Source organism: Amycolatopsis sp. MEPSY49 (assembly GCF_051337345.1).
Lineage (GTDB): Bacteria > Actinomycetota > Actinomycetes > Mycobacteriales > Pseudonocardiaceae > Amycolatopsis.
Genome location: NZ_JBDLYJ010000018.1, coordinates 1 through 110,244, shown reverse-complemented (window position 1 = coordinate 110,244; position 110,244 = coordinate 1). Strand labels below are relative to the sequence as shown.

The 110,244-nt window shown below is 71.4% G+C and carries 114 protein-coding genes (1 of these 114 only partly in view); 52 read left to right on the top strand and 62 right to left on the bottom strand.

The window, feature by feature from the left end:
* From ABFJ78_RS45160 to ABFJ78_RS45150, 3 genes are all read left to right on the top strand, one after another.
* Positions 1-1,904 carry the 3' portion of a glycosyl hydrolase family 95 catalytic domain-containing protein gene (locus ABFJ78_RS45160; protein WP_436393604.1) on the top strand. It extends 394 nt beyond the left edge of the window, so the window shows 1,904 of its 2,298 coding nt (coding positions 395-2,298); the start codon falls outside the window, past its left edge; the stop codon is at positions 1,902-1,904.
* 26 nt (positions 1,905-1,930) lie between these two features.
* The gene (locus tag ABFJ78_RS45155) at positions 1,931-4,210 is read left to right on the top strand and encodes a glycosyl hydrolase family 95 catalytic domain-containing protein (RefSeq protein ID WP_436393603.1); all 2,280 of its coding nucleotides are present in this window, start codon (positions 1,931-1,933) and stop codon (positions 4,208-4,210) included.
* Positions 4,211-4,369: 159 nt separating this feature from the next.
* Positions 4,370-5,320 carry a peptidylprolyl isomerase gene (locus tag ABFJ78_RS45150; protein ID WP_436393602.1) on the top strand — a complete coding sequence of 317 codons (951 nt, stop codon included), beginning with the start codon at positions 4,370-4,372 and terminating at the stop codon, positions 5,318-5,320.
* On the opposite strand, the gene ABFJ78_RS45145 is transcribed toward ABFJ78_RS45150, so the two are convergent.
* The 6 genes from ABFJ78_RS45145 to ABFJ78_RS45120 form a co-directional block, all read right to left on the bottom strand.
* On the bottom strand, positions 5,321-7,063 hold the full coding sequence (locus tag ABFJ78_RS45145; RefSeq protein WP_436393601.1) for an FAD-dependent monooxygenase: 1,743 nt from the start codon (positions 7,061-7,063) through the stop codon (positions 5,321-5,323).
* Positions 7,060-8,835 (bottom strand): maleylacetate reductase and hydroxyquinol 1,2-dioxygenase domain-containing protein, encoded by a 1,776-nt coding sequence (locus tag ABFJ78_RS45140; protein WP_436393600.1) that lies wholly within the window; start codon positions 8,833-8,835, stop codon positions 7,060-7,062. The genes ABFJ78_RS45145 and ABFJ78_RS45140 overlap by 4 nt, the downstream gene beginning before the upstream one ends.
* 288 nt (positions 8,836-9,123) lie before the next feature.
* Positions 9,124-9,999, bottom strand: a complete 876-nt coding sequence (locus ABFJ78_RS45135) for a helix-turn-helix domain-containing protein (protein ID WP_436393599.1) — start codon at positions 9,997-9,999, stop codon at positions 9,124-9,126.
* 50 nt (positions 10,000-10,049) lie between these two features.
* Positions 10,050-10,847 (bottom strand): siderophore-interacting protein, encoded by a 798-nt coding sequence (locus tag ABFJ78_RS45130; RefSeq protein WP_436393598.1) that lies wholly within the window; start codon positions 10,845-10,847, stop codon positions 10,050-10,052.
* Positions 10,847-11,728: a PDR/VanB family oxidoreductase gene (locus ABFJ78_RS45125; RefSeq protein ID WP_436393597.1), complete on the bottom strand. Its 882-nt coding sequence runs from the start codon at positions 11,726-11,728 to the stop codon at positions 10,847-10,849. Before ABFJ78_RS45125 ends, ABFJ78_RS45130 begins: the two co-directional genes overlap by 1 nt.
* 1 nt (position 11,729) lies before the next feature.
* The gene (locus ABFJ78_RS45120) at positions 11,730-12,368 is read right to left on the bottom strand and encodes an MSMEG_1061 family FMN-dependent PPOX-type flavoprotein (RefSeq protein ID WP_436393596.1); all 639 of its coding nucleotides are present in this window, start codon (positions 12,366-12,368) and stop codon (positions 11,730-11,732) included.
* A 66-nt stretch (positions 12,369-12,434) separates the two neighbouring features.
* On the opposite strand from ABFJ78_RS45120, the gene ABFJ78_RS45115 reads away from it, so the two are divergent.
* On the top strand, positions 12,435-13,052 hold the full coding sequence (locus ABFJ78_RS45115; protein ID WP_436393595.1) for a TetR/AcrR family transcriptional regulator: 618 nt from the start codon (positions 12,435-12,437) through the stop codon (positions 13,050-13,052).
* Positions 13,053-13,065: 13 nt separating this feature from the next.
* On the opposite strand, the gene ABFJ78_RS45110 is transcribed toward ABFJ78_RS45115, so the two are convergent.
* Entirely contained in the window at positions 13,066-13,962 is an 897-nt protein-coding gene (locus ABFJ78_RS45110) for a phosphotransferase (protein ID WP_436393594.1), read from the bottom strand.
* Complete coding sequence (locus ABFJ78_RS45105) at positions 13,959-14,537, bottom strand: LuxR C-terminal-related transcriptional regulator (protein ID WP_436393593.1); 579 nt, start codon at positions 14,535-14,537, stop codon at positions 13,959-13,961. The genes ABFJ78_RS45110 and ABFJ78_RS45105 overlap by 4 nt, the downstream gene beginning before the upstream one ends.
* 24 nt (positions 14,538-14,561) lie before the next feature.
* Between ABFJ78_RS45105 and ABFJ78_RS45100 the strand changes: the two genes are divergently transcribed.
* Entirely contained in the window at positions 14,562-15,530 is a 969-nt protein-coding gene (locus ABFJ78_RS45100; RefSeq protein ID WP_436393592.1) for a histidine kinase, read from the top strand.
* Here ABFJ78_RS45100 and ABFJ78_RS45095 read toward each other — a convergent pair.
* The gene (locus ABFJ78_RS45095) at positions 15,493-16,176 is read right to left on the bottom strand and encodes a TetR/AcrR family transcriptional regulator (protein ID WP_436393591.1); all 684 of its coding nucleotides are present in this window, start codon (positions 16,174-16,176) and stop codon (positions 15,493-15,495) included. The genes ABFJ78_RS45100 and ABFJ78_RS45095 overlap by 38 nt on opposite strands.
* Positions 16,177-16,272: 96 nt before the next feature.
* Between ABFJ78_RS45095 and ABFJ78_RS45090 the strand changes: the two genes are divergently transcribed.
* A complete protein-coding gene (locus ABFJ78_RS45090) occupies positions 16,273-17,379 on the top strand; it encodes a serine hydrolase domain-containing protein (RefSeq protein WP_436393590.1) in 1,107 nt (368 codons plus the stop codon).
* Entirely contained in the window at positions 17,376-17,867 is a 492-nt protein-coding gene (locus ABFJ78_RS45085) for a hypothetical protein (RefSeq protein WP_436393589.1), read from the top strand. The genes ABFJ78_RS45090 and ABFJ78_RS45085 overlap by 4 nt, the downstream gene beginning before the upstream one ends.
* Here the strand turns inward: ABFJ78_RS45085 and ABFJ78_RS45080 are convergent.
* The 3 genes from ABFJ78_RS45080 to ABFJ78_RS45070 all read right to left on the bottom strand — a co-directional run bounded on the left by ABFJ78_RS45080 (position 17,818) and on the right by ABFJ78_RS45070 (position 20,267).
* Positions 17,818-18,540 (bottom strand): polysaccharide deacetylase family protein, encoded by a 723-nt coding sequence (locus ABFJ78_RS45080; RefSeq protein ID WP_436393588.1) that lies wholly within the window; start codon positions 18,538-18,540, stop codon positions 17,818-17,820. The genes ABFJ78_RS45085 and ABFJ78_RS45080 overlap by 50 nt on opposite strands.
* 75 nt (positions 18,541-18,615) lie before the next feature.
* Positions 18,616-19,422 carry an NAD-dependent epimerase/dehydratase family protein gene (locus ABFJ78_RS45075; protein WP_436393587.1) on the bottom strand — a complete coding sequence of 269 codons (807 nt, stop codon included), beginning with the start codon at positions 19,420-19,422 and terminating at the stop codon, positions 18,616-18,618.
* A 32-nt stretch (positions 19,423-19,454) separates the two neighbouring features.
* Positions 19,455-20,267, bottom strand: a complete 813-nt coding sequence (locus ABFJ78_RS45070) for an IclR family transcriptional regulator (protein WP_436393586.1) — start codon at positions 20,265-20,267, stop codon at positions 19,455-19,457.
* 159 nt (positions 20,268-20,426) lie between these two features.
* On the opposite strand from ABFJ78_RS45070, the gene ABFJ78_RS45065 reads away from it, so the two are divergent.
* From ABFJ78_RS45065 to ABFJ78_RS45035, 7 genes are all read left to right on the top strand, one after another.
* Positions 20,427-21,935: a sodium:solute symporter family protein gene (locus ABFJ78_RS45065; protein WP_436393585.1), complete on the top strand. Its 1,509-nt coding sequence runs from the start codon at positions 20,427-20,429 to the stop codon at positions 21,933-21,935.
* Between the two features lie 49 nt (positions 21,936-21,984).
* Positions 21,985-22,920, top strand: a complete 936-nt coding sequence (locus ABFJ78_RS45060) for a 5-dehydro-4-deoxyglucarate dehydratase (RefSeq protein WP_436393584.1) — start codon at positions 21,985-21,987, stop codon at positions 22,918-22,920.
* Complete coding sequence (locus ABFJ78_RS45055) at positions 22,920-24,176, top strand: glucarate dehydratase family protein (RefSeq protein ID WP_436393583.1); 1,257 nt, start codon at positions 22,920-22,922, stop codon at positions 24,174-24,176. The genes ABFJ78_RS45060 and ABFJ78_RS45055 overlap by 1 nt, the downstream gene beginning before the upstream one ends.
* Positions 24,177-24,180: 4 nt before the next feature.
* Positions 24,181-25,308, top strand: coding sequence for a hypothetical protein (locus tag ABFJ78_RS45050; RefSeq protein ID WP_436393582.1), 1,128 nt, complete (start codon positions 24,181-24,183; stop codon positions 25,306-25,308).
* Between the two features lie 15 nt (positions 25,309-25,323).
* Complete coding sequence (locus ABFJ78_RS45045) at positions 25,324-26,778, top strand: aldehyde dehydrogenase (NADP(+)) (protein ID WP_436393581.1); 1,455 nt, start codon at positions 25,324-25,326, stop codon at positions 26,776-26,778.
* A 340-nt stretch (positions 26,779-27,118) separates the two neighbouring features.
* Positions 27,119-29,479: a polysaccharide lyase 8 family protein gene (locus ABFJ78_RS45040; RefSeq protein ID WP_436393580.1), complete on the top strand. Its 2,361-nt coding sequence runs from the start codon at positions 27,119-27,121 to the stop codon at positions 29,477-29,479.
* Positions 29,480-29,546: 67 nt separating this feature from the next.
* Entirely contained in the window at positions 29,547-31,016 is a 1,470-nt protein-coding gene (locus tag ABFJ78_RS45035; protein ID WP_436393579.1) for a flavin-containing monooxygenase, read from the top strand.
* A gap of 371 nt (positions 31,017-31,387) precedes the next feature.
* Here the strand turns inward: ABFJ78_RS45035 and ABFJ78_RS45030 are convergent, their stop codons facing one another.
* The 6 genes from ABFJ78_RS45030 to ABFJ78_RS45005 all read right to left on the bottom strand — a co-directional run bounded on the left by ABFJ78_RS45030 (position 31,388) and on the right by ABFJ78_RS45005 (position 38,750).
* On the bottom strand, positions 31,388-31,510 hold the full coding sequence (locus ABFJ78_RS45030; protein WP_086684836.1) for a ribosomal protein bL36: 123 nt from the start codon (positions 31,508-31,510) through the stop codon (positions 31,388-31,390).
* A 75-nt stretch (positions 31,511-31,585) separates the two neighbouring features.
* On the bottom strand, positions 31,586-32,755 hold the full coding sequence (locus ABFJ78_RS45025; protein WP_436393578.1) for a VWA domain-containing protein: 1,170 nt from the start codon (positions 32,753-32,755) through the stop codon (positions 31,586-31,588).
* A complete protein-coding gene (locus ABFJ78_RS45020) occupies positions 32,752-34,932 on the bottom strand; it encodes a DUF5682 family protein (RefSeq protein WP_436393577.1) in 2,181 nt (726 codons plus the stop codon). Before ABFJ78_RS45020 ends, ABFJ78_RS45025 begins: the two co-directional genes overlap by 4 nt.
* On the bottom strand, positions 34,929-36,014 hold the full coding sequence (locus tag ABFJ78_RS45015) for an ATP-binding protein (protein WP_436393576.1): 1,086 nt from the start codon (positions 36,012-36,014) through the stop codon (positions 34,929-34,931). The genes ABFJ78_RS45020 and ABFJ78_RS45015 overlap by 4 nt, the downstream gene beginning before the upstream one ends.
* The gene (locus ABFJ78_RS45010; RefSeq protein WP_436393575.1) at positions 36,011-37,396 is read right to left on the bottom strand and encodes a DUF5691 domain-containing protein; all 1,386 of its coding nucleotides are present in this window, start codon (positions 37,394-37,396) and stop codon (positions 36,011-36,013) included. Before ABFJ78_RS45010 ends, ABFJ78_RS45015 begins: the two co-directional genes overlap by 4 nt.
* Positions 37,397-37,430: 34 nt before the next feature.
* Positions 37,431-38,750 (bottom strand): SWIM zinc finger family protein, encoded by a 1,320-nt coding sequence (locus ABFJ78_RS45005; RefSeq protein WP_436393574.1) that lies wholly within the window; start codon positions 38,748-38,750, stop codon positions 37,431-37,433.
* A gap of 103 nt (positions 38,751-38,853) precedes the next feature.
* On the opposite strand from ABFJ78_RS45005, the gene ABFJ78_RS45000 reads away from it, so the two are divergent.
* Together ABFJ78_RS45000 and ABFJ78_RS44995 are read left to right on the top strand one after the other, a co-directional pair.
* A complete protein-coding gene (locus ABFJ78_RS45000) occupies positions 38,854-39,357 on the top strand; it encodes a PadR family transcriptional regulator (RefSeq protein ID WP_436393573.1) in 504 nt (167 codons plus the stop codon).
* A complete protein-coding gene (locus ABFJ78_RS44995) occupies positions 39,357-39,956 on the top strand; it encodes a GyrI-like domain-containing protein (protein ID WP_436393572.1) in 600 nt (199 codons plus the stop codon). Before ABFJ78_RS45000 ends, ABFJ78_RS44995 begins: the two co-directional genes overlap by 1 nt.
* Before the next feature lie 6 nt (positions 39,957-39,962).
* Here the strand turns inward: ABFJ78_RS44995 and ABFJ78_RS44990 are convergent, their stop codons facing one another.
* Complete coding sequence (locus ABFJ78_RS44990) at positions 39,963-42,029, bottom strand: AMP-binding protein (RefSeq protein ID WP_436393571.1); 2,067 nt, start codon at positions 42,027-42,029, stop codon at positions 39,963-39,965.
* Positions 42,030-42,294: 265 nt separating this feature from the next.
* Positions 42,295-43,227 carry a helix-turn-helix transcriptional regulator gene (locus tag ABFJ78_RS44985; protein WP_436393570.1) on the bottom strand — a complete coding sequence of 311 codons (933 nt, stop codon included), beginning with the start codon at positions 43,225-43,227 and terminating at the stop codon, positions 42,295-42,297.
* Between the two features lie 85 nt (positions 43,228-43,312).
* Between ABFJ78_RS44985 and ABFJ78_RS44980 the strand changes: the two genes are divergently transcribed.
* Positions 43,313-43,705, top strand: a complete 393-nt coding sequence (locus ABFJ78_RS44980) for a VOC family protein (RefSeq protein WP_436393569.1) — start codon at positions 43,313-43,315, stop codon at positions 43,703-43,705.
* Here ABFJ78_RS44980 and ABFJ78_RS44975 read toward each other — a convergent pair.
* Positions 43,659-44,099 carry a hypothetical protein gene (locus tag ABFJ78_RS44975; RefSeq protein ID WP_436393568.1) on the bottom strand — a complete coding sequence of 147 codons (441 nt, stop codon included), beginning with the start codon at positions 44,097-44,099 and terminating at the stop codon, positions 43,659-43,661. The genes ABFJ78_RS44980 and ABFJ78_RS44975 overlap by 47 nt on opposite strands.
* 216 nt (positions 44,100-44,315) lie before the next feature.
* On the opposite strand from ABFJ78_RS44975, the gene ABFJ78_RS44970 reads away from it, so the two are divergent.
* The 6 genes from ABFJ78_RS44970 to ABFJ78_RS44945 are packed head-to-tail and all read left to right on the top strand — an operon-like array spanning position 44,316 to position 49,436.
* A complete protein-coding gene (locus ABFJ78_RS44970; RefSeq protein ID WP_436393646.1) occupies positions 44,316-44,444 on the top strand; it encodes a hypothetical protein in 129 nt (42 codons plus the stop codon).
* Entirely contained in the window at positions 44,422-44,607 is a 186-nt protein-coding gene (locus ABFJ78_RS44965) for a DUF397 domain-containing protein (RefSeq protein ID WP_436393567.1), read from the top strand. Before ABFJ78_RS44970 ends, ABFJ78_RS44965 begins: the two co-directional genes overlap by 23 nt.
* 49 nt (positions 44,608-44,656) lie before the next feature.
* Positions 44,657-45,406, top strand: coding sequence for a 3-hydroxybutyrate dehydrogenase (locus ABFJ78_RS44960; protein WP_436393566.1), 750 nt, complete (start codon positions 44,657-44,659; stop codon positions 45,404-45,406).
* Positions 45,407-45,460: 54 nt separating this feature from the next.
* A complete protein-coding gene (locus tag ABFJ78_RS44955; protein WP_436393565.1) occupies positions 45,461-46,789 on the top strand; it encodes an MFS transporter in 1,329 nt (442 codons plus the stop codon).
* A gap of 1 nt (position 46,790) precedes the next feature.
* Positions 46,791-48,659, top strand: coding sequence for a helix-turn-helix domain-containing protein (locus ABFJ78_RS44950; protein ID WP_436393564.1), 1,869 nt, complete (start codon positions 46,791-46,793; stop codon positions 48,657-48,659).
* A 42-nt stretch (positions 48,660-48,701) separates the two neighbouring features.
* A complete protein-coding gene (locus ABFJ78_RS44945; RefSeq protein WP_436393563.1) occupies positions 48,702-49,436 on the top strand; it encodes an SAVMC3_10250 family protein in 735 nt (244 codons plus the stop codon).
* Here the strand turns inward: ABFJ78_RS44945 and ABFJ78_RS44940 are convergent.
* Positions 49,425-50,573 carry an MFS transporter gene (locus ABFJ78_RS44940; protein ID WP_436393562.1) on the bottom strand — a complete coding sequence of 383 codons (1,149 nt, stop codon included), beginning with the start codon at positions 50,571-50,573 and terminating at the stop codon, positions 49,425-49,427. The two genes, ABFJ78_RS44945 and ABFJ78_RS44940, sit on opposite strands and share 12 nt — an antisense overlap.
* Before the next feature lie 30 nt (positions 50,574-50,603).
* On the opposite strand from ABFJ78_RS44940, the gene ABFJ78_RS44935 reads away from it, so the two are divergent.
* Entirely contained in the window at positions 50,604-51,614 is a 1,011-nt protein-coding gene (locus ABFJ78_RS44935; protein ID WP_436393561.1) for a LacI family DNA-binding transcriptional regulator, read from the top strand.
* On the opposite strand, the gene ABFJ78_RS44930 is transcribed toward ABFJ78_RS44935, so the two are convergent.
* Positions 51,604-52,497 (bottom strand): NADP-dependent oxidoreductase, encoded by an 894-nt coding sequence (locus ABFJ78_RS44930; RefSeq protein ID WP_436393560.1) that lies wholly within the window; start codon positions 52,495-52,497, stop codon positions 51,604-51,606. The genes ABFJ78_RS44935 and ABFJ78_RS44930 overlap by 11 nt on opposite strands.
* Before the next feature lie 78 nt (positions 52,498-52,575).
* Here ABFJ78_RS44930 and ABFJ78_RS44925 point away from each other — a divergent pair, with 78 nt between their 5' ends.
* The gene (locus ABFJ78_RS44925) at positions 52,576-53,112 is read left to right on the top strand and encodes a TetR/AcrR family transcriptional regulator (RefSeq protein WP_436393559.1); all 537 of its coding nucleotides are present in this window, start codon (positions 52,576-52,578) and stop codon (positions 53,110-53,112) included.
* 7 nt (positions 53,113-53,119) lie between these two features.
* On the opposite strand, the gene ABFJ78_RS44920 is transcribed toward ABFJ78_RS44925, so the two are convergent.
* Positions 53,120-54,325 (bottom strand): extracellular catalytic domain type 1 short-chain-length polyhydroxyalkanoate depolymerase, encoded by a 1,206-nt coding sequence (locus ABFJ78_RS44920; RefSeq protein WP_436393558.1) that lies wholly within the window; start codon positions 54,323-54,325, stop codon positions 53,120-53,122.
* Positions 54,326-54,513: 188 nt separating this feature from the next.
* Between ABFJ78_RS44920 and ABFJ78_RS44915 the strand changes: the two genes are divergently transcribed.
* Complete coding sequence (locus tag ABFJ78_RS44915) at positions 54,514-55,842, top strand: 3-hydroxybutyrate oligomer hydrolase family protein (protein WP_436393640.1); 1,329 nt, start codon at positions 54,514-54,516, stop codon at positions 55,840-55,842.
* A gap of 97 nt (positions 55,843-55,939) precedes the next feature.
* On the opposite strand, the gene ABFJ78_RS44910 is transcribed toward ABFJ78_RS44915, so the two are convergent.
* Positions 55,940-56,890 (bottom strand): glycoside hydrolase family 6 protein, encoded by a 951-nt coding sequence (locus ABFJ78_RS44910; RefSeq protein ID WP_436393557.1) that lies wholly within the window; start codon positions 56,888-56,890, stop codon positions 55,940-55,942.
* Positions 56,891-57,200: 310 nt separating this feature from the next.
* Here ABFJ78_RS44910 and ABFJ78_RS44905 point away from each other — a divergent pair, with 310 nt between their 5' ends.
* Positions 57,201-57,602 (top strand): hypothetical protein, encoded by a 402-nt coding sequence (locus ABFJ78_RS44905; RefSeq protein ID WP_436393556.1) that lies wholly within the window; start codon positions 57,201-57,203, stop codon positions 57,600-57,602.
* A 63-nt stretch (positions 57,603-57,665) separates the two neighbouring features.
* Positions 57,666-58,250 (top strand): dihydrofolate reductase family protein, encoded by a 585-nt coding sequence (locus ABFJ78_RS44900; protein WP_436393555.1) that lies wholly within the window; start codon positions 57,666-57,668, stop codon positions 58,248-58,250.
* Here ABFJ78_RS44900 and ABFJ78_RS44895 read toward each other — a convergent pair.
* The 3 genes from ABFJ78_RS44895 to ABFJ78_RS44885 are packed head-to-tail and all read right to left on the bottom strand — an operon-like array spanning position 58,225 to position 61,335.
* A complete protein-coding gene (locus ABFJ78_RS44895; protein WP_436393554.1) occupies positions 58,225-59,220 on the bottom strand; it encodes a TolB family protein in 996 nt (331 codons plus the stop codon). The genes ABFJ78_RS44900 and ABFJ78_RS44895 overlap by 26 nt on opposite strands.
* Positions 59,217-60,458 (bottom strand): MFS transporter, encoded by a 1,242-nt coding sequence (locus ABFJ78_RS44890; RefSeq protein WP_436393553.1) that lies wholly within the window; start codon positions 60,456-60,458, stop codon positions 59,217-59,219. The genes ABFJ78_RS44895 and ABFJ78_RS44890 overlap by 4 nt, the downstream gene beginning before the upstream one ends.
* A gap of 4 nt (positions 60,459-60,462) precedes the next feature.
* Entirely contained in the window at positions 60,463-61,335 is an 873-nt protein-coding gene (locus ABFJ78_RS44885; RefSeq protein ID WP_436393552.1) for an alkaline phosphatase family protein, read from the bottom strand.
* A gap of 235 nt (positions 61,336-61,570) precedes the next feature.
* Between ABFJ78_RS44885 and ABFJ78_RS44880 the strand changes: the two genes are divergently transcribed.
* From ABFJ78_RS44880 to ABFJ78_RS44860, 5 genes are read left to right on the top strand one after another with little or no spacing between them, the layout of a single operon-like run.
* A complete protein-coding gene (locus ABFJ78_RS44880) occupies positions 61,571-61,819 on the top strand; it encodes a hypothetical protein (RefSeq protein ID WP_436393551.1) in 249 nt (82 codons plus the stop codon).
* On the top strand, positions 61,816-62,775 hold the full coding sequence (locus ABFJ78_RS44875) for an FAD:protein FMN transferase (protein WP_436393550.1): 960 nt from the start codon (positions 61,816-61,818) through the stop codon (positions 62,773-62,775). Before ABFJ78_RS44880 ends, ABFJ78_RS44875 begins: the two co-directional genes overlap by 4 nt.
* Positions 62,775-63,332 (top strand): ferric reductase-like transmembrane domain-containing protein, encoded by a 558-nt coding sequence (locus ABFJ78_RS44870; RefSeq protein ID WP_436393549.1) that lies wholly within the window; start codon positions 62,775-62,777, stop codon positions 63,330-63,332. The genes ABFJ78_RS44875 and ABFJ78_RS44870 overlap by 1 nt, the downstream gene beginning before the upstream one ends.
* Positions 63,329-64,459, top strand: coding sequence for an NADH-ubiquinone oxidoreductase-F iron-sulfur binding region domain-containing protein (locus tag ABFJ78_RS44865; RefSeq protein ID WP_436393548.1), 1,131 nt, complete (start codon positions 63,329-63,331; stop codon positions 64,457-64,459). Before ABFJ78_RS44870 ends, ABFJ78_RS44865 begins: the two co-directional genes overlap by 4 nt.
* On the top strand, positions 64,456-64,650 hold the full coding sequence (locus ABFJ78_RS44860; RefSeq protein WP_436393547.1) for a ferredoxin: 195 nt from the start codon (positions 64,456-64,458) through the stop codon (positions 64,648-64,650). The genes ABFJ78_RS44865 and ABFJ78_RS44860 overlap by 4 nt, the downstream gene beginning before the upstream one ends.
* Before the next feature lie 3 nt (positions 64,651-64,653).
* Here ABFJ78_RS44860 and ABFJ78_RS44855 read toward each other — a convergent pair whose 3' ends face one another.
* Positions 64,654-65,493 carry a hypothetical protein gene (locus ABFJ78_RS44855; RefSeq protein WP_436393546.1) on the bottom strand — a complete coding sequence of 280 codons (840 nt, stop codon included), beginning with the start codon at positions 65,491-65,493 and terminating at the stop codon, positions 64,654-64,656.
* Positions 65,494-65,601: 108 nt separating this feature from the next.
* Between ABFJ78_RS44855 and ABFJ78_RS44850 the strand changes: the two genes are divergently transcribed.
* On the top strand, positions 65,602-66,339 hold the full coding sequence (locus ABFJ78_RS44850; RefSeq protein ID WP_436393545.1) for an SIR2 family NAD-dependent protein deacylase: 738 nt from the start codon (positions 65,602-65,604) through the stop codon (positions 66,337-66,339).
* Positions 66,336-66,821: an N-acetyltransferase family protein gene (locus tag ABFJ78_RS44845; protein WP_436393544.1), complete on the top strand. Its 486-nt coding sequence runs from the start codon at positions 66,336-66,338 to the stop codon at positions 66,819-66,821. Before ABFJ78_RS44850 ends, ABFJ78_RS44845 begins: the two co-directional genes overlap by 4 nt.
* A gap of 310 nt (positions 66,822-67,131) precedes the next feature.
* On the opposite strand, the gene ABFJ78_RS44840 is transcribed toward ABFJ78_RS44845, so the two are convergent.
* On the bottom strand, positions 67,132-67,425 hold the full coding sequence (locus tag ABFJ78_RS44840; protein WP_436393543.1) for a putative quinol monooxygenase: 294 nt from the start codon (positions 67,423-67,425) through the stop codon (positions 67,132-67,134).
* A gap of 65 nt (positions 67,426-67,490) precedes the next feature.
* Positions 67,491-68,696, bottom strand: a complete 1,206-nt coding sequence (locus tag ABFJ78_RS44835) for a glycosyltransferase (RefSeq protein WP_436393542.1) — start codon at positions 68,694-68,696, stop codon at positions 67,491-67,493.
* Positions 68,697-68,951: 255 nt separating this feature from the next.
* Here ABFJ78_RS44835 and ABFJ78_RS44830 point away from each other — a divergent pair, with 255 nt between their 5' ends.
* Positions 68,952-69,275, top strand: a complete 324-nt coding sequence (locus ABFJ78_RS44830) for an STAS domain-containing protein (RefSeq protein ID WP_436393541.1) — start codon at positions 68,952-68,954, stop codon at positions 69,273-69,275.
* Between the two features lie 51 nt (positions 69,276-69,326).
* On the opposite strand, the gene ABFJ78_RS44825 is transcribed toward ABFJ78_RS44830, so the two are convergent.
* The 6 genes from ABFJ78_RS44825 to ABFJ78_RS44800 form a co-directional block, all read right to left on the bottom strand.
* Positions 69,327-69,641, bottom strand: a complete 315-nt coding sequence (locus ABFJ78_RS44825; protein ID WP_436393540.1) for a protease inhibitor I42 family protein — start codon at positions 69,639-69,641, stop codon at positions 69,327-69,329.
* Entirely contained in the window at positions 69,638-70,051 is a 414-nt protein-coding gene (locus ABFJ78_RS44820) for a hypothetical protein (RefSeq protein WP_436393539.1), read from the bottom strand. The genes ABFJ78_RS44825 and ABFJ78_RS44820 overlap by 4 nt, the downstream gene beginning before the upstream one ends.
* Before the next feature lie 10 nt (positions 70,052-70,061).
* Entirely contained in the window at positions 70,062-71,192 is a 1,131-nt protein-coding gene (locus ABFJ78_RS44815) for a C1 family peptidase (protein WP_436393538.1), read from the bottom strand.
* Between the two features lie 113 nt (positions 71,193-71,305).
* Entirely contained in the window at positions 71,306-71,617 is a 312-nt protein-coding gene (locus ABFJ78_RS44810) for a hypothetical protein (protein ID WP_436393537.1), read from the bottom strand.
* Between the two features lie 205 nt (positions 71,618-71,822).
* On the bottom strand, positions 71,823-73,424 hold the full coding sequence (locus tag ABFJ78_RS44805; protein WP_436393536.1) for a serine/threonine-protein kinase: 1,602 nt from the start codon (positions 73,422-73,424) through the stop codon (positions 71,823-71,825).
* Between the two features lie 44 nt (positions 73,425-73,468).
* On the bottom strand, positions 73,469-74,428 hold the full coding sequence (locus tag ABFJ78_RS44800) for an SDR family NAD(P)-dependent oxidoreductase (protein ID WP_436393535.1): 960 nt from the start codon (positions 74,426-74,428) through the stop codon (positions 73,469-73,471).
* 102 nt (positions 74,429-74,530) lie between these two features.
* Here ABFJ78_RS44800 and ABFJ78_RS44795 point away from each other — a divergent pair, with 102 nt between their 5' ends.
* Positions 74,531-75,076: a DUF6069 family protein gene (locus ABFJ78_RS44795; protein WP_364464553.1), complete on the top strand. Its 546-nt coding sequence runs from the start codon at positions 74,531-74,533 to the stop codon at positions 75,074-75,076.
* Positions 75,073-75,498, top strand: a complete 426-nt coding sequence (locus tag ABFJ78_RS44790) for a nitroreductase/quinone reductase family protein (protein WP_436393534.1) — start codon at positions 75,073-75,075, stop codon at positions 75,496-75,498. The genes ABFJ78_RS44795 and ABFJ78_RS44790 overlap by 4 nt, the downstream gene beginning before the upstream one ends.
* Positions 75,499-75,524: 26 nt before the next feature.
* On the opposite strand, the gene ABFJ78_RS44785 is transcribed toward ABFJ78_RS44790, so the two are convergent.
* From ABFJ78_RS44785 to ABFJ78_RS44760, 6 genes are all read right to left on the bottom strand, one after another.
* Positions 75,525-76,328, bottom strand: a complete 804-nt coding sequence (locus tag ABFJ78_RS44785) for an ABC transporter permease (protein WP_436393533.1) — start codon at positions 76,326-76,328, stop codon at positions 75,525-75,527.
* The gene (locus ABFJ78_RS44780; protein WP_436393532.1) at positions 76,325-77,287 is read right to left on the bottom strand and encodes an ATP-binding cassette domain-containing protein; all 963 of its coding nucleotides are present in this window, start codon (positions 77,285-77,287) and stop codon (positions 76,325-76,327) included. The genes ABFJ78_RS44785 and ABFJ78_RS44780 overlap by 4 nt, the downstream gene beginning before the upstream one ends.
* A gap of 79 nt (positions 77,288-77,366) precedes the next feature.
* Positions 77,367-77,876, bottom strand: coding sequence for an OsmC family protein (locus tag ABFJ78_RS44775; protein WP_436393531.1), 510 nt, complete (start codon positions 77,874-77,876; stop codon positions 77,367-77,369).
* A 73-nt stretch (positions 77,877-77,949) separates the two neighbouring features.
* On the bottom strand, positions 77,950-80,235 hold the full coding sequence (locus ABFJ78_RS44770; protein ID WP_436393530.1) for a M4 family metallopeptidase: 2,286 nt from the start codon (positions 80,233-80,235) through the stop codon (positions 77,950-77,952).
* A gap of 317 nt (positions 80,236-80,552) precedes the next feature.
* On the bottom strand, positions 80,553-81,068 hold the full coding sequence (gene msrA / locus ABFJ78_RS44765) for a peptide-methionine (S)-S-oxide reductase MsrA (RefSeq protein ID WP_372665695.1): 516 nt from the start codon (positions 81,066-81,068) through the stop codon (positions 80,553-80,555).
* 91 nt (positions 81,069-81,159) lie between these two features.
* Positions 81,160-81,366, bottom strand: a complete 207-nt coding sequence (locus ABFJ78_RS44760) for a tautomerase family protein (RefSeq protein ID WP_436393529.1) — start codon at positions 81,364-81,366, stop codon at positions 81,160-81,162.
* A 116-nt stretch (positions 81,367-81,482) separates the two neighbouring features.
* Between ABFJ78_RS44760 and ABFJ78_RS44755 the strand changes: the two genes are divergently transcribed.
* Both ABFJ78_RS44755 and ABFJ78_RS44750 read left to right on the top strand, forming a co-directional pair.
* A complete protein-coding gene (locus ABFJ78_RS44755) occupies positions 81,483-82,154 on the top strand; it encodes a TetR/AcrR family transcriptional regulator (RefSeq protein WP_436393528.1) in 672 nt (223 codons plus the stop codon).
* Between the two features lie 135 nt (positions 82,155-82,289).
* A complete protein-coding gene (locus tag ABFJ78_RS44750; RefSeq protein WP_436393527.1) occupies positions 82,290-82,673 on the top strand; it encodes an STAS domain-containing protein in 384 nt (127 codons plus the stop codon).
* An 83-nt stretch (positions 82,674-82,756) separates the two neighbouring features.
* On the opposite strand, the gene ABFJ78_RS44745 is transcribed toward ABFJ78_RS44750, so the two are convergent.
* Complete coding sequence (locus tag ABFJ78_RS44745) at positions 82,757-83,623, bottom strand: LysR family transcriptional regulator (RefSeq protein ID WP_436393526.1); 867 nt, start codon at positions 83,621-83,623, stop codon at positions 82,757-82,759.
* Between the two features lie 87 nt (positions 83,624-83,710).
* Between ABFJ78_RS44745 and ABFJ78_RS44740 the strand changes: the two genes are divergently transcribed.
* Positions 83,711-84,157, top strand: coding sequence for a nuclear transport factor 2 family protein (locus tag ABFJ78_RS44740; protein ID WP_436393525.1), 447 nt, complete (start codon positions 83,711-83,713; stop codon positions 84,155-84,157).
* Here the strand turns inward: ABFJ78_RS44740 and ABFJ78_RS44735 are convergent, their stop codons facing one another.
* Positions 84,158-84,463 carry a hypothetical protein gene (locus tag ABFJ78_RS44735; RefSeq protein WP_436393524.1) on the bottom strand — a complete coding sequence of 102 codons (306 nt, stop codon included), beginning with the start codon at positions 84,461-84,463 and terminating at the stop codon, positions 84,158-84,160.
* A 125-nt stretch (positions 84,464-84,588) separates the two neighbouring features.
* Between ABFJ78_RS44735 and ABFJ78_RS44730 the strand changes: the two genes are divergently transcribed.
* Together ABFJ78_RS44730 and ABFJ78_RS44725 are read left to right on the top strand one after the other, a co-directional pair.
* Entirely contained in the window at positions 84,589-85,509 is a 921-nt protein-coding gene (locus ABFJ78_RS44730) for a hypothetical protein (protein WP_436393523.1), read from the top strand.
* A 69-nt stretch (positions 85,510-85,578) separates the two neighbouring features.
* Positions 85,579-86,016 (top strand): L,D-transpeptidase, encoded by a 438-nt coding sequence (locus tag ABFJ78_RS44725; RefSeq protein ID WP_436393522.1) that lies wholly within the window; start codon positions 85,579-85,581, stop codon positions 86,014-86,016.
* Here ABFJ78_RS44725 and ABFJ78_RS44720 read toward each other — a convergent pair.
* Together ABFJ78_RS44720 and ABFJ78_RS44715 are read right to left on the bottom strand one after the other, a co-directional pair.
* Entirely contained in the window at positions 85,971-86,411 is a 441-nt protein-coding gene (locus ABFJ78_RS44720) for a hypothetical protein (RefSeq protein ID WP_436393521.1), read from the bottom strand. The genes ABFJ78_RS44725 and ABFJ78_RS44720 overlap by 46 nt on opposite strands.
* Before the next feature lie 61 nt (positions 86,412-86,472).
* Positions 86,473-86,931 carry a hypothetical protein gene (locus ABFJ78_RS44715; RefSeq protein ID WP_436393520.1) on the bottom strand — a complete coding sequence of 153 codons (459 nt, stop codon included), beginning with the start codon at positions 86,929-86,931 and terminating at the stop codon, positions 86,473-86,475.
* A 111-nt stretch (positions 86,932-87,042) separates the two neighbouring features.
* Here ABFJ78_RS44715 and ABFJ78_RS44710 point away from each other — a divergent pair, with 111 nt between their 5' ends.
* Complete coding sequence (locus tag ABFJ78_RS44710; protein WP_436393519.1) at positions 87,043-88,404, top strand: NAD-dependent succinate-semialdehyde dehydrogenase; 1,362 nt, start codon at positions 87,043-87,045, stop codon at positions 88,402-88,404.
* 38 nt (positions 88,405-88,442) lie between these two features.
* On the opposite strand, the gene ABFJ78_RS44705 is transcribed toward ABFJ78_RS44710, so the two are convergent.
* The 13 genes from ABFJ78_RS44705 to ABFJ78_RS44645 form a co-directional block, all read right to left on the bottom strand.
* A complete protein-coding gene (locus ABFJ78_RS44705) occupies positions 88,443-89,753 on the bottom strand; it encodes a tyrosine-type recombinase/integrase (protein ID WP_436393518.1) in 1,311 nt (436 codons plus the stop codon).
* Positions 89,754-89,847: 94 nt separating this feature from the next.
* Positions 89,848-90,060, bottom strand: a complete 213-nt coding sequence (locus tag ABFJ78_RS44700) for a helix-turn-helix transcriptional regulator (RefSeq protein WP_436393517.1) — start codon at positions 90,058-90,060, stop codon at positions 89,848-89,850.
* 14 nt (positions 90,061-90,074) lie between these two features.
* Positions 90,075-91,670, bottom strand: a complete 1,596-nt coding sequence (locus tag ABFJ78_RS44695; protein ID WP_436393516.1) for a replication initiator — start codon at positions 91,668-91,670, stop codon at positions 90,075-90,077.
* Positions 91,670-92,056, bottom strand: coding sequence for a hypothetical protein (locus ABFJ78_RS44690; RefSeq protein ID WP_436393515.1), 387 nt, complete (start codon positions 92,054-92,056; stop codon positions 91,670-91,672). The genes ABFJ78_RS44695 and ABFJ78_RS44690 overlap by 1 nt, the downstream gene beginning before the upstream one ends.
* A complete protein-coding gene (locus tag ABFJ78_RS44685; RefSeq protein ID WP_436393514.1) occupies positions 92,053-93,606 on the bottom strand; it encodes an FtsK/SpoIIIE domain-containing protein in 1,554 nt (517 codons plus the stop codon). The genes ABFJ78_RS44690 and ABFJ78_RS44685 overlap by 4 nt, the downstream gene beginning before the upstream one ends.
* 335 nt (positions 93,607-93,941) lie before the next feature.
* Positions 93,942-94,193 carry an AMED_5909 family protein gene (locus ABFJ78_RS44680; protein ID WP_436393513.1) on the bottom strand — a complete coding sequence of 84 codons (252 nt, stop codon included), beginning with the start codon at positions 94,191-94,193 and terminating at the stop codon, positions 93,942-93,944.
* Entirely contained in the window at positions 94,174-94,428 is a 255-nt protein-coding gene (locus tag ABFJ78_RS44675) for a hypothetical protein (RefSeq protein ID WP_436393512.1), read from the bottom strand. Before ABFJ78_RS44675 ends, ABFJ78_RS44680 begins: the two co-directional genes overlap by 20 nt.
* 246 nt (positions 94,429-94,674) lie before the next feature.
* Positions 94,675-95,127 carry a hypothetical protein gene (locus ABFJ78_RS44670; RefSeq protein ID WP_436393511.1) on the bottom strand — a complete coding sequence of 151 codons (453 nt, stop codon included), beginning with the start codon at positions 95,125-95,127 and terminating at the stop codon, positions 94,675-94,677.
* 36 nt (positions 95,128-95,163) lie between these two features.
* Complete coding sequence (locus ABFJ78_RS44665; protein ID WP_034286343.1) at positions 95,164-95,436, bottom strand: hypothetical protein; 273 nt, start codon at positions 95,434-95,436, stop codon at positions 95,164-95,166.
* 103 nt (positions 95,437-95,539) lie between these two features.
* Positions 95,540-96,097: a flavoprotein gene (locus ABFJ78_RS44660; RefSeq protein ID WP_436393510.1), complete on the bottom strand. Its 558-nt coding sequence runs from the start codon at positions 96,095-96,097 to the stop codon at positions 95,540-95,542.
* A 4-nt stretch (positions 96,098-96,101) separates the two neighbouring features.
* Positions 96,102-97,337 (bottom strand): helix-turn-helix domain-containing protein, encoded by a 1,236-nt coding sequence (locus ABFJ78_RS44655; protein ID WP_436393509.1) that lies wholly within the window; start codon positions 97,335-97,337, stop codon positions 96,102-96,104.
* 39 nt (positions 97,338-97,376) lie between these two features.
* Positions 97,377-98,810: a hypothetical protein gene (locus ABFJ78_RS44650; protein ID WP_436393508.1), complete on the bottom strand. Its 1,434-nt coding sequence runs from the start codon at positions 98,808-98,810 to the stop codon at positions 97,377-97,379.
* Positions 98,811-99,581: 771 nt separating this feature from the next.
* Entirely contained in the window at positions 99,582-99,971 is a 390-nt protein-coding gene (locus ABFJ78_RS44645) for a hypothetical protein (RefSeq protein ID WP_436393507.1), read from the bottom strand.
* Between the two features lie 452 nt (positions 99,972-100,423).
* Here ABFJ78_RS44645 and ABFJ78_RS44640 point away from each other — a divergent pair, with 452 nt between their 5' ends.
* The gene (locus tag ABFJ78_RS44640; RefSeq protein ID WP_364467177.1) at positions 100,424-100,792 is read left to right on the top strand and encodes a DUF742 domain-containing protein; all 369 of its coding nucleotides are present in this window, start codon (positions 100,424-100,426) and stop codon (positions 100,790-100,792) included.
* On the opposite strand, the gene ABFJ78_RS44635 is transcribed toward ABFJ78_RS44640, so the two are convergent.
* Complete coding sequence (locus tag ABFJ78_RS44635; RefSeq protein ID WP_436393506.1) at positions 100,779-101,609, bottom strand: alpha/beta fold hydrolase; 831 nt, start codon at positions 101,607-101,609, stop codon at positions 100,779-100,781. The genes ABFJ78_RS44640 and ABFJ78_RS44635 overlap by 14 nt on opposite strands.
* Before the next feature lie 21 nt (positions 101,610-101,630).
* Positions 101,631-102,242 (bottom strand): TetR/AcrR family transcriptional regulator, encoded by a 612-nt coding sequence (locus ABFJ78_RS44630; protein WP_436393505.1) that lies wholly within the window; start codon positions 102,240-102,242, stop codon positions 101,631-101,633.
* A gap of 32 nt (positions 102,243-102,274) precedes the next feature.
* Here ABFJ78_RS44630 and ABFJ78_RS44625 point away from each other — a divergent pair, with 32 nt between their 5' ends.
* The 7 genes from ABFJ78_RS44625 (at position 102,275) to ABFJ78_RS44595 (ending at position 110,085) form a co-directional block, all read left to right on the top strand.
* The gene (locus ABFJ78_RS44625) at positions 102,275-103,138 is read left to right on the top strand and encodes an SDR family NAD(P)-dependent oxidoreductase (protein ID WP_436393504.1); all 864 of its coding nucleotides are present in this window, start codon (positions 102,275-102,277) and stop codon (positions 103,136-103,138) included.
* A gap of 105 nt (positions 103,139-103,243) precedes the next feature.
* Entirely contained in the window at positions 103,244-104,572 is a 1,329-nt protein-coding gene (locus tag ABFJ78_RS44620; protein ID WP_436393503.1) for a purine-cytosine permease family protein, read from the top strand.
* An 11-nt stretch (positions 104,573-104,583) separates the two neighbouring features.
* Positions 104,584-106,125 (top strand): hydantoinase/oxoprolinase N-terminal domain-containing protein, encoded by a 1,542-nt coding sequence (locus ABFJ78_RS44615; protein WP_436393502.1) that lies wholly within the window; start codon positions 104,584-104,586, stop codon positions 106,123-106,125.
* A complete protein-coding gene (locus ABFJ78_RS44610; protein ID WP_436393501.1) occupies positions 106,125-107,195 on the top strand; it encodes a DUF917 domain-containing protein in 1,071 nt (356 codons plus the stop codon). The genes ABFJ78_RS44615 and ABFJ78_RS44610 overlap by 1 nt, the downstream gene beginning before the upstream one ends.
* The gene (locus ABFJ78_RS44605; protein ID WP_436393500.1) at positions 107,192-108,286 is read left to right on the top strand and encodes a DUF917 domain-containing protein; all 1,095 of its coding nucleotides are present in this window, start codon (positions 107,192-107,194) and stop codon (positions 108,284-108,286) included. The genes ABFJ78_RS44610 and ABFJ78_RS44605 overlap by 4 nt, the downstream gene beginning before the upstream one ends.
* Positions 108,283-108,993, top strand: coding sequence for an SDR family oxidoreductase (locus ABFJ78_RS44600; RefSeq protein WP_436393499.1), 711 nt, complete (start codon positions 108,283-108,285; stop codon positions 108,991-108,993). Before ABFJ78_RS44605 ends, ABFJ78_RS44600 begins: the two co-directional genes overlap by 4 nt.
* A 21-nt stretch (positions 108,994-109,014) precedes the next feature.
* On the top strand, positions 109,015-110,085 hold the full coding sequence (locus ABFJ78_RS44595) for a DUF917 domain-containing protein (protein WP_436393498.1): 1,071 nt from the start codon (positions 109,015-109,017) through the stop codon (positions 110,083-110,085).
* The last annotated feature ends 159 nt before the right edge of the window (positions 110,086-110,244 follow it).

Genomic DNA, 110,244 nt, shown 5'->3' with positions numbered 1-110,244 from the left:
ACGCCGAGCTCGGCGGCACCATCACCACCACCCGCGGCTCGGTCGCGTTCTCCGCCGTCGTGCACAACGACCTCGGCGTGCTGCTCGTTTCGCTGACCCCCAGCGCCGGCGAAAAGAGCGCCGCCTGGGCGTTCCAGCCGCTCGAGTCGGCGACGACCCGGACCGTCCGCAAGCCACCCGAGTACGTCGCCAACCCCGCCCCCGAGGCCGCCGACGGTTACTGCGCGCAGCCGATGCTCGCCGGCGGCGGGTACACCACGGCTTGGCGGGAGCGGACGATCGGCACGAAACGGCTGTTCGCCGCCACGGTCGCCTACAGCTTCCCCGGCACGACGCACACCGCGGACGCCCGCAAGAGCGTCGAGAAAGCGCTTGCCGCGAACCCGGACGCGCTGCTGGCGCGGCACCGCCGCTGGTGGAACGACTTCCACCGCCGCAGCTTCGTTTCGGTGCCGGACAAGCAGGTCCAGCGGTTCTACTGGATCCAGCTGTACAAGATCGCCGCCGCCACGCGCGCGGACGGACCGGTCGTGTCCGAGTGGGGACCGTGGTTCCCCGAGGTCGGCAACAGCTGGACCGCGGTCTGGTGGAACCTCAACGTCCAGGTCACCTACCCGATCGTCAACAGCAGCAACCACCCCGAGCTCGACGCCGTCACCGAAACCTTCCGCCGCGACCACGCGAACCTCGAGACGTCCGTGCCGCCCGCGTACCGCGACGGCGACACCTACGCGCTCTCGCACCCGGGGGACTGGCGGCTGCGGCCCGGCGGCACGCGCTCGGTCGGCGTCCCCGGGACGACGTCCAAGACGGACCAGACCGGGAACCTGTTGTGGGGCCTGCACAACGTCTGGCTCGCCTACCGCCACCACCTCGACCGGCGGATCCTGTGCGACGTCCTGTACCCGACGCTGGCCAAGGCGCTGAACTTCTACCGCCACTTCCTGTCCACCGGCCCGGACGGTTTCCTGCACCTGCCGCTGACCCGTTCACCGGAGTACGTCGACGCGCCCGACTGCACGTACGACCTGTCGTTGATCCGGTGGGCCGCCCGGACGCTCGTCGACACCGCGCGGATCCTGCGTCTCGCCGAACCGCGCGTGCCGATCTGGCGGGAGATCGGCGCGAAACTCGTGCCGTACCACGAAGATCCCGCGAACGGTGCGCTGATCGGCGACGGCGTCCCGCTGGCCGCGTCGCACCGGCACTTCTCGCACCTGCTGTGGCTCCACCCGCTGCGGGAGAAGGTCTGGGATCGGCCGGCGGACCGCGACCTGATGACCCGGACCTTCGACCACTGGGCCGCCGACCAGTCCGCTTGGCACGGTTACAGCTATGCGGCCGCCTCCTCGATGAAGTCCGTGATGGACGCACCCGAGGAAGCGTTGCGCTACTTGAAGTTCTTCCTCGACCGCAACATCGTCGCCGACACCGAGCTGACCGCGAACACGATGTACCGCGAGGGCTCCAACTTCGCCATCGAGAGCCCGATCACCGCCGCCCAGTCCGTTGTGGACATGCTGATGCAGGGATCCGGCGGCGTGCTCAAGATCTTCCCGTCGGTCTCGGCGACCTGGCGCGACGCCTCGATCGCCGGGCTGCGCGCGGAAGGCGCGTTCCTCGTGGACGCTTCCCGCCGCGACGGCCGGACGGAGTTCGTCCGCGTGCACAGCGAAGCCGGTGAGCCCCTGGTCCTCCAGCACGGTGTCCCCGGTGACGTCGAAGTCCGCGACGAGCACGGCCGCCGGCTGCCGTTCCGCCCGGCCGGACCCGGGCGGATCGCGATCGGGCTGCGCCGCGGCGGCACCGCCGTCGTCACCCCGCGGGGCGGGCGGCCGAATGACACGGGGCCGCGGGACGTCCCCGCCCTCGGCCCCGCCCCGGCGTGGGGCCTGCCGAGCTGACACCCGCTTTTCAACGAGGAGGTCGAATGGACATCACCCGCAGGACCGTGCTCGGCGGCGCGCTCGCCGGGATCGCCGCGGCCGGGCTCTCGCCGGCGTTCGCCGGAGCCGCGACGGCGCCAGGCGGCGACGACTTCGCCTGGGCCGGGTTCCTCGGCACCGCCGACCTGTACTGGCGGAGGATGCCGAAGACCTGGTACGAGGGACCGTTCCTGGGCAACGGGTTCCTCGGTTCCGGCATCTACGCCGAACCGGGGCGGAACGCGATCCGCTTCAACGTCCAGCACAGCCAGGTCCAGGACCACCGCCCCGAGTTCGGCTCGCTGTTCGGCCTGGCGCGGCTGCCGATCGGGTACTTCACCCTCGAACCGGTCGGGGCGATCACCGCGATCGACTGGCGGATGGACCTGTGGAACGCCGAGCTGACCGGCACGATCACCACGGCCGCGGGCAGCCTGAGCCTGCGCGCGATCGTCCACACCGGACAGTCGCTGCTCGCCGTCGAAATCCGGCCGTCCGAAGGGGAACGCGGGTTCAAGTGGGTGTTCCACCCGGCCGTCGCGGTCAGCCCGCGCGCCGATCCGGTGTGGAACAAGCCGCCGCCCGCCGGCTACACCGCGAACCCGCCGGTGCGGCTGAGCGGCAGCGGCGACGCGCGGCTCGCCGTCCAGCCGCTGCTGGCCGGCGGTGAGCACGTGACGGCGTGGCGCGAGGTCACTCGCGGCGGCGTACGCACGCTGTACACGTCGGTGGCGTGGTCGCACCCGGCGAAGACTTCGGTGGCGCGGGCCCTTTCGACGGTCCGCCGCGCTTCCGCTTTCGCCGCGCTCACCCAGGACCACCGCCGCTGGTGGCACGACTACTACCGGCGCAGTTTCGTGTCCATTCCGGACACCCGGCTGCAGAGCTTCTACTGGATCCAGCTGTACAAGGTGGCGTCGGCGGCCCGGCGCGAGGCACCGGTGATGGCGACGTCGGGGCCGTGGCTGGAGAACACACCGTGGCCGGCGACGTGGTGGAACCTCAACGTCCAGCTCGAATACTGGCTGATCCACGGCTCGAACCACCTGGAACTGGACGCCGTCAGCCACGCCCTCGACCAGTACCGGAGCAATCTGACGAGCCAGGTGGCCGCGCCGTACCAGGCCGACTCGGCGGGCATCCCGCGCACGACCGACATGACGCTGCTCAACGGCGTCTCGAACACCACCAGCGGGTTCCCGGTCGGCATCCCCGGACAGGACACGCCGACGCCGGAGGTCGGCAACCTGACGTGGGCGCTGCACAACGTGTGGCTGTCCTACCGGCACACGATGGACCGTCGGCTGCTGGCAGGCACGCTGATCCCGTTGCTGCGCAAGGCGATCAACTACTACCTGCACTTCCTCGCGCCGGGCCCGGACGGCAAGCTGCACCTGCCGCCGACGTTCTCGCCCGAGTACGGTGTCAACGCGCCCGACTGCAACTACGACCTGTCGCTGATCCGCTGGGGCTGCAAGACGCTCCTGCAGAACGCGCCCGGCGACCCGCTGGCGCCGAAGTGGCGGGACGTGCTGGCGAACCTGGTCGGCTACCCGGCCGACGCGAACGGGTACATGATCGGCGCCGGCGTGCCGTTCGCGAAGTCGCACCGGCACTACTCGCACCTGCTGCAGATCTACCCGCTCCACGACGTCACCTGGGAGCAGCCGGAGCACCGGCAGATCATCGAGACGTCGCTGAACCACTGGGTCGGCTTCGAAGGCGCGCTGCAGGGCTACACGTTCACCGGGGCGGCGTCGATCTCGGCGCAGATGCTGCGCGGCGAGCAGGCCGCGTTCTACCTCGGTGAGCTGCAGCGGCGGTACATCCAGCCGAACACGATGTACAAGGAGTCCGGGCCGGTCATCGAGACACCGCTGTCGGCGGCGAAGTCCGTGCAGGACATGCTGGTCCAGAGCTGGGGCGGCGTCGTCCGGCTGTTCCCGGCGGTGCCCACGGCCTGGGGCGACATCGCGCTGCGCGACTTCCGGACCGAAGGGGCGTTCCTGCTCAGCGCGTCCCGGGCGGCGGGGAAGACGCGGTGGCTGAAGGTGCACAGCGAGGCCGGGGCGCCGTGCGTCCTGCGGCCGGGCATCGAGGGTGAGCTGGCGGTGACGGACGCGCGGGGCCGGTCACGGCGCTGGCGCCGGCTGGCCAATGGGGACGTCCAGGTCGAGCTGGAGCGGGGCGAGGACGCCTTCGTGTACCGGAAGGGGGATCGGCCGGACTTCGCGGTGCGGCCGGTCGCGCCCGGCGGCGCGAGCACGCCGTGGGGGCTGCCGTGAGCTGACGACCGGGTGAGCGCCGGCCCCGCTCGAGCCGCCACTCGCCGTTCCCCTCGGCTGAGCGTCCCCTCCGCGTGCCCTGAAGACCCTCCTTTCCGGATTCCCACCCCGGGGAGGAGGTCTTCGCGGCACAATGGGCGGCTGACGAGGGGAGCGCGGATGAGCGAGCCGGGGGATCGGCCGGGCCACAACCACGCCGAGAGATTTCAGCACCCTTATCCGCCACCGTCCCACCAGTACCCGCAGTGGCAGCCGCCGGTGCCGCCGAAGAAGACCTCGCCCGCCGCGGTCGTGCTGATCACCGGTTCGATCGTCGTCGTCATCGTGATGGCGCTGGCCTTCCTGGCCTGGGGCTACCCCGGGTTCCTGCGCGACGACGACGTCAGCAGCGCCATCGGGACCGGGCCCGCGACACCGCCGTCGATCCCCACCTCGCCGTCGGCGACCACCACCACGCCGAGCGCCGCGTACACCCTGCCCACCAACGGCCGGGCCCGGATGCCGCAGCGGCCGAAGCCGCTCGCCAACCCCGTGACCTGCGCCTTCACCCCGGATTCCACGTCACCCGCGCCGAAGAAGGTCGCGCCGCCGCCCGACGGTCCGGCGCCGTCGTCCGGCACCGTCCCCGTGCGGGTCGGAACGAGCGCGGGCGCCATCGGGCTCACGCTCGACCGCGCGCTCGCCCCGTGCACCGTGGTCAACTTCCTGAGCCTGGTGAAACAGGGGTTCTACGACGGCACGGCGTGCCACCGGCTGTCCGTGACGGCCGGGCTGCAGATGCTCCAGTGCGGCGACCCGGCCGGCGACGGCACCGGCGGCCCCGGCTACACGATCCGCGACGAGGTGTTCCCTGAGCTGACCTACGGCCGCGGCGTCCTCGCGATGGCGAAGACGGCCCAGCCCGACTCGGGCGGCTCGCAGTTCTTCCTCGTCTTCGGCACCGTGCAGATCTCGCCGGAGTACACGGTCTTCGGCAGCATCGACGACGCCGGCCTCGGCGTCCTGGACAACGTCGCCCACGGCGGCGTCGACCCGTCGAAGCCCGGCATCGGCGACGGCAGCGGACCTCCGAAGATCCCGGTCACCTTGACCCGGGTCACCGCGCCGTGATCAGGGCCGGTCGAGCAGCTTCCGCAACGCCGTGAGCAGCGACTTCGCCGCTTCGGGCGACGCCGTGCGGTGGCGCCAGGCGACGTAGCCGTCCGGGCGGACCAAAAGGCAGCCGTCCTCGTCGATGCCGCTGAGACGTGACCAGTCGCCGTACGCGTCGCGGCCTTCGGGGTCGCCGACGCGGACCGCGCGCAGGTCTAGGCCCAACTCGGCGCCCACCTTGGCCGCCGCGTCGCGCCACGCCGTGCCGGTCAGCCCGGTCAGCACCGTCCACCGGCCGCCGCCGACGAGGTCCAAAGTGGACACCCGACGCCCGTGCGGGTCGACCAGCCAGGCGTGCGGGAGCTTCGCGCCCGGCTCGGTGCTCGGCCGGTGGAACAACTCGGGGTCGCGGTCCGCTTCGGCGACGACGCCGTCGGGCAGCACGGCGCCCGAGGAGTACCGCTGGTCCATCTCCACTCCGTGGGCGTTGAACTCGTAGTGCTTGAGTTCGATCGCCCGCTCCAGCTCACGCCGTTTCCGCGCGCCCTCGGCCGTCGGCGCCAGGCAGGTTTCGAGGCCGGCCGTGATGCCGTCGGCGTCGGTGTCGCCGGTGATGCCCAGCGCGGCGAAGATCGGCCCGAACTGGTCCCGGCTCAGGTTCGCGCGGTCGACGATCTGCTTGCCGACGGGTGCGCGTTCGGCGGTGTAGCTGTCGAGCAGCCCTTCGCCCGCCTCGCCGCGAAGTACCATCGCGAGCTTCCACGCGAGGTTGTAGGAGTCCTGGACGGACGTGTTCGAGCCGAGCCCGTTGGACGGCGGGTGCCGGTGCACGGCGTCGCCGGCGCAGAACACCCGGCCGCTGCGGTACTCCGTCGCGTAGTTGTGGTTGACCGTCCACAGCGACGTCGAAGTGATCTCGACGTCGAGGTCCGGATCGCCGACGAGGTCGCGCACCAGCCGTGTCGCCTCTTCGACGTCGACCTCCGGTGGCGCCTGCTCGATGTCGTAACCCCAGGTCAGCAGCCACTCGTTCCACGGCCGGACCATCCGGACCAGGCCCATCCCGATGCCGCCGAGGTGCGCGCCGGGCCGCATCACCCAGTAGAGGACGCTCGGGCGGTGCGCCACGTACGGTGCGAGGTCGGCGGTGAACGTGATGTTCATGCTGCCCGCCTTGCCGGTCTGCCCGGCGATCGGCAGGCCCGCTTGCTCGGCGACGCGGCTGCGGGCGCCGTCCGCGCCGACGAGGTACTTGGCGCGGAGGGTGAACTCGTCACCGCGGACGCGGTCGCGGAATCGGGCGGTGACGCCGCCGGTGTCCTGGGTGAAGTCGAGGAACTCGGTGTCCAGCCGCAGTTTCGCGCCGCGCGCGGCGGCCTCGCTCGCCAGGATCGGCTCGAGGTAGGTCTGCGGGAGGTCGATCATGTGGCACGGGCTGGCCGCGGCGTACTCGGCCGCCGACCGGTCGCCGGTGCCCCAGCTGGCGATGCGGCCGATCTCGGGCCCGGTCAGCGACGTGCACAGCACGGTGTCGCCCATCAGCTCCGGTGGCGTGCCCACGGCGAGGGCCTTGTCCTCGACGCCGAGGTCGCGCAGCACCTCCATCGTGCGCTGGTTGGTGATGTGCGCGCGGGGCGTGTTGGCCATCCAGCCGTACTTGGTGGCCAGCACGGTGGGCACGCCGTAGGTGGCGAGCAGCAGGGCCGCGGAGCCGCCGGCCGGGCCGCTGCCGACCACGATGACGTCGGTGTCGTAGGTCATTCGCTGCTCCCTGAGATGCGGAAGGTGAAGTCGAGACGGCGCCCGGTCCCGTCGGGCAGTTCGGCGAAGTCGACGATCAGGCCGTCCTTGACGCCGAACACGGTGTCGGAGTCGAGGTACTCGCCGCCGGCGACGAACAGCTGGGTGATCAGTGTCCGGTAGCCGGGCTTGGCGATCATGAAGTGCACGTGCGGCGCCCGGTAGGGGTGCCTGCCGACGGCGTCGAGCAGCTGTCCGACGGGGCCGTCGGCGGGGATCGGGTACGCGCTCGGCACGATGGTGCGGAACCGCAGCCGGCCTTCCTGGTCGGTGCGGAACCGGGCGCGCAGGACCGGGCCGTCCACATCGGGCAGCTGGACGTCGTAGAAGCCGTCCTCATTGGACTGCCACACGTCGACGATCGCATCGGCGACAGGCTGGTCTTCGGTGTCGGTGACGCGGATGTCCGTCCACAACGGAGTACCCGGGAGACCTTCGGCGAGGTTCGCGCCCTGCGGAGTCTCCGGTGGACCGTCCACGTAGAACGGCCCGAGCACGGCCGACGGCGTCGTGTCCGGCGTGCGCGAGTTGGTCAGGACGTCCACGACGCTGGAGACGCCGAGGGTGTCCGACAGCAGGATGAACTCCTGCCGCGTGTCGGTGGTGATGTGCCCGGCGCGGGTGAGGAAGCCGATGGCGTACTCCCACTCGTCCTGCGTGAGGTCGGTGCGGATGGCGTAGGCGTGCAGCGTCTCGACGAGGTCGGTGAGGAGGGTGCGGACGCGGTCCGGCGCGGCGGCGAAGCTGTCGACGACCTGCTTGGTGAGCGCCTTGAGGCTGGGTCGTGCGGCGGGGTGGGTGCCGGTGATGGCTTGGCGGAGCAGGTCGGCTTCCGGTTCGCCTTCGATGTCGGCTTCGGTGAGGCCCAGTTCGGCCAGCGAGTGCGGGATCGGGAGGCTTTCGGCGAGCGCGAAGACGTCGCCGGCGTCGTCGAGGCCCTGGTGCGCCATGACGTACGGGAGGAGGACGGCGTGCGTTTCGGCGTGGGGCAGCCCGAACTTGCCGCCGAGGAGGTGGCAGAGCCGGTGGTGCAGGCCCATCCGCACGGCGTCGAGGCAGGTGCCGGCCAGGTAGGCGCCGCGGAGGGCGTCGGTGCGGGCGTCCACATCGGACGGATTGCGGGCGATGCGGGGGAGGGCGCTGGTGAGGAGTTTTGTGGCTTCGCTCGCGAGGAGATCGGTGATCGGGTTGGCATCAGGGGCGTAGCGGGCCTCGACGGCGTGGGCGAGGGCGTTGAGCCCGCTGGCGGCGGAGAGGGGGACGGGCAGCCCGAGCGTGAGGTCGACGTCGTAGAGGACGGCTTCGGGACGGACCTTGGGGGTCTTCTGGGTGGTCTTGCGGCCGTCGGCGGTCTGGCCGAGGACGGCGGTGAGTTCGGAGCCGGCGTAGGTGGTCGGGACGACGAGCTGCGGCAGGTCGGTGTGCAGGGCGATGGCCTTGGAGAGCCCGGTGGCCGAGCCTCCGCCGACGGCGACGATGCCGTCGACGTCGTGTTCGGCGACGACCTTGAGGGCGCGCTCGGTGACGTCGACGGGGGTGTGCATGGCGGGGTTTTCGAAGCGGGCGGCGAGGAGGGGGCCGAGCACGTCTTCGGCTTGGCCGGCGTGCCGAGGGGTGCCGACGAGGAGAACGCGGTTCATCCCGAGGCGGCGTGCCTCGTCCCCGAGGGCGCCGATGGTGCCGCGGCCGAAGATCACCCGGACGGGGTTGGCGGCGTAGGTGAACGAGGTCATGCGGGGGAGTATCCGGGTGGGAAGGGCGGCGGTCCTGCACGTTCCTGCTGCCGCTCGGCACGAAACGCGCGTGCTTGGCCGGCGCGGTGGTGGGCCGGCAGCTTGGCGCCGCCGGGCGGCCGGGACCGCCGGGCCGGCGGACCGGCCGCGGGGGCGCTGGTGGGCTCGGCACGAAACGCGTAAGTCGGACGATGGGTGCCGCGAAGCTCCGGCGGCGGGCTGGCGCAGGCAGCGGCGAAGGGGATTCAACAGGCCCGCACCGCCGCAAGCCGCGTGCCCGGGGGCCTCTCAGCCCGTCCGGCGCAGGGCCGCCGGGGTCGTGCCCAGCTGGGCCCGCAGCACCCGCGTCAAATGCTCCTGGTGCGAAAACCCGCACCGAGCGGCGATCTCCGCGATCGGGTCATCACCCGTGCGCAGCAGCAACCCCGCCCGCTCCACCCGCAACCGCAGCAAGTACCGATGCGGCGGCACCCCCGTTCGCGCCTTGAACTGCCGCGAAAACTGGCTCACGCTCAACCCCGCCAGCGCCGCCAAGTCGGCCAGCGGCACCGCCTCGGCCAACCGTTCGGCCATGAAGTCCCGCACCCGCGTGAACTGCCGGTCCGACAACCCCCGCGCCGCCGCCGGCTCCGGGGCCGGTCCCGCGTGGTGGCGGCGGACCAGCTGCGCCGCCACCAGCGCGCCCAGCTGGTCCGCGTACGTTCGCGCGCTCGGCTCCCATTCGCGGACCACTCCGTCCAAGCTGAGCACCAGCTGCTCCAGCAGGGGGTCCGTGCTGCCGAGCTCCTCCGCGAGCCGGATCGGCGCGTGCTCGCCCGCCGCCTCCTGGACCGCGTCGTCCGCGATGTAGACGTGTACCGTCTCGAGCTCGCCGCCCAGCTCGACCGACAAATCCGCGTGCGACGGCTGCAGGAACAGCCCGCCCACCGGCATCCGGCGGCTGCGCTCGCGCGGGGTCCCGACGCCGCGGCGGACCGTCACCGGGCCGTCGAGGTGCAGGATCAGCTGGTGGCTGCCCGCGGCCGCGAACTCGGCCCGGTACGGACGTTCCCGCTGCTTGGACACGTACACCCGGTCCCAGCCGAGCCCCGCGCTGGTGCGTTCGGGCCGGACCCAGGGCAGCGCGAGGATGCCGTTGGTGTCGCCCAGCCCGAGTTCGCCCACGCCTGCCTCCTCGACGTCGAGGCTGCCCGCGATGGTACGCGAACCGGGGCTCAACCCGGAGCGGAGCGGCCGTGGCGCCAGTAGCCCAAGAACGCGATGTCGGCCTTCGGCCAGCCACGCGACCGAACGAGGTGCCGCCGGACGCCCGTGGCCAGCGCGCTTTCCCCGGCTACCCACGCGTACGCGCGTCCCGCCGGGAGTTCCGCGGCCTCGATCGCCTTGAGCGCCAGCGTGCCCGGGCGGCGGCCGGGCTCGTCCCGCGGCAGCCAGTGCACCCGCGCTCCCGGCGGCGCCTCGACCGCCCGGACGTCCGCCGTCGACGGCACCTCCAGGAACACCTCCGCCACCAGATCGGACGGTGCGCCTTCGAGGATCGCCAGGATCGCGGGCAGCGCGCTCTCGTCCCCGGCCAGCAGCTGCCACGACGCCCCGGCCGGCGGCAGGTAGCTGACGCCCAGGTCGAAGACCCCGGCCGCGTCGCCCGGACGCGCCCGGCGGGCCCACGAGGCCGCCGGGGCGTCGCCGTCGTGGAGGGCGAACTCGATGTCGATCTCGCCCGGGCGCGCTCGCCGGATCGTGTAGTTGCGCACCCACGGCCGTCGCGACTTCGGCATCATCAGCACCTCGGCCATCCAGCCCTCGTTGTCCCGGGTCGGCATCCGCAGCGACTCCTGGCCCACCCGCGGGAAGAACAGCCGGACGGCCTGGTCGTCGCCGACGACGTCGAGGTCCGCGAGCGCCGCGCCGCCGAGGGTGATGGTCCGGAACGCCGGGCTGGGCGACGTGTTCGCCAGGACTTCGAGCGTGAGCATCCGGCGGGAAGCGGGCCGGCGCACCTTCGGGATCATCAGACGTCCAGCACGAGCCGGGGGGACAACGCGCGCGACACGCACGGGTACATCCGCCCGGCCGGTGCGCCGATGTCGTCGCGGTGCTCGGGGTCGCCGTCGAGGACGGACAGTTCGCAGCTCCCGCAGACGCCCTCGCGGCACCCGGACGGCACCGGCTTCCCGGCGTGGTTCAGCACGTCCAGCAGGGACTCGTCGGCCGGGACCTGGAGGGTCTGCCCGGAGCGGGCACACACGACCTCGAACGGCGTGTCCGGCCCGAAGACGCGCTGGGTGGGCTGGAAGCGTTCGGTGTGCACGCGCGGGAACAGCGCTTCGGCCGCGTCCACCATGGACGCCGGGCCGCAGCAGTAGACCTCCGCCGCCGGGAACTCCGCCGCCAGCGCCGCCAGATCCGGACGGCTGTGGTCGAACAGCCGCACGCGATCGCCGTGCTCGGCCCGCAGTTCCGCCGCGAACGGCATGGCCGACGGCGAGCGGCCCGCGTACACCAGCGTCGCCGCGGTACCGGCGGCCCGCAGCATCGGCACGATCGGCGTGATCCCGATCCCGCCCGCGATGAACAGGTACTCCGGCGCGGGCACGAGCGGGAAGTGGTTTCGCGGCACCGAAACTTCGAGCGTCCGGCCGGGACGCAGGTACAGGTGGACGTACTCCGACCCGCCCCGGCTCAACGGGTCGTGCCGGACGGCGATGCGGTAGGCGGAGAGGTCGGCGGGATCGCCGCACAGCGAGTACTGCCGGGTCAGCCAGTTGGGCAGCGCGAGGTCGATGTGCGCGCCGGGCTCCCACGGCGCCAGGGGGCCTTCGTCGCCGCGCAGCACGAGGGAGACGACGTCGTCGGCGACGCGCTCGACGCGGTCCAGGATCGTCTTCTGCATGTCAGTACAGCTTCCGGTAGCTCTCTTCGAGGACCTGTTCGAACACCGCCGGGGCGATGGCGATGCCCAGCTGGTCGGCGGCGATCTCGCCGGCCGACGGCATCTCCGCGGCCAGCGCCTGGCTGGCGGGGTCCCACAGCCGCGACCGCAGCAGCGCCCGGCCGCAGTGCAGGTACGACTCGGCGACCTCGACGATGATCGCGAGCATCGGCGCCTTGGCTTCGGTGCGCATCCGGGCGAGCACGTCCTCGTCGTCGGTGACGTACGCGCTTCCGTTGACGCGCAGCACTTCCCGCATGCCGGGGATGAGGAACAGCAGGCCGACGCCGTCGTTCTCGGCGATGTTGCGGAAGGAGTCGGCGATCTTGTTGCCGGGCCGGTCGGGCAGGGCGAGCGTGTGCTCGTCGAGCACCTTGACGAAGCCGGGGTAGTCGCCGCGGGGCGAGCAGTCCCCACGGCCGGAAGCGTCGGAGGTGGCCAGCGCGAGGAACGGCGAGTGGGCGATGAAGCGGCGGGCGTGCTTGTCGATGTGGTCGAGCTTCTTGCCCTCGAGCATCTCCTCGGGCGCGCCCAGCCGGCTCCGGACCTCGGCCATGGACACCTGCCGGTAGCGGCGGGTCAGCGTGTTTGTGCTGGTCATGACATAATTATGAGCAAATACTCAGATCTTGACTACTCGCTTTCCACGCTCGATCGAGGAGGGGCCGTGACGCCGGACCAGCGCCGCATCCAGCCACGTAAACAGCCGCGTCAGGTCCGCGCCGAGCTGACCCGGCAGCGGATCCTGACCGCGGCTGCTCACGTTTTCGCCGACCACGGCTACGCCGCCGGCACCACCAACCGCATCGCCGAGCGCGCCGGGATCTCGATCGGCTCGCTGTACCAGTACTTCCCCAACAAGGACGCGATCCTGGCCGAGCTGCTGACCCGCCACCTCGACGACGGCACGGCGGCCGCGGCGAAGGTCCTGACCGGCCCGTTGCCGGACTCGATCGAGGAGATCTTCCGCGTCTTCGTCCGGCTCGCCGTCGAAGCCCACCTCGGCGACCCCCACCTGCTGCGCATGCTGCTGGAGCAGGCCCCGCGCTCGAACGAGCTGCTGGAGCGGATCGGCCGGGTGAAGCGGGACATGGTCGGTCACACCCGCGACCTCCTGGAGGGCCACCCCGAGGTCCGCGTCGCCGACACCGCCACGGCGGCCCGCCTGGTCATCGCGACGGTCGAGCTGGCCGTCCACGACCTGCTGGCGGAGCCCGACCCGATCGACGCCCGGCGGCTCGAGGACGAAATGGTCGCGATGCTGACCCGGTACGTCAAGGGGTGAACCACCGGGCAGGTCAGGCGCGGGCGCGGCCCAGCCGTTCGGCCGCCTGGTCGCGGACCGCCTCGCCGCACACCGCGGGATCACCGTGCAGTGCTTCCCACCGCGCGTTGTGCACGGCGATCCAGAGGCTCGCGGCCCACGCGATCTCCTCTTCCTCCGCGGTGAAGCGGCGGCCGCGGAGTTCCTGGTAGGCGGCCAAGAACGCGGCGGAACTCGCGATGGGAGCCAGGGTCGGCGGTGACGCGTTGGCGAACGTCCCGCAGGCCGCTCCCACGAGCGCGGCTTCCGGCTGCCACGCCAGGCTGTCCCAGTCGTGCACGGCCCAGATCTCCCCGTCGTGCCAGCGGAGGTTCTGGGCCTCGAAGTCGGCGTGGCCGAGCACGCACGGCAACCCACCGGCCAGCAAGCGCTTGCGGGCGCGGAAAGCCGTCTCGACGACGTACTCCGGCACGGCGCTCTGGTTCCGCCCGTCCAGGAACCCGATCGCCGGCCACAGCCCCGGATCCCGGTGGTCCCACCGGGCCCACCGCGGATTCGGCAACGGCGGTGCGACGAGGACGTCGGTCAGCTCGGTCATCAGCCGCGCGAACACCGCCGCGTAGCGCTCGGCGATGTCCGGGGTGTCGCCGAGCAGCATCACGCCGCCGGGCCGCGACTCTTCGGCGTGGACGGCCAGCGAGCCGACCCGGATGACGTCCGTCAGCGGCCGCGCGCACGGGAACCCGCGGTCCGCCAGCCACGCCTGGGCGGCGACGCAGGACGCCTCACGGCCCTCGTCTTCACGGACCTTCACGACGACTTCGCGGCCGTCGGCCAGCCGCAGCCCGACCACCTCGGACAGCGAGCGGCGCTCGAAGAGCACCTCGACCGGGACGCTCCCGAGGTGCTCCGCGCACCACGCCGGGATCACCGGTTCCTGGCCAGGAGCGCCGCCTGGGTGCGGCTCGTGACGCCCAGCTTGGCCAGCACGTTCCCCACGTGCACCTTGACCGTCCGCTCCGCCAGGCGCAGCCGCTCCGCGATGTCCCGATTGGACAGTCCCTCGCCCAGCAGCTCCAAGACGTCCCGCTCGCGCGGAGTCAGTGCACCACCCGCGCTCAACGCGCTTGCCACCGCCGGGCTCATCGCCGTCACGCCCTGGTGGGCGGCCCGGACGGCGGCCGCGAGCTCGTCGCCGCTCGAGTCCTTCAGCACGAACCCGGCCGCGCCCGCGTTCAGGGCCTCGCGGATCTCGCGGGGCCGGCCGACCGTCGTCAGCATCAGCACCCGCGGTGCCGTGGGCGGCACGCGGCGCAGGACTTCGAGGCCGTCCATGCCGGGCAGATACAGGTCCAGCAGCACGACATCCGCCTCGACGGACGAGCCGAGCAGCTCGGGACCGCTCGCGTACTGCGCGACGACGTCGAGGTCCGGCTGCGCGTCCAGGATCAGCGCGATGCCTTCGCGCACCAGCGCGTGGTCGTCGACGACCTGAACCCGGATCATGCCGGGCACTCTACTGTCGGCGGCATGCGCCAGTCCCTCGTCACGACGGCCGCGGCCGCCGCGGTGTTCTTCGCCAGCGGCGCCTGGACCCCGCACCAGGGCTGGGTCGCGGCGCTGCTCAGCGCGGTCCAGCTGGTCCCGCTGCTGTGGTCGCGACGCGCGCCGGCCGTCGTGCTCGTGGTCGTCACCCTCGCCACGGCCGGGCACCTGCTGTTGGAGCAGCCGCGCAACACGATGTACGTGCCGGTGCTGCTCGCGCTGTACAGCACGCCGCAGCGGTGGCTCGCCGCCGCGGCCGCGCTGACGGTGGGTCTCACCGTGTACCCGGCGAAGGGCCCGTTCGACGGCACGCTCCTGGCCGTCACGATCTGCGCGGTCGCCTGGCTGCTCGGCGCCGAACGCCGGCGCGCGCTCGCCGACCGGGCCGAGCGCGCGGCCCGGCGGCTGCACGACACGCTCGCCCAGACCACGGCCGTGATGCTGGTGCAGGCGGAGACGCTGCGCGCGGTCGGCGACCTGACCGACGCCGACCGCGAGCGCCTCGACACGCTGCTGGCCGCCGGACGCGGCGCGCTGACGCTGGTCCGCCGCACGCTCGACGACCTGCGCGACGACGCCGACCGGCCGCCGGACCTCGCGGAGGTGCTGGCCCGGCTGCGCACCGCGGGCCTGGTCCTCGACCGCGACCCGGTGCTGCCCGTCCTGCCGCGCCCGGTGCGCGAGCTGGCCGAGCGGTTCGTCGCGGAGACGGCGGTGAACGCGTTGCGGCACAACGGTCCCGGCGTCCGGCTGCGGATCGACGTTTCCGCTGAAGAAGGCGTGACGATCACCGCGCGCAACACCCTGAAGGGGACTCCGCGGACCGGTGCGGGGTATGGCCTGGCGGGTCTCGCGGAGCAGGCCGCGGCGGCCGGGGGAGCGGTGACGCACGGACCGCGTGACGGCGAGTGGGTGGTCAGTCTCGAGGTGCCGGCCTTGCGGGTCGCGCACTGATCGCGGCCTCGATGTCGGCGAGCTGGGCGGCGATGAGCTCCTCGAAGGCCGCGCGGCGGTCGGCGCCGAGCGGACGGACCTCGCGGGCGAAGTGGGCCAGGGCGGGGAAGCGGTCGGGGTCGGCGCCCAGCACCGCGACGCGGAACAGCTCCATGCCTTGCTCGTGTTCCTCGGGCGTGACCGTGCTGACGCCGGCCTCGGACGCGATCAGCGCGGCGAACAGGATCGCGATCCGGTGGTAGCGCGCCGGGATCCGCTCGTCGGGCAGGCCTGACGCGCGCAGGGCCTGCAGCACCTCCTCCATCACCAGCCGGGACCCGGCGCCGCTGGAGGCGTAGCGGCCCCAGACCACAGCGATCTGCGGTTGCTCGCCGAACGCCTCCCGCAGGCGCAGGGCCAGCGCGGTCAGGCGCTGCTTCCAGTCGCCTTCGGGCTGATATCCGGCCATGGCGCCGACGAGGATCCGGTCGGCCAGCGCGCGCAGCAGCTCGGTCTTGGTGCGGAAGTGCCGGTAGAGGCTCGAGGAGTCCGTCCCCAGCTCCGCGGCGAGCTTGCGCACGCTGAACGACTCGGCGTCGCCGCGGCGCAGCAGCTCCGCGGCCGTGTCCAGGATTTCCTCGGTCGTCCAACGCCTTCGGTTCGCCATCTCGTCCCTTCGCCGACCGTCAGCATAACTTATGCACTTGCTGTTGCACGCACTGCGTGCATAATGAGGACACTTCCCTTCCCGAGAGGAGTCCCCATGGATCACGCGAAGCTGGACGCCGCCCTGGAGGCGGTCCACCGCGCCGGCGTACCGGGCGTGTTCGCCGAGGTGCGGGCCGGCGACCAGGTCTGGCGCGGCGCCGCGGGCGTCGCCGACATCGAGACCGGCCACCCGGTCGCCGCCCGCATGCGCCACCGCGTCGGCAGCGTCACGAAGACGTTCACCGCCGCCGCGGTGCTGCGCCAGGTCGAGGCCGGCCGGATCGGGCTCGACACCCCGATCGGCCACTACCTGCCTTCGCTCGTCCCGGGCGACCGGGGACAGGCGATCACGGTCCGGATGCTGATCGACCACACGAGCGGGCTCGCCGAGTACCTCCCGTACGCGTATCCGAGCCTCAAGGCGTTCCCCGACCTGGCGTCCACCCGGCCGGACAGCCTGGACGACCACCGGTACACGCGGTTCGACCCGGTCGAGCTGATCGCGATGGGCGTCGGCGCGCCGCCGGTCGGCACCCCGGGCGGCACTCCCGGCGTGTACTCCAACACCAACTACCTGCTGCTCGGCCGGCTCCTCGCGCACGTCACCGGAGGCAGCGCCGAGGAATGCATCACCCGTGACGTCATCGACCGCGCCGGGCTCCGCGACACCGGGTTCCCGACCGGAACGCACGTCGAGGGGCCGCACTCGAAGCTCTACGAGTCGTGGTTCGGCATGATCGACCCGCCGCGCGACTACAGCGTCTTCGACATGTCGTGGGTCGGGCCGTCGGCGTCGCTGATCTCGACGGTCGCGGACCTCAACCGCTTCTTCGGGCTGCTGCTGGCGGGCGGGATCGTCTCACCGGCTTCGCTGGCCGAGATGCGGCGGACGGTCCGGATCATTTCCCAGGAGGGCAAGCTGATCGACTACGGTCTCGGCCTGCACCCGGTGGAGTCGACGGAGTTCTGGGGCCACGGCGGCACGGTCTGGGGCGGCGGAACGCTGGCGGCGGCCCGCGCGGACGGCCGGCGGCAGTTCGCGATCGCGGTGAACGCGCAGCGCTGGAACCGGCTCGACGAGTCGGGCCGGCCGCAGCCGCACCCGATCGACGGCGCGCTCGCGGCCTTCACCCGGCTGGCGATGGGCGGCGAGCCGCAGTGACCGCACGACGCGTTCCGGCGGCGGTGGGAACGACCGCACGCCGTCCCGCAGTCCTGGCGGCGGCGGCCGGGCTCGCCCTGACCGTCGCCGCCACGGTGCTCCCGTTCGCCGACCGGTCCCTGCTGGCCGACCACATCCGAGCCGGGTACCCGGCTTACACCCCGGCTCAGATCGGCTCGGCCGTCACCACGTACCTGGTTCTGCTGGCGAGCGTTGGCGCGTTGGGCGTCCTCGGCTGGCTCGCGACGGCCTGGGCCGTCCGGGCGGGCAAGCGGTGGGCCCGCGCCGCCGCGATCGTGCTGCTCGTCCTCGGCGTGGCCACCGGGCTGACCGGCCTGCTCGTCGAGGACACCTCGGGGGACACCGGTCTGCCGCCCGCGCTGGGGTGGGCCGGGCTGGCGCCCTGCGTGGCCGGCGCCCTGGTGGTTGTGCTGGTGTTCAGCCGATCAGCTGTGAGACGGTCACGAACCGATAGCCCCGCTCCTTGAGCCGGTCGATGATCGGCCCGATCGCCTGGCGGGTCTGCTCGCGGCCCGCGTACATCCCGTGCAGCAGCACGATCGAGCCCGGCCGGACCTGGCTCACGGTCGTCGACACGACGGTCGCCGCGTCCGGGGTCCCGTCGGAGTCCGGCTCGACGTCCCACGTGACCGTGATCCGGTTGTGCGACGCCAGGTAGTGCGGCAACGCGAAGAGCTTCTTGCCGTTCGGCGGCCGGAACAGGATGTCACCGGGGTAGCCCGTCGTGCGGATGAGGGCGTCGGTGGCCTCGACCTCGTCCGCGACCCACGCCGGCGTCACGCCGATCATCCGGTCGTGGCTGAAGCTGTGGTTGCCGATTTCGTGGCCCGCCGCGGCGATGTCGTGCGCGAGATCGGGGTGCGCGGCGATGTCGCGGCCGATGAGGAAGAACGTGGCCGGGACTCCGCGACCGCGAAGCGTGTCGAGGATGGCTTGGGTGCCCGCGGGATCGGGCCCGTCGTCGAAGGTGAGCGCGACGACCTTCTCCGTCGTCTCGACGCGGTTCACGAGGGTGCCGAAGAACTGGAACGTCCGCGACTTCGAGATTTCGAACAGCGTGAACGCGCCGGCGAGCAGAACGACCAGCACGACCGCGCCGGCGATGGTCCACTTCCGCGCGCGGCGGGATTTCAAGATCATGTGGCCACCCTGGCGACGACCCGGGAACGCGGGAAGCCGCGAAGGTACTAGTACCTCCGCGGCTTCCCGAAACCGTCAGAGTGGGTTGAAGACGCCCAGGGGAGCGGTGCAGAACGGGCCGCCCACGTACTCGGCCGCCGCACCCGTCGGGGCAGGCTTCGAGGCCAGCTGCTCCGCGTACACCTCGGCGTCGTCCAGCGACTTGTAGCCCAGCGCTTCGGCTTCGGCCAGCGAGTAGATCCGGCGCGTGTTGTCCGAGACGCCCCAGATCAGCCGGTACCCCGGCGACGGCGCCGCGAGGCACGCCTCGAACAGCCGGGCGCCGTCGTCCGGGGACAGCCACGTCGTCAACCCGCGCGGGCCCAGCGGCAACGGCGTCTCGAAGCACGAGCCGATCCGGATGACGATCACGTCCATGCCGAACCGGGAGTGGTACAGGCTGCCCAGCGCCTCGATCGCCGCCTTGGAGACGCCGTAGTACGTGTCCGGCCGCGGCGAGGAGTCCGCCGGGAGGTCCTCGTCGTTGCGGCGGAAGCCCACCGCGTGGTTGCTCGACGCCAGGATGACGCGGGAAACACCCGCCGCGCGGGCCGCCTCCAGCACCGTGTGCGTGCCGTTGATGTTGACGTCGAGCGTCGCTTCCCACGAGTTCTCGCGGCTGTGCCCGCCCAGGTGGATCAGCGCGTCGACGCCCTCGCACGCCGCGGCCATCGCGTCCGGGTCGGTCACCGACGCCGTCACGACCTCTTCGGAGGCGTCCGACGCCGTCTGCGGCGCCAGGTCGAGCAGGCGCAGCACGCGGCCGTCGCGCTTCAAGCGGGGGCGCATCAGGGTGCCGACGACACCCGCCGACCCGGTGATGAGCACGCGCTGGTCCGTCATGGGGTTCCTCTCCTAACAGGGAATGGCGGCGGTCAGCGGATCCCGGCCCGGCGCAGCTGCTGCCCGAGCTCGGCGGTGGTTTCGGCGAGCAGCTCGCCGACGCGACGGGCGTCGGCGTCGGTCACCTGGGCGATCGGCATCGAGCAGCTGATCGCGTCCGTGCCCGGGATCCGGTAGGGGATCACCGCGGCGACGCAGCGGACGCCCAGCGTGCCCTCCTCGACCTCGGCGGCGTACCCGCGCTCGCGGGTCGCGGCGCACTCGGCGTGCAGGCCTTCGAGCGTGGTAATCGTGTTCGGCGTCAGCGCGGTCAGCGACGCCGGCAGCATCAGCGCCTCGATCTCGTCGTGCGTCAGCTCGGCCAGCAGCGCCTTGCCCAGCGCGGTCGCGTGCGCGGGCAGCGTGCGCCCGACGCGGGAGACGAGGTGCGTCGACCGCTGCGACTCGCGCGTCTCCAGGTAGACGACCTCGGTGCCGTTGCGCCGCGCGAAGTGCGCGGTGAAGCCGGTCTTCTCCCGGATCCGCTCCAGGGCCTCGGTGGCGAACGGGACGACGGCGTCGCGGTCCAGGTACGCCGTGCCGCAGATCAGCGCGCGGACGCCGAGGCGGTAGCGGGCGGTGTTGGTGTCCGCCTCCAGCCAGCCGGCTTCCAGGAGCGTCCGCAGCAGGCCGTGCAGCGACGAGCGCGGGAAGCCCGTGCGCGCGTGCAGGTCGGACAGCGACAGCCAGACGTCGTTCGCCGCGAACGTCTCGATGAGGTCGACGGCCCGGCGCGCGGACTTCACCCCGGACGACTCGGCGGGGGCGCCCTCGGCCGCTACCGGGTTGTCCACCTTCTGCGGCATTTGTGCTCCTCCGTCCGGCCGTTGACTTGTGACTCCGGCCATATTAGCGTCCCGAACAACGTTCTTATGGATGAACATAATCACTATAACAGACTCCGTTCATGGATGTGAACATCTCCTTCGAGACCGCATCGACGTGGACGCGGAAAGGAGCCTGCGGTGCACGCACTCGACTGGACGATGGTCTGCGCGTACTTCGCGCTGATGATCGTGATCGGCTGGTGGTCGCACAAACGGGTCAGCGACGTGAAGGACTTCTTCACGGCCGGCGGCAAGATGCCGTGGTGGCTGGCCGGCATCTCGCACCACATGTCCGGCTACAGCGCCGTGCTCTTCGTCGCGTACGCGGGCGTCGCGTACACCAGCGGCGTCACCGTGTACTTCTGGGGCTTCGCCAGCATCGGCATCGGCGTGGGCATCGGCAGCTGGCTGTTCGCCGCCCGCTGGAACCGGCTGCGCTCGAAGCTCGGCGTCGCCTCGCCGCTGGAGTACCTGGCCAAGCGCTACAACGTGCCGACTCAGCAGGCGCTCGCCTGGAGCGGCAGCCTGCTGAAGATCTTCGACATCGCGGCCAAGTGGTTCGCCGTCGCGACGCTGCTGCACGTCTTCGCCGGGCTGGACTACAACCTCGGCATCCTCATCACCGGCGCGGTCACCCTCGTCTACTGCACCATCGGCGGGCTCTGGGCCGACGCGCTCACCGACTTCGGCCAGTTCGTCATCCAGGCCATCGCGGCGATCGTGATGATCGTGGTCGTCCTCGGCAAGCTCGGCGGGATCTCCGCGCTCTGGACGATGTGGGACAAGCTGCCCGAGAACCACGTCAACCCCGTGACGTCCAAGTACACCACCATCTTCCTGCTCGTCTACGTGCTGGTGAAGACGCTGGAGTACAACGGAGGCATGTGGAACCTGGCGCAGCGGTACATGGCCGCGCCGAACACCCACGAGGCCAAGCGCGGTGCGCGCCTTTCGTCCGCGCTGTACCTGTTGTGGCCGCTGGTGCTGATGTTCCCGATGTTCGCGGCGCCGCTGCTCATCCCCGGCATCAAGGACCCGACGCAGTCCTACGCGATCATGACGACGACGTTCCTGCCGCCGGGCCTGATCGGCCTGGTGCTGGCCGGCATCTTCTCGCACACCATGGCGATGGTCTCCTCGGACGCCAACGCGATCTCCGCGGTGATCACCCGCGACATGATCCCCGCGATGGTCCGCCGCACCCGGCAGTGGACCGACGTCCAGGGCCTCAAGGCCGCCCGGATCACCACGGTCATCTTCGTGGCCCTCACCATGCTCGTGGCCACCCAGGCGCAGAACCTCGGCGGCGTGCTGCAGATCGTCGTCAACTGGGTCGCCGCGCTGATGGGCCCGATCTCGATCCCGCTGCTGCTGGGCATGCTGCCGTGGTTCCGCAAGTGCGGCCCGCGCGCGGCGCTGATCTCCTGGGCGGGCGGCCTGATCGACTACGCGCTGGTGTACTACGTGTTCAACGCGAACCAGACGGTGCTGGTCGCGACGCCGATCCTGGTCTCGCTCGCCCTGTACGTCGGCCTCGGGCTGCTCGCCCCCGAGCGCAGCGCGGCCGCCGATGAGATCGTCGACACCGTGAACGCCGCCGACGACGTCGACACCACGCCGAAGGAAGGCACGACCGTGCCCGCCTGACGATGGCCACACCCGGCCGAAACCGAAAAAGGACAGAGAGCGGAAACTGATGGCACAGAACGAGATCGAGCTGGACGGCCTGCTGGCGTTCCCCCTCACCCCGTTCACCGAGGACCTCGAGGTCAACCTCGACGCGCTCGCGGAGAACGTGGAGAGCCACATCGCGGCGGGCGCCGGTGCGCTGTTCGTCGCGTGCGGCACCGGCGAGTTCAGCTCGCTCTCGCCCGCCGAGCACGCCTCCGTGCTCACCCGGTCCCGGGAGGTGGCCGCCGGCCGCGTCCCGGTCTGGGTGGGCGCCGGGGGCGGCGCGGCGTCGGCGCGGGCCGGTGTCGCGGCGGCCCAGGCCGGGGGTGCGGACGGCGTCCTGCTGCTGCCGCCGTACCTCGTTTCCGGGCCGCAGGCGGGCTTGGTCGACTTCGTCCGCTACGCCGTCGGCGACTCGACGGTGCCGGTGATCGTCTACCACCGCGGCACCGGCGTCTTCGGCGCGCCGGCCGCGGCTTCGCTGCTGGACATTCCCTCGGTCGTGGGGCTCAAGGACGGCTACGGCGACGTCGAGGTGATGACCCGGATCGTCACCACGATCCGGTCGCTGGACACCGAGCGGGCGCGGAAGTTCCTGTTCTTCAACGGGTTGCCGACCGCGGAGGTCTCGGCCAAGGCGTACGCCTCGATCGGCGTCGCCCGGTACTCCTCGGCGGTGCACTGCTTCGCGCCGGAGATCGCGCACCGCTTCCACCGCGCGCTCGGCGAGGGCGACACCCGCGTGATGGACGCGCTGCTGACCGGCTTCTACCTGCCGCTGGTGGCGCTGCGGGACGAGACGCCCGGCTTCGCCGTCTCGCTGGTGAAGGCCGCCGCCCGGCTGCGCGGCGACAAGGTCGGCCCGGTCCGGCCGCCGCTGGTCGAGCCGACGCCGGAGCAGATCCACCGGCTCGAGAAGATCGTGGAGGACGGCTTCGTCACGCTGAAGGCGCTGGGCTGATGAAGATCCTCGATGTGGTGCTGACGCCGGTCGCGTTCGCCGACCCGCCGCTGCTCAACGTCATGGGCGTGCACGAGCCGTTCGCGCTGCGCAGCGTCATGCAGGTCAAGTGCGAGGACGGGATCGTCGGGCTCGGCGAGTCCTACGGCGACTCCGCGTTCCTCGGCGAGGTGCGCAAGGTGCTGCCGCGGCTGCGCGGCCACGACGTCTTCGACCTGCCCGGTTTGCAGCGGCTGGTCGCGCAGGCGTTGTCGGACACGGTGCTGACCGACGCGCACGGGCTGATCGGCGGCTTCTCGATCCGCAAGACCGTGGCCAGCGTGTATTCGCTGTTCGAGGTCGCGTGCCTGGACGCGCAGGGGCAGTACCTCGGCCGGTCGATCACCGACCTGCTCGGCGGCAAGGCGCGTGACGCCGTCGAGTTCTCCGCCTACCTGTTCTACAAGTACGGCAAGCACGTCGACGGCCGCGAGGATTCGTGGGGCGAGATCACCACGCCGGAAACCCTGGTGGGGTCGGCGAAACGGATGATCGACGAGTACGGCTTCCGTTCGATCAAGCTCAAGGGCGGCGTCTACGAGCCCGCGCAGGAGGTCGACGGGATCCGCGCGCTGGCCGAGGCGTTCCCCGGACACCCGCTGCGGATCGACCCGAACGGCGCGTGGACTCCTCAGACCGGCATCCGGGTGGCTCACGAGCTCGACGGTGTCCTGGAGTACCTCGAAGACCCGACGCCGGGCATCGAAGGCATGGCCCGGGTGGCCGCCGAGGCGTCGATGCCGCTGGCCACCAACATGTGCGTGGTGAACTTCGGCGACATCGAGCCGGGCTTCCGGGCGCGCGCGATCGGCGTTCTCCTGTCGGACCACCACTTCTGGGGTGGCCTGCGCGCGACACAGTCGTTGTCGACGACGTGCGAGAGCTTCGGCGTCGGCCTGTCGATGCACTCCAACAGCCACCTCGGGATCAGCCTGGCCGCGATGGTCCAGGTCGCCGCGGCGACCCCGCACCTGACCTACGCCTGCGACACGCACTGGCCGTGGAAGGTCGAGGACGTCATCGAACCGGGCGTGCTTTCCTTCCGGGACGGGGCCGTCGAGGTGCCCACGACGCCGGGGCTGGGCGTGAAGCTGGACGAGGACGCGCTGGCCCGGCTGCACGAGAACTACGTCCGATGTGGACTGACCAAACGGGACGACGTGACCTACATGCGCAAGTACGTATCCGGTTTCGAGCCGAACACGGCGAGGTGGTGACCCGGTGAAGGTGACGGGATACGCCTACCCCTGGGACGTCCTGGAGTCCGGGTTCGCTTCGCGCGTCCGGGACCTGGGTGTCGACGAGGTGGCCGTGGCGCTGTCGTACCACAGCGCCCGCGCGGCGACGCCGTGGTCGGCGTCGCGGACTTCGGTCGTCGCCCGGCACGCGGCGTTCTACCGGCCGGTGTCCGGGGGCTGGGGCACGCTGCGTCCGTCCACTCCGGACTGGGTGACTTCGGAAGACTCCGGGGGCGACGCCGTCCGGCTGCTCAACGAGGCCGGGATCCCGGCGGCCGCGTGGATCGTGCTGACCCACAACTCCCAGCTCGGCTACGAGCACCCGGACGTCGTGGTGCGCAACTGCTTCGGCGAGGCCTACCCGTGGGCGCTGTGCCCGTCGCAGCCCGCCGTGCGCGAGTACGCGGCGAAGCTGACCGCTCAGGCCGTCGCCGGCTTGGAGCTGTCGTCGGTCATCCTCGAAGCCTGCGGCCCGCTCGGCGCGGTCCACCAGCATCAGCACGAGAAGACCGACGGCGTCTGGGCGCCCGCGGTGGCCCGGTTGCTGTCGATCTGCTGCTGCGACGCCTGCGCCGCTTCGTGGGACCTCGACGCGGACACCGTTCGCGCGCAGCTCGTCGAGGAGGTCAGGCGACTGGTCGCGACCGGCGACCTGGGCGTGACGGCCGACGGTCTGCCGCCGTCGTTGACCTCGATGCTGCTGCGGGTCCGGCAGGAAGCCACCGACGCCTTGCGGGCCGCGGTTTTGGCGGTGCTGCCCGCGGGCATCCGGGTCGTGCTGCACGGCGCGCTCGACCCGTGGGTCACCGGCGCGCTGCCGGGGCTGACGCCGTCCGCTGCCGACGACGTCGACGCGGTCGTATTGTTCGGCTGGGCGCCCGCCACGGGTGCCGAAGCCGTCGCGGCGGCCCGGGAGGCCCTGCCCGAACGGGTCGCGATCGGCAGCTACATCACCGCGGTCGCCGCCGCCCCGGTGCCGGACATCGCCGCGTACGCCGGCGAGCTGGCCAAGGCGGGGGCCGCGGAGCTGCACCTGTACCACCTCGGACTGGCCGGTCCGGGTCGCTGGAGCGACCTGGCCACGGCCACCGCCGCCGCCCATGAAAACTGAGGAGCTGTTCCACCCATGAGCCAGGCCACCGACGCCGCCACGCTCGAGAAGATCCTGACGGGGGCCGCCGCGGCCGCCCGCCCCGCCGCCGAGGCGACCCCGGCCGAGCGCGCCCGCTGGCTGGTCGCGGCCGCCGACGCCCTGGACGCCGCCGCCGACGACCTCGTCCCGCTCGCGCACAGCGAGACCCACCTGCCCGCCACCCCGCGGCTGGCCGGCGAGCTGAAGCGCACGACGTTCCAGCTGCGCCTCTTCGGCGAGGTGCTCACCGACGGCGAGTTCCTCGGCGCGACCGTCGACCACGCCGACCCGGACTGGCCGATGGGCCCGCGGCCGGACATCCGCCGCGTCAAGACCGCGATCGGGCCGGTGCTGGTGTTCGCGGCCAGCAACTTCCCGTTCGCGTTCAGCGTCGCCGGCGGCGACACGGCGTCCGCGCTCGCCGCGGGCTGCCCGGTCGTCCTCAAGGCGCACCCCGGGCACCCGGAGCTGTCCGCGCTGACCGGCCGGATCCTGCGCGAAGCCCTGGTCGGCGCGGGCGCGCCGGAGGGCATCTTCGACGTGATCTTCGGGCAGGAGGAAGGCGTCACGGCGCTGAAGGACCCGCGGATCGCGGCGGCGTCGTTTACCGGGTCGATCCCCGGCGGGCGGGCGCTGTTCGACATCGCGAACGCGCGGCCGCGGCCGATCCCGTTCTACGGCGAGCTGGGCAGCGTCAACCCGGTCGTCGTCACCGAGGCCGCGATCGCGGCGCGCGGGGAGGCCGTCGCGAAGGGCTACGCCGGGTCGTTCACCCTCGGCGCCGGTCAGTTCTGCACCAAGCCGGGCCTGCTGTTCCTGCCCGAGGACCACAACCTGACCTCGGCATTGCGGGAGGCGCTGGCCGGTGTCGCGGCCCAGCCGATGCTCAACGACCGCATCGCTTCCGGGTATGCCGCCCAGCTTTCTTCGCTGAGGGAGGTCCCGGGGGTCGAGGTCGTGTCGTCGGCGGACTCTTCCGCGCCCGCGTTCACCCCGACGTTGCTGGCCACCACGGGCAAGCAGTTCCTCGAGGGCGGCGACACCGTGCACGAGGAGTGCTTCGGGCCGGCGTCGCTGATCGTCACCTACGCCGACCAGGCCGAGCTGCTGCGCCTGCTGGAGGTGATCGAACCGGGGCTCACCGCCACGATCCACGGCGAGGAGTCCGATGTGGACTGGATCCGGCCGGTGCTGCCGGCGCTGGCCCGCATCGCCGGGCGGCTGCTGTGGAACGACTGGCCCACCGGCGTGACGGTGAGCTGGGCCCAGCAGCACGGCGGCCCGTACCCGGCCACGACCGCCCCGACCACGACGTCCGTCGGCACCGCCGCGATCGAGCGGTTCCTGCGCCCGCTGGCGTGGCAGGGCTTCCCGGACGCGTTGCTGCCCGAACCCCTCCAGGAGGCCAACCCCTGGCAGCTGCCCCGCCGCACCAACGGCTCCCGTTGACCTCGGTGGGGCGCCTCCCGCGGGGCGCCCCCCCGGTTTTCAACCTACCGTTTGGCACCGACAGTTTCCGGTGCCGTCAGCCCGGATCCCCCGACCCGCAGCCCCCGATCCGCGGGGGCGCCCCCAGATTCCTACTCTACCGTCAGGCACCGACAGTTTTCGGCGCCGCTAACCCGATCCCCGACCTGCAGCCCCTGATCCCGCGGGGGCGCCCCCCAGTTTCCATTCTATCGTTCGGCACCGACAGTTTCCGGTGCCGAGCACCGAATCCGCCGCCGCACAACCGAATCCCGTTCCCCATTCCCCGCAAGCCGAGGATGTCTTCCTGGGAGGCATTGCCATGCCCGTGAACCGGAGAAACGCTCTGCGCGGCGGCGCGCTGGCGGCCGCTTCGACCGTGTTGCTCACCCGTCCCGCCTTCGCTTCCGCTGCGTCCGCGGCCACTCCGGCCGCGAGCGGGGTGCCCGCCGCGACCGCGCCGATCGTCGCCGCCTACCGGCAGCTGCAGACCGGCATCAACCGGCCGTCGCCGGAACGGACCGCGGCGCTGGCCAACCTGGGGCGCGTCGCCAAGGCGTACAACGCGAGCCTGTCCGTCGCCGGCGGTGGTGCTCCACTGTGGACGGACCTGCCGCTCGGCCCCGGCAGCGACTACACGACGTCGATGTACGCGCGGCTGCGCGCGATCGCCGTCGACTGGGGCACCCCGGGCGGCTCGCTGTCCGGCGACCCGGTTGTGCTCGACCGGATCAAGGCGGCGCTCGAGCTGATCTACGCCAGCCAGTACAACGAAACCGTCGGCGAGATCGGCAACTGGTACACCTACGAGATCGGCATCCCGTACTACCTGCTGCACACGCTGTCGGTCGTCGCCGACCAGCTCACCGCGGAACAGCTGGCCCGCTACCTGGCGCCGGTCAAGCGGTTCGTCGGCAACCCGAACCTGCGCGCGAACAACGCGTCGGTGATCGAGACCGGCGCGAACCGCGCGGACAAGGCGCTCATCTCGATCGTCTCCGGCGCGATGCTCGGCGACACGGCCTGGATCAAGACCGGCATCGACGCGCTCACCGACGTCGCGGGCGGGGGAGCGGCGAGCGTCGTCGCCAAGCTGGACCGCGCGGCCGGCGACGGCTTCCACGTCGACGGCTCGTTCATCCAGCACGACACCATCCCGTACCCCGGGCACTACGGCATCGTCCTGCTCACCGCGCTCGCCGGCGCCATCCACGTCACGGCGGGCACCGAGTACGCGCTGCCGCAGCCGTTGAAGGACAAGATCTACGCGCTGGTGACGGACAGCTTCGCGCCGTTCGTCTACGCGGGCGCGCTGATGGAGCCGGTGCGCGGCCGGATGCTCTCCCGCCAGGGCGAGACGGGGCACGACATCGGCCACCAGCTGACCGTCGCGACGCTCGTGCTGGCCCGCACGGCGTCCGGCAAGACGAAGACCGACCTCAACGCGCTCGCCGCGAAGTGGATCAAGGAAGGCGAATACGCGCCGTTCCTGAAGATCCCCGACCCGGAGCGGTTCGCGCCCGGCCCGGACCTGGTGGCGACGCCGGGCATCGAGTTCGCGCAGGACATGCTGGCCTCGGGCGCGCGCCCGGCGCGGGTCACCGCCACGCACCGCGTCTTCGGCCAGCAGGACCGGATGGTGCACGTCACCGACGACTGGTCGGCGTCCCTCGGCGTCAGCTCGACGCGGATTTCGCGCTACGAGGCCATCAACGGCCAGAACCTCAAGGGCTTCTACGTCGGCGACGGCGTGCTCTACACGTTCCTGCCCAACGCCAAGGGCCACTACACCGACGCGTACTGGCCGACGGTCGACCCGCTGCTGCTGCCGGGCACGACCGAGAACGACGGCCCGGTCGACCCGAAGTTCGGCGGCGTGCCGGTCGGCCCGAACCCGCACACCGGCGGCGTCCGCTGGGACGCGCGCACCGGCGCCTACGCCATGGACTTCATGTCGTGGGACGGCTCGCTGGTCGCGAAGAAGTCGTGGTTCTTCACGTCGTCCGGGATCGTGTGCCTCGGGGCCGGGATCACCAGCACGTCCGGCAGCGCGGTGCGGACGACGATCGAGAACCGCAACCTCGGCGAGGGCGGCCGCGGCACGTTGCTCGCGGACGGCCGGCGCGTCCCGACCGACCTCGGCAAGGTCTCGGCGTTGCGTCGTTCGCGTTGGCTGCACTTGGAGAACGTCGGCGGGTACGTGCTCTTGGACGACGCCTCGGTGACGGCGCTGCGCGAGGACCGCACCGGCGCGTGGCGCGACATCGACACCGGCGCCAACACGAAGGGCACCACGACGCCGAACACGCGCCGGTACCAGAAGCTGGTGCTGGAGCACGGCGTCAAGCCGGTCGACGCGACCTACGCGTACGCGGTGCTGCCGGGCGCGTCGGTGCTCGGCACGCTGACGGCGTCGTGGACGTGTCACGTGCTGGCGAACACGCCGGTGGTGCAGGCGGTGCGCGTCGCCGACGGCACGGTGCTGGCGAACTTCTTCGCCGCCGGCTCGGTCGGCGACGTGCGGGTGTCCGGCCCGGCGTCGGTGGCGGTCGGGCGGCGTCAGCTGGCCGTGTCGGACCCGACGCAGACGCAGGACAGCGTCACGGTGACCGTACGCGGCAAGGCCGTGACGGTGCCGCTGAAGGGCACCTTCGGCGCGACGACGGTGGTGCCGTTGAGGTAGGCCTCCCCGCCGGACCGGTGCCCCGACCCGGTCCGGCGGGGTCCCCACCTCGGTTAGGCTGGTTTTCATGACCGAACACCTCGACGTCCTGATCGTGGGGGCCGGGCTGTCCGGGGTCGGCGCGGCCTGCCGGCTGCAGGAGCGGCTGCCGGGCAAGACGTACGCGGTGCTCGAGGCGCGTGACACGATCGGCGGAACCTGGGACCTGTTCCGGTACCCGGGCATCCGGTCCGATTCGGACATGTTCACGCTCGGTTACCCGTTCCGGCCGTGGAAGGACCCGAAGGCGATCGCGGACGGCCCGGCGATCCTGTCGTACATCCGCTCAACTGCGGAGGCTTTCGGCGTGGTCGATCGGATCCGCTTCGGCCATCGTGTGGTGCGGGCGTCGTGGTCGTCTTCGTCGGCGCGGTGGACGGTCTCGACGGCGCACGGCGCGACGTTCACCTGCCGGTTCCTGTACCTGTGCAGTGGTTACTACTCGTACGACTCGGGGCACGTGGTCGACTTCCCGGGGCGTTCGGAGTTCGCGGGCGAGATCGTGCATCCGCAGCACTGGCCGTCGTCGCTGGACTACACAGGCAAGCGGGTCGTGGTGATCGGCAGCGGCGCGACGGCGGTGACGCTGGTCCCGGCGCTGGCATCGCGCGCTTCGCACGTGACGATGCTGCAGCGGTCGCCGTCGTACATCGTGGCGCGCCCGGGCCGGGACGCGCTGGCCGACCGGCTGCGGGCACTGCTGCCGGAGAAGCTCGCGCACCGGGTGGTGCGCGGCAAGAACGTGGTCATGGGAACGCTGTTCTTCCAGCTGATGCGGCGGTTGCCGCGCCGGGCGTCGCTGGCGTTGCGCAAGCGGGTGGCGGCGCAGCTGCCGGCGTCGATCCCGGTGGACCCGCACTTCGTGCCGTCGTACGACCCGTGGGACCAGCGGCTGTGCCTGGTGCCGGACGCGGACCTGTTCCGGGCTCTGCGGTCGGGCAAGGCGGACATCGTGACGGACCGGATCTCGCGGTTCACGTCATCCGGAGTTCTTCTGGAGTCCGGCCGCGCGCTGGACGCGGACATCATCGTGACGGCGACGGGTCTGCGGCTGGTGGCGTTCGGCGGGATCGCGCTGACGGTGGACGGCCGCGCTGTCGTGCCGGGCGACCAGCGGGCGTACAAGGGGATGATGTTCGGCGGCGTGCCGAACCTGGCGTGGTGCGTGGGGTACACGAACAACTCGTGGACGCTGCGGGCGGACCTGACGTCGCAGTACGTGTGCCGGTTGCTGGGGTATTTGGATCGCCGCGGGTTCGCCTACTGCGCACCGGACGCGGAGTCGGCGTCGTCGGCGGGCCGGCCGCGGCCGATCGTGGACCTGGCGTCGGGGTACATCAAGAGAGCCGCTCCCGGCCTGCCGAAGCAGGGCGAGAAGCGGCCTTGGATGATGCGCCAGAACTATCTGCTGGATTTCGCGGACATGCGGCTCGGCCGGGTCGACGACGGAGTCATGCGGTTCGGCCGAGCGGAGGACCGGGCGGCCGCGACGCGGTAACCGGCTTGGCCGGCGACGCCTGCCCTCCGGTGTAGCCGTAGGGCGGCCGGTGCCGGCCGCCTGCGCGGCACGAGGTGCGCCCGGCGGGCGCGCAAGAATCGGACAGCCGCGGCGCGGTAACCGGCTTGGCCGGGGACGCCTGCCCTGCGGTGTAGCCGTAGGGCGGCCGGTGCCGGCCGCCTGCGCGGCGCGAAGTGCGCCGGCTGGCGCGCGACAATCGGACAGCCGCGGTCGGAGGCTTGGCCGGGTCCACCGGCCCTGCGCCGTCCGCCGCTGGCGGGCCGTCCCCTCGCCGCCGGGTCAGTCGCTGAGATTGCCGCGGCCGGGCCCGGCCGGGCCACCCGGCCCGGCCGCGCAACCCCCTCCGGGCGTCAGCCCTGGCGGGCCTTGTTGCGCGGGTTGTCCTTGTTGATCACCAGCACCTTCGTCCCCCGGCGGATGACCTGGGCACCCGGCTGGCGAGCGAGCGAGCGGATCGAGCTGCGGACCTTCATGGCGAGCCGTCCTTCCTGTGGGCACCCCGGCCCACACTCCTCCCAACCACCCGCCGCTCAGTTTCATTCCGCAACTCAGCTGGTCTCCCGCGCGACCCAGGACTGCAGGTCGTCGCCCCTCACCGCCGCGGCCATCAGCTCCGGGAACTGGTCCGGCGTGCACGCGAACGCCGGGACCCCCAGCTCCGCCAGCGCCGCCGCGTTCTCGTGGTCGTACGACGGTGCTCCCGAGTCCGACAGTGCCAGCAGCGTCACCACCTGGACCCCCGCGCCCACCAACTCGGCGATCCGGTGGCGGAGTTCGTCCTCGTCGCCGCCCTCGTACAGGTCGCTGATCAGCACCAGCAGCGTCTGCTCCGGCCGGCCGACCAGGCCCTGGCAGTACGCGATCGCCCGGTTGATGTCCGTTCCGCCGCCCAGCTGGGTGCCGAACAGCACGTCCACCGGGTCGGCGAGGTGCTCGGTCAGGTCCGCGACCTCCGTGTCGAACGCCACGAACGACGTCCGCAACGCCCGCATCGACGCCAGCACCGCGCCGAACAACCCCGAGTACACCACCGACTCCGCCATCGACCCCGACTGGTCGACCGCCAGGATCACGTCCCGCTGCACCGCCTGCTGCCGCCGCCCGTAGCCGATCAGCTGCTCCGGCACGATCGTCCGCAGCTCGGGGGAGTAGTGCTTGAGGTTGCGGTGGATCGTGCGCGCCCAGTCGACGTCGCCCGGCCGGGGCCGGTGCGTGCGCGACGCCTTGTCCAGCGCCCCCTTGATCGCCGCCCGCGTGCGCTCGGCCAGCCGCTCTTCAAGCTCCTCGACGACCTTGCGGACGACCTCGCGTGCGGTCTCCTTGGTCTCCTCCGGCAGCACGCCGTTCAGCGACAGCAGCGTGCCGACCAGGTGCACGTCCGGCTCGACCGCCGACAGAAGCTCCTTCTCCAGCAGCATCCGGGTCAACCCCAGCCGGTCGACCGCGTCGCGCTGCATCACCTGCACGACGGTGCTCGGGAAGTACCGCCGGATGTCGCCCAGCCAGCGTGCGACCCGCGGTGCCGACGCGCCCAGGTTCGCGCTGCGCGGGCCGCCTGTCGCCTCCTCGTCCGGCTTGTCGTACAGAGCGGCCAGCACCGAGTCGACGCCACTGTCCTCATCGGACAGTTGCGCGTCGGCCAGGCCCGACCCTTCGCCCGCACCTTCGGCGCCCAGCACCAGCCGCCACCGCCGAGTCCGCTCAGTGTCCGCGCTCACACTCCCACCCCCAGCAACGTCGCCAGCACAGGCAGCACACGCTCCGCCCGGTCTTCGTCCAGTTCCTCGGCCACCGCGACGACCGCCGCGGTGCCGTCGAGCCCCGCCGCCCGGTGCCCGATCGCCCGCTTCTCGGGCCCGCTGAACGCGCCGAACGTCCGGCGCAGCAACGGGAGCACCTCGGTGAAGACGTCGGCGGGGATCGCCGCGAGCCACGCGTCGATCACCCGCAGCAGGCCTTCGTCATGGACCAGCAGCAGCGCGCCGCCGTCGAAGAAGCCCTCGACGTACGCCGCGCCCGCCGACGGCGCGATGCCCGGGGTGAGCGCCCGGCCCAGCCGCAGTTCGATGTCGAGCGCGTCGAGCAACCCGGCGTCGTGCAGGATCCGCGTGAGGCGACCGGCCAGCAGCGGCGGCAGTGACGGCCGTTCGGCCAGCCGCGCCAGCGCCGCGAGCCAACGCTCCTTGGGTTCCTCGCCGAGCAGCGACGTCGCGTCGTGCACGCCGTCGACGAGCTGGGCCATCCGGGCCGCGGCGTCGTCGTCGATGCCGTGCGTCGCCGGCGGCAGCCCGGCGCAGATGCGGTCGAGCATGCGGTCGGCCACCGCGCGCAGCGCGCCGGTGTCGGTGCCGCGTACGTTCCCGTAGCGGGTCGCCCTGGCCAGCGCGGGCAGCGCCGACATCAGCCGCGCGACGTCCGCGTCCGCCGCCGCGCGCGCGTCGAGCGCCGCGAGCGCCTCGGGCAGCGCCTCCGGCAGGTCGGCGAGCAGGCAGTTCTCGACGGCCGTGGTCACCTCGTCCAGCGGGGGCGTGCCCTCGACGGCGCCGCGGACCGCGGCGGTGGCCGCCGACGGTACGGTCGTGCCGTACACCGCGGCCGCGACCAGGTCGACCTCGAACGACGGCTCCCAGGCCAGCGCCCAGGTTTCCCGGAACGTGCCCTTGTTCCGCCGCGCCGACGCCTCCCGGCTGCCCCACTCGATGCCGAGGATGCGCAGCCGGTGCAGCAGCTTCGACCGGTCGAGCCCGCCGGGTGTGCGCAGGTCGAGGTCGAGCTCCTTGACGACCGGGTCCTTCTTGAGCCGCAGGCGTTTCGCCGTCGCGGTCAGGTCCGCGGCCAGCGGGGGCTGCGGCACCCGGTCGGGTACCTCGCCGAGCCGTTCGCCGACCACCAGCCGCCGCGTGACGAGCTCGACCTGCACCTCGTCGCCGCCGCACAGCACCGATCGGGTGGCTTCGGTGACCTCGGCCAGCCCGGCCGACGACCGCCCGCGCAGCGTGGCCAGGGTTTCGGCGAGCCGGACCGCCTCGATGACGTGCGCGGTCGAGACGGGCAGATCCTCCTCCCGCAGCACCGCCGCGACGCCGGCCAGCCACCGGGTGGTGACGTCCTCGGGCGTGGTGAAGAGGTGGTGGTACCAGCCGGGTGAGCGCACGCCGGCCCCGTAGCCGCTGGCCGTCGCGAGCCGGCCGTGGGTCCACGGGACCCAGGTGCACGCGACCTTCCGCTTCGGCAGTCCTTTGAGGACGGTCTGGTCGTGCGACGCCGGCGGCAGCGGGTCGGCCAGCGCGGGCACGTGCCACGCGCCGCAGACGACGGCGATGTTCTCGAAGCCGTCCTTGCGGGTGCGGCGCAGCACCGAGCGCATGTACGCCTCACGCCGGCCTTCGTTGCCCCGTGGCGGTTTCTCCCCCTCGCGCAGCGCGGTCATCGCCTCGGCGATCACCTCGAACGGGCTTTCGTCGCCGCGCCGCGACTCGACGACGTCGTCCCACCAGCGTTCCGGGTCGTCGTAGCCGCCGGCCGAGGCCAGCGCGGCCAGCGGGTCGCCGGGTGGGGCCGGGTGCTCGTCCGGGCCCGCGGCGAACGTGTTCGCGGCCGGGAGGTCGCAGAACCGCACCGGGATCCCGGCTTCCCGCGCGTAGGTCAGGGCCTGCCACTCGGGGCTGAAGACCGCGAACGGCCAGAACGCGGCGCGCGAGACGTCGTCGGTCGCGTACGCCAGCAGCGCGACCGGCGGCCGCATGGCCGGGTCTTCGGTCAGCTCGACCAGGACGTCGGCTTCGGGCGGCCCTTCGATCAGCACGACGTCGGGCTCCAGTTCGGCGAGCCGCGTCGCCACGGCCCGGGCGGACCCCGGCCCGTGGTGGCGGATGCCGAGCAGGTGGGTGGTCACGAGATCTCCTGGCCCGCCCGGTAGAAGTCGGCCCAGCCGTCGCGCTCGCGCACGACCGTCTCGAGGTATTCGATCCAGATCGCGCGGTCGGCCACCGGGTCCTTGACGACCGCGCCGTGGATGCCGGCCGCGATGTCGTGCGGGCGCAGCACGCCGTCGCCGAAATGGGTCGCCAGGGCGAGCCCGCCGGTCAGCACGCTGATCGCCTCGGCCGTCGACAGCGTGCCGGACGGCGACTTCACCGCCGTGCGGCCGTCTTCGGTGCGGCCCGAGCGCAGCTCGCGGAACACCGTGACCACCCGGCGGATCTCGGCCAGCTCGGCGGCCTCCGCGGGCAGCTGCAGCGACGTGCCCAGCTCGGCCACGCGCCGGCTGACGATCTCGACCTCCGCCTCGGCGCTGTCCGGCAGCGGCAGCACGACGGTGTTGAACCGCCGCCGCAGCGCGCTCGACAGCTCGTTGACGCCCTTGTCGCGGTTGTTCGCCGTCGCGATCAGGTTGAAGCCCGGGCGCGCCTGCACCTCGGTGCCCAGCTCCGGGATCGGCAGCGTCTTCTCGGAGAGGATTGTGATCAGCGAGTCCTGGACGTCGGCCGGGATGCGGGTCAGCTCCTCGAGGCGGGCGAGCTTGCCGTCCCGCATCGCGCGCAGCACCGGGCTTTCGACCAGCGCGGCGGTGCTCGGGCCCTCGGCGATCAGCCGGGCGTAGTTCCAGCCGTAGCGGATCGACTCCTCGGACGTGCCCGCGGTGCCCTGCACGAGCAGCGTCGAGTCCCCGCTGATCGCGGCGGAGAGGTGTTCGGACACCCATGTCTTCGCCGTGCCGGGCACGCCGAGCAGCAGCAGCGCGCGGTCGGTGGCCAGGGTGGCGACGGCGACCTCGATCAGCCGCCGCGGGCCGACGTACTTCGGGGTGATCACGGTGCCGTCCGGCAGGGTGCCGCCGAGCAGGTACTCGACCACGGCCCACGGCGACAGGTTCCAGTTGGGCGGCTTGGCCCGCTCGTCGGCGGCGGCCAGCGCGGCCAGCTCGGCGGCGTGGTCCTGTTCGGCGTGCGGCCGGAGGACGGTGGGGGCGGTCATGCGAGCTCCTCGTACATTTCGCGGCGGAAGTTCAGCGTTTCGGTGAGCGCCCGGCGCCACGGCCCGGCGTCCATGGTCAGGCGGGTGGTGGCCAGCGGGTGGCGCAGGCACTCCGCCGGGACGGCGCGCGCGATCACGACGGCGGCGTGCGAGACCAGGCGGTGGTCGTCCTGCCGGGCGATCCAGTCGAGCAGGGCGGTGCCGAGCTCCTTCGTCCACGGCCGGGGCAGCTCGTGCACCAGCCGCGCGAACGATTCGACGGGCAGCCGGCCGATCAGGTGCCCGATGGTGGCGGCCTGGCTCCCGGGGCTGAGCACGCCGAGCAGCGGCGGCGTGGTGCGGCCGCCGGGGTCGGCGCCGATGAGGGCCTGTGCCCAGGTTTCGTCGCGCTGGCGCAGGGCGGCGGTGGCCCAGGAGTCGCGCAGGACGCCGGCCGGGCAGCCTTCGACGGTCATCCGGACGACCTCGGCGGGCGGACCGAACTCGGTCCAGAAGGCCAGGGGAGCGGCGGCGGCGAGCGTGCGCAGCCGGACGGTGCCCTCGCCGCGTTCGCCGTGCGGGACGGTGACTTCGAGGACCCGCCCCCGGCGGCGGACGAGTGGCCGCAGGCGTTCGGCCATGCTTTCGCCGTACCGCGTGCCGGGCAGCCGGCCGAGCAGTTCGGCGGCCCGTTCGCGAACGGCCGCCGCGCGATCGGTGAGGGCGGCTTCGAGGAAGTCTTCGTCCTCGGGGCGGACGTGCGCGGCGAGCACGCCGAGGAAGTCCGAGCGGACCTCGGCGGGTTCGCTCTTCCAGGAGTTGTGGAGGGCTTCGCGGGCCGCGGCGGGATCTTGGGTGAGCTTGGCGGCGAGCCAGCGCCGGCGCTGGGCGAGGCTGCCGTACTGCCAGACGTCGGCGTGTTCTTCGGCGGGCGCGGAGAGGAAGGACCAGTCGGGGTTCCGCTGCCCGAGCCACGCCCCGACAGGCCCGGCGACGGCGACGAGCGGCCCCCGCAGCGCGGCCTTGCTCCGGGCGGCTTCGGCGAGGAGGGGGAGGGTTTCGGGCGGGACGCGGTAGTCCGTGCCGGCGACGATGCCCAGCCACTCCAGGAGGAGGTCGGGATGGCTCGCGGCGAGCAGGCGGGCCAGGCGTTCGCGCGCGAGGGGCGGGACGAAGGGGCGTTCGTCGCGGGCCGCGACGGGCAGGGGGCGGACGTCGTGCAGGGGCTGCCGGCCGGCGCGGCGGTAGGTGGTGAGGACGGCCGCCGCCGCGAGGAGCTGCTCGGCGGGGTCGGTGCGGTCGTGGACGAGGTCTTGGACGGCCGCCGGTTGGGTGGCGGGGTCCAGTGTGCGACGGCGGGTGCCGAGGAGTGCGGTGCCGACGAGGTCTTCCCAGGCTTTCACGGCCGCACCTCCTGTTCGTGGGTAAGGGAAAAGCTCACAGCCGCACCGCCCGGTCCTCGTGCCAGCACGTCAACGGCCGTAGCCCCGCCTGGCTCCACTCGCCCGCCACCGTCAGCGGACAGCCCGCCGACATCGCCAGCAACGACCACGGGAACGCGTACGGCACCAGTGGCAACGCCGTTCCGTCCTTTTCGGACAGACACCACCCGCCGCCGTGTTCCGCCGGGGTCACGCCCGACAACAACACCGGCCAGCGCTCCAGCCACGGATCCGCCGCCATCGCCCGCGCGTACGATCCCAGCGCCTCGGAAATCGACCCGCCGGACGCCGATGACGCCGGCAACGGGATGCCGCGCTCCACCACCAACGCCCGCAACGGGGCCGCGCCCGGGTAGAACGCCAGCTCCGCCGTCAGCAAATGCCCTGGTGGCAACGAAGAATCCAGCGGACGGCCCGGCGGCGCGAACGACAGCACCAGCGCGTCCCGGCCCGTGTCACGGCCGCGCAACCACGTCCGGCGCGTCAGCAACCGGTCGTTCTCCTCGTCCGCCGCGCCCGTGATCAGCCACTCGTCCGACACCCGCTCTCCCTGTTCGAGCACCCGGGCCGTCTCCACCGAAAACCCCAGCCGCGTGCGGACGGTCTCCGCCAACGCCGGAGGCAGGGAATCCAGCCGGGTCGCCGAATCCGCCAGCAGGTACACCAGCGACAGCTCGCCCAGCAACGCCTCCGGCCAGTCGCGGCGGCCGACGATCCCCGCCGCCCGGCGCAGGCCGCCCGCCAGGCCGGACGCCTGCGCGTCCACCATCCGCGCCGCCACCGTGCGCAGCTCTTCGCCGCCGCTGCGCTCGAATCCGGCGAAACCCGCGCCGATCCGGTCGGTCAGCCAGATCTTCAGCTCCGCGACGCCGCCTTCGACGCGCGCCGCCCGCTCCGCTGCTCGTCGAGCGGCCGCTTCTTCGTCCTTCGGCCCGGCCGCCTCCGCGCGTTTCTCCGCGCGACGGGCCCGGTCGGCGCGTTCGGCCAGCCACACGTGCACCCACTCGGGTGGCGCGGCGGCGTCGACCTTTCCCGCCGCCCACAACATCATCAGGCCCAGCGCGTGCTTGCACGGGAACTTCCGGCTGGGACAGGAACACCGGAACGCGGGCTCGGCGAGCTCGACGCACGTCTGGTACGGCTTCTTGCCGCTGCCCTGGCAGAAGCCCCACACGGCGTCTTCGGACGCACCCGCGCCCGACCACTTCGCCGGCGCGGCCAGCGCCCGGCCCGCCTTCTCCGAAGCGGGATCCGGCGCCAGCCCGGCCACGCGTTCCGCGGTCCACGGCACCGCCGTCACCACCTGTCCCCCCACCTGTCCGCCCTCGCTTTCCGGTACTCGCTGAAGCATGCCAGCACCCACCGACAATTTCCGGCAGCCTTGACGAACCGGCCTATTCCAGCACTAGAATAGTCGCGTGCTGACCGACGCGGAGCTGACCGTCCTCGGCCTCGTCGTCGAGCGGCCGAGGCACGGCTACGAGCTGGACGAAGTCGTGTCCGAACGCGGCATGCGCGAGTGGACCGCCCTCGGCTTCAGCTCGATCTACTACGTCCTCGGCAAGCTACGCGACCGCGGCCTGGTCACCGAAGTCGCGGAAGAGCGCGCGCACGCCAAGGCCAAGAAGACGTACGCGGCCACCGACGCGGGCCGGCGAGCCTGCGCGGCGGCGGCCGAGGCGGCCATCGCCGAACTGCGTCCGGTGCACCCGCCGTTGCTGGCCGGGCTGGCCAACAGCCCGGCGATCCCGCCCGAGCGGCTCGCCGCCGCGCTGGCCCGGCGCGCCGAAGCCGTCGCGGAACGCCTGGTCGAAGTGCGCCGGGCCGCGCAAGCCGACGCCCCGCCGTTCGTCCGCGCGATCTTCGACTACTCCGTCAAACAGCTGGAGGCGGAAGCCGCCTGGCTGGAAGGACTGGCCTGATGCCCTACGACGTCAAGAAGGACCTGAAGCAGCTGTACGCGCCGAAGAACACCGACTGGGCGCTGCTCGACGTGCCCGAACAGCAGTTCCTCGCGATCGACGGCCGGGGGAACCCGAACACGGCGGAGAGCTACCAGAAAGCCGTCGAAGCGCTCTACACCTTCGCGTACACGATCAAGATGACGGCGAAACGCACCGGCGAGGACTTCGTCGTGGCCCCGCTGGAAGGCCTGTGGTGGGCCGACGACTACACGGCGTTCACTGTGCACGCCAAGGATTCCTGGCAGTGGACGATGCTGATCTCCTTGCCGGGACACCTCGGTGAGGACGCCGTCGAGGAAGCCCGGGAAGCGGTGCGGCGCAAGAAGAAGATCGACCCGCCGGTCCGCCTCGAGAAGCTGCACGAAGGCCGTTGCGCGCAGGCGCTCCACATCGGTTCGTACGACGACGAAGGCCCGTTGCTGGCCCGCCTCCACGACGAGTTCCTGGAGCAGCACGGGCTCGAGCCGACCGGCCTGCACCACGAGGTCTACCTCGGCGACCCGCGGAAGACCGAGCCGGCGAAGCTCAAGACCGTGCTGCGTCAGCCGGTCGGCTGAGATCGGTCAGTACTCGGTGGTGACCGGCCACGTGTCGTCGTGCAGCAGGCGCTTGAGGATCTTGCCCGTCGCGTTGCGGGGCAGGTCCGGCACGAAGTACACGTCGCGCGGCACGGCGAACCGGGCCAGCCGCTGGTGGATGTACGCGCGGATGTCCTCCGCGTGCAGCGAGGCGCCGCGCCGCGGGACGACGTACGCCGCCAGCCGCTGGCCCCACTCCGCGTCCGCTACGCCGACCACCGCCGCGTCGTGCACGCCGGGCAGCGCCACCAGGGCTTCTTCCACCGGACGGGGGAACACGTTCTCGCCGCCGGACACGATCATCTCGTCGGCCCGGCCGGTGACGAACAGGCGGCCCGCCGCGTCCAGGTAGCCGACGTCGCCGGTGGCCATCAGGTCCGCCGCGCGCGCCGGGTCCTTCCCGTTCGTGTAGCCGTCGAACAGCATGTCGTTGCCGACGAAGATCTGGCCTTCGCCGCCGGGCGGGACCGGCTTGCGGTCCTCGTCGAGGATCGCGACGCGCGTGCCGAGCGGGCAGCGGCCCGCCGTCGTCGGCGCCGCGCGCAGGTCGGCCGGGGCGGCGATGCTCGCCCAGGACACCTCGGTCGAGCCGTAGAAGTTGTAGAGGACGTCGCCGAAGGTGTCCATGAACTGCGTGACGAACGACCCGGACATCGCCGAGCCGCTGCTCGCGACGATCCGCAGCGACGACAGGTCGTAGCGCGCGCGGACCCGCTCGGGCAGGTCCATGATGCGCTGCAGCATGATCGGCACCGCGAACAGCGCGTCGCACTTCTGCTCGGCGATCGCCCGCAGCGTCTCCTCGGCGTCGAACTTGCGGATCAGCGCGAGCGACGCCCGCAGCGCCATGCCGAGCTGCATCGCGGCCAGGCCCCAGCTGTGGAACAGCGGCGCGGCGACGAGGATCCGGTCGCCGGCGCGCAGCGGGATCCGGTCGAGGATCGCCGCGGCCGTCCCCATGCCCTTCGGCGTGGGGCGCCGCGCGCCCTTCGGCGTCCCGGAGGTCCCGGACGTGAGCACGACGACGCGGCCCGGCCGGTCGACCGGCTTCGGCGGGTCGGCGGGCGCGGCGTGGATCAGCTCGTCGACCGTGGGGTAGCCGGTTTCGGCGTCCGGCCACGTGCTGATCCGGGCGAATTCGCCCGGGACGTTCGCGATGGTCTGCGCGAACTCGTCGTCGGCCAGCACGGCGGCCGGCTGGTGCTCGGCGATGACGTCCTTGACCGAAGCCGCGGACAGGCCGGTGTTGAGCAGGATCAGGTCGGCGCCGAGCTTGCTGGCGGCGACGAACGACTCGACCATCGCGGCGTGGTTGCGGCACATCAGCGCGATCCGGTCGCGTTCACCGACGCCGAGCTCGCTCAGCCCGTTCGCGAGCCGGTCGCTGCGCTCCTGGACCTGCCGGAAGGTGCGGAGGCTGCGCTCGTCGTGCAGGGCGGGCTCGTCGGGGACGCGGGCCGCGGCGGCCTGGTAGCCGCCCGCGATGGTGGCGCCCCACTGCGCGAGCGAGCTGAGCTGGCGGGCGATCTTGTCGGGGCGGCCCGCGGACAGGACGCCGGCGCGCACCAGGACGCTCGTGGTGCGCAGCTTGGTGGCCTTGTTGCCGTCGCGGTCGGCGTCGGGGTCGGGTTTGCCGGCGAGGTGCAGGTCGAGGCGCCGGGCGAGGGCGCGGACGTCCTTCTTCACCGACGACACGAGATCCGCGTGCGACGGCGGCAGCATCATCCGGACGAACAGCTCGGTCTTGCCGCCGGCCAGCGGTCTCAGCTCGAGCGAGACCCACGTGCCTTCGTCGGGGACACCGCACCACACGACGTGCTCGCCCGGCCGATAAACGACGGCCTGGACCTGCGCCTCGATCAACGGCCCGCGCTCGGGGACGATCCGGACCACGGCCTTGGGCCCCCGGCCGCGCGCGGCGTGCTCGACGACCTCGCACCCGGCGATCTCGGGCACGAACCTCGAATACCACTCAGGCGATCCGACGATCTGCCACACCACGTCCGGCGTGTGCCCGACCACGGCGCTCGCCTCGACTACATCGTCACGCATCGTCTGCCCTCACCACAGGGGATCACCGAACACACGTTCAGGTCACGGAGACGTCACAGTAACAGCAAACGGGTGATCCGGGATACTCCGAACGGCCAGATACCGGAGAGTAACGGACACTCGTAGTAGGTCTTCCTAATGTCCACAGTGGAGTGATTAACGCCGTTCACCGAGCATAACGGCCACGGGGAGTGTGCGCAGGTCCGTCGCCGACGCCATGAACGACTCGTTCATGGCCTCTGACGACATGAAAGAGTCGTTCATGTCATTTCGGGGCATACCGGGCAATCAGCTCACGACCGAGGCGGGCCAGCTCGGCTTTGACGGACTCCGGGGACTCGACCTCGACAAGCGCGCCCCACCCCGCCAGCTCCTGCGCGATCATGATCGGCGCCGGCGCGGCGACCCGTGCCCGGACCCGGTCGCCGGGCAGGTCCGCGACCAGCTCGCAGTGCCTGCCGAACCGGCCGCGGAACACGTCGAAGTAGCGACGGTCGAGCACCACGTCCGCGGTGAGCAGCGAGCGGCGCTTCTCGATCTCCTCGACGACCTCGTCCCACATCTTCGCCAGTTCGAGGTCCGCCGGGCGGTCGGCGGTCTCCTCGGTCGGGACGGGCTCGGCGATCCGGTCGACCCGGAACGTCCGGCGCCCCTTCGGGGTCCCGGCGACGAGGTACCAGACGTCGTCCTTGTCGACCAGGCCCCACGGGTCCACCAGCCGCTCGCGCCCGCTGTAGGTGAACCGGACGCGCCGGCGCGCGATCACCGCGTCCCGCAGCAGCTCGACCAGCGGCGGCCGGTCCTTGACGCGTTCGCCCCAGCCCGCCGGGTCGACGACGATCGCCTCCGCGGCCGCCTCGGCGTCCGAGCGGAACGTGCCCGGCAGCGCGCCCATCAGCTTGCGCAGGGCCGACTTGACCTCCGGGGACGCGGCCGCGGCCGGCCCGGCCAGGAGGAAGAGGGCTTGTGATTCGCGCGCGGTCAGGCCGGACAGGTCCGTGCGCGCGCCGCCGATCAGCTGCCACCCGCCGCCGCGGCCCGGCTGCGGGTAGACCGGCACGCCCGCCGTCGAGAGCGCTTCGAGGTCACGGCGGGCCGTCGCGACGGAGATCTCCAGCTCCGCGGCGAGTTCGGCGGCCGTGACGCGGCCGCGCGTCTGCATCAGCAGCAAGGTGGCGACAAGACGGTCGGCGCGCATGGAGCAAGTGTCGCAAACAAAGTGCGCAGTTGATGAGCACTTTGCCTCCGCATGATGACTCCGGAACCGCTTGAGAGGAGCAGACATGCTGCGAGGAATGGCCACCGTGACGTACTACGCCGAGGACCACGAAGCCGCGAAGGCGTGGTACACGGAGTTCCTGGGAATGGAGCCGTACTTCGAACGGCCCGGGTACTTCGAGTTCCGGATCGGCGACTACCAGCACGAGCTGGGCGTCATCGACGCCAAGTTCGCGCCGGGCAAGCAGACCGAGCCGGGCGGCGAGATCGTCCGCTGGCACGTCGACGACCTCGAAGGGACGTTCGCGCGCCTGCTCGAACTCGGCGCGAAGGAGTACGAGCCGATCACCGAACGGGGTCCCGGGTTCGTGACGGCGTCGGTCGTCGATCCCTTCGGGAACGTCCTCGGCGTCATGACGAACGTGCACTACCTCGCTGTGCTGGCGGAACGCTCGTGAGGCGGTAGGCCTCCTTGACGCACTTGTCGCACCGCTCGTGCCGGACGGTCTTCTCCGCCGGATCGGTGCCGTAGAACGGGAAGCAGCCCGCGCCGCAGCTCGCGTAGTAGATGAGGCCGAGCCGGACCTCGCCGCGGCCGACGTAGTGCGCGAGACGGCGCCGCGGATCCGGCCCGCACTCGGGGATCCAGCCGTGGGCGGGCAGGCGGGCGGCGGCGATGTCGTCGAGGACGCCCGCCCGGGCGATCAGGTCCGCGCCGAGGCAGCTGAGGCGCTCGCCGAGGTCGCGCATACCGTCGGCGCGCAGGGGCGGGCCGGCGAGCCACGCGACGTCGCCGGGGAGCGTCGCGGCCAGGTCGCGCAGACGGGTCAGGAGGGCGTGGTCCGGGTCCATGACCTGCAGGAAACCTGACGCGGATTTGTGACACCAGCCGACGAGCAGGCGCCGGAACTGTCGGACCCCGGTGACAGAATGCGCTCATGGCGACACCCTTCGCGACACCCCGGGCGAGAGCGCTCGGCTTCGGGCTCAGGTCTTGCCGGACGGCCCGGAACCTCGGCGTGCGCGAGCTGGCGAGGTTGATCGGCGTGCTGCCGCAGGAGCTGAGCAGTGGCAGGCTATCGCGCAGCGGCCGAGGCTATGGCGGCGCTGGCGATGGATGAGCGAGAGAGCGGCGAGTTCATCGGGGAGGTGATCGCCGACCTGGGAGGGCAGCATGTGGCGGAAGTCGAGTTATAGCGAGACCGAGGACAAGTGCGTCGAAGTGGCGCTCGGACCTGCGGCAAAAATCCGCGACACCAAGGACCGCACCGGCGGCGCCCTCGAAATCTCCACCCGATCGTGGGATGCCTTCCTGATCACCTTGTGTCGTTCAGCCCCATCGGATCTTCGCCAGGTGTAGCTCCCGCGCACATAGCCCGCGACCCGGGGCACGCTTACCGTTCCCGTCCATGACCAGCGATCTGGACGGGCGCACCGCCCTCGTCACCGGCGGGGCCTCGGGCATCGGCCTGGCCTGCGTCCGCGCGCTCGGCGCGGCCGGGGCGAAGGTGCACGTCGTCGACTTGGACCGGGACCGCGCCGAAGCCGCCGCCGCCGAGGTCGGGGGCTGGGCGCACGCCGCCGACCTCACCGACCCCACGACGATCGATGCCCTCCCCGGCGAGGTCGACGTCCTGGTCAACAACGCCGGGATCCAGCACGTCGCTCCGCTCGAAGACTTCCCGCCGGACGTCTTCACGCGCATCCAGTCCCTCATGGTCACCGCTCCCTTCCTGCTGATCCGGCACGTCCTTCCCGCGATGTACGCGCGGGGGTGGGGCCGGATCGTCAACATGTCGAGCGTCCACGGGCTGCGGGCGTCTCCCTACAAAGCCGCGTACGTCGCCGCCAAGCACGGGCTCGAAGGCCTCTCGAAGGTCGCCGCCCTCGAAGGCGCTCCACACGGCGTCACCAGCAACTGCGTGAACCCCGGGTACGTCCGCACCCCGCTGGTCGACAACCAGATCGACGCGCAGGCCGCCGAGCACGACATCCCGCGCGAGGACGTCGTCTCCGAGGTCCTCCTCAAGCGCGCCGCCATCAAGAAGCTCATCGAAACCGACGACGTCGCTTCCCTGGTGACGTGGCTGTGCTCGCCGCACGCCGGCCACGTCACCGGGGCGTCCATCCCGCTCGACGGCGGCTGGACCGCCGCGTAAAAGCCGCCACAAGCCAGCTAAAACCCGCCAAACCACAAGGAAGTGGAGCCCGCAGTGAGCCAACCCCACCGGTCGGCGATCGCCAAGATCGTCGGCGCGAGCCTGATCGGCACCACCATCGAGTGGTACGACTTCTTCCTCTACACCTCGGCCGCCGCCCTCGTCTTCAACAAGCTGTTCTTCCCGACGGCGAACCCGCTGACCGGCACGCTGCTGGCGTTCCTGACCTACGCCGTCGGGTTCCTCGCCCGCCCGATCGGCGGCCTCGTCTTCGGCCACTACGGCGACCGGCTCGGCCGCAAGAAGCTGCTGATCGTCAGCCTGGTGCTGATGGGCGGGTCGACGTGCCTGATGGGCGTCCTGCCGACGTACGCGAGCGCCGGCGTCGCGGCTCCGCTTCTCCTCACGCTGCTTCGCCTGGTCCAGGGCTTCGCGCTGGGTGGTGAGTGGGGCGGGGCCGTCCTGATCGTCTCCGAGCACGGTGACGACCGCCGCCGCGGCTTCTGGGCGAGCTGGCCGCAGTGCGGCGCGCCCGGCGGCAACCTCCTGGCCACGGCCGTCCTGGCGATCCTGTCCGCCACCCAATCCGACGCGACGTTCATGTCGTGGGGCTGGCGGGTCCCGTTCCTGCTCTCGGGCGTGCTGCTGCTGATCGGGCTGTGGATCCGGCTGGCCGTCGCGGAGTCGCCGGTGTTCCTGGCCGCGCAGAAGCAGGCCGAGGGCCGCGCCGAGAAGCACGTGCCGGTCGTCGAGGTCTTCCGCGACAGCTGGCGCCAGGTGCTGATCACGATCGGCGCGCGGATGGCCGAGAACGTCTCGTACTACGTGATCACGGCGTTCATCCTCGTGTACGTCACGACCGGGCTGCACCTGCCGAAGGGTGTGGGCCTGACCGCGGTGCTCATCGGCTCGGCCGTGCACTTCGTGACGATCCCGCTGTGGGGCGCGCTGTCCGACCGCGTCGGGCGGCGTCCGGTGTACCTGTTCGGCGCGATCGGGATGGCCTTGTGGGGCTTCGCGTTCTTCGCGCTGCTGGACACGAAGTCGTCTCCGGTGATCGTGCTGGCGGCGACCGTCGGGCTGGTGCTGCACGGCGCGATGTACGGCCCGCAGGCCGCGTTCTTCGCCGAGCAGTTCCCGACGCGGGTGCGCTACACCGGCCTGTCGGTCGGCGGGCAGCTGTCGTCGATCGCCGCGGGCGCCGTCGCGCCGCTGATCGCCGTCGCGCTGTTCTCCGCGTGGGGCAGCACCGTGCCGGTCTCGCTGTACGTCGCCGCGATGTGCGTCCTCACGGTGATCGCGTTGCTTTCCGCCCGCGAGACGCGCGGCGAATCGCTGCACGACGACGACGTCCAGGCGGAGCCGGCGGCCGTTTCGCCCTAGCATGACGGCCGTGACCGGATCGACCGACGCTGTGCGCCGGCTGCTCGACCTGCTCGCCTCCGGGGCGAGCAGCGAGCAGCTGGCGCACGTCGTCGTGGCCGCCCGCGCCGGAGGCACGCTCGGCGCGGCCGACCTGGTCGCCCTCGCCAGCGCGGGGGAACTGGCGCTGCGGATCCGCGAGACCCTCGCCGAGCACCGCCGGCGCGAGGCCCAGCTCGGCGCGCTGTTCGACACCGCGAGCGAGCTGGCCGCGCTGTCCGATCCGGACACCGTGCTGCGGTCGATCGTCCGGCGGGCGCGGGCGCTGCTGAACGTCGACGTGTCGTACCTGTCGCTGAACCGCGAGTCCGAGAACAAGACGTACGTGCGGGTCAGTGACGGGTCGGTGTCGGCGGAGTTCCAGCAGATCGTGCTCGGCATGGGCGAGGGCCTCGGCGGGCTGGTCGCGCAGACCGCGCGGCCGTACGCGACGGCGGACTACTTCAACGACGACCGGTTCAAGCACACCCGGCACATCGACTCCGGCGTCAAGGACGAGGGCCTGACCGCGATCCTCGGCGTCCCGCTGGCCATCGGGCCGAAGGTGCTGGGCGTGCTCTTCGCGTCCGATCGTGCGACGCGGGAGTTCAGCCCCGACGAGGTGGCGCTGCTGTCGTCGCTGGCCGACCACGCGGCGATCGCGCTCGACAGCGCGAACCTGCTCGACCAGACGCGCCGGGCCGTCGCCGAGCTCAACGAGGCCAACGCGACCATCCGCGCGCACACCGAAGCGATGGAACGCGCCCAGGACGCCCACGACCGGCTGACCGACCTGGTTTTGCGCGGCGGCGACCTGCCGGACGTCGCGGCGGCCGTCGCCGGGGTGCTGCACGGCGACCTCACGGTGTACGACGCCGACGGCACGCTTCTGGCCAGCTCGGCAGCGCCCGCCCCGCTCGACCCGGACGCGCTCGCCGCAGCCCGCGCGGCCGGCCGCGCGGTGTCCACAAAGGACACCTGGGTGTGCGGGGTGCAGGCCGGTCCCGAACAGCTCGGCAGCCTGGTGCTGGCCGGCCGCGACGGGCTCAGCGACCCGGACCGGCGGCTGTTCGAGCGCGCCGGCGTCGTGACGGCGCTGCTGCTGATGCTGCGGCGGTCGGTGGTCCGGGCCGAGGACGAGGTCCGCGGCGAGCTGCTGACCGACCTGCTTACCGCGCCGGAGCGCAACCCTCGCGCGCTGCTGGCGCGGGGTCGCCGGCTGGGGATCGACCTGTCGGCGCCGCACGCGGTCCTGGTCGCGCACGCCGACGGCGGCTCGCGACGGCGGCTGGCGAGTGCGGCCGCCCGGCACGCGACGCTGGTGGGCGTGCACGCGGAGGAAGTCGTCCTGCTGGGCGCGGGCGACCCGGACGAGCTGGCCCGGCGCGTCGCGGCCGACCTCGGCACGGCGACCGGCCGCCCGGTGACGGTGGGGGCGGCGGGTCCGGCGAGCGGCCCGTCGGCGATCGCCGCGGCGCACGGCGAAGCGGCGCGGTGCGTCCGGGCACTGCTGGCGCTGGGCCGGACCGGCGAGGGCGCGGCGATGACGGGGCTCGGGTTCCTCGGCCAGCTGCTGGGCGACCACGCGGATCTGGACGGGTTCGTCCGGCAGACGCTGGGGCCCGTGCTCGACTACGACGCGCGGCGGGGGACCGAGCTGGTGGCGACGCTGCGGGCGTACTTCGCGAGCGGGTCGCAGCTGGCGCGGACGAAGGACGTGCTGCACGTCCACGTGAACACGGTGGTGCAGCGGCTGGAGCGGGTGGCGTCGCTGCTGGGGGAGGACTGGCAGGCACCGGACCGGGCGCTGGAAATCCAGCTGGCCCTGCGGGTGCACCGCTTGGGTGGTTGAGGCAGGCTGCTTCGACGGACCCCGGTCCGGCAAGATACCGGCATGCGCGAACTGGTCTACGTCTCCGACGCCAAACTGCGGCAAGTGCTGCCCGGCTTGCCGACGGCGTCGGCGTTCCGGGGACTCGAAGGTTCGCTCGAGCTCAAAGGACCGGTGAGCACGGGCGCCAAGTTCGAGAAGAAGGCTTCGAAGGAGACCGACCAGTCCCTCAGGAAAGCCGTCGACGTCTTGGAGAAGTCCTCACGAGCGCCCTCGTGGTTCGCCGACACCGAGGTCCGCCCGGGTACGTGGACGCATTTCGAGGCGCCGATGGCCTACCGCGTCATTTCCTTCCACCGGGGAGAAGCGCTCGTGTTCGTCGATGCCGGCGTCGCGACCCCGGAGTACCCGACCGGCGGCCGGCTGCGACTGCTGCTGCACGGCTCCGCGCACCATCTGCTCGACACCCGATCGAATCCTGATCGCGAATCCGGCGAACGGCTCCGCGGCTCACGGTGGCACGAATTCGCGGAGATGATGCGGTTGTTCCTGACGGACGACGCGGCGGTGACGGATCCGGACGCCGCGAAAACCATCCGGGACTACAGCGAGCTTTACGCGAGCCGCATCTGGGAGGACGTCCGGAACCTGACCCGAACTCTGCAGCCCGAGTACACGGCGGCGTGGATGGCCGGCTACGCGCGAGTGACCGCACGCATCCCGACTGCCGAGGGCGTGGTCTTGGCCGCGTCGCCGCTCTACGTCGAACACATCGACTCGCCCGGTTCAGGCGACTGAGGCGAACGCCTTCGACCGCCACACCACGACCGCCGACGCCCACCCGCCCGTCGCCGCGATGAGCACCGCCAGCGGCAGCATCCCGTGGTCCAAGCCGAGCCCGCCCAGCGCGGCGCCCAGTGCGATGCCGATCTGGAACGCCACGATGTACACCGCCGACGCCAGGTCCGGCCGGTCCTTCGCCACCCGCAGGACCGCCGCCTGCAGGACCACGCCGATCCCCGCCGCCGGGCCCGCCCACGCCACGATCGCCGTGCCCGCGACCGCCGGCCCCGGGGACACCAGCAGCGCCAGCATGCAGATCGCCAGCCCGGCCGTCGTGACCAGCGCCGTCGCGCGCGGGTGGTGGTCGATGTGCCGGCCGATCAGGACCAGGCCGACCAAGCCCGCCGTTCCGTGGGCGAACAGCAGCGCCGATGTCGACGGTCCGGTCAGGTGGACCCAGCGCGTGATGATCGCCGTGATGTACGTGAACGCGGCGAAGTGCCCGGTCACGACCAGCAGCGTCGTCACGTTGACCGGGAACTGGGCGCGGTCGAGGGCGATCCGGGAGCCGGAAGCGGGGGCGATGGCGGGCATCGGGGCGACCGTCACGCGGATCACCAGCGCCGTCAAGGCCGCCACGCCGGCCACCACCAGAACCGCGAGCCGCCAGCCGAAGGTCGTGCCGAGCCACGAACTCACCGACAGCCCGAACAGGAACGCCAGGGAGTTGCCCGCGAACACCACCGCCGTCGCGCGGCCGCCCTGGCCGGGGCCGAGCAGCCGGGCGGCCATCGACGCGACGACCGACCAGAACACGCCGTGGCCCGCGGCCGCCACCAGCCGGGCCGCGATCGCGACGCCGTAGTTCGGCGCGACCGCCAGCACGACGTTGGACACCACGACCATGCCGAGCGTGACCAGCGCCGTCGTCCGGCGGTCCCAGCGGGACGTCAGCGCGACCAGCGGCACCACCGAGACCGCCACGACCAGCGCGTACCCGGTCATCAGCAGCCCGACCGACGAGTCCGCGACGCCGAGCCCGGACGCGAGCTGCGGCAGCAGCGCCACGGGCAGGTTCTCCGAGGTCACGGACACGAAACAGGCGGCGCTGAGCGCTCCCAGGGCCAGCCGTGTCCGGGGTTCGACGAGCATTGTTTAACGATACACAGCTAGGGTGGGGCGATGTCCAGACCGACGATGGCCGACGTCGCGCGCCGGTGCGGGGTCTCGGCGATGACCGTGTCGTACTGCTACAACCAGCCCGACCGCGTCGCGCCCAAGACGCTGCGCCGCGTCCGCGAGGTCGCCGCCGAGCTGGGCTACCGCGGGCCGGACCCCACCGCGCGGTCGCTGCGCCGCCGGCACAACGGCGCCATCGGCGTCGTGCTCGGCGAACACCTCGCCTACGCCTTCGAAGACCCGCAGGCCCGCCGGTTCCTCGCCGGCGTCGCCGAGGTCTGCCGCGAGCGCGGCAGCGGGCTCAACCTGATCCCGACGACCGGCGCGGCGGACGACGTCGAGCGCGTCCGGTCGGCGTCGGTCGACGGCTACATCGTGTGGACGACCGTCGACGGCGATCCCGTGCTCGACGTCGTCAGCGGGCTCGGCAAGCCGGTCGCGATCCACGGCGGCCCCGCCTTCGCCGGCGCGCGGGTGGTCAGCATCGACAACCGCGCGTCCGCGCGGGAACTCGCCGCGCGCACCTTCGCCGGGGCGCGCCGGCCCGCCGTGCTCAGCTTCCCCTTCGACCGCGACCGCCGGCCCCGGCTGGAAACCGCGCCGGCGCCCGATTCCATCGCCTTCCCCGTCACGCGGGAGCGGCTCCTCGGCATCTACGACCACCTGGGCGACCCGGGCGGCCTGCCGGTGGCCGTCGTCGCCCGCAATGACCGTGACGAAGCCGCGAAGCAGGCCGACGCGCTCCTCGACATCGAGCCCGACGCGGTGATCGCCATGAGCGACCAGCTCGCGTTCGCCGTCCTCGACGCCGCGCGCCGCCGCGGCCTGCGCGTGCCGGAGGACCTCGCGGTCGCCGGCTGGGACGACGACCCGGACGCCGGCCGCGCCGGGCTCACGACCGTCGCGCAGTCGCTGTTCGACCAGGGCCGGGACTGCGCGCTGATCGCGCTGGGCTCTCGTGAAGCCGGCCGGACGGCCGAGTGGACGACGACGGTCCGGGCGTCTACTCGCTGACCCCCACGACGAGCTTTCCCCGCCGCGGCCCGCGTTCGGCGGCGGCGTGCGCGGCGGCCGCGTCGGTGAAGACCTCCTCGACCGGCACGCGGAACCGGCCCTCTTCGAACAGCTTCGCCGCTTCCGCCAGGCCGTGGCGTCCGTCCGGCTCGCCGCCCAGCGTCCCGGTCGACACGCGAACGCCGTGGGACGGGCCGCCGAAGTCGGCGAGCGTGACAACCGACGACGGCGTCCCGGTCAGCTCGATCAGCTCCGGCAGCGAACCCTTCCCGGCGACGTCGAGAGCCGCGTCGGCCCGGCCGGGCACCCGTGCGGGCAGGCCGGGTCCGTACGGAACCGACGTCGCACCCAGGCTTTCGACGAACTCGAGGTCGCGGGCCGTCCCGAGCACCCGCGCGCCCCGCGCGAGGGCCAGCCCCACGACGAGGCTGCCGACGCCGCCGGACGCGCCGTCGACCAGCAGCGTCATGCCGTCGCGGACGTCGAGGAGGTCGAGCGCGCGGGTCGCCGTCTCGATGCCGGAGGCCGCCGCGCCGGCCTGTTCCCACGGCATCGACGGCGGTTTGGGCGCCCAGAACGCCAGCACGGCGAACTCGGCGGTCGCCCCGCCGAGCCGGGCGACGTCGACCGCGCCGAACACCTCGTCGCCGACCTCGGCGCCCGGGCCCGCTTCGTCCACGACACCCGCCGCGTCGACGCCGGGGATGTGCGGCAGGGCGATCGGCGACCGCGACTTCCCGGCGCGGATCGCCAGGTCCACGGGCGACACCCCGGCCGTCCGCACCCGGATCCGGACCTCGCCGGGACCGGCGTGCGGCTCCGGGAGCTCGCCCGCCGACAGGACTTCCGGCGGGCCGAACCGCTCGAACCGGCTTGCGAACACGATCACTCCTCCACGTCGGACGCGCTGACCACGCCTACGCTAGGAACGATCAGCGGCGCCGAACGGGAAGTGAGAACCGTGGCCGACGAACTGACTCGGAAACGCCGGACGGACGCCGAACACAACCGCCGGCACCTGGTGGCGGTCGCGCACACGGCCTTCGCGCGCCACGGCCCGGACCTGCCGGTGCGAGAGATCGCGCGGCGCGCGGGCCTGGCCCCGGCGACCGTCCACCGGCACTTCCCGTCCCGCGCCGACCTCGTCGCGGCCGTGCTCGCCGGCCAGGTGGACCGGTGCGAGCGGCAGCTGCGCGCCGCGATGGCCGACCCGGACAGCCGCCGCGCGCTGACCCGCACGTTCCACCGCTTCGGCGAGTGGCAGGCCGAGGAGCCGGGGCTGACCGGTGTCCTTTCCGGACCGGAGTTCGCCGGCCGGCGCCGCGCGCATGCCGAAGCGTTCGCGCGGCTGGTCGAGCGGGCCCGCGCCGACGGCGTCCTCCGGCCCCGGGTCACGGTCGACGACGTCCGGCTCGCGTTGACCGCACTGACGTCGGCACGGACCGGCGAGTCGGCGCGGCGGCTGACCGCGGTGCTGCTGACCGGGCTGCTGAACTGATCGTCCGCTAGCACTGCCCGTCGGCGAGGACCCAGTACCCGGGGGACGTCTCGCGCAGGGCGTGCGTGGTGAACGTGTTCCACAGGCCCATGGCCTGGTCGGAGCCGTTCGCGTACGTCTGGCCGCCGCTCTGGTGCGCGCGGCCGGCCTGCGTGTGGGCGTAGTTGCTGGCGTTCACGCAGGTGCCCGACGGCTGGGTGGACGTCGTCGTGGTCGTCGGTGGTGTCGTGGCGGTGGTCGTGGTGCCGCCGGAAGCCTTGTCCAGGCCCCAGAACACGCCCGTGTAGTAGCTGGAGCAGATGCCCGCGAGGAAGTACGCGCCGGTGCTGCCGCACTGCGTCGCGCCCGTGCCCGGGTCGACGGCCGTACCGTGGCCCATGCCGGCGATCGAGTACAGCTGGACCTTGTCGGCGTAGTTCGTCAACGTCGTGCCGCCGGGCAGCGACTGGGTGCTCGTCGGGGTCTGGGAGACGCCGTGCACCGCGGTCCACTGGTCGCGCAGCTCGGTGCCGTTGACCGGGTAGACCGTGTAGTCGCCGGTGCCCTGCCAGATCGCGACGCGCGGCCACGGGCCGCCGTAGCCGGGGTACTGGGCTTTGACCTTCGAGGCCCACTGCGCCGGTGTCAGGTTCTGGTTGTTCTGCTGGCAGTTCGTCGCCTGGGTGACGCTCGTGGCGCACTGCGCGGGCAGCCCGGCGTTGATGCCGCCGCCGGCGAAGACGTCCGGGTAGGCGGCGAGCAGGTCCGCCGTCATGCCGCCGCCCGCCGACAGGCCGGTGACGTACACCCGCGAGCGGTCCGAGCCGTGGTCGGCGATCGCCTTGTCCACCATGGACTTGACGGACGCGGCCTCGCCGTTGCCCCGGGTGTCGTCGGCGGTGGAGAACCAGTTGAAGCACTTGAGCGAGTTGTTCGCCGTCGACTGCTGCGGGAACACGACCTCGAACCGCCACTTGTCGGCCAGCTCGGGCCAGCCGGAGTGGGCGTAGTAGTCCGACGCGCTCTGGGTACAGCCGTGCAGGGCGACGACGACCGGACGTCCGGTCTCGAGCCCGGACGGGGTGTACGTGTACATCGCGAGGGCGCCCGGGTTGGCGCCGAAGTTCGAGACCTGGACCAGGGACGACGGCGGCGGGTCGGCGCTCGCCACCCCGACGGTGGTGAGCACGGCGGCGGTGATCGCGGCGAGGCCGGCGAAGGCGAGTTTGCGCATGGGGAGTCCTTCTCGTCGTTGAGAGGGTTTCCAGCGACGCTAGGGCGGTCCGGTGGCCTGGACCATGTGGCCGTCCACCACATCCCCGCGGCGATTCATGGTGACCGGCGGGGTGGCTCTCGCCGGGCGCACGCGCTTGGGTTCTCTTTCATCGAGACCGGAGGTGAACCGTGCGCAGATGGCTGGTTGTGGTTCTGGCGGGGGCGCTCGCGGCGGGGTTGCCCGCTTCGGCGTCGGCTTCGGCCGGGGGCTGCCGGGTGGACGTGCCCGGCGCTTCGATGTCCGTTTCGGTGTGCTTGGACGACCTGACGACGACTGGGACGGTGGCCTCCGGGCACACGGTCGAGGCCGACTGGGCCGGACTGACGTCGGCCGGTCTGCCGACGTACGGGCGCGTCCCCGGCGTCCAGGTCGACGGGTACTTCCCGGACACGTCGACGGCCAACACCAACAACGGCTGGAACCACGACTCGCAGTTCGTGCTGCGGCTGCCGGCGCACTGGAACGGCGGCCTGGTCGTCTCCGGCTCGCCGGGCGTGCGGCGCCAGTACGCGAACGACCGCGCGATCGGCGACCAGGCGCTGGCCGAGGGCTACGCATTCGCCGCGACCGACAAGGGCAACACCGGCGCGGCCTTCTACGACGACGGCGTCCGGCCGGGCGACGCGCTGGCCGAGTGGAACACGCGCGTCACGCAGCTGACACTGGCCGCGCGGGCCGCCGTGGTTTCCCATTACCGCCGTCCGGTGACGCGGACGCTGGCGGCGGGGCTGTCCAACGGCGGCTACCTCGTGCGGTGGCAGCTGGAGAACCGGCCGTGGCTCTACGACGGGGGCGTCGACTGGGAGGGGACGCTGTGGCGTGCCGATGGACCGAACTTGCTGACGTTCCTGCCGCCGGCTCTGCGCGCGTACCCGGCTTACGCGGCGGGGTCCCCGGCGGCGCACCAGTCCATTTTGGACGGCGGGTTCGCGCCGGGGTCGGAGTTCCTGTGGGACTACCACTACCGCGTCTACTGGGACCTGACCCAGCGGATCTACCGCGAGGAGGTGGACCCGTCGTTCGACGGTTCGCTGTCGGCCGGGATTCCCTTCTGCGCCTCGGGAACGCCGTCGTGTGACGCGGACTATTCGTACGCGTCCCGGCCGACGTCGGTCACCCGGGCGGTGGAGCGGATCTCGCTGACCGGGCGGATCGGCAAGCCGCTGCTCACCCTGCACGGCACGCTCGACACGCTGCTGCCGATCACTCGCGATTCGGACGTCTACGACCGGATGATCACTTCGGCCGGGCGCGGGTCGCTGCACCGGTACTACCGGGTGGAGGGCGGCAACCACGTCGACGGCCTGGTCGACGCGTACCCGGACCGGCTGCGGCCGCTGGGCCCGTGCTTCCGCACGGCGTTCGACGCCCTGGGCGGGTGGCTGCGCGGGGTGCGCCCACCGGCGTCGTCGACGATCGCCCGTCCCGCGGACGCGACCCCGGCCGACCTGGCCCGCACCTGCTCGCTGGGCTGAGTCCCCAGCGCCCCAATGTGGCCTTGGTTGCGTCTGATGCACCCAAGGCGGCCTTCGGTGCGTCTGACGCACCGAAGGCCACATTGGGGCGCTTTGGTCAGTCGCCGTTGATGAGGTGGGTGGCCAGGGCCGGGCTGAACGTGCCCGCCGGGATGCCTACTCCGTAGCCGCAACTGCCGTCCGAATCGCCCGGGACCTTGATCCACAGCTGCATCTCCGGGCCGCCGCCCAGCTGGGACTGCGCGCCCAGCTTGCGCTTCGGCGGGTTGCACCACTCGCTGTCCGTGCCGTGGCCGGTTCCGTTGCGGCTCGTGTCCACCACGAACGGGGCCGCGTAGCCCAGCGCCGCGTCGACCGCCTTGCCGTACGTCGTCGAGTCGGCCGTCGAGTAGAAGTTGGACACGTTCAGCACGAACCCGTGGATGAACTGCACGCCCGCCGACTTCAGGCGCGTGGCCATCGTCGCCGCCGGGATCCAGGTCGCGTTGCCGCCGTCCAGGTACGCCCAGGTGTTCGGCGCCTTCGAAGCGAACTGCGTCGCCGCGTAGTTAAGCAGGTCGAGGCGCGTCTGGCGGGCGTCGCCGGGCAGGCAGTCGAGCTGGGCGAGCGCGTCCGGCTCGATGATCACGACCGCCGGCTTGCCGCCGATGCCGTCGGCGAACGCGGAGATCCAGTCGCGGTAGGCCTGCGGGCTGCCCGCGCCGCCGGTCGACTCGCCGCCGCAGTCGCGGCCGGGGATGTTGTAGGCGACCAGCACCGGCAGCTTGTCGGCGACGTCGGCGGCGTAGGTGTACTTGTCCACCGAGGCGCGGATGTCGCCGCTCCAGTTGCCGAACCAGCGGGCGCCCGGCTTGGTCGCGATCGACGTCCGGATCGGCCCGGCCAGGCTGTCGCCGGGGTGGTCGCGGACCCAGACCGCCGGGTTGGAGTCCGGGTCGGCGTAGAAGCCGTTCGTCTTCTCGAGCGGGTTGCCGTCGGCGGCGACGGCCGGGGAAGCGAGCCCGGTGAGCGCCAGCGCGGCGGCCACGAAGAGGGTCGTTGTGCGCATTCGGCGAGTTTGCCGCGACCGCGTACAGGAGACGTACAAAAGGAAAGTGAACCGGATGCCACCGGGGCCCGTACTACCAGGTGAGGGGCTCGTTGCGGCTACCCGAAAACCGGCCTTGACCTGCTGTTTCACCGTCCGGACGGGGGACCCCGTTCGGCCGCTTGCGAGAGCGTTGCCCCTCGTTCATGATGGGGCTCCGGGGTCCGCGAAACATTCGTTCACGTCGAATATCCAGGTGTCGGCCATGCTTCGGAAGAACCGTAAGTCCGGAAGTGAACGCCATGCTGCTACCCGTCGCCGAGGCCTCCTGATGGCCGCGGATCTGTCCGGTTTCGCCATCGTCGCCGGCGTGCTGCTCCCGGCGCTCGCCGCGGCGGCGTGGGCCGTCGCGCTCGAACGCCGTCCCCGCCGGGGCGTCCCGGTGCCCGACCCCGAACCCGACTGGACGGTGGCCGGCATCCAGGCGCGCCTCCGCTTCGAGCAGGCGGCCGTGCGGCTCGCCGAATCGCGCACCATCGCGCTGCCGACCCTGCCGATCCCGGAGCAGACGCGCCGCGGCCCGTCCCCGGACCGGCTGCCGTGGCGGACCCCGCGCACGCTCCCGCCGCCACGGCCGTCGTCGGGCCGCTTCCTGATGCCCCAGCTGGCGTTCGCCGCCCCGGACAACGAGCTGATGCGGCGCATCCTCGACGGGTTGCGCAAGATGGACTGACCCGCTGTCGATCCCCGGATCCGCCGTTCGTACGGGAGGTGACACGAACGGAAGGACACCGGGATGCGCTCGCTCCACGTAACCATGAACGTCACCCTCGACGGCGTCGTGCAGGGCCTCGGCCGCCCCGACGAGGACACTCGCGACGACTTCACCCACGGCGGCTGGGGCAGCCGCTACCAGGACGACGTCATGGCCCAGGAGATGGCCGCGGGCATGAGCCGCCCCGGCGACATGCTCTTCGGCCGCCGGACCTGGGAAGACTTCATCGGCGCCTGGGCGCACCGCGGAGACGGCAACCCCTTCACCACCCACCTGAACGCCGTCACCAAGTACGTCGCTTCGACCACCCTCGAGGACGCCGGCGCCTGGCAGAACTCGGTCCTCCTGCCGGGCGCCGCCGAGAAGACCGTCGCCGAGCTGAAGGCGCAGCCCGGCCGCGACCTGTCCGTCATCGGCAGCGCGTCGCTCGTGCGCAGCCTGCACGCCGCCGGCCTCGTCGACCGCTACACGCTGCTGATCGTCCCGCTGACCCTCGGCGAGGGCCGGCGCCTCTTCGAAGGACCCGCGCCGCTCACCGAGTTCACGCTCACGCGCAGCGTCACGACCACCAAGGGCGTCATCATCGCCCACTACCGCCGTCACTGAGCGCCGCCGGGGACTCGGCCTCCGGGATCAGCAGCCGGGGCGCGCCGGAGCCGTCGGCCGGGACCGACCACACGTCCGCGTGGCCCGGCCCGCGGGGGACGCCGTAGCCGATCGTGTGGTCGTCGAGCCACGCCGGCTGGTCGTCGACGCTGCGCGTCTCGGCCAGCGGCGTCACCTTCGACGCCGCCAGGTCGAGCACCGACAACCGCCACCCGCGAGCCGGGTCACCGTCCACAGCGGACTTGAACGCCACCCGCGTCTGGTCCGGTGACAGGGAAGGACACTCGACGTTCTCGCGCAGCGTCCGGACCGTGTGCGCGGCGAAGTCGCCCGCGACGAGGTAGCGGTGGCCGGCCGTCGACATCGTCGCGTAGAAGTGGCGGTCGTCGCGGGTGAACGTGACGCCCCAGAAGTTGAGGTCCGCCGCCTGGTACGGCTTCCCGTCGAGCGTCACGGCGTAGTCCTCCAGGGTGCCGGCGAGGTCGCCGGTCACCGTGTCGAGGATGCCCGCGCGGGTGGAGAACATGCCGCCGTTGTAGGAGTCGCCGGTGACGAACACCGTCCACGCGAGCATCCGGCCGCTCGCCGACACCCGCGCCCGGTTCGGCAGCCCGACCAGCGGGATCTCGCGTTTCGACGTCAGTCCCGCGTCGAGCACCACCAGCTGGTAGGTGGTCAGGTCGCCGTCCGGGCGCAGGCAGAGGCCGGTGCCACCGGCGGCGTAGACCCGGCTGCAGGACAGCGGCGACACCGTCCGCGCGCCGCCGGGGTCGGTGGCGGACACCGTGGCGACGTGGCCGCGGTCGGCGTCGGCGGTGCTGCGGAACAGCAGCCGCGGGCCGGGGGAGAGGCTCACCACGCCGGTCGCGGAGACGTCGTGGCCGCGCGCGCTCGCGAAGCCGACGTACGCGACCGCCGCCCCGGCCAGCACGAACACGCCGGCGACGGCGATCAGGATCCGGGCTTTCACGCGGCGACCTTCCTGGGGGAGAGGACCACGAACGTCACGGCGATCGCGACCACCGCGCCACCGGCGGCCACGCCGATCGCGAGCCCGGGGCCCCAGAACTGCCACGCGAGTCCGAAGAGGACGGACGAGGCGAAGTACGCAAGCGCTTGCGCCGTCTGCACCAGGGAAATCCCCGTGGTGCGCAACGACTCCGGCAGCAGCGGACCGGCCAGCGCCATCAGGACGCCGTCGGTCGCCGCGTAGAAGGCGCCGTACAACGCCAGCGACAGGACGAACAGCGGCCAGCCGGACACGGGCCCGGCCAGCAACAGGTAGACGAGCGCGAGCGCGCCGTAGCCGCCGAGCACCACCGGCAGCCGCCCGACCCGGTCGGCCAGCGCGCCCAGCGGCGCGGCGAGCAGTAGGTAGCTCAGGTTGGTGCCCACCGCGAGCAGCGGGAACCAGCCGGTCGCGATGTCCTCCTTGTGCTGCAGCAGGAGGTAGACGAACCCGTCGCCGACGGTCGCCAGCCCGAGCACGCACGCCGCCACGAGCAGGCGCCGCACGCCGCTGCCGCGCAGCAGAGCGGCCGCGGCCCGGGGCGAGACCGGGCTCGCGGGCCGCGGCGTCCGGTGGTCGCGGACGAACAGCACCAGCAGCAGCACGCCGATCGCGGCGACGCAGAAGCTGACGACGAACACGGCGTCGAACGCCTCCGGGTTGGCCGCGCCGACCGCGGCCAGCACGGCGAGGGCGACCAGCGGCCCGGCGAACGCGCCCATGCTGTCCATCGCCCGGTGCACGCCGAAGGCGCGGCCGAGCAGCGGTTCCGGGGCCGAAAGGGTGATCAGCGCGTCGCGTGGCGCCGTCCGGAGGCCCTTGCCGGTGCGGTCGAGCGTGATCACGGCGCCGATCGCGGCCGCCGACGACCCGGCGGCGAGCAGGCCGAGCTTCATCACCGCGGACAGCGCGTAGCCCGTGCCGGCGACGACCTTGCGGCGGCGGACGCGGTCGGCGACGTACCCGCCGACGATCCGCAGGAGCGCCGTCGCGCCGGTGTAGAGGCCGTCGACCAGGCCGTACGCGGCCGGGCTCAGGTGCAGTCCGAGCACGAGGTACACCGGCAGGACGGCGGTGACCATCTCGGAGGAGACGTCGGTGACCAGGCTGACGGCGCCGAGCGCGAAGACGTTCGCGCCGACCGCCGAGAGCTTGCCCTTGGAGCTGTGCTCTCGGCGGCCGATGGTGGCGAGGTACACGCGGTTACTGCCAGACGTCGAGGATCGGCGACTTGCTCGCGGCGCCGCCGATGCCCGGCAGGCCGTAGGACGCCTCGATCGTGCGCAGCACGGTGTAGTGGTTGATCGATTCGCTGTAGCTGCCGACCTTGACGTGCGCGCCGGTGAAGCTGGTGAAGATCTGGTTGACCGACGTGCCGCTGTCCTCGTCGAAGGTGGTGATCAGCAGGCTGTTGTGGGTCTTGGCCCACTGGGCGTAGGCGTCGAGGTGGTTCTTCAGCCAGGTGTCGCCGGTGCCGATGGAGCAGTCGTGCATGTCGTTGCACATATCGGGCGTGACGAACGAAACGGTCGGCAACTGGGTGAAATCGGACGGGAAGCTCGAGTAGCGGACGTTGCTCGCGGCCGGGACGTTCGAGAAGTCGACCCAGCTGTTGTGCTTGCGCCGGTAGGTGCCGCTGGAGCAGCCGGTGTAGCCGTCGGACGGCATGGCTTCGGAGTAACCCTTGAACGTCTTGCCGGCGCCGATCAGCTGCTGGCCGAGGTTGGCCTTCGCGCCGAGGTTGGCGGGGCAGCTGTCGTCGGTGACGCCCTGCGTCGCGCCGGAGAAGAGGGCGACGTAGTTGGGCTGGCTCGGGTGTGTGATCGCGAAGGAGTTCGTGAACTTCGCGCTCTGTGAGGCGAGGGCGTTGAAGTAGGGCGCGCTGGAACTGCCGTTGATCGAGGAGTACTTCTTGTTCTCGAACATCACGAGGACGATGTGGTCGAACGCCGGCACGGTGGCCGCCGCCGGCTGCACGGCGGGCTCCGCCGTCCGGGTGACGACCGTGGTCGTGATCGCCCCGGCCGTGACGAGCGCGGCGGCGGCGAACACGGCGAAGATCCGCTTGCGGATCATGGGTCCTCCAGCTGTGGTGGGTGAGGGCGCCTCATGATGCCCAGGCCGGAGGGCCGGCGCGTGCCGTGTCGTGGTCCGGTTCGTGAACACCAGGGAACCTCCGGCGGACAAGGAGAAGAGTGGGTTAACGGTTTTCCGGTGTCAACCTCCTTTGGTAGGTGTCCACTGTGGACCGTCAGGGAGTTGACAGGTCGCTCCCAGGCCGTTCAAAGGAACCGTGGCGAGACTCGTCTCCATGGACCCCTACAAGACCGGCGGCGCGGCCCGCCGCGAGCACGGCCGGCGCAAGGCCGCGCTGGTCACGGCCACGGTGGCGGTGCTGGGCGCGGCCACGGCGGGCGCGATCGGCTTCGGCCTCTCGACGGCGTCGGCCGGCACCTCGACCACCTCCACTTCGACCGGATCCCAGGACCAGCTGCAGTCATCGGACAGCGGGCTGAGCTCGGGCTCGGGCAGCGCGCACACGGGCACGGGTGCGTCGTGACGACGGCGTTCCCGGCCTTGGGTACGACGGCGGAGGTGCTGGTCACCGACCCTCGCCGGCTCAGCGCGGCGGTGGACTTGCTTTCGGTGGAGCTGGCCGCGATCGACTTGGCGTGCAGCCGGTTCCGGGCGGATTCGGAGATCTCGCGGCTGCACGAGACGGCGGGACGGCAGGTCCGGGTGGGGGCGTTGCTGGCGGAGGCGCTGGGTGCGGCGTTGCGGGCGGCCCGGTTGACGGACGGGCTGGTCGATCCGACAGTCGGGGCCGCGGTCCGCGCGCTCGGGTACGACCGCGACTTCGCCCTGATCACTGGCGGGGTCGTGAGTGTGAAACAGTGTTCTAACCCTGTTTCACATCCACGACCTGCCCCAGCGGAACCGATTCCCGCGCCGGGCTGGCACCGCGTTCTCTTCGACCCAGCCCAGCGGCTCGTCGTCCTCCCGCGCGGCGTCCACCTCGACCTCGGCGCCACCGCCAAAGCCCTCGCCGCCGATCGCGCGGCGCGGCGGATCCACGCCTCGCTCGGCTGCGGTGTTCTCGTCAACCTCGGCGGCGACCTCCGCTCCGCCGGGCCGGAGCCCGCCGGCGGCTGGCAGATCGCGCTCGGCGATGACCATGCCGAGGCCGTCGTCCGGCCCGACACCACCGTCGCCCTGCACCACGATGGCGCCCTCGCCAGCTCCGGGACCACCCGGCGGCGGTGGCGGCACGGCGGCCGGACCGTGCACCACATCGTCGACCCGCGCACCGGGGACGCCGCCGAACCGCGGTGGCGCACCGTCACCGTCGCCGCGAAGTCCACTGTGGACGCCAACACCGCCAGCACCGCCGCCATCGTCCTCGGCGAAGACGCGCCCGCCTGGCTCGAGGCCCGACGGCTGCCGGCGCGGCTCGTCGGCGTCGGCGGCGACGTCGTCACGACGCCCGGCTGGCCCCGCGAAAGGAAAGCCGCCTGATGTGGTACTTCAGCCGCGGGACCGGTCTCGTCTCGCTCATCCTCTTCACCGCGGTCGTCGTCCTCGGCGCGCTCGGCGCCGGCCGGTTCGCGACGCGGGCGTGGCCGCGCTTCACCGTCGCCGCCCTGCACCGGAACCTCGCGCTGACCAGCCTCGCGTTCCTCGTCGCGCACATCGCGTCGGCGATCCTCGACGGCTACGTTTCGCTGAGCTGGCTCGACGTGCTCGTCCCGTTCGGCTCGGACTACCGGGCGTTCTGGGTCGGCCTCGGCGCCGTCGCCGTCGACCTGCTGCTCGCGATCGTCGTCACCAGCCTGCTGCGCACGCGCATCCCGGCGCGGGCCTGGCGCGCCATGCACTGGCTGGCCTACCTCTGCTGGCCCGTCGCGCTGGTGCACGGCTTCGGCATGGCCGAAGACGACGCCGCGTACGGCTGGATTTTCGCTCTCGACGTGCTGTGCGTGCTGGCCGTCCTCGGCGCCGTCGCCTACCGCGCCACCCGGCAGCACGCCGACACCGCGACCCGCAAGCTCTCGCCGCTCGGAGGCACCCGATGACCATCCTCCCGCCCCACCGCCTCGACCTGGCCGGCCACCGGCGCCGCAACGGCGTCGTGCCCTGGGTCGCCTACCACGGCGAAGACGGCCGCGACCGGCTGATCGAGGCCGTCGCCGCGGCGGACCTGCGCGGCCGCGGCGGCGCGGGCTTCCCGACCGCGCGCAAGCTGCGCGCGGCCCGGAAACCGCGCTCGATCGTCGTCGCGAACGGGTGCGAAGGCGACCCGCTCAGCCAGAAGGACGCCGCGCTGCTCACGCTGTCGCCGCACCTGGTGCTGGACGGCGTGCAGCTCGCCGCGCACGCCGTCGGCGCCGGGGAAGCCGTCCTTTGTGTACACCAGGGGAGCGCGGTGCTGCCGAGCGTCCTCGCGGCGCTCGCCGAACGCGACGACCGCGTGCCGGTGCGCGTCGAGGAGGTCCCGCGCCGGTACGTCGCCAGTGAGGAGAGCGCGCTCGTCCACCACCTGACGTCGGGGGACGCGCGGCCGCTCGGCAAGTCGCCACGGCCCGACGAACGCGGGGTGCGCGGCCGGCCGACGCTCGTGGACAACGTCGACACGTTGGCGCAGCTGGCATTGGTGGTCCTCCAGGGCCCGCGGCACTACCGCGCGGCGCGGGCCGATCTGGTCACGGTGACCGGCGCGGTCCGGCGGCCGGGGGTCGTGGAGGTGGCGGCGGGGGCGTCGCTGTCCGCGGTGCTGGCGGCGGCGGGCGGCGAGGCCGAGCCGGTGCGGGCGGTGCTGGTCGGTGGCTACGGCGGGACGTGGACGGCGGACTTCCGGTCCGGGCTCTCGGGAATCGCGGCGGTGTACGCGCTTCCGGCGCGCGTGTGCGGGCTCGAGTACACGGCGAAGGTGCTGGAGTTCCTGGCGGCGGAGTCGGCCCGGCAGTGCGGGCCGTGCATGTTCGGCCTGCCGGCGATCGCGGCGGACTTCGCGGACCTGCTCCGCGGCGGTCCCGCGACGGCCCGGCTGGCCCGCCGGCTGCCGCTGCTGGCCGGCCGTGGGGCGTGCGCCCACCCGGACGGCGCGGCCCGCCTCGCGGCGAGCGCGCTGCGGGTGTTCGACGCCGACGTCGTGGCGCATTCGGCCGGTGGCCGGTGCCGGATCCTGGAGAGTGTCGCGTGAGGCTGACAGTGGACCCGATCGGGTGCCGGGCGCACGGGTTGTGCGCCGATTTGCTGCCGGAGGCGGTGCGGCTCGACGAGTGGGGGTACCCGGTGGTGGCGTCGGGGCCGGTCCCGCCGGGGTTGGTGACGGAGGCCCGCCGAGCGGCGGCGGCCTGCCCGGCGCTGGCGTTGCGGCTGCGGAGGGATTGAGCCTCAGACGGCGGTCGCCAGGCTGGAGGCCGGGTCCGCTTGTTCGCAGGCGTGTGCCCACGAACACAGCTTCTTGCACCGGTCGTCGACCATGCGGTCGAGATAGCCGTCCGGGTTGTGCGTCCCGCTCGCGGCGGCCTTTTCCAGCTCGCCGAGGAGCACGGTCTGCTTGCCCTGCATGAAGTCGAGGTATCCGAGCTTTTGCAGGGCCGGTACCACCGCGCCGATGAGCCGGCCGACACAACCCCGGACGCGCGGATTGTTGTCCCGGCTCCACACACCGTAGAGGCGGACCGCGACGGACCGCAGGGCGTCCTCGGTGCTCGGGTGGGCGAGAGTCATTCCGATGAGCGCGTCGATCAAGAGAAGTTTCGTCTTGGGACAGAAATCCGGATTCCAGTCGCCGTCCACGGCGCTCGGCCAATGCAGGGAATGGCAGGAGTTCAGCCGATGCGCGTTGCGGCACAGCAGTTCCGCGGCGACCAGCTGGGCGTTTCCGGTCGACCCCAAGGCGGCATCGATGACCAGCACAGCCGTCTCGGGAGCCACTTGCGGTTCTTCTTCCGACCACAGATCGACCAGGAGCGCGACCGCGAGTTCGGCGTTGTCGAGCTTCGTGAGGGCGAGGAGACCGGACACCACCGCGGCCGGATCGGCCGGACTGTCGTCTTTCCCCGAGAACAATTCTCCGGCTCGCATCGCCGCGTCGAGCCGCAACCGCGCTTCCTCGTCGGCGTGCTCCTGGCGAAGCCGGCGATTCGCCTGCCGAGTGGTGAGCACGCTGACCAGCACCCCTGACAGAGAGACCAGCGCCGTCAGCACGCCGACCGATACCGCATTCACAGAATTCCTCCTCGGCTTTCCCGGTGAGTCGCCACAAGGTGCCTCGGTGTGACATCGCGCCGGAAAAAACGGTCGTCGGGGCGTCGGGCGGTCGTTAACCTCCGCGGTATGAAGCTCATCGACCGGATTCGCGGTGCCCGGCTCGTCGGCGTCCTGACCGGCGCCGGGATCTCCACCGCGTCCGGCATTCCCGACTACCGCGGCCCCGACGGCGTCTGGACGCGCTCGCCCGGTGCCGTCAACGCCTTCACGCTCGAGAACTTCATGGCCGATGCCGGTGTCCGCCGGGAATTCTGGCGCAGCTACCGCGGGCACGCGGCCTGGCGCGCCGAGCCGAACGCCGCCCACCGCGCCCTGGCCGACCTGGACGGCGACGGTACTGGTGTGCGTGTGCTCACCCAGAACGTCGATGGCCTGCACCAGAAGGCCGGCCTCGCCGCGCGGAAGGTCCTCGAACTGCACGGCAGCATGCACACCACGCGCTGCATCGGCTGCGCGGCCCGGTTCCCGACCACCGAAGTGCTGGAGCGCGGCGACGACGACCCGCATTGCCCGCGGTGCGGCAGCATCCTGCAGCTCGACGTCGTCCTCTTCGGACAGAGGCTGGACGGCGAAGTCCTCGGGCGCGCGCGGAACGTCGCCGCGGCGAGTGAGGTCTTCCTGGCCGTCGGGAGCTCGCTGCAGGTGGAGCCGGCCGCGTCGCTGTGCACGATCGCGGTGCAATCCGGGGCGACGCTCGTCATCGTCAACCACCAGCCCACGCCGTACGACGAGGACGCCGCGTTCGTGCTGCGCGACGACATCGAGACGGTGGTCCCGGAACTCTGCGCCGCGGTCCGCGCGTGATCCGCGAGGCCCGCGCCGGCGACTGGCCGCGGATCTGGCCGATCGTCCACGACGTCGTCACCGAGCGGCGGACGTTCCCCTACGACCCCGCGATGACCGAACCCGAGGCCCGGCGGCTCTGGCTGCGGGAACCGCCGGCCCGGGTGGTGGTCGCCGTCGACGGGGAGCGGGTGACGGGCACCGCGAACATGTACGCCAACCGGCCGGGGCCCGGCAGCCACGTCGCGTCCGGCAGCTTGATGGTCGCGAAGGAGGCGCGCGGCACCGGGGTCGGCCGCGCGCTCGTCACGGACCTGGTCGCCTGGGCGCGGCGGAGCGGGTTCGCGGCCATCCAGTTCAACGCGGTCGTCGAGGTGAACACCGCGGCGATCCGGCTGTACGAGAGCCTCGGCTTCGTCACGCTCGGCACGGCGCCGGGCGCGTTCCGCCACCCCGACCACGGCGACGTCGGCCTGCGCATCCTGTGGCTGGACTTGCGCTGACCATCTTTCCTAGCATCGGAAGACGTGCGCGGTCGCTATCCACCTCCGCGCCGACGACCGCTGGATTTCCGTCCCCGACGGCCACGTCGTGACGGAATTCGCGGGAGCGGACCGCCATCGGCATCCGGTTCCGGTTCCGCGCGGAGCCGGGCGTCGAGGACCGGGTCCGCGACCTCGCCGCGCGCGAGAAGGCGTGTTGTCCCTTCTTCGGCTTCGACATCGCCGCCGACTCCGCGGAAATCCGAGGGGAGGCCGCGGTTCCCGACACCGACGAGGCCCGTGCCGTGCTCGAGGACTTCTACGCGCTGAGCTAGTCGAAGGGGCCGCTCGTCCGGGCGACGACGTGCTTGTGGACCCCGCCGTCCTCGAACGGCAACCGCGCGGTCGGCCGTGGCGCCTTCGCCCGCCAGGCGTCGAGCACCTCCGCCGACTCCCAGTACTCGAAGATGTTCACCCGGCCCGGCTCCACCGGGTCGGGCGAGATCGACACGTCGAGGCAGCCCGGGTGCCGGCGCGCCTCTTCGACGACGATCCGGTGGCCGGCGACGAACCGGTCGCGGTCGGCCGGCTCGACGTACACCGGCCCGGCGATGATCACGGTCATGAGGAAGGTCCTTTCCCGGGGTGCTGGTCGCCACACCGACGAACGGCACCCCGGGAAACCGACACTCAGGCGGACGCGAGCGGCACCGTCGTCAGCAGGTGGCGGGCCGCGACGCTCGCGCCGTCCCCGCGCACCCGGCCCGAGAACGCCTGCGCCCGCGAAGCCACTTCGGGCCGCAACGCCACCGCGAGCGCCGATGTCAGCGATGAAGCCGTCGGCACGCCCGGATCGGTCGCCGCGCCGAGAGCGAGCGAGCGGACCCGGCCCGCGAAGTAGTGCTGGTCGTACATCTGCGGCACCACGACCTGGGGCGCGCCGGCGCGGGCGGCCGTCGTCGTCGTGCCCGCGCCGCCGTGGTGGACGACCGCGGCCACACGCTTGAACAACGCTTGCTGGTTGACCTCGCCGATGCCGAGGCAGTCCGGGGCGTCGGCGGCGACGAGGTCCGCCCACCCGCGGGCGACGACCGCCCGGCGGCCGTGCGCCCGAGCCGCGGCGAGCGCGGCCTCGGCCACCTCACCGGGCGCGCGCATGCTGCCGAACCCGAAGTACACCGGCGGCTCGCCCGCGTCGAGGAACTCCCGCAGGTCGTCCGGCAGCGGACGCTCGTCCGGCCAGATCCAGGCGCCCGTCTGGACGATCCGCGGGTCGCCCGGCTCGGGCCAAGGCGCCAGCGCGGCGTCGGCGGCGAGCCACGGCCGGTCGCCGAACACGTGGCCCGGCAGGTCGTCGACCGGTGCCTGTCCGGCGGCTGCCCGGTATTCGTTGACTTTGCCGCCGAAAAAGCTGTTCCAACGCCGCGCGTCTTCTGCCCACAGAGCGCGGTTTTCCTTTTCCCCGGGCGTCCGCCACGGCATCGGCGGCGGCGCGTGCAGGTCGGACGGCAAAGTGATCGGGCAGAAACTCGCGTAGACGTAGGCGGCGCCCAGCCGCTGCGCGATCGAGCGCGTCGCGAACTGCAGGGCCCCGCCGGCGACGAGGACGTCACAGCCCTCGGCGGCCACGGAGATCGTCTCGAACTGGGTCGTGACGGTGTCCTCAGTGGACTTCCGGATCTGTTCGGGCGTCGGCTTGCCGCGGTGCGCCGACGCGGTCGAGCGCAGTTCGGGGCCGATCGGCACGACGTCGAAGCCCAGCTCGTCGAGCCACTCCCGGAAGTCGGGCGGCACGCACAGGCGGACGTCCTGTCCCAGCGCTCTCAGCTCCGAGGCCAGCGCCAGCACCGGCTGCACCTCGCCCCGCGAGCCGATCGTGGACAGCAGCACACGCATGAAGGAATCCCCTCGGCAGAAAATGGTGAACCCGGATTGTGAACCCGACCCCGGGTCTTGCCACAAGCCCGGGGGTCGGCTATACCTTTGAATGGGGAGAGGAAATCTTCGGCGGTGAGCGCCGCCCGGAAGCCGGTTTTCCGTTGATCGACAGGGAAGCGTGCCGCTCTCAGCCTGCACCCGCACCGGGGTCTGACGTAACCTTTTACGAAGAACCCGGACCGGTGGGAAAAACCCGGTCGGCAGGAGGCCAGGATGACACTTCGCAGCGTTCTCCTCGAAGACGAGGTCATCCTGTCCGTCGAGGGGCTCTTCGACGGCGGCCTGGCCCCCAGCTACCACCGCGCGGTCGAAGCCGCCTTCGCCGCCGGGGCCCGCCGGCTCGTCGTGGACCTGACGATGGCCACGGCGGTCGACGGCGGCGGAGCGGCGGTGCTGGCCGCGACGGCGGCCGGCTGCGCGGCGCGGGACACGCACCTGATCATCGCGATGCCGCGGGGCGTCGAGGCCGAGATCAGGGACCCGGCGCAGGTCAGGCTGCTGTTGCGCAGCTTCGAACCCTGGCAGGACGCGGGCTGACGAGCCGGCCCGGTCGTGTGTGGTGATTCGGGTCAGAACCCGAATCAGCACTCACGAGCCGCGGACTCGCACCGTGAGGCGGAACTGGCGCAGCTCGTTCTCCGGCGCCCACGGGCGGGCGTGCCGCGCCACCAGCGTCGTCTCGCCCGGGGCGTCCGCGTGCAGGACGAACCGGTGCTCGCCGGTGGCGCCGGCCCGGCCCGTCGCCGGGTGGCGAGTCTCCTCGACCACCCGCAGCGGCGGCTCCGGGCCGTCCAGCACCCACTGGTAGCCGGTGCCCGCGTTCTCCGGCAGCCGCAGCTCCAGCCGCTCGCCGGGCGCGACGTCGGCCGCCGCGCCGTCGGCTTCGAGCGTGAGCACCTTCACCAGAGGTAGATCTCGTGGACCAGCCCGTCGGCGGCCTCGGGGTAGGTGATCGAGCCGGCCAGCCGCCCCGACGAGGCGAGGGCCAGCAGCGCCTCGTGGACGCTGTCGCTGGTCGTCGCGAGGCGCTTCCAGCCGACGCCGTCGACGTAGGCGTAGCCGTTGCGGTCGGAGTTGTTGGTCCAGAGCGCCAGCACCTTCTTGTTCGACTGCCAGGCCGTGGCGGTCGCGGCCGGGGCGGCCGTCCGCGGTGCGCCCGGCGGGCTGAGCACCGGGGCCACGCTCGGCTCCGCGGTCACGGCCGTCGCGGCGGCGGTCAGCTGGTCGGGGGTGAGGGGCTGGGGCGCGTTGTCCGGGCTGGCGCCGGGTGCCACCGCCGCGGGCGCGGCGGACGGGCTGGTCGATGCGGCCATCTCGCGGCTCCTAGAAGACGTAGGTCTCGATGATCGTGCCGTTGTTGTTGAACGCGTTGACCGGACGGCCACCCTGCTTCGCGACGACGAGCTCGGTGAGCATCGCCTTGTTGACCACTTCGTCGTCGGCCGCGAGGTGCAGCCAGCCCAGGTCCTTGAGGTACGCCCAGGTGTTGCGGTCCTGGTCGTTGCTCCACAGGCCCAGCACCGACGTCGAGCCGGTCCACGAACGCAGGTTCACCGCGCCGACCTGCTCCACCTGCCAGGTCTCGATGCCGCACTCGCCGTAGGCGATCCGGAAGAACCCGCCGTCGCCCCAGCCGGTGCTCCAGCTGTTCTTCGCGATCCAGCAGCCCTGGGCGTCGTCGTAGCCCACGAGCGTGACGCAGTGGCCGCCGGCCAGCGCGCCCGTGACGTGGCGGTACACGCCCGTCCGGTAGGAGAAGAAGTCCTGGTACACGAGGAAGCACGCGATCAGCGCGCCGCACGCGGCGAGCTTTTCCTTCATGGCGGCCGGGTTGCCGGTCAGCGCGGCGTACGACGGCGTGGTCGCGAGCCGGTTCGGCCAGTCGGCGTTCAGCTTGGCGCCGGACCGGTTGCGCGGGCTGTACGGGAAATAGTCCTCGTAGGTGATTCCGACGTCGTGGCAGGCCTTCAGCGCCCGGTCGGGCATCCAGCCGGTGTCGCAGGTCGCACCGTCGTTCGCGCCGTGGGTGTAGAACAGGTGCGCCTCGGACAGGTCGAGCTTGAGGCCCGGCTGGCCGCGGGTGAACGCGGCGACGATCTCCATCGCGGCCACCGTGCCGAAGGAGACGCACGAGCCGCAGTCGCCCTGGTCCTTCACCGGCGTCACGTAGTTCGCGCCACCGGCGGCGCGGCTGTCGAACTGCGCGGGCGCGCCGGCACCGGACCCGGCCGTGGCGCGGCCGGCTTCCCCGGCGGCGAGCGACTTCGCCTGCGATTCCAGCTCGCGCCGGTCGCTTTCCGGCGGCAGCGGCACACCCAGGCGGTGCCGGCGCTGGTCTTCTTCGAGAATGGTCATGGAGTTCTCGCCCATGACCCAGGGATGGCCCTGTGCGGCCAGTTCGGTGCGGACCCGGTCGAGCTCGACCGGCGACGCGGGGGTTGCGGGATCGGCCATGATGACTCCCCAAAGTCGGTGGCGCTGTGCCCGACCCGTTGTACGCCGGGGCCGGGCGAGGTCACCAGGGCTGTCATCCCTTTGCCGAGGATCAGTTTTGTGGCGCGGGAAAGTCAGGAGATCTCGATGCCGCAGCCGGTTTCGGGATTCGTTTCCCGCGGCAGTTCTTCGGCGAAGATCGTATCGATCTTCCGGGCGGCGGTCCGCAGTTTCGCGACGCTCGCGACGAGCAGCAGGAGGACAGCGGCGGGGACGACGAGCAGCACGGGCGGCCGGCCGGCGACAACGACCACACCGGCGGAGATCAGGCCGAACGCGAGGAAGAGCGTCCTGGCGACGACGCGCGGCCACGCGGGCAGCGGCTTGGCGTGCCGCCCGCGGGGTGTTCCGGAAACCGGCCGCGCGAGGGCAGCGTGGACGCTCATCAAGACCTCCGTGGAGTCGGGGAAACGGCCGGGACGGGGATTCCCGGGCAGTGCCGGAGCCGGAACGCAGCCGGGCGGACACGTGGTGTGTGTCGTGGTGCGGCCGGTTCCGGTTACGGCTCGTTATTGGTTCGAGTCCGAATTCGGAAAAACGATTCCGCGCTATGCCGGGCCGCTTTCCGGCACCAGGGCCGTTGGGCCCGGATCACGCCCGGCCGGAGGTCCCGGGGCCCTTGCCCTTGCCCTTGCCGTGGATCCGGGTGTGCGGCGGCGGGCCGGCGGGTTTCGGGGGTTTCGGCTTGTCGTCGTGGGTCACGGCGGCGGGTTCCAGCTCGGCGGACTCGGGGGCACGGGGTCCCGGGACGGGGGTCCCGGAGGCGGCGAGGGGCACGGAGGAGGAAGGAGTGGGGGCGGGCGAGCTGGGCACCGGCGGCTGGGCGGGGGTGGTGGTGCCGGAGTCCGGGGAGGAGAGAACGAAAGCGGAAACGGCGACGACGGCCGCGGCGGTCAACCCGGCGGCCGCGGTGAACCGGCGGCGGTTCGCGGGTTCGCTTGTCGGCGAAATGCCAATGGCGGCGAGGATTTTCCGTGGGCCGGGCTCGCCGGCATCGCGCAGAGTGGGAGTGAAGGGGCTGTGGTGGCTCGGCGTGCCGGCGCCGCTTGCCGTGGGGGCGAGCGCCCGGCCGGAACCGCGCGAGCCGTTGCGGGGAGCGCGGCGGTGGTCGGAGCCGCTTGCCGTGAAACCGCGCGAGCTGTGCCCGCCGGAGCCGGCTTCCTCGGCGACGATGGCACCGGCGTGGCCGGCACCGCTCGCCGCGGCGAGGCGTTCTCCCTTGCCTCCGACCGGTGTCGCGCGGTGGCGGCGCAACGCCTCGCCCAGCCGGCCCGCGGGCCACGGCCGCGTCGGTACCGGGGCGTGCAGCAGCTCCCGGACCTCCGCCGCCGTCGGGCGGTCGGCCGGTTCGCGGCGGGTCATCCGGCGCAACGTGTGCGCCAGCGACGGCGGCAGCCCCTCCGGGATCCGCGGGGGCCGGGTCAGCCGCGCCATCGCCGCCTCGATCATCGTGCCCGAGTACTCGCGCCGGCCCGTCACGCATTCCAGCAGGATCAATCCCAGCGCGTACACGTCCGCCGGCGGCCCCGCCCGCTCGCCGCCGACCTGCTCCGGCGCCAGGTACGCCGCCGTGCCGGGGACCACGCCCGTGCCCGTGATGTGCGTGGTGTCGAGGGCGTGCGCGATGCCGAAGTCACCGATCAACGGGCCGTCCGCGGACAGGAAGACGTTGGCGGGCTTGAGGTCCCGGTGGACGACGCGCCGCGCGTGCACGTGGGCCAGCGCCTCCACCAGCCCGTCGGCCAGCGCGATCACCTCCGCCACCGGCATCGGGCCGCCCAGCAGCCGCTCCGCCAGGTTCTCGCCCTCGACGAGCTGCATCACCAGGTACGTCCGGCCGTTTTCGGTGCCGCTGTCGAGCAGCGCCACCACGCCCGGGTGGGTGATGCTGCCCTGGATGCTCATCTCGCGCAGCCGCCGGCGCTGGTCCAGCGCGACGGCGTCCCGGTCGTAGATCTTGACCGCGACCTCGCGCTCCAGGCGGAGGTCGTAGGCGCGGTACACCCGCGCCGTCCCGCCGCTGCCGACCAGCCTGCCGACCTCGTACCGCCCGGCCAGCAAGCCGGGCGGACGGTCGTCGTCGTCGAGGGAACGCGGGGCGGCGGTGAACTCGCCGAGCGCGAAGCGCGAACACGTGACGTCGTCCGCGTCGCCCATCGGCGCGTTCCCCGTTCTGCCGGCTTCGTCGGCCACGGCCGCGATGTACCCCGAACCCGTGCCGGGCAAACGTCAGAAGATCACGCGAAAGCGTCCACCCCGGTAAGCTCCGCCGACAGCGTCCACAGGCGACGGGCCTCGTCGCGGTCCACGGCGTACCGGCGGACACCCGACTCGGCCAGGCCTTCGGCGTCGTCGGGGGCGAGCTCGGCGACGTCGCAGTCCTCGAGGTACAGCCCACCCAGCCCGGTCAGCTGCGGTGACGTCGCGGCCCAGACCGTCGTCGCCGCGCCCTGCTCCGGCGTCTTGAACTTCACCAGGTAGTTGCCGGCCTCGTCGATCCAGCCGCGGGCGATGTGCTCCTCCCGGGACAGGTGCCGCTGCAGCGGCGTCATGATGCCGCCGGGGTGCAGCGCGAACGCGTGGACGCCCTGCTCCGCGCCCAGCTCGTCCAGCCGGACGGCGAAGAGCACGTTGGCCGTCTTGGCCTGCCCGTAGGCGGCCCACTTGTCGTAGCCGCGCTCGAACTGGACGTCGTCCCAGCGGATCGGCGAGTAGTGGTGGCCGCGCGAGGACAGCGAGACGACGCGGGCGCCGTCGGCGACGGCCGGCCACAGGCGGTTGACCAGGGCGAAGTGCCCGAGGTGGTTGGTGGCGAACTGGGCTTCCCACCCGGGGCCGACGCGGGTCTCCGGGCAGGCCATCACGCCCGCGTTGGCGATGAGCAGGTCGATCCGCCGTCCGGTCGCGAGGAAGCGCTCGGCGAAGGCGCGGACGCTCTCGAGGTCGCCCAGGTCCAGCTCGTCGACCTCGACGTTCTCGAGGCCGGCGAGGGCCTCTTCGGCGGTCTCGCGGCGGCGGGCCGGGACGACGACGTGGGCGCCGGCGCCGGTCAGCGCGCGGGTGGTCTCGAGGCCGATCCCGGAGTACCCGCCGGTGACGACGGCGAGCTTGCCCGTGAGGTCGGCGCCTGCGACGGCTTCGGCGGCCGTGGTGGTGGCGCCGAAACCGGAACCGATCTTGTGCTGTGCGGTGGTCATGCCCCGACGCTACGAGCTGGAGTGCGCTCCAGCGCAAATCGCGGACGCGGCCGAAAGAGGGGACAATCGGGGGCGAGAGGCAGCCGACCCAGGAAGGCTCTGATGTCCGACTACTACGGGAACCAGCCCCAGGACGTCCGCCCGGGGATCGACGCGCGCCGGCTGTGGGCGGGCGGGGTGGCGACGGCGGTGATCGCGGCCCTGCTCGCGGTGGTCGGGTTGCTGATCGCGCGCGGCGTGTTCGAGGTCGAAGTGCTGGCCCCAAAAGGCGAGGGCGTCTGGGGCAACGCGAGCACCACGACGTACGCGCTGGTCGCCGCCGCGGTGGCCCTGCTCGCCACCGGGCTGATGCACCTGCTGAGCGTCGCCACGCCGGCGCCGTCCCAGTTCTTCGGCTGGATCATGGTGCTGGTGACGCTGATCGCGGTGGTCCTGCCGCTGACGCTGACGGTCGCGCCGAGCGCGAAGATCGCCACGGCCGCGATCAACCTCGTCATCGGGCTCGTCATCGCCGCGGTCGTGAACAGCATGGCGGCCAGCGCCCGGACGCTGCACCGGCGCCGCACGAGCCAGCAGAACGCGGCGCCGCCGCCGACCCGGCAGTACCCGCAGCAGCAGCCCCCGCCGACCCGCTACTACGACCAGTGACCGTCGTGGACGTGCGGGAGACCAACCGCCGCGTGATCGAGCAGTTCCGGGCGGGCGGCGAGGTCGAGGGCATGCACCGCGAGCGGCTGGTGCTGCTCACGACGACGGGCCGCCGGTCGGGCGAGCCGCGCACGGTCCCGATGATGTACCACCGCGACGGCGACCGGCTGCTGGTGGTGGCGTCGAACATCGGCGCGCCCCGGCACCCGGACTGGTACCTGAACCTCGCGGAGGACTCGCGGGTGAAGGTGGAGGTCGACGGCCGCGAGTTCGAGGCGGAGGCGCTGCCGCTGCTGGGGGCCGACTACGTGCGGACGTGGATCGAGCTGGAGAAGCATTATCCGTTCCTGGCCGATCACCAGGCCAAGGCGCGGCAGGCCAAGCGGGTCATCCCGATCGTGGAGCTGTCCGAAGAGGACTGACCGAGGTCAGTCCTCTTCGGACGGTGCTACTTGCTCGCCACCCGGCGGTACTTGGCCGTCGCCAGGGGAGCGAACACCGCGATGATCGCCACGCAGCACAGGATCGCGTACAGCGCCGCGTTTTCCGCCGGCCACCCGGTCTGCGCCGGGCCGAAGCGGTTGCCGAACAGGTCCCGGGTCGCGTTGATGACCGCCGTGAACGGGTTCCAGTCCGCGATCGCCTTCAGGAACCCCGGCAGCGTCTGGGTCGGTACGAACGCCGACGAGATGAAGCTCAGCGGGAACATCCAGATCAGCCCGAGGCTCTGCGCCACCTCGACACTGCGCGCCGCGAGGCCGATCAGCGCGCCCACCCAGGACAGCGCCCACGCGAACATCAGCATCACCAGGTAGCCCAGCAGCGCGTCCCAGAAGCTCCCGCGGATGCGCCAGCCCACGATCAGCCCGCACGCCGACATCACGACCAGCGCCACCACGCTGACGACCAGGTCGGACGTCGTCCGGCCGAGGACCACCGCGATGCGGGACATCGGCAGCGAGCGGAACCGGTCGATGATGCCCTTCTGCAGGTCGTTGGCGAAGCCGATGACCGTGAACGCCGAGTTGAACGCCACCGTCTGGGCGAAGATCCCCGCGATGAGGAACTCGCGGTAGGCCGCGCCGCCCGCTTCGCCGCCGATCGCGTTGCCGAAGACGTACGCGAACAGCAGCACGAACATGATCGGCTGCAGCGTCGCCGCCATCAGCCAGTCCGGGTTGCGGCGGACGTTCATCAGGTTGCGCCACGTGATGATGCCGCCGTCGGAGATGCCCTTCGCGAGCGCGTTCACTTCGCGGCCTCCTCTGCGCCGTGGCCGGTCAGGGACAGGAAGACGTCGTCGAGGGTCGGCCGGTGCAGGGCGACGTCCTGGACGGCGATGCCCTGGCCGTCGAGCCGGCGCAGGGCTTCGATGAGCGCCTTCGGGCCGGTGTCGACGAGGATCTCCGCGCGCCGCGTGTGGTCGTCGCCGGACGGCTCGCCCGTCCCCACTTCGCGCAGCACCGCCAGCGTCGCCGGCAGGTCCGCGGGCGAGGCGACGACCAGCTCCAGCCGCTCGCCGCCGATCTGGGCCTTCAGCTCGTCGGCCGTGCCGCGCGCGATCACCCGGCCGTGGTCGATCACCACGATCGAGTCGGCCAGCTGGTCGGCCTCTTCGAGGTACTGGGTGGTCAGCAGCACGGTCGTGCCGTCGGCGACCAGTTCCTTGATGACGCCCCACGTGTCGAGCCGCCCACCCGGGTCGAGGCCGGTGGTCGGCTCGTCGAGGACGACGACGGTCGGCTCGGCGACCAGCGCGCCGGCCAGGTCGAGGCGCCGCCGCATGCCGCCCGAGTAGCCCTTCGCCGGCCGGTCGGCGGCCTCTTCGAGCGCGAAGCGCGCGAGCAGCTCCCGGGCGCGCGAGCGAGCCGCCGATTTCCGGCGGCCGTAGAGCCGCCCGACCATGTAGAGGTTCTCGAACCCGGTGAGGTTCTCGTCGACGGCCGCGTACTGCCCGGACAGCCCGATTCGCTGCCGCACCTCGTCAGGCTGGGCCAGGACGTCGAACCCGGCGACGTGCGCCGACCCCGAGTCCGGCCGCAGCAGCGTCGTCAGGATGCGGACCGTGGTGGTCTTCCCGGCGCCGTTCGGGCCGAGCAGGCCGAGCACGCGCCCGGCCGGGATGTCGAGGTCGACGCCGTCGAGCGCGCGGGTCGACCCGTAGGTTTTGACGAGCCCGCGCACCTGGACGGCGCTGTCCGGTTCCGGCATGGCGGTTTCCCCTCTCGGTGACCCCGCCAAGCTAGGCCAGTGCGTCCGGTTTGTCCTCCGGGTTTCTCCCTGAGCCGGCTCAGTTCGCCGAAAGCGTGACGGCGAACTCCGGCGGCGTCCGCAGCGTCTGGAAGACGACGCAGTAGCGCTCGGTCAGCTTCTTCAGCGTGGCGAGCTGCTCATCGGAGGCGTCGGTGTCCAACGCGAACGACAGCCGGATCGCGCGGAAGCCCACTGGGGCGTCCTTCGCGACGGCGAGGGTGCCGCGGAAGTCGAGGTCCCCTTCGGCGCGCACGCGGCCGCCGCGCACGTCGAGACCCAGCGACGTCGCGACCGCCCGCAGCGTCACCCCGGCGCAGGCGGCGAGCGCTTCCAGCAGCATGTCGCCCGAACAGGCGAGGCTGCCGTCGCCGCCGGTCGCGGGGTGCAGGCCGGCTTCCACAACCGCTCGGCCGGTCTCCACCTTGCAGGAGATCCCGAGGGCGTCGAGCTCGGCGTCGGCGTGCAGGGTGACGAGCGCGCTCTCCGGCTGCTCGCGGTACTTGTCCTTCAGCGGGGCCTGGGTCGCGCGCAGCGTATCGGCATCCATGCGGCGATTCTGCTCCGGAAAACGCGAAACGGGGAGACCGGATCACCGGTCTCCCCGTTTCAGTGATTCAGTTTCAGCTCAGGGTGACAGCCACGTCGTCGATGACGAACGAGGTCTGCAGCGAGCTGTCCTCGGTGCCGGTGAACTTCAGCGCCAGGGTGCCGCCGGCGGCCGACGAGACGTCGATCGTCTTGAGGGCGTACCCGGAGGCCTTGTTCAGGTTGGAGTAGCTGCCCAGCGTCGCGCTGCCGTTGGTGACGGTCAGCTTGTCGTAGGCGGTGCTGCTGGTCGTTTCCGCGGTGTCGATGTGCAGGTAGAACGTCAGGCTGGCGTGGCAGCCGGCCGGGATGCTCACCGACTGGGCGATCGACTCGGTGTGCGTCGAGCCGTACCCGTCGAGCCAGGACGAGTAGGTGCCGCCGTGCGCGGCCTCACCCTGCGAACCCCACTGGCCGATGGAGCCGGTGGTGCCGGTCCAGCTGCCGCTGCCCGACTCGAAGCCGCCGTTGACGATCTTCTGGCCGGAGCAGCCGCCGGTGGTGCCGACGGTCCAGGTGAACGACGCCGTGCCGGTCTTGGCCGCCGCGTCCTTCGCCGTCACGGTGACGTTCGAGGTGCCCGCGGTGGTCGCGGTGCCCGAGATCGTGCCGGTGGAGGAGTTGATCGACAGGCCGGCCGGGAGGCCGGTGGCCGACCAGGTGTACGGCGCGGTGCCGCCGCTCGCCGAAAGCGGGAGGCTGACCGAAGCGCCGGTCACGGTGGACTGGTTGCCCGGGTTGGACACGGTGACGGTGCCGGTCGCCGAGCAGGTCGGGTCGGCCGACTGCGCCGGGACGGAGATCGCGTCCCACGCCGCCTTGACGGTGTTGAACTCGGTGCAGCTGCCCGGGAACAGGTTCTTCGCCGCGGTCAGCGTCCAGGTGCGGTACTTCAGGTACGAGCTGCTGGAGGTCTTGAGCAGCATCGCGTTGTAGAAGATCTTCACCGCGTTCTGGACCCCGATGCCGGTGATCGAGGTGTTGTTGCACGTGGTGCTGGTCGGCTGGCCGTTGGTCGGGTTGGTGCCTTCGGCCAGCAGGTAGAACCAGTGGTTGCCGGGGCCGGCGGCCGCGTGCACCTCACCGTTGGGGACGGAGCTGTCGTAGCAGTTCTTGTCGCCCAGCGCCGACGGGTTGTACATGTTGCGGATCGGGCCGGAGCCGACGAGGTTGACCGTCTCGCCGACGAGGAAGTCCGGCACGTCGCCGCCCGAGGGCTCGTTGGCGAACCACTCGGTCGAGGCGCCGAAGACGTCGGCGACGAACTCCTGCGTGCCGGCCCCGGAGATGCCGCCCGGGGTGTGGTCGTCGATGCCGTGGCCGTGCTCGTGCGCCACGACGTCGATCGAGCTGATCCACTGGCCGTTGGTGTTCTTGCCGATCTGGACCTGGGTGCCGTCGTAGTAGGCGTTCTGGTCGTTCAGGCCGACCCGGACCGGCCAGCCGCCGCCGTTGCCGTCGAAGCTGTTGCGGCCCAGCCACTGCGAGAGCATCTTGTTCTCGGTCTGGAGGGCGAACAGGGCGTCGACGCAGCCCGTTTCGCGGCTGGTCGCGTTCCCGTTGCCCCACGCGTCGTCCGGACCGCTGAAGGTCGTGTTGCTGGCCGCGTCCTGGCAGGACTCGGTGGGGTGGTTCGGGTCCTTCATCGAGTACGTGCTGCCGGACTGCGTGGTGTCGAGGTGCACCGGGTTCGGGCGGTTGTACGCGCTGGTGCCGTCGCCGTTCATGACGTGCTCTTGGGTCTTGAGCACCTTGCCGGTGGCGGCGTCGACGATGACGTCGAGCCGGCTCGGGCCCTCGGCGTCGCGGCCGACGACGGTGCTCTTCCACGCCAGCGTCGGCGTGCCCAGCGCGTAGACGACCTGCTGGGCGGGGCTCACGCTGTCCACGGCGGACAGCTGCTGCCGCGCGGTCGCCTCGGCCGCGGCCTTCGTCACCTTCGCGCCCGTGGTGGCGACGTTGATGGTCTGGTCCTGCGCGACGGAGGTGCCGAGCACCTGGCCCGTCGAGTTCGTCGCGACCACGAAGTCGCCGCCGACGACCGGCAGGCCCTTGTAGCTGCGCTCGTACGGGATGTACTGCAGCCCGTTGGTCGAGGAAATCGCTTTCTGGGCCAGGAAAACGTCGTCCGCGCTGGCGTGCAGCGCGGCGGGCCTGCTCGCCACCAGGCCGGCGGCCGCGGTCGCGGCCTGGGCCACGGCGCTCGGGGCCGCGTCCGGGGTGGCGTTCGGGGTGGGTTGGGCCTGTGCGGTGCCGGTGATGCACAGCGCGCCGACGAGTACGCCGGTTGCTGCCAAGACGACAGGACGTCTCAGATCCATCGAGGAATTCCCTCCGGGCAGGGTGAACCAGGCCCGGGGTCGAGGCCGGGCCGGATCAAGGGGACGAGAGGTGGTGCTGTGGAACGGAAATCAGAATCCGGTGCCGGAGCCTCGTGAACAAGCGACTAACGTACGGACTTATCTATCGACCGCAATACTTCCCAAAAAGGACATTTCCCGCCATTGGGATACTGGGTGTTGACTGTCCACTCAGGACTGGAAGCGGATCACCGCCGTTCGGGTGATCTTCCCCGCGTCCGAACGGCGAAGGCCCCTTCGCCGGGGATCGGCGAAGGGGCCTTCTTGGTACGACTGTGTCAGGCGGTCGTCTCGCGCTTCGGGAGCTTCCAGCCCGGGCGCACGAAGTGGCAGGTGTACCCGTTCGGAATGCGCTGCAGGTAGTCCTGGTGCTCGGGCTCGGCCTCCCAGAAGTCGCCGACGGGGCTGACTTCGGTGACGACCTTGCCCGGCCACAGCCCGGACGCGTCGACGTCGGCGATGGTGTCCTCGGCGACGCGCTTCTGCTCGTCGTTCTCGAAGAAGATCGCCGACCGGTAGCTCAGGCCGATGTCGTTGCCCTGGCGGTTCTTCGTCGTCGGGTCGTGCACCTGGAAGAAGAACTCGAGCAGGTCGCGGAACGTGGTCTGCGCGGGGTCGTAGACCACCTCGATGGCCTCGGCGTGCGTGCCGTGGTTGCGGTAGGTGGCGTTCGGGACGTCGCCGCCGCTGTAACCGACCCGGGTCGAGATCACCCCGGGCTGACGGCGGAACAGCTCCTGCATGCCCCAGAAGCAGCCGCCGGCCAGGACGGCCCTTTCGGTTGACGTGGTCACGGCGTCACTCCTTCTCCTCGTGTGGTGCTGCCACCTGTACAACTTCGGTGGTCAGCCGATGATTCCACGGGAGTCTTACGGAAGCCTGACGTCATCCCGCCTGGAGCTTCGCGAGGGTGAGCACGTCGCCGCCGATGCCCCAGCCGCCGTCGGTGACCTCTTCGACCAGCACCATCGTGTTCGCGCGGGCGCGGTCGCCGTAGATCTCGGCGTAGAGGTCGGTGGTGCGGGTGACGATGAGCTCCTTCTGCTCGGCGGTGAGGGTGCCGGCGGGGACCTTGAAGTTGGCGAACGGCATGGGCGTGTCCTTCGGTATCGATGTTCTCGACTTGGCGACATCGACGCTAACATGAGCTGTGGATCGTCGCTACCCTCATCTTGATATCGACGGTAACCGCTGGTAGCGTCGCCGCGGTGGACGTGCGGACGCGGATCCTGGAGGCGGCGGCCGAGCTGCTGGGGCGCTCGGGCGAGTTCTCCACGCGGGCGGTCTGCGAGGCCGCGGGGGTCGGCGCGCCGGCGCTGTACCGGCAGTTCGGCGACAAGGAGGGCCTGCTGGCCGCCGTCGTCGACCACGCCTTCGAGGCTTACCTCGCCGGCAAGCGGGCCGCGAAGCCGTCCGACGACCCGGTGCGCGACCTGCGCGACGGCTGGGACAACCACGTCGCGTTCGCGCTGGCCCACCCCAACCACTACCGCGTGCTGTACGCGGGTCTGTCGACCCCGCCGGGGGCGGCGGCCGAGGCGCACGGGCTGCTGCTCGCGGTCCTCGAGCGCTGCGCGGCGGCCGGGCGGCTGAAGGTGCCGCCCCCGCTCGCCGCGCAGATGGTGATGGCGGCCAACGCGGGCGTCGCGCTGTCGATGGTCACCCGGCCGGAGCTGTACCCGGATCGGGAGTTTTCCGTGCGGGTGCGCGAAAGCGTGCTGTCGGGCGTCCTCGCCGAGGGTGCGCCGGAGCCGGGGGATGCCGCGGTCACGGCGACGACGCTCGCCGCCCGGCTGGACGGGCCGACGCCGCTGTCCGCGGCCGAGCTGACGATGCTGCGGGAGTGGCTGGCGCGGTTGAGCGTCCACAGTGGACGTTGAGCCGGACGGCTGCGCCGGGTTGGGCCGTTCGCTTGCGGCACAAGATTTCTTCGCGAACCACGCGGCCGCCGCCGAGTGCCGGTGGGAGGATGAGCCCGGGGCCGCCCCCGAACCGGCCCCGGGGAGGCGCGCGCGATGCACGAGCACGACGGAGCCGTCACGGAACGGACCAGCGGCGTGCTGGTCGTCGAAATCCGCGGCGAGCTGGACATCGACACCGTGCTGCGGTGGACGACGCTGATCGAAGCGGCCCTGTGCGAACTGCCGGCGCCGCACTTGCTGGTGCTGGACCTCGCGACGCTCGAGTTTCTTTCGGCGCGTGGAGCCAGGGGTCTGCTCGAAGCGGTGGAGTCGTGCCGGGACCGCGGAATCGCCGGCTGCCTGATCGTGCGGCCGGGGAGCGTGGCCGACCGGGTGGTGCGGTTGACGGGGTTGGGGGACCGCGTCCGGGTGTTCCCGAACCGGCTGTCGGCGATCGCGGCCAGCCAGCCGGTGGCGGTGCGGTGGCTGCCGGGCTGACGGCGGTTGTGGGGCGCGGTCGGTCGGCGTGGTGGTCGCGGGGCTGACGCCGGCTGTCGATTGCGTGGGGCGTTAGGCCCCCGTCAGGCCGGTTCGCGCACCAGCTCGGCCGCCGCGTCGGCGAAAGCCCGCACCCGGGCCGTCGCCGAACCCTCGCGCCATACCAAGCCCCACTCCAGCAGGGGCGCGTCATCCAACGGGACGTACGCCACATCAGGCCGCGGGTAGTACCGCCGAAGGTGCGCGCCGACCGGCAACACCCCCTCACCGGCGCCGGCCAACGTGAGCAACTCCTGCAGCCCCGCCCGGGGCCGCGTCACCGCGTCGGGCGCGTGCTCGTCCAGCCACGGGTCCGGCAGCGCGCAGCGCAGCACCGTCACCCGTCCGAGGTCCGAAACAGGCACCGTGCCCAGCCGCGCGAACGGGTGGCCGACCGCCATCGCCAGGAAGCGCCGCTCCCGCACCAGTACCGGGCCGGTGACCAAGCCCGGGCCGTCGAGCGGGAGGCCGGCCAGCACCACGTCCACCTCGCCCTCGCGCAGCCACGGCAGGATCTCGGCCGGGCGCACCTCGCGGAACTCGACCTCGCAGCCAGGCGCCCGCCGCCGGAACAGCTCGGCGACCCCGGCCAGCAGCTGCCCGCCCGCGGCGTCGCCGAATGCGACGCGCAGCGTCCCGGTGACCCCGCGCCCGGCCTCGACCGCCCGCGCCAGCGCCGACGAGACCGCCGCCCACGCCGGCCCGAGATCGGCCGCGAGCTGCCGCCCGACCGGCGTCAGCTCCACGCGGCGGCTGGTCCGGGTGAACAGGGGCGCGCCGATCCGCCGTTCCAGCTTCCGGATCGTCTGGCTGACCTGCGCGGTCGACACCCGCAGCCGCTCCGCCGTGCGGCCGAAGTGCAGCTCTTCGGCCAGCGTCAGGAACGCCTCGATCTCACGCGTCTCCGCCATCAAGTCCCCAGGATCGTTAACCTTCGCTTCACGATCGTGGCACAGAAGCGCGTTGATCGGCCGCGTGGGCGCCGCGAGGCTGACGGCATGGACCTTCACGACCGCACCGAGATCATCGACGCCCTCTACCGCTTCGGCCTCGGCCAAGACCTCAAGGACCGCGAGCTGTTCGCGTCGTCGTTCGCCGCCGACGCCGAGCTGGACTTCCGGCCCGCGGCCGCCCGCTGGGGCGCGCGGCCGCCGCTGATGACGGGCCGCGACGCGATCGTCGACACGATCCTCGCCCTGTTCGAGGGCCGCGTCGACACGACCCACCAGGTGACGAACCCGCGTGTCACCGCCGACGGCGACACCGCGCGGCTGACGGCCCTGGTCGAGGCCCAGCACCTGCTCAGCGCCGACCACGGGACGCACGCGCTGCTGAAGAACCGCTACGACGTGCGTCTCGTCCGCGACGGCGACCGCTGGGTCATGCGCCGGGTGGTGATCGAAAACGCCTGGTACACCGGCGATCCGGCCGCCATCTTCGGCTGATTATTCGCCGCGCATCGACCGGCGGATCGCCTCGAGCCGGTCCTTGGCCGCCTGGTCGCGGTCGGCGATCTTCTTGTCGAGCGTCTCGGCCGTGTTCTCGGTGCCCAGCCCGGCCACGTCGACCGAGCCGAGCGAGGTGTTGTACCGGTTCTCGATCTTGTCCCGGACGAAGTCGAAGCTCGGCACGCCACCCGCGCTGTAGTCCGGGTCGGGCAGCGGCGGCGAGGGGATCGCGATCGCGGCGGTCGGTGTCTCGTCGACGAGCTCACCGTCCACGACGTTCGCATCGTCTTGGGGCTTGTCCATCTCCCGACTTTAGCGCCGGGGTGGGCACTCCCGCCGGTACCGCAGTGGGTAATTCGGCCGTGGGGCGGCCCGGCCCGGGTGGGAAATGCTCTACGCGCACAGCCGGTGTCCGGAGGGAGCAGACCATGAGTGCCGGGGCCTACCGCGCCGAAACCACGGAAATGGGGACGGTCGCCAAGGCGGTCGAGGAAGTGGGGTCGTCCTTCCTGTCGGCCACGCGCGACCTGGAGGGCCTGGTGCTGGACGCGTTGTCGTTCGCCGGCATCGGCAGCGGGGTGGCCGCCGCGAACTCGGCGCTGCATTCGACGCTGGGCAGCGCGCTGCAGAAGTTCCTGAGCCTGATCACGAACGTCAACCAGAACGTCCAGACGGCCGCGAACGCCTACAACGCGGCCGACTCCGACGTCGCCCAGGCCTACGGCGGCGGCCAGGCGCAAACCGCGCAGGGCGGCGGGGGAGCGGCGGCCGCGGCGGCGCCGCAGCAGCTCGACCCGCGCGTCGTCGACTCGATCATGCGCTCCGAAGGTGCGACGGGCGAACAGGGCGGCGTGCCCGAGGCGTACGGCTTCCGGCAGAACATGCACAACGGCTACGACCGGATCATCGCCGCGCGCGAGCAGTACGGCATCGGCAGCGCGGAGGAGCGCGCCGTCGTCTCGGACCTGATGACGGCGAACGCGCGCACCGCGGGCGCGCTGAACTTCACCGACCCCGGCACGCAGGCCGCGATCATGTCCGGCGCGCACATGCGCGGCGCGGGCGGCGTCCGCGCGATCCTCAACCACATGGCGGGCGACGACATCGTCCGCAGCTCGCGCACGATCAGCGACGCCGCCGTACAGCACGTGCAGGGTCTGACACCGGAGCAGTTCCAGCAGGAGTTCCGCGACGCGCGCATCGAGTACGACCGCCAGATCTACGGCGACACGACCACCCGCCAGGGCGGGCACACCGCGAACTGGTGGGACCGATACGGCAACGGCCTGACCCAGCGCTACGACCGTGAGCAGAACGAGTTCCTGCGGTTGTCGCAACCGGCTCGGTGATCTCCGGTTCGAAGATCGCAAAACTGGGCACTCTACATCGTGTAGCCGAACGACAACGGGAGGCACACGATGAACCGGAGGATGATCGCACTACTGGGCGGGGTCGCCGCGATGGCGGGGACCGTGGCGTTCGCGGGAACGGCCGAAGCGGCGTCGACGCCGTGCAGCGCCGAAGCGAAGGCCTGCGTCCAGCGCAGTTCGAATACGGCGTGGCTGACGGACGGCGCCGGGAACGTCACCTACGGCGGCGTCCCGATCACCGTCGGGCTGCCGAAGTACCCGACGCCGGTGGGGAAGTTCCACGTGCAGTACAAGGACATCGACCATTACAGCAAGCAGTACAACGGGCCGATGCCGTACTCCGTGTTCTTCACGAACACCGGCGTGGCGTTCCACCAGGGCAGCCTGAAGGTGAAGTCCCACGGGTGCGTGCACCTCTCGCACGCGGCCGCGGTGACGTTCTACAACTCGCTGCACCCGGGTGACGTCGTCGAGGTCGTGCGCTGATCCGTCCCGTGTGGACGGTCGAGCAGCGCGCCGGCGACGGCGCCGAACACGAGGTGGTCCAGGACCTGCGGGGCGTGGGGAAGCGCCCGCACGGCCGGGTAGGCCCGGCCGGCCACGCACAGGTCCAGCACCGCGATCGCCAGGCCGGCCAGCGCGCCGCGGGCCACACCTCGGCATCTGGTACCGGCGAGGACCCCGGTCCAGAAGGTGGAAACCAGCACGTGCGCGACCAGCCCGGCGGCAATGCCGGGCCGGTCGCGCCGGCCGGGGAGCAGGGTGCCCGCCGCGCGGGTCGCGGCCAGGACGTCCCGGCCGGTCAGCAGGGCGTGGGCGGTGGAGGGGAGGCCGCTGACGACGGCGGCGACGGCTCCCGCTCGGACGGCTCGGCTGATCATCGGCTCGGCTCCGGTGACGTGAATGACTCATTCATGTCGTGTGGTGACGTGAATGACTCATTCATGTCGTTTCCGGGGGCCGGGCTGACGCCAGGTACGCGGCCACCCGGATCCGCAACCCCCGGATGTGCGGCAGCGCGATCGTCAACTCCGTCGCGGGCCGGTAGCCCGGCCACCGGTCGCCATGCGTGCAGGGGCCGGCGAAGTACACGAAGCCGTCCTCGTCGTCGTAGCGGCCGGGAGACCAGCGCGCGGCGTCGCCCGCCCGGCGGTCCGCGCACGCGGCGCGGGCGATCCAGTACGTCTCGTGCTTCATGACGCGGCGCAACTGCGCGGCGAACCCCGGGAGCTCGTCCTCCGGCAGGCCGAGACCGCGGGCGCTCCAGACCCGCGGGGTGCGGTCGGCGGAGCGCGTGGGGCAGCCGAACGTGACGTCGCCACCCGCGTAGTGACGGGTCCAGCGCAGTCTTTCCGTTGCCAGCGCGGCGAATTCGGGTCCGCCGGTGATCTCCAGCGTCATGGGGGAACGATAGTCGATCACGCGCTCAGGGGTACCGCCGCGCGGGTGTCGATCACTGATCCCATGGTGTATACAGTATGCAGTAGGCTACCGTGGGCAGAGGAGGCCGCCATGTACTCAGTCACCAACCCCGCCACCGGTGAACTCGTGGAGGAGATCCCGAACGCGACCGACGCGGAGGTCCGCGCGGCGATCGACCGCGTCCACGGCGGTTTCGTGGCCTGGCGCGCCCGGCCGGTGGCCGAACGGGCGGCGATCGTGCTGCGCGCGGCGGAGCTGTTCGCCGAGCGCGCCGACGAGCTGGCCGCGATCATGACCCTCGAGATGGGGAAGCGGATCAACGAAGGCCGCGGCGAGGTCGGCGTCGTCGTCGACATCTTCCGGTACTACGGCGAGCGCGGGCCCGAGCTGCTGGCCGACGAGCCGCTCACCCTCCGCGGCGGCGAGGCGGTGCTGACGAAGGAGCCGATCGGGGCGCTGCTGGGCGTCATGCCGTGGAACTTCCCGTGCTACCAGGTCGCCCGGTTCGTCGCGCCGAACCTGGTGCTGGGCAACACGATCCTCCTCAAGCACGCGTCGATCTGCCCTCGCTCGGCGGCGGCGATCGAGAGCGTCCTGCACGACGCCGGCGTGCCCGCGGAGGCGTACGTGAACGTGTTCGCGTCGAGCCGGCAGGTGCCGTGGATGCTCGCGGACCCGCGTTTGGTCGGGGTGTCGCTGACGGGCAGCGAGCAGGCGGGCATTTCGGTGGCGGCCGAGGCCGGGCGGAACCTCAAGAAGTGCGTCCTGGAGCTCGGCGGGTCGGACCCGCTGATCGTCCTGGACACCGACGACCTGGACGAGACGGTCAAGGCGACGGCGACGGCCCGGATGCGCAACTGCGGCCAGTCGTGCAACGCGCCGAAGCGGATGATCGTGCTGGGCGAGCTGTACGACGAGTTCGTCGACCGGTTGGCCAAAAGGGTGGCGGAGTACTACGTGCCGGGCGACCCGGCCGACCCGGCGACGACTTTGCCCCCACTGGCCTCGGTGGCGGCGGCGGACGAGGTGGCAGCGCAGGTGGAGACGGCGATCCGCGAAGGGGCGACGTTGCGCGCGGGCGGGCGCCGGGTGCCGGGCGGCGGCGCGTTCCTGGAGGCGACGGTGCTGACGGACGTGACCCCGGCGATGGCGGCGTACCACGAGGAGATCTTCGGGCCGGTGGTGCTGGTTTTCCGCGCCGAGACGGAGGACGAAGCGGTCGCGTTGGCGAACGACACACCGTTCGGGTTGGGGGCGAGTGTGTTCGGGACCGATCGGGTGCAGGCTACGCGGGTGGCCCGGCGGATCGAGGCGGGGATGGTTTATCTCAACAAGTCGGGTGGGTCTGAGGCGGATTTGCCTTTCGGGGGGATCAAGCGGTCCGGGATCGGGCGGGAATTGGGGGCGCTGGGGATCGAGGAGTTCATGAACAAGAAGCCGATCCGCCTCTGACCTGCTCTTTTGTTGCGTTTTGCCACGCCAGGCCGTCGTCAGGCCGTCTCGGAATCCCGGGCCGTCTGCGGCGGGCGGCGGGGCTTGAACACCCGGTTGGTCGCCGCCCGTGCCCGCTTGTGGCTCGACGGGACGAGGTGGGTGTAGATCCGGAGCGTGTATCCCGGGTCGTGGTGGCCGAGGTACTCCGCGACCTCCTTGATCGACACGCCGTTGGCGAGCATCGTGGAGGCGAAGAAGTGCCGCATCCCGTGCATCCCGTCTCGGCGGTCGACGTACTCCAGCCCAGCGCCCGCGAAGGCCGGCCGCCAGATGTCCTTGGTGAAGTTGGAGCCCTTGATCACGTTGCCGATCGGCTGTTTGGCGTAGACGCTGCGCTTGGTCACCCGACCGATCAACACGCGCACGGTCTCAGGCCGGCCACCCGGTTCAAGCCAGGGGAGTGTGAGCGTCACCGGCTCGAAGGTGGCCATGTAGTCGTCGATGTCGTCGAGCACGCCTTGCCCGAGCGGCACCACCCGCGTCTTGCCGCCCTTGGGCGGTGAGAACACCGGCTGAGTGCCGATCCACCGGATCTGACGCTGAACGTTGACGATCATCTCGTCGCGATCGACATCGTCCGGGCTGAACCCGAAGATCTCCATCTGTCGTAGCCCGAGACCGGCCCCGAGCGGCACTGTGACGGTGTACTCGGCGGGCAGGGCGAGCCGCACCGCGCGGACCCGGCTGTCCGGCCACGGGATGACCTTCCGCTGGACGGGCTTGGGCCGCTTGACGCTCTTCGCGCGGCACGGATTCGCCCGGATCTTCTTGTCGTCGTAAGCCGCCTGGAGGATGGCGGACACGGTGTCGAACAGCACCGCCCGGGTGGACGCCATCAAGCCGCGTCCGCCTTCGCTCTTCGGCCGTTCCAACCAGTCGAGCCAGTCACGAATGGTGTCGGTCTTCGCAGCCACCTTGAGCGGCTTGTCGCCGAGGAACGGGAAGATCCCGGTCTTGAGGTGATTGCTCACGGTCTGCCGGGTCCCCGCGTCGGAGGACTGGCCCTTCCGCCACTGGGCCGTGTAGTCGCGGAACTTCTCTTCGCCGGACTCGGCCGAGATGTACTCACCGGCGAGCACGTCGTGTTGCATCTTGGTCAGGAAGGTCTTGGCCTTCGTGAGTTGCTTGTCCGGAAAGGACTTGCTCCGTTCGTTGCCCTCGGGGTCGTAGTAGCGGACCTTGTACCGGTCGCCTTTGCCGAACAGTTCGGTCTTCTCGCGGACAGGGTGACCTTTGGCATTGAAGACCGGCTTACCTTCCGCGTCCTTCTTCTGTCGCCACCACCGGTCTTGCACGTGGCCTTTCATGAACTCACCTTTCTCTTGGTGGACAGGAAAACTCGCCTACCCCATGCCTCTTGGATGAGGCATGGGGTAGGTCCTCGTCGTGGGTTGTTGACCGCTACGCGGCTTCTGTCGAGCCGTTCAGCGTGTCGATCCACTGGCGCACCGTCTCCGGGTCATACCGAACGTGCTTTCCAAGTCGCAGCCACTGCGGGCCATAGCCCTTGAAACGCCAGTCCCGCAACGTTTTCACGGGAATGCCGAGGAACGTGCCCAGATCATCCGGAGTCCACAGCCCCTCGACGCTGACGACCTTCACCCGTGCTTCCATTGCTTCCCCCTTTGTCATGCAGCGAGTCCAGTTGCCGAAGTTTCTGGCGGCCTCTCCGCCGCCAGTAGCGCCCGGTCGTACTCGGCCTTCCACGTGATCCGTTCCGCGATCGCACGCATCACCAGGTGCGGCCGAGGAGGAACCTGCGGGTCGCCGGGCTCGACCTTCCGCCAGACCTGTTGCGATCGGTCGACGGCCGGCTTCTCGATCCCGACGGCCGCGAGCGCTTGCAGCACGAACGCTCGCCGGTCCGCCTTGTGGTCGACGAGCGTCTTGCCCGACCACTTCCGCGAGACCAGGACGCGGCGGCCGGGCAGCCCGAGCGTGGTCCGTCGGTGAGCCCGGCCCTTGCAGTGCCCCGGGGTGGTCTTGCCTGTGACGCCCTTGGGTTGGACGCCGTAGAGCAGCCAGACCGCGCAGCGCGGCGAGCACGGCGTGACCGACAACTCGGCATGGAGCCGGTCGTGGTGATCGGCCTGGGCCGCGCTATCCGCCTCGACCACCTCACCGGTGGACTTCGTGAGGTACTTGGTCAGGTAGCCGATGTGACGGCCGGCCTCTTCGGTGCCGCCGAGGATGCCCTTCGAGTGGACTTGCCGCCCGAACGTGACGACATGCGACGGGTGCTCAACGGCCTCCACCGCGTCGTCCCACCGGGGCAGCGGCTGACGCGTCTCCGGGTCGACAAACCCCGCTTCCGGGCCGTCCCAGACCGGCAGACGATCGGCGTAGACGATCTCGTCATGCGCCGGCCACCACACCTGGTGATAGGTGGCTTCAGTGACCTGGCGAATCACATCGTGCGGCACCGAACCCCGGATCGCCGCGTGCAGGTGCGGGGCGGCCCGACGCTGGGGCTCGACGGTGGCGAAGTACTGCGCGTCCCAGCCGACAACCCGGCGCAGGTTCTGCCACCACCGATCCACCAGCGCTGAGAAGTGCACGGCATCCCGAGCTGCCCGCCGGTAGTCATACCGCGACGGCTCGACCGGGGCACCATCACCGCGAACCGGGCCGTAGGTGTCGCAGGTCAGCGTCACGAACATCGACGGCCGGAACTTCCCCGCGTACTCCCGCCCGACCGTGGTCTTCGCGACCTTCCGGCGAGGCAGGTTCGGAGCGTCCTGCCGCCGCTTGGTCGACCGCCTCACCGCCCGCTTGGTCGGAACGTCGAGAGCGGGCAGCCGGCCCCGCATCCCGAGTTGCCGAAGTTCCGCATCAACCCCGGCGATCTCCTCCCGCAGCTCTTCGGCCTCCGCCTGGTCCTGGTCGACCACCTCTCGGTAGGCCGCCACCAGGTCCGCCCGGTAGGTCAGCAGCTCTTTGTGGTCCTCCGAAGGCGGTTCCGGGGTGAGGCTGGGTTCTTCGGTCAGGTGCCAGCCCTCTCGGCACTGGGCCTGCCGCAGCGCCTTCGCTTTGCGTGCGCAGGGCAGGCACACCGACTCGACCGTGGACCCACACGGCACCGGGACATACCGGAGTTCACCGGTGGTGGTGTCGCCGACCTCCATCGTGAACGGGCGGACGCAGACGCCGTGCTTCTCCGCCGTCGCCCGGATCACGTCGGCCGCGAGCGGGGTCCGCATTCGCTCCATGCGTGTCTCGCTCATCAGGCCGCCACCTCCCCCGGCGAGGACCAGCCGCGCAGCAGGAACACCGGCATGTCCTGCTTCGCCCCAGCCGGGAGGTCCGGGAACGTGCTCGGCTCGAACGGAACCACCCCGAACACCCGGACCGGGATGCCGCACGGCGTCCGGCCGGTGATCGATAGGTGCACCCACCTGCCGTCGACCAGCCGCCACAGCCGAGCCGAGACGTCCTCGAGCGTCCGCGTCCACACCAGCAGCGCCCGCGCGACCTCAGACAGGCCGTCGACGTCGAGTTGGACGGTGATCGGGCTGGACCAGGCGTTGACGTCGATCGACTCGGCCGGCGGCAGCTGATGGGAGTCGAGGTGGTCGCGGATGGCGTCGAGGAAGATCATCAGCCGGTTCACGCGGCCACCCCCTCACCGCCGTGTCGCAGATCCGCGGTACCCCCGTTGGTCACGTATGCCTCCAGCGCCTTGACCGTGCTGTCGGAGACCCAGCCCGCGCGGATGCGCAGCGGTTCGCGGATGCCTTCGCCCCACACGTAGCCGACACCGGCCTCCGAGTCGCCGATGCGATTCGCCCAGGCCCCGCGCTCGTACGCACCGTCGCCAAGCACCATCCCGACGTGGGTCTTGGACGTCACGCGCAGGCACACACGACGGGTGAACAGCTCGCGCACCGGGACGGTGTCCTTTGTGGGCTCCTGGACGTAGCCACGGACCGAGATCCCGAGCGCGCGGCCTTGAGTGGTCAGCAATGCGACGCGCTCCACAATCGCCTCACGGGTCTTGCGGTCGGTGTACTTGGTCAGCGCGCCGATCTCGTCGAACTCCAATAGCTCCAAGGGATACTCCGTGGACACTGGGATGGTCCGGAGTCGACCGGCGAAGGCGCGCTTGCGGGATTCCATCTCCTCCACCAGGCCGTCCAGGACCTCGACCGCGTCCTTGCCGCCGACCGCATATCGAGCGAAGATCCGCCGTCCGTAGGCCAGTTCCATGCCCTTCGGGTCGATGCCAGACATACGCACCACCCCGGCCCGGATCGCCGGAGCCGCCGCGACCAGCGGGCACCACATCACCGAGTTCTTGCCCGCACCCGAGGCCCCGGCGGTCAGGCAGTGCGCGCCCGAGCCGAGTAGCGGCACCCGCCAGTCCCGCCCGTACTCGGTCCGACCCGCCCAAACGGCGCGCAGGTCCACGCAGGTCCGGTCGACGCCGTCTGGGACCTGGGGGCCGGCCACTCCGCCGCTAAGCAAGTCACGCCGCTGGAAGTCGATCGACACGACGTTGGGTGCCAGTTCGCGGACTTGGCAGCGAGCGACCTTGCGTGCGACGGCCAGCGCCCGAGCGGCCTCGTCGAAGTCCTCCGGCTTCTGCCCGGCTACCAGCTCTACCTGCACCTCGTCCCACGAGGCACCCGACCTAACGCCGAGCACCTTGGGCAGTCGCGCGTTCGGCCGGCTCGACGTCGAGCGGGAGAGCGCGCGTCGGCGGCCGACGAGGTTCACGTTCACCACCACCGGCAGCGCCTCATCACGTACGGAGAGGTCGCAGGCGTGCAGCCACTCCGGCAGCTTCCGGCCGTAGACCGCCCAGCGGGCCCACCAGGAGCGCAGGAACCGCCAGCACCACTGGTCGAACGAGAGGGCGTCGATCGCCCACCACATCGCCAGGACCGCCGCGACGCCGCCCAGGATCAGCGTCAGCGAGAGCCAGCCGAACAGCTCGCACCAGGCGTAGACCGCGACCACGGCGAGGCTGGTCCGCCACCGGGTCACGACCTGCGCGAGCATCCATACGACCGCCTTGCACAGCCACCACAGGACCACGAACACCACGGCCGCCGCAGCCAGACCTTCGACCACAGAGGCCAGGGCGCGGCCGATCTTGTGCAGCACCCACACACCGAGCCCCAGCCCAGCCAGGGCGACCACCGCGAAGCCGGGAGACATCACCGACCACCTCGCTTCACCCGCAGGTCCAGCGGCAGCATTCCCAGGCACGGGGCGCACTGGGTCTCGCCGGGCAGGAGTTTGGCGAATCGTTCGCAGGAGGCGCAGCGCGTTCGGGTGACCCCCGTTGACGCTCGCCGGTTGTCGTCGTTTAGCGTTGTCATTGTTCACTTCCGCTGGTTGTGGACAGCGCAGGAGCGGCAAGGTTGGTAGCCAGGTTCCGCTTCTGCGCCTATACGGATCACACACACCCGCAACAGGACGTGCTTCATTGCCGCACGTCGGAGCGTGCGTTTTTCGCTGATACTGTTGACTTTTCGGTCGTCTACATGCGACTAATCAGCAGGCGTCCCTTCCGCCTGAAGTTCCGCCGAGATCTCACCCGCCTTCCGTTCCTCGTATCCGGCCCAGTACAGCGCCTCATGGTGGTGACCCCGGTCGACGTCCGCGACAGCCTTGTACAACCGCGCGTTGCCGAGCCGGAACGCCAGCCACACCGACGGGTTCGCGTCGCTCGGCGGACGGCGGTCCATCACGACCTCGTGGGCCTCCCGCAGCGTCTTCGGCTCAGCCCTCCGCACCGTCACGCCTCCCCGCGCGGGCCGCCAGGTCCTCGGCGTGGTCGCGGAGCCGGCGAAGGAACACCGCGCATCCCGTCCAGGCGGTCTGGTCCTCCGGCGGTACCAGCGTCACCACGCACAGCCCACCGGCCAGCACCAGGACCGGCGGATGTGACGCGCCCGTTCCGGTCTCCTCCACCGTCACCTCGGTACCCGCGCCGATTGTCCATCGGAGCCCCAGCCCGTCCCACGTTGCCGTCATGTTGTTCCCATTCCCGGGCCAGGTCGGCGAACCCCTCGGCCGCCGACTCCAGCGCCGCCACGCACCACCACGGCAACCCGCGAGACTGCGCCAGTTCGTGCCACGCCCGCGACACCCGCCGAGCAGCGTTCGCCGTGTTGGTCGCACTCACCGGCGACAGCACCGCACGGCCGTGTTCCCAGGCGGCCATGTAGTCCCGATACGCCTGCTCCCACGCCTCGACCCGCTCGCGGAAGCCCATCGCTGTCACGCGGCCTTCGGCATCTCACCGGACCCGCCGGACCGGGACGCCTTCGCGTTGGCGGCAGCCTGCTTGAACCCGGTCGCGCGGAACACGTAGGACTGGTACTTGAACTCGCCCTGCCCGGCCACGCGCGGTTCCGCCGTGAGCCCGTCCAGCTCGATCGGCCGCATCCCGGGCAGCGCCTCCGACGTCGTCGGCACCGGCTGGACGTCGGCGAGAAGGGTGATCTCGAAGGAGGCTCGCTTGGCGCGGGTCTCGGCCGGGTCGGTGACCATGACCTTCCACTGCCGCTTACCGGTCACCTCGTCAACCCGCTGTCGCACCGGGCGATTCGCGGCCCGGTCCTCACGCGACTGGTACTCGTTGTCCGGCGATACCTCGCCTACCATCACCAAGCCCTGCGGAAACGCGTCGTCGAAGTCGATGCCGAACCGGTGTCCTTTGTCGATAGCCATGCTGAATTCCCTTTACTGGTATGGGTTTCTTTGCGCTCAGTCGCGCTCTTCCGACCACTGGTCGCCGAGAGGAGAGGAGTAGGTACGCGTGCGGTTCTGCGTCTCGCACCACTCGCCGAACTCGTTCGCGGCCACGGCGAGGCTCCGCGCGAACCGCGCGGTGTCCATGAGGCCTCCGATCCGAGCCGGTACCTGGATCATGATCGCGGTTTCATCGCCCCCGGCCACCAGTTGGCGGACTCCCGGGGAAGGTGACACGACGGCAGCGCCGTATCCGACGAGGGGCTGAATCACCACGTGAATGCCCATGTGCTCTCCCGATGTCTCGGCTTCCGCGCGTCCGATTGGGCGCGCTGTGACCAGGAGACACCCGGGTGGGAGAGATCACCCGGACAAACTGTCCGGGTGGGTACTAGCGGTCGGCCGGAACGGCCTTCTCGATCGCGTCCAGCATGGCTGACCAGGGCAGATCCCGGCCGGGAGCGGACCGCGGTTCGTGCAGCGGCCAGACGTCGTCACCGTAGAGCAGGTCCACACCGACCCGCTTGAGGTTCTCGATGTGCATGGTCCAGGAGGGCTGACGCGCGTGGGCGGCGTTGACGCGCGGGAACACGATCACCGGCAGGTTCAGCGTCCCGATTGCCTCGTTGACCTGCGTCAACGCCTGGTTGTCGGCGATGCCGAGGGACATCTTCGCGACCATGTTCGCCGAGGCCGGCGCGACCAGGTAGCAGCTCGGGGCGGGGTGTGGGCTCTTCTGCGACGGCGACCGGGGCTCGACCCGCACCGGGTAGCCGGTGGCCTGCTCGATCTCGTCGAGCTGCCCGGTCTCGGCCAGCCAGCGCCCGGCGGTGGGCGTCAGGGTGACCGCGACCGTCCAGCCCGCGTCCTGGGCAGGCTTGATCAGGCGAGGAAGCAGGTCTTCGACACCGCCGGCCCCGGAGGCGACCAGCCCGAGAACTCGCGACATGTGGCTACCTCACCGCGCCGCAGCGCTCAGCCAGCGCGAGCAGCGCCGAGGACTTACCGGCAGTGGCGGGGGCACGCCGGTACATGGACCGCACGACCTCCCGGACCATGGTGTTGTGCCGGACGATGGTCGGCGACTTCTGCTCGGCCTCCAGGAGGACCTGAAGCGCATCGTCGTCCTTCGCGAGCAGACTGAGTGCCCGGGCGAAGTCGATTAGGTGCGTGACCTGGCGTTCTACCGGCAGGTGGTCGACGTTGACGCGCGGGGCGGTCTCGATCACCTGACTGACGTCGCCGAGGTCCAGCGCGGCTGAGAGCCGGTGCAGCTCGACGTTGGCCGGCCCGAACCCGGTCTGCCAGTAGTTCGCGTCCACGCCCAGCTGGTCAGCGGCGGCTTTCGCGTGTCCAAGGAGGTCGTTCGCCGTGGTCCGGTCCTGGTGTCGCGCCGCCGCGACAGCCGTCCGGAGGTAAAGCATCCCGTACAGGCTCAGCGCGGCAGGATCACCCTCGGCCATCCTCGGGAGTAGCCACTTCGCCGCGACGTCGCCCAGCTCAAGCGCGTCATCGAACCGGCCCACGGCCAGGAGCGCGTGCGTGCCGGAGCGGGCGGCCGAGGCCAGGACCAGCGGATCATCGGAGTCATCCGCCGCCTGCATGGCGCGTTCGGCCGCGATCCACGCGAGGTCCGCTTCACCGATCTTGCTCAGCGTCGTCGCCGCCAGGTGGTGCACCCTTGCCGAGATAGCCGCACAGATCCGCTTGTACCCAGCGTCGTCCGACGAAGCCGCCTCCATCGCCTGGGTGGTCTTGATCAGCCCAGGCAGCGCGGTCACGACCCGTCCTAGGTCGCCCTTCTGGTAGCTCGACCAGGCACCTTCCACCAACTGCCGAACAGGCTGCGGGTCGATGTACTCGGGCGACATGGCCGAGGAGAACAGCGTCCGCGACAGCCGCCGGGGAGCCATCAGCGCGTCCCGGATCGCTGGGACGTCGTCGTGCTTGTCCTGCTCCTCCATCAGCACGGGTTCGCCGAGCAGGTCACCCAGGGTTACCCGCAGCGCCCGCGCGAGGTCGGCCAGCACGTCCAGGCGGCGGATGTCCCGTTCACCGCGCTCGATCTTGCTCAACCAGTCCTCGGTGCGGCCCACGAGGTCAGCAAGCACCGCCTGCGACAGCCCACGCCGCCGCCGGTAGAACGCGATCCGCTCCCCGATGCTGAGCTGGTCACCCGCACCACGCATGATCACAGGGTAACAGCCCAGCCGGAGCTTGGGTTCTCTCTAGACTGCCCACAGTATTAGTTTATTGCTGCGCTCGGAGGATTTCTTGAGATGGAAGCCTTCGATCTCGAAAACTTTCCTTATTGCCAGCAATGCTGTCGAGATTGCTTTATCGCGTGAAGCTATCACGTCGTCGAATGAGGGATCGTTGTCGGCGCCGTGAACAAGTCGACTTCTGAGGTCGTAGATTGATTTAAGTTCCTTGAAGAGCTTTGTTCGTTCCTCTGTTGAAGACGGTTCTAGTAGATTGGCCAGAGAAGCGCAAACCCGAACGCCGGTTTCTGGGGTACCACTGAACATGTTCTCCCATGTCATGACGGAGTCAATTAGGCTATCGACTGGGTCTAGTCTCTCGGATAATGCCGACAAGAGCTTTCTGACGGAGATGCTAAGAGTGCCCAGTCCGTTCGAGAGTGTCTCGTGCCAACTTGCCACCTTCTCTGCCTGGTCGGTGCGCAGAGTATTCGATGGGCTACTAAATTGCCTTGAGGTATCAAATAGTGTTGGTGTTGCGCCGAACGGGTCGAGGATGCTCAAGGACTCCTGGCGTGATGCAAGGTAAATAGGTATGTCTGAAGCGCAAAGCAAAGAGAATCTGATGAGATTAACCGAATCTCGGACGCGCTTCTGCCAGTGTTCGTTTTGCTTTTGCATTTCCTGATGGGGTTTCCCGTGGATTTCGGATCCAGTCTCCCACTTGGTTGCGGATACGATCTTCAGGGGAAGTGAAGTGGTGACGACAGTTGTCACGGTCGAGTTTGCTGGGACGAACTTCGAGTATGTACTGTCGAAGCTTCTCAGTGTACTTTGACCCAGGGTAAGGCTGTTGATCTCGGGCATGACGATGTCGGCAAGTCCTACAACTGCGGGGACGTTGACTTCCTTGCCGCTGGCAAGGTTCCTTGCGTCCGTCAGCGTTTGGGAGATGTTCCTTATGTAGTCGCGTAACCCCTCGGTTTGATTGACAAGTTGACGTCGGTGACTTGTGAATATTAGTCGATCGGCGAGCAAGGCGAGTTGGAATGTCATCCCGCTTCCTGTTGAAAGTTGTATAAACGAGAGGATGTCGTGCACGTTCTGCTCGTTAATCTGTGTGGGATCTTGCTCCGGGAAGATCTTTGAGATGCTCTCGTCTGCAAGTGCAGCCCGGCAGAACTCAATATGGAGCGGGTGGCGAATAATGGCTGCCACGGGGGCAGGGTCGAAGCCGAATCCATCTTCGCGTGGCGGTAATAGGTAGCCTGGGTAAATGTCGCGCGCAATGGTTGCTAGCATGTCGAAGCATCCGTCTTCGGATTCTTCGATCTCGTGCACTGATCCGCCGCAGTGTATTCTGTAAGAATTTGCGAGAGAGGTGTTGAATTCTTCTTTTCTGTTGAGGAGTGCCTCGCCAACCAGTAGGCGCCCCGTTGTGCTGTCGTGCGCGGCTGCCATCGTAGACATTTCGTTTAGCTGTGCTAAAACTTGGGACTGATTTTCTGTCCAACCTGCTTCAGTTGATTCGAGATCTGAATGCTCGCATGCAAGCATGTAACACAGTAGTTGATCGCCGAATATGCGTCGAAGATCTTCCATTGGTATAGCGTCCTCCGCATCGGGTTCGCTGCAGAACTTGGCTCTATGGGATCAAGGTGCGCCGCCAGCGGCGGCGCGCACGTCACCACCCGTGCGGCGGGCTCGCCCTCATGCGACACGGACGGCCTGCCGCTCCGCTCCGGCCGCCGGTCGCCGGGCGGCCCGCCGGAGGGCCGGCCGCGTACGCGCGCCGCCGCGAGCTGGTTGATCCACTCGTCCCCATACGCCCAGAGACGTCGGCGAGTCGATCAGTGTTACGCCGAACAGGGGGCACGATCGGGTGACCGCTGCCTCGTCAACGATCGTTTAACACCGGCCGACCGCCATCAAGGGCGCCTACGGCGTCGCTGCGCGATGGACGCAAGCGCCCACCCTTGACACCGGCCCTCCGGCGCTAACAGCAGCGGGGACGAGGAAGACGGGGGAGGGCTGCCACCAGGCCAGACAGACACAGCGGCGGCAGAAAGCCAGGCCGTCTACAGGCCGTCAGACGTCCAGACAGGCCCGGACGCGACCGGACCCAACAGACACAAAAGAGCAGGTCAGAGGCGGTAAGGCCAGGAACGCCCCCAGGCCCACCGACCGCCTGGATAGTTCATGAACAAGAAGCCCATCCGCCTCTGACAGCCGTCAACCGTCGGCCTGGTTGTCCCGGACCGACCGGGCCACCTCGCGATCTATCTCCGCCTGCTCGCGCCTCGTGCGGTCCGACGTGGCCGTCAAGCGGTCCTTCGCGCGCGCCACCTCGGCACTGGCGCGTTCCAATGACTGCTTTTCGAGGTCGGCGAGGTTCGCGTCGAAGTCGGGCGGGGTGCCGAGCGCCGTCTCGAAGCGGGCTTCGTAGTACTTGATCCGCTCTTCGCGGTCGTTCGCCGAAGTTTCGCGCCGGTCGGCTGTGCGCTCGCGGTCGTCCGCCACCCGTTCGCGCTCGTCCGCGCGACGGTCGCGGGCGTCGGCCCGCCTGTCGCGTTCGTCGGCGATACGCGCGCGGTCCCGCTTCGTGGCCTCCGGCTCGCCCATGCCGCCCACGATACTGCCGATGGGGGAATCCGGATCCCTCGGCTCAGGGGATGATGCTCCGCGAGTTCAGGCGCTCGCGCAGCTCGCTCGCCATTGCCTTGGCCGCGGTCGACGACCGCGGGGCGGCGGTGACGGCGATGCGCCACCTCGTCCAGCTGGGCCACCGCGAGTCTGCCGGGAGGCCGGCCGCGTGCCGGAACCCGCCTTCGAGACCGGCGGCGGGTTCACCGTCGCGGGCCGGGCGTCTGATCCTGGCGCGATTGTCCGGCGGAAAAATCGCGACATCGCCGTCGATTCTCGGGACACGACTAGTCCTTCGCGGCAGTACTGCTCCACCTGCGAGGCGTTGACCTGCGGTTTTTCCGGCGTTGCTCTGTTCGGTCGATTGCGGCCTACTCGATCATTAGGTCAAATAATCGCCGACAAGGATTAATCGCCGTGAGGAGCTGGCTGTGCACTGGGGGTCCGTGCTCGAAGAAGGCGGGGCGGGGATGGTCCGCCCGTACTTCCGCACCCATGGCCGCACGCGTCCGACCCGGGACCTCCCGATCGAGACGCTCGTGTCGATCACCCAGCGGGGGCGGGCGGTCGTGCGGGGGAGCACGACGGAGGAGACGGAGATTTGCGCGCTGCTGCGGACCTCCCAGTCGGTCGCCGAGGTCGCGGCGCGGCGGCGGATCCCGCTGGGGGTGGCGCGGGTCCTGCTGTCGGACCTGGCCGACCGCGGGCTGGTCGCGGTGCACACCGCCCGGCGCGGCTCGGGCAACCGGCCGAGCCTCGAGCTGATGGAACGCATCCTGCACGGCCTCAGCCGGCTGTGAACTCCCGGACCAGGCGGGCGAACTCCGCCTGCTGGTCCAGCGGCAGCAGCGTGTAGCTGTCGGCCACCTCGACGAGCTTTCCCTTCGGCAGCAAGGCGGCCAGGCGGCGGCCGTGCTCCGGCGGCATCACGCGGTCCTCGCTCGCCCAGATCACCAGGGCGGGCCGGTCGAACGCCGGGAGCCGGTCGGCCACTTCCCGCAGAATCCTTGGGGTAGCGGCGAAAGCCCGCAACATTCGAACCGCGTCCCGCCGGATGCCCGCCTGGCTCAGCAGCGGCCGGAGCCAGCCCGCGGAAACGGCGTCACCGCGCTTGGTCAGCCACCCGAACGCGATCGGGAGCCGGCGGATCGCGCGCAGCCGCAGCTGCTGCATGAACAGCCCGAACAGCCCCGGCGAGAGCTTTCCCGTCAGGAACAGCGTCTTGCCGGTGAGCCCGGGCGGGAAGTTGTCGAACGCGTCGCACGACGCCAGCACGACCCGGTTCACCCGCGAATCGCCGTCCGCCATTACCAGCTGCACCAGCGCCCCGCCGGTGTCGACGCCGACCAGAGTCACCTCGCGCAGGTCCAGGCGCTCGAGGAACTCCGTGAGCAACGCGGCGATCCCCGGCAGCGAAAGGTCGGCGTCAGGACGCATCGGGTGCCGGTGCGCGCCCAGCGGCAGTGTCGGGACGACGCACCGGTGGCCCGCCAGCGACGCGACCGTGTCGTCCCACAACGTGCCGTCCATCAGCAGGCCGTGGACGAAGACGAGCACCGGGCCCGGCCCGCCCGTGTCGGTGTACTCGACGGTTCCCGCCCCCAGTTCGATCTCCATGTCAGAAGTGAACCACGCGGTTCACAAAGTGTCGAGAGCTTCCTCCCGCTCGACCGCGCGCAGCAAAGCCTCGAACCCGGCGGCCGCGCCGGCGCCGTCCGGGCTGGTCAGCAGGTCCACGAGGAAGCCGCGCAGGGTCGCGAGGATCATCGACGCGACCTCGAACTTCCGCTGCTCGGGCCAGCCCGCCGGGCAGAACGACACCAGCGTCGGCAGGTACTGCTGCGACGCGCCGTGGCCGAGCGCCGCGTACCGGCCGGGGTCGTACATCGCCAGGCCCATCGCCTGGTCCAGCACGCGCCGCAGCTGGGTCTCCTCGTCCCGGAGGCTCACCCACGCGGCCCGGACGCGGTCGGTCAAGGTGGCGGGCGACGCGGCGATCGCCGTCAGCGCGTTGCCGATCCGCCGCTCCCGCAATGCGAAGACAACTTGCCGGAGCAGGTCTTCGACGCCGTCGAAGTGGTAGAGCAGCACCTTGTGCGTCGTCCCGGCCGACCGCGCCGCCCGCCGCAGCGAGAAGTCGACGAGCCCGTTCTCGGCGACCTCGTCGGTGATCTTCGCCAGCAGCTCCCGGCGCCGGGCCTCGCCGCGGGCCGAGCCGGTCGACCGCCGGTAGCCGGTAGCGTTGTCCATGGCGGACAGCTTGGCACGGGGAGGGGACGCCGATGCGGGTGCTGGTGACCGGCGGCAACGCCGGGATCGGCTACTTCGTCGCCGAACAGCTGGCCTCGGCGGGCGCGGAGGTGGTGATCGGCAGCCGTGACCCGGCGAAGGCGGAGGTCGCGAAGACCGCCATCCGCGCGCGAGTCTCCGGGGCGAAGGTCGACCACGTCCGGCTCGACCTCGCCGACCTGGCCCAGGTCGCGAAGGTCGACCCCGGGCCGCTCGACGCCGTCGTCTGCAACGCCGGGGTCATGCTCGACCACCCGCCGCGCCGCGAGACGCCGGCGGGCCACGAGCTGATGTTCGGCACCAACCACCTCGGCCACTTCGCGCTGGTCGCCCGGCTGCTGCCGGCGCTGGCGCCGGACGCGCGGATCGTCACCACCGGCAGCTTCGCGGCGAAGTCCGCGAAGCTCGACTTCGCCGACCTCCAGAGCGAACGCGACTACGTCCCGAAGCGCGCGTACGAGCGCTCGAAGCTGGCCCAGATGCTCTTCGCGCTCGAACTCGACCGGCGGCTGCGCGAAACCGGATCGAAGCAGCTGAGCGTCGTCGCCCACCCCGGCGGCGCACTCGACTCGCTGACGCCGTCGCGCCCGCCGGTGCACGTCCGCACCGCCGGCCAATGGCTGCGCGGCCTGCCGGTCCGTGCCCTCCTGCAGGGCAAGGACGCCGGCGCGCGGCCCGCCGTCCGCGCGGTCCTCGGCCCGGACGTCACCGGCGGCCAGCTGTGGGGCCCGCGCGTGTTCGGGCTGCGCGGCCGGCCTTGCCTGGAACAGCGGTGGGCGAACCTGGCCGACGACGCGGCCGCCGGGCGTCTCTGGGCGGAAAGTGCCGCGCTGACCGGAGCCGACCCGCTGGGCTGAATGCACAGCGCGGACGCTCCGGCTGTGCACATCGCACGGTGACGCCGCCGGGACTGCTGCTTACGGTGCGGGGAACCGTTCCCCTTACCGGAATAGGAGGTCGGCGTGGCCTCAACAGTCGGTGTCGATGACTATGCCCTCACCAGAGTGCCGGACCACGCCCGGTATTCGTGGTGGTCGGTCGCCGTCCAGCGGTTCGGCCAGGTGTCCGCCCTGTCCCAGTTCCTGCTCGGAGCCACCGTCGGCTTCGGGATGAGCTTCTGGAACGCGGTCCTGGCGTTCACGCTCGGCTCGGTCATCCTGGAGCTCATCACCATCCTCGTCGGCGTCATCGGCGTCCGCGAGGGCCTCTCGACGTCCATGATCGCCCGCTGGACCGGCTTCGGCCGCGGCGGCTCGGCGCTCATCGGGCTCGCCATCGGGATCAGCCTGATCGGCTGGTTCGGCATCCAGTCCGCGGTGTCCGCACAGGGCCTCGTCTCGCTCATCGGCGGCCTGCCGGAGTGGGGCTGGGCGCTCGTGTTCGGCCTGCTCGTCACCGCGATCGTCGTGCGCGGCTTCCACTCCATGGCCTGGACGGCGTACCTGACCGTGCCGGCCTTCCTGGTCCTCGTCGGCTGGTCGGTGATCTCCGAACTGACCCGCCACGACGTCGGCGCGCTCGTCTCCTCGGCCCCGCCCGGGCCGGCGCTGAGCCTGTTGCAGGGCACCACGCTGGTGGCGGGCGGCTTCATCGTCGGTGCCGTCATCACGCCGGACATGACCCGCTTCAACCGGTCCACTTCGGACGTCGTCAAGCAGACGCTCGTCGGGATCACCCTCGGCGAGTACGTCATCGGCCTGTCCGGCGTCCTGCTCGCGCACGCTGTCGGCAGCGCCGGGATCACCACCATCGTGACGTCGTCGGTCGGCTGGGTCGGCCTGCTCATCGTCATCGCCGGCACGATGAAGATCAACGACTGGAACCTGTACTCGTCGGGCCTGGGCGTCGTGAACTTCATCGGCACGGTGTCCGGGCGCAAGGCCCACCGCGGCCTGGTCACGGCGGTGCTCGGCGTCGCGGGCAGCCTGCTCGCCGCCGCCGGGATCCTGGCCAAGTTCACCGACTTCCTGACCGTGCTCGGGGTCGCGTTCCCGCCGATCGCCGGGATCATGGTCGCCGAGTACTTCGTCGTGAAGAAGTGGCGCGGGGACCTGGAAGCCGCCCGGGCGCGGGGAACCGTGCCCGAGGACGCGCCCGTGTGGGTGCCCGCCACCATCGTCGTCTGGATCGCCGCCGCGCTGTTCGGCGAGTTCGTCGAGTGGGGCCTGCCGAGCATCAACTCGCTCGTCGTGGCCTTCGTCCTGTACGTCGTCGCCGGGAAGCTCGGCCTGGTGCGCGGGATCGGCAGCAGCCGGACCGCCGACGCCGCTCCCGCCGTCCAGTCTGCTTAAGGAGAATCTTCGTGCGCATCGGCATCGACGTCGGCGGCACCAACACCGACGCTGTCCTGCTCGACGGCCGCCAGGTGCTCGCCTCGGTCAAGACCAGCACGACCGCGGACGTCACATCGGGCATCGTCGCCGCGATCGACGGCCTGCAGCGGCAACGCGCGTTCGACCCGGCGGCGGTGCGGGCGGTGATGATCGGCACCACGCACTTCATCAACGCCCTCGTCGAGGCCCACCGGCTCGCGCCGACCGCGGCCGTGCGGCTGAGCCTGCCGGCCGGGGCGTCACTGCCGCCGATGGTCGACTGGCCGCAGCGGCTCGTCGACGCGGTGTCGGGGCGCAGCTACCTGGTCCACGGTGGACACGAGTTCGACGGCCGCCACATCGCGGAGCTCGACGAGAGCGAGCTGCGCAAGGCCGCCGACGACATGGGGGAGGCCGGGGTGCGCAGCGTCGCGATCACCTCGGTCTTCTCCCCGGTCAACGCCGAGTTCGAGGCCCGCGCGGCCGAGATCATCGGCGCGCAGCTGCCGGACGTCGCGATCTCGCTGTCCCACGAGATCGGCCGGATCGGGTTGCTGGAGCGGGAAAACGCGACGGTGATCAACGCGGCGCTGCGGGAGCTGGCCGCGCACATCGTCGACGGGCTGGCCGCGTCGGTCACCGGCGCGGGCATCACCGCGCCGCTGTACCTGAGCCAGAACGACGGCACGCTGATGGACGTCGACTTCGCCCGCCGCTACCCGGTGGCGACCTTCGCGTCCGGGCCGACGAACTCGATGCGCGGCGCCGCCGTGCTGTCCGGTTTGGACACCTGCGCGGTGGTCGACGTCGGCGGCACGACTTCGGACGTCGGCGTGCTGAGGCAAGGGTTTCCGCGTGAGGCGACCACCGACGTCAGCGTCGCGGGCATCCGCACCAACTTCCGGATGCCGGACGTGCTGTCGATCGGCATCGGCGGTGGCAGCCGGGTGCGCGGGAACGTCACCGTCGGCCCGGACTCGGTCGGCTACGAGCTGACGTCGAAGGCGCTGGTCTTCGGCGGGGACACGCTCACCGCGACCGACATCGCCGTCGCCGCCGGGCGCGCGGAGATCGGTGATCCGTCGTTGGTATCGCACTTGGACCGCTCGTTGGTGCGCGCGGCGCTCGACCGGATCGCCGCGGACGTGTCCGATGTGGTCGAACGGATGCGGACCTCGGCCGAGCCGTTGCCGGTGGTCGCCGTCGGCGGTGGTTCGGTGCTGCTGCCGGACGAACTGGCCGGCTGCGGTGCGGTGCACCGGCCGGAGAACTACGCCGTGGCCAACGCGATCGGCGCGGCCATCGCGCAGATCGGCGGTGAAGTGGACCGCGTCTACGTGATCGAGCCCGGCCGTCGCGAGGCCGTCGTCGACGAGGCGAAACAGGAGGCCGTCGACCGCGCGGTGGCCGCCGGGGCGTCGCCGGCGTCGGTCGGCATCGTCGACTTCGACGAGGTACCCATCCCGTACCTGCCCGGCAACGCCACGCGCATCCGCGTCAAGGCCGTCGGCGACCTGCAGCTGGGGGCGTGATGCGCGAGATCACGGATACCGACCTCGACGACATCGCCCGCGGTGCGGCCATCCTCGGCACCGGGGGCGGGGGCGACCCGTACATCGGGCGGCTGCTGGCTTCCGCCGCGGTGCGCTCGCACGGCGCGGTGCCGCTGGTGCCGCTGGGCGACGTGCCGGACGACGCCGTCGTGCTGCCCGTGGCGATGATGGGCGCGCCGACGGTGATGGTCGAGAAGCTCCCGTCGGCCGAGCAGGTGGGCCTGGCCGCCCGCACGCTCGCCGGCTACCTCGGCAAGGAGCTGACGCACATCGCCTGCGCCGAAGCCGGTGGCGTCAACTCGCTCATCCCGGTCGTCGCGGCCGCGCAGCTCGGCCTGCCGCTGGTCGACGCCGACGGCATGGGCCGCGCGTTCCCCGAGCTGCAAATGGTTTTGCCGACTTTGTACGGCATCCGCGCGACACCGATGTCCATTGCGGACGAGAAGGGCAACCGCGGGGTACTGGACACTGTGGACAACCGGTGGGCGGAGCGCCTGGCCCGGTCGGCGACCATCGACATGGGCTGCTCGGCGATGATCAGCAACTACGCGATGTCCGGGGCCCAGGCCCGGGAGTCGCTGGTGCCCGGCACCCTCAGCCTGTGCGCCGAGCTGGGTGCGCTGGTCCGTTCCGCGCGCGCCGCGCACGAGGACCCCGTCGCGCGGGTCGTCTCGCGCCTGGGCGGGCGGCGGCTGTTCAGCGGCAAGGTCGTCGACGTCGCCCGCCGGACGGTCACCGGGTTCGCCCGCGGCGAGGCCCGGCTGTCCGGAATGGACGACGACACCGGCGCGGAACTGGTGCTGCGGTTCCAGAACGAGCACCTGGTGGCCGAGCGCGACGGCGTCGTCGAGGCGTCGGTGCCCGACCTGATCTGCACGCTGGAACGCGAGTCCGGCGAGGCCGTGACGACCGAGGGCCTGCGATACGGCCAGCGCGTCACGGTGATCGCCGCGCCCGCCGACCCGCGCTGGCACACACCCGAAGGCATCGCGCTGGCCGGGCCGCGGTACTTCGGCTACGACATCGACCCGATCGGAGTCGCCGGGTGAGCTGGACCCTGACCGAAGCCGACCTGCCCGACCTCGCCCGCGGCGCCGCCGTGCTCGGCACCGGCGGCGGGGGCGACCCGTACGTCGGGCGGCTGCTCGTGCGCGAGGCGATCCGCGAGCACGGGCCGATCACCATCCTCGACCCGTCCGAAGTGGACGACGACGCCCTGGTCATCCCGACAGCGCAGATGGGCGCGCCCACCGTCGTGCACGAGAAGCTGCCCAACGGCGCCGAGCCCGTGCTGGCGCTGCGGACGCTGGAGCAGCACCTCGGCCGGTCCGCGGACGCGACCATGCCGATCGAGTGCGGCGGCATCAACTCGATGATCCCGCTGATCGTCGGCGCCCGGCTCGGGCTGCCGGTGGTCGACGCCGACGGGATGGGCCGGGCGTTCCCCGAGTTGCAGATGGAGACGTTCGGCGTCTACGGCGTCACCGGGTCGCCGATGGCCATCGGCGGCGAACGCGGCGAGACGACGGTCATCGACACCGGCGCGGACAACAAGCGGATGGAGTGGCTGGCCCGCGGCGTCACCATCCGGCTGGGCGGCGTCGCGCACATCGCCGAGTACGCGATGAGCGGCGCCGACGTGAAGCGGACGGCGGTACCGCAAACGCTTTCGCTGGCGTTGACCGTGGGCCGCACGATCCGGGAAGCGCGGGCGGCCAACGAAGATCCGGTCGACCGGCTGGCTTCGGCGTTGCGCTCGACGCCGTACCAGCACCTGCGGGTGCTCTTCCGCGGCAAGGTGTCCGATGTGGAGCGCCGGACCGAGGCGGGCTTCGCGCGCGGGCGCGCCGCGGCGGTGTCCTTCGACGGTGCGAGCAAGCTGGAGATCCTGTTCCAGAACGAGAACCTGCTGGCCACTGTGGACGGTTCCGTGCGCTGCCTCGTGCCCGACCTGATCTGCGTGCTGGAGTCGTCGACGGCCGAGCCGATCACCACCGAGACGCTGCGGTACGGCCAGCGCGTCACCGTCGTCGGCATCTCGACGCCGCCGTTGATGCGGACACCGGAGGCGCTGGACACGTTCGGCCCGGGGGCGTTCGGGCTGCCGCACCCTTTCGTGCCCGTCGAGGAGATCGGATGAGCTTGACCGGGAAGCAGGTGGTGATCGTCGGCGGCGGCTCGGGCATCGGTCTCGAAGTGGCCCGGCGTTCTTCGGCGGCGGGCGCGTCGGTGCACCTGGGCGGGCGGACGCCGGAGAAGCTGTCGACGGCGGCCAAGGAGGTGGGCGCGACCTGGCAGGTCGTCGACAGCACCGACCAGGACTCCCTGGCCGCGTTCTTCGGCGCGCTCGACCGCGTCGACTGCCTGTTCACGCCCGGCGCGTCCTACACGGTCGGGCCGCTGCGGGAGCTGAGCGACGAGGACGCGGCGAGCCCGTTCGTGACGAAGTTCTGGGGCCAGTACCACGCCGTCAAGCACGCGGTGCCGCGGTTGGCCCCGGACGCGTCGATCGTGCTGATGTCCGGGGCGGCGAGCGTGCGGCCGCCAGGCGCGGCGCCGGCGTACGTCGCCTGCAACGCGGCGGTCGAAGGGCTCGGGCGCGGGCTGGCGGTCGAGCTGGCCCCGATCCGGGTGAACGTCGTCGCGCCGGGCACGATCGACGGCAACCTCTGGGCCGGGCGGCCCGCGGACATCAGGGAAGCGAGCTTCGCGCAGTACCGCGCGGACACGCTGCTGCACCGCGTCGGCAAGGAGTCCGAAGTGGCCGATGCGGTGCTGTACCTGTTCGGCAGCACGTACACCACCGGGTCGACGCTCTACCCCGACGGTGGCTACGCCCTGCGGTGAGTTCGTCTACTGTGGTCAGCCATGCGCATCGCCGCCGGTGACGTGGCCGCCCTCGAACGCGGGGTGGCCCTGCTCGGGTCCGGCGGTGGCGGGGACACCGTCACCGCCGCCGTGCTGCTGCGCCGGTTGCTCTCCGAAGGCCGCTCGCTCGTCGTTTCGCCGGTCGCCGAACTGGCGCCTTCGGCGCGGGTGGTGCCGATCGGGGTGGTCGGCGCGACGGCGGCGTTCACCGAGAAGCTGCCGGGCGGCGACGAGTTCGCGTCCGCGGTGGCGGCGATCGAGCGGTGGACGGGCGAGCGCGCCGACGCGCTGATGTCCATCGAGATCGGCGGGCTCAACGGGCTGCTGCCGCTGGTCGTGGCCGACCAGCTCGGGCTGGGGTACGTCGACGCGGATCTTTCCGGGCGGGGGCTGCCCCGGCTCGACCAGTTTTCGGTGGCCGCGACCGGCCGCGGGGTGGCGCCGGCGGCGCTGGCCGAGCCCGGCGGGCAGGTCGTGGTGCTGGCGGCCGGGTCCGACGTGGTGATCGAGCGGGGCACGCGGGCGTTCCTGGCCAGCTCGGGCGGGTGGGCGGCGTTCGCGCTGGCCCCGATCCCGGCGGGCGAGCTGGCGTCGTGTTCGGTGACGGGGACGACGAGCGGCGCGCTGGAGCTGGGCCGCCGGGTGCTCGCGGCGGGGGAGAGCCCACCGCGTGCGGTGTTGGAGTCGGCGTTGGCGGGCTCGGTGCTGGCGCGCGGCCGGGTGCTGGAGGTGGCTCGGCACCCCGGTCCCGGCCGGCACGGCAGCCCGGGGTTCGGCCGCGGGAGCGTCACGCTGGCCGACCACCGCGACGGCGCGCTGGTCCGGCTGGAGATGGAGAACGAGTACCTGCTGGCCCTGCGCGACGGGGCACCGGTGGCGTCGACGCCGGACGTGCTCTCGGTGCTGGACCACCGGACGGGGGTCCCGGTCTCGTGTGACGCGATCCGCGCGGGGGTGGAGGTGGACGTGGTCCGCTTGGCGGCGGCGGAGTTCTGGACCGACCCGCGCCGGTTGCCGGTGCTCCAGCCGAGGGCATACGGCATCGACTGCGACCCGGTGGGTGTGGAATGACCCGGCGGGTAGCGCCCCAATGTGGCCTTCGGTGCGTGAGACGCACCCAAGGCGGCCTTCGGTGCGTCAGACGCAACCAAGGCCACATTGGGGTTGTTTCATCGTGGTTTGTGCTGGTCAGGATGGGTTGACCTGGTCTGATAGTGCTCATCCCGGGCC

Bases quoted from the DNA above. Each gene is read 5' to 3' on its own strand.
- ABFJ78_RS45155 (WP_436393603.1), top strand. From the start codon at position 1,931: ATGGACATCACCCGCAGGACCGTGCTCGGCGGCGCGCTCGCCGGGATC.
- ABFJ78_RS45150 (WP_436393602.1), top strand. From the start codon at position 4,370: ATGAGCGAGCCGGGGGATCGGCCGGGCCACAACCACGCCGAGAGATTT.
- ABFJ78_RS45145 (WP_436393601.1), bottom strand. From the start codon at position 7,063: ATGACCTACGACACCGACGTCATCGTGGTCGGCAGCGGCCCGGCCGGC.
- ABFJ78_RS45140 (WP_436393600.1), bottom strand. From the start codon at position 8,835: ATGACCTCGTTCACCTACGCCGCCAACCCCGTCCGGGTGATCTTCGGC.
- ABFJ78_RS45130 (WP_436393598.1), bottom strand. From the start codon at position 10,847: ATGATCCCGAAGGTGCGCCGGCCCGCTTCCCGCCGGATGCTCACGCTC.
- ABFJ78_RS45125 (WP_436393597.1), bottom strand. From the start codon at position 11,728: ATGCAGAAGACGATCCTGGACCGCGTCGAGCGCGTCGCCGACGACGTC.
- ABFJ78_RS45120 (WP_436393596.1), bottom strand. From the start codon at position 12,368: ATGACCAGCACAAACACGCTGACCCGCCGCTACCGGCAGGTGTCCATG.
- ABFJ78_RS45105 (WP_436393593.1), bottom strand. From the start codon at position 14,537: ATGATCCGGGTTCAGGTCGTCGACGACCACGCGCTGGTGCGCGAAGGC.
- ABFJ78_RS45100 (WP_436393592.1), top strand. From the start codon at position 14,562: ATGCGCCAGTCCCTCGTCACGACGGCCGCGGCCGCCGCGGTGTTCTTC.
- ABFJ78_RS45095 (WP_436393591.1), bottom strand. From the start codon at position 16,176: ATGGCGAACCGAAGGCGTTGGACGACCGAGGAAATCCTGGACACGGCC.
- ABFJ78_RS45090 (WP_436393590.1), top strand. From the start codon at position 16,273: ATGGATCACGCGAAGCTGGACGCCGCCCTGGAGGCGGTCCACCGCGCC.
- ABFJ78_RS45080 (WP_436393588.1), bottom strand. From the start codon at position 18,540: ATGATCTTGAAATCCCGCCGCGCGCGGAAGTGGACCATCGCCGGCGCG.
- ABFJ78_RS45075 (WP_436393587.1), bottom strand. From the start codon at position 19,422: ATGACGGACCAGCGCGTGCTCATCACCGGGTCGGCGGGTGTCGTCGGC.
- ABFJ78_RS45070 (WP_436393586.1), bottom strand. From the start codon at position 20,267: ATGCCGCAGAAGGTGGACAACCCGGTAGCGGCCGAGGGCGCCCCCGCC.
- ABFJ78_RS45060 (WP_436393584.1), top strand. From the start codon at position 21,985: ATGGCACAGAACGAGATCGAGCTGGACGGCCTGCTGGCGTTCCCCCTC.
- ABFJ78_RS45055 (WP_436393583.1), top strand. From the start codon at position 22,920: ATGAAGATCCTCGATGTGGTGCTGACGCCGGTCGCGTTCGCCGACCCG.
- ABFJ78_RS45045 (WP_436393581.1), top strand. From the start codon at position 25,324: ATGAGCCAGGCCACCGACGCCGCCACGCTCGAGAAGATCCTGACGGGG.
- ABFJ78_RS45040 (WP_436393580.1), top strand. From the start codon at position 27,119: ATGCCCGTGAACCGGAGAAACGCTCTGCGCGGCGGCGCGCTGGCGGCC.
- ABFJ78_RS45035 (WP_436393579.1), top strand. From the start codon at position 29,547: ATGACCGAACACCTCGACGTCCTGATCGTGGGGGCCGGGCTGTCCGGG.
- ABFJ78_RS45030 (WP_086684836.1), bottom strand. From the start codon at position 31,510: ATGAAGGTCCGCAGCTCGATCCGCTCGCTCGCTCGCCAGCCGGGTGCC.
- ABFJ78_RS45015 (WP_436393576.1), bottom strand. From the start codon at position 36,014: ATGACCGCCCCCACCGTCCTCCGGCCGCACGCCGAACAGGACCACGCC.
- ABFJ78_RS44995 (WP_436393572.1), top strand. From the start codon at position 39,357: ATGCCCTACGACGTCAAGAAGGACCTGAAGCAGCTGTACGCGCCGAAG.
- ABFJ78_RS44990 (WP_436393571.1), bottom strand. From the start codon at position 42,029: ATGCGTGACGATGTAGTCGAGGCGAGCGCCGTGGTCGGGCACACGCCG.
- ABFJ78_RS44985 (WP_436393570.1), bottom strand. From the start codon at position 43,227: ATGCGCGCCGACCGTCTTGTCGCCACCTTGCTGCTGATGCAGACGCGC.
- ABFJ78_RS44980 (WP_436393569.1), top strand. From the start codon at position 43,313: ATGCTGCGAGGAATGGCCACCGTGACGTACTACGCCGAGGACCACGAA.
- ABFJ78_RS44975 (WP_436393568.1), bottom strand. From the start codon at position 44,099: ATGGACCCGGACCACGCCCTCCTGACCCGTCTGCGCGACCTGGCCGCG.
- ABFJ78_RS44965 (WP_436393567.1), top strand. From the start codon at position 44,422: ATGTGGCGGAAGTCGAGTTATAGCGAGACCGAGGACAAGTGCGTCGAA.
- ABFJ78_RS44960 (WP_436393566.1), top strand. From the start codon at position 44,657: ATGACCAGCGATCTGGACGGGCGCACCGCCCTCGTCACCGGCGGGGCC.
- ABFJ78_RS44950 (WP_436393564.1), top strand. From the start codon at position 46,791: ATGACGGCCGTGACCGGATCGACCGACGCTGTGCGCCGGCTGCTCGAC.
- ABFJ78_RS44945 (WP_436393563.1), top strand. From the start codon at position 48,702: ATGCGCGAACTGGTCTACGTCTCCGACGCCAAACTGCGGCAAGTGCTG.
- ABFJ78_RS44940 (WP_436393562.1), bottom strand. From the start codon at position 50,573: ATGCTCGTCGAACCCCGGACACGGCTGGCCCTGGGAGCGCTCAGCGCC.
- ABFJ78_RS44935 (WP_436393561.1), top strand. From the start codon at position 50,604: ATGTCCAGACCGACGATGGCCGACGTCGCGCGCCGGTGCGGGGTCTCG.
- ABFJ78_RS44920 (WP_436393558.1), bottom strand. From the start codon at position 54,325: ATGCGCAAACTCGCCTTCGCCGGCCTCGCCGCGATCACCGCCGCCGTG.
- ABFJ78_RS44910 (WP_436393557.1), bottom strand. From the start codon at position 56,890: ATGCGCACAACGACCCTCTTCGTGGCCGCCGCGCTGGCGCTCACCGGG.
- ABFJ78_RS44905 (WP_436393556.1), top strand. From the start codon at position 57,201: ATGGCCGCGGATCTGTCCGGTTTCGCCATCGTCGCCGGCGTGCTGCTC.
- ABFJ78_RS44900 (WP_436393555.1), top strand. From the start codon at position 57,666: ATGCGCTCGCTCCACGTAACCATGAACGTCACCCTCGACGGCGTCGTG.
- ABFJ78_RS44885 (WP_436393552.1), bottom strand. From the start codon at position 61,335: ATGATCCGCAAGCGGATCTTCGCCGTGTTCGCCGCCGCCGCGCTCGTC.
- ABFJ78_RS44880 (WP_436393551.1), top strand. From the start codon at position 61,571: ATGGACCCCTACAAGACCGGCGGCGCGGCCCGCCGCGAGCACGGCCGG.
- ABFJ78_RS44870 (WP_436393549.1), top strand. From the start codon at position 62,775: ATGTGGTACTTCAGCCGCGGGACCGGTCTCGTCTCGCTCATCCTCTTC.
- ABFJ78_RS44865 (WP_436393548.1), top strand. From the start codon at position 63,329: ATGACCATCCTCCCGCCCCACCGCCTCGACCTGGCCGGCCACCGGCGC.
- ABFJ78_RS44850 (WP_436393545.1), top strand. From the start codon at position 65,602: ATGAAGCTCATCGACCGGATTCGCGGTGCCCGGCTCGTCGGCGTCCTG.
- ABFJ78_RS44840 (WP_436393543.1), bottom strand. From the start codon at position 67,425: ATGACCGTGATCATCGCCGGGCCGGTGTACGTCGAGCCGGCCGACCGC.
- ABFJ78_RS44835 (WP_436393542.1), bottom strand. From the start codon at position 68,696: ATGCGTGTGCTGCTGTCCACGATCGGCTCGCGGGGCGAGGTGCAGCCG.
- ABFJ78_RS44830 (WP_436393541.1), top strand. From the start codon at position 68,952: ATGACACTTCGCAGCGTTCTCCTCGAAGACGAGGTCATCCTGTCCGTC.
- ABFJ78_RS44820 (WP_436393539.1), bottom strand. From the start codon at position 70,051: ATGGCCGCATCGACCAGCCCGTCCGCCGCGCCCGCGGCGGTGGCACCC.
- ABFJ78_RS44815 (WP_436393538.1), bottom strand. From the start codon at position 71,192: ATGGCCGATCCCGCAACCCCCGCGTCGCCGGTCGAGCTCGACCGGGTC.
- ABFJ78_RS44810 (WP_436393537.1), bottom strand. From the start codon at position 71,617: ATGAGCGTCCACGCTGCCCTCGCGCGGCCGGTTTCCGGAACACCCCGC.
- ABFJ78_RS44800 (WP_436393535.1), bottom strand. From the start codon at position 74,428: ATGACCACCGCACAGCACAAGATCGGTTCCGGTTTCGGCGCCACCACC.
- ABFJ78_RS44795 (WP_364464553.1), top strand. From the start codon at position 74,531: ATGTCCGACTACTACGGGAACCAGCCCCAGGACGTCCGCCCGGGGATC.
- ABFJ78_RS44780 (WP_436393532.1), bottom strand. From the start codon at position 77,287: ATGCCGGAACCGGACAGCGCCGTCCAGGTGCGCGGGCTCGTCAAAACC.
- ABFJ78_RS44775 (WP_436393531.1), bottom strand. From the start codon at position 77,876: ATGGATGCCGATACGCTGCGCGCGACCCAGGCCCCGCTGAAGGACAAG.
- ABFJ78_RS44770 (WP_436393530.1), bottom strand. From the start codon at position 80,235: ATGGATCTGAGACGTCCTGTCGTCTTGGCAGCAACCGGCGTACTCGTC.
- ABFJ78_RS44760 (WP_436393529.1), bottom strand. From the start codon at position 81,366: ATGCCGTTCGCCAACTTCAAGGTCCCCGCCGGCACCCTCACCGCCGAG.
- ABFJ78_RS44750 (WP_436393527.1), top strand. From the start codon at position 82,290: ATGCACGAGCACGACGGAGCCGTCACGGAACGGACCAGCGGCGTGCTG.
- ABFJ78_RS44745 (WP_436393526.1), bottom strand. From the start codon at position 83,623: ATGGCGGAGACGCGTGAGATCGAGGCGTTCCTGACGCTGGCCGAAGAG.
- ABFJ78_RS44740 (WP_436393525.1), top strand. From the start codon at position 83,711: ATGGACCTTCACGACCGCACCGAGATCATCGACGCCCTCTACCGCTTC.
- ABFJ78_RS44735 (WP_436393524.1), bottom strand. From the start codon at position 84,463: ATGGACAAGCCCCAAGACGATGCGAACGTCGTGGACGGTGAGCTCGTC.
- ABFJ78_RS44730 (WP_436393523.1), top strand. From the start codon at position 84,589: ATGAGTGCCGGGGCCTACCGCGCCGAAACCACGGAAATGGGGACGGTC.
- ABFJ78_RS44725 (WP_436393522.1), top strand. From the start codon at position 85,579: ATGAACCGGAGGATGATCGCACTACTGGGCGGGGTCGCCGCGATGGCG.
- ABFJ78_RS44720 (WP_436393521.1), bottom strand. From the start codon at position 86,411: ATGATCAGCCGAGCCGTCCGAGCGGGAGCCGTCGCCGCCGTCGTCAGC.
- ABFJ78_RS44715 (WP_436393520.1), bottom strand. From the start codon at position 86,931: ATGACGCTGGAGATCACCGGCGGACCCGAATTCGCCGCGCTGGCAACG.
- ABFJ78_RS44710 (WP_436393519.1), top strand. From the start codon at position 87,043: ATGTACTCAGTCACCAACCCCGCCACCGGTGAACTCGTGGAGGAGATC.
- ABFJ78_RS44705 (WP_436393518.1), bottom strand. From the start codon at position 89,753: ATGAAAGGCCACGTGCAAGACCGGTGGTGGCGACAGAAGAAGGACGCG.
- ABFJ78_RS44700 (WP_436393517.1), bottom strand. From the start codon at position 90,060: ATGGAAGCACGGGTGAAGGTCGTCAGCGTCGAGGGGCTGTGGACTCCG.
- ABFJ78_RS44695 (WP_436393516.1), bottom strand. From the start codon at position 91,670: ATGAGCGAGACACGCATGGAGCGAATGCGGACCCCGCTCGCGGCCGAC.
- ABFJ78_RS44685 (WP_436393514.1), bottom strand. From the start codon at position 93,606: ATGTCTCCCGGCTTCGCGGTGGTCGCCCTGGCTGGGCTGGGGCTCGGT.
- ABFJ78_RS44675 (WP_436393512.1), bottom strand. From the start codon at position 94,428: ATGACGGCAACGTGGGACGGGCTGGGGCTCCGATGGACAATCGGCGCG.
- ABFJ78_RS44670 (WP_436393511.1), bottom strand. From the start codon at position 95,127: ATGGCTATCGACAAAGGACACCGGTTCGGCATCGACTTCGACGACGCG.
- ABFJ78_RS44665 (WP_034286343.1), bottom strand. From the start codon at position 95,436: ATGGGCATTCACGTGGTGATTCAGCCCCTCGTCGGATACGGCGCTGCC.
- ABFJ78_RS44660 (WP_436393510.1), bottom strand. From the start codon at position 96,097: ATGTCGCGAGTTCTCGGGCTGGTCGCCTCCGGGGCCGGCGGTGTCGAA.
- ABFJ78_RS44655 (WP_436393509.1), bottom strand. From the start codon at position 97,337: ATGCGTGGTGCGGGTGACCAGCTCAGCATCGGGGAGCGGATCGCGTTC.
- ABFJ78_RS44650 (WP_436393508.1), bottom strand. From the start codon at position 98,810: ATGGCAGCCGCGCACGACAGCACAACGGGGCGCCTACTGGTTGGCGAG.
- ABFJ78_RS44645 (WP_436393507.1), bottom strand. From the start codon at position 99,971: ATGGGCGAGCCGGAGGCCACGAAGCGGGACCGCGCGCGTATCGCCGAC.
- ABFJ78_RS44635 (WP_436393506.1), bottom strand. From the start codon at position 101,609: ATGGAGATCGAACTGGGGGCGGGAACCGTCGAGTACACCGACACGGGC.
- ABFJ78_RS44630 (WP_436393505.1), bottom strand. From the start codon at position 102,242: ATGGACAACGCTACCGGCTACCGGCGGTCGACCGGCTCGGCCCGCGGC.
- ABFJ78_RS44625 (WP_436393504.1), top strand. From the start codon at position 102,275: ATGCGGGTGCTGGTGACCGGCGGCAACGCCGGGATCGGCTACTTCGTC.
- ABFJ78_RS44610 (WP_436393501.1), top strand. From the start codon at position 106,125: ATGCGCGAGATCACGGATACCGACCTCGACGACATCGCCCGCGGTGCG.
- ABFJ78_RS44600 (WP_436393499.1), top strand. From the start codon at position 108,283: ATGAGCTTGACCGGGAAGCAGGTGGTGATCGTCGGCGGCGGCTCGGGC.
- ABFJ78_RS44595 (WP_436393498.1), top strand. From the start codon at position 109,015: ATGCGCATCGCCGCCGGTGACGTGGCCGCCCTCGAACGCGGGGTGGCC.